This is a genomic window from Microbacterium sp. (assembly GCF_036823965.1).
Classification (GTDB): domain Bacteria; phylum Actinomycetota; class Actinomycetes; order Actinomycetales; family Microbacteriaceae; genus Microbacterium.
The window spans coordinates 1-113,519 of record NZ_DAITBE010000004.1 but is presented as its reverse complement, the minus strand read 5'-3'; the positions used below and the strand labels follow the sequence as shown (position 1 = coordinate 113,519).

Sequence of the window (113,519 nt, the reverse complement as noted above, 5' to 3'; positions counted from 1 at the left end):
CCCGACCTCGGTCGCACCGGACAGCCCGGAGTCGTACTACAGCGTGAGCGATCGGCTCGTGACGGAGATCCCCGGCGCGTTCAAGCCGAACCAGTACGACAACCCGAACGGACCGCGCAGCCACTACGAGACGACGGGTCCGGAGATCTGGCGGGACACCGACGGGACGATCACGCACTTCGTCGCCGGCGTCGGCACCGGCGGCACGATCACCGGCACCGGTCGCTTCCTGCGCGAGGTCTCGGACGGCCGGGTGCGCATCGTCGGGATCGACCCGGAGGGCAGCGTCTACAGCGGCGGCACCGGGCGCCCCTACCTCGTGGAGGGCGTCGGCGAGGACATCTGGCCCGGCTCCTACGATCCGACGGTGCCGCACGAGATCGTGGCGGTCGGCGACGCGGAGTCCTTCGCGATGACACGACGCCTCGCCCGCGAGGAGGGCATCCTGGTCGGCGGATCCAGCGGCATGGCGGTGGTCGGCGCACTGCGCATCGCGCGTGACCTGCCGGCGGACGCCGTGATGGTCGTGCTGCTGCCTGACGGCGGCCGTGGCTACCTCAGCAAGATCTTCAACGACGGCTGGATGCGGTCGTACGGATTCAGCGAGGTCGAAGACGGGGAGACCGTCGCTGATGTGCTCGAGGCGAGGGCCCTTCGACAGGCTCAGGGACCCAGGTCCGGGGCTCAGGGGTCTGCGTCCGGGGCTCAGGGGGGCGTGACCGGGGCTCAGGGGCCCGCGTCCGGGGCTCAGGGCGGCGTGACGGGGCAGCAGGGACCGAGCTCCGGCATCATCCCGGATCTGGTGCATGCCCACCCGACCGACACGGTGCTCGAGGCCATCGGGATGATGACCGAGTACGAGGTCTCGCAGCTCGTCGTGCTGAGCGCTGAGCCGCCGGTCATGATGGGCGAGGTCGTCGGCACGGTCGACGAGAAGCACCTGCTCGACCTGCTCTTCCGCGGTGAGGCCAAGCCGACGGATGCCGTGGGCGAGCACACGGGGGAGCGGCTGCCGCTGATCGGCATCCATGCCTCGATCGCGCAGGCACGCGCGGCGCTGGCCGACGCTGATGCGCTGCTGGTGACCGAGGGCGGCAAGCCGCACACCGTCCTCACCCGTCAGGACCTGCTCGCCTACCTCTCGCGCTGACCCGCCCGCGGGCGGCGACGCACCTCGGTGGACGCGCGACGTAACAGGCGCGGCCACCCCCGAGAGCTCGGACGTAGGCTGGGGATCATGTCCGAGCATGCTTTCGCCACCCGAGCCATCCACGCGGGCCAAGCGCCCGACCCGATCACCGGGGCGATCATCCCGCCGATCTACCAGGCATCGACGCACGTGCAGGACGGCATCGGCGGTTTCCGCGATGGCTACGAGTACAACCGTGCCGGCAACCCGACCCGGTCCTCGCTCCAGACGCAGATCGCGGCGCTCGAAGGCGGCACCGACGCCCTCTCCTTCGCCTCCGGTCTCGCCGCTGAGGATGCGCTGCTGCGCGGCATCCTGAAGCCGGGAGATCACGTCCTGCTCGGGAACGACGCCTACGGCGGCACGTACCGCCTGCTCACCAAGGTGCTCGCACCCTGGGGTGTCGAGACCACCACGGTCGAGCTCGGCGACCTCGACGCGATCCGCGATGCGATCCGTCCGACGACGAAGATCGTCTGGCTCGAGACCCCGAGCAACCCGCTGCTCAAGGTCGTCGACATCGCCGTGATCGCCGAGATCGCGCACACGGCGGGCGCGATCGTCGTCGTCGACAACACCTTCGCATCGCCGGCCCTGCAGCAGCCGCTCTCGCTCGGAGCCGACCTCGTCGTGCACTCCACGACCAAGTACCTCGGCGGACACTCCGACGTGCTCGGCGGCGCCGTGGTCTTCCGCGACGACCGCTTCTACGACCAGGTCAAGTTCCAGCAGTTCGCGGTCGGCGCGGTCTCGGCCCCGCTCGACGCCTGGCTCACCACGCGCGGCATCAAGACGCTCGCGATCCGGATGCGCCAGCATTCCGAGAACGCGCAGGCGATCGCCGAGTGGGCGGCTGCTCGCCCCGAGTTCGAGAACGTGTTCTACCCGGGCCTCGCATCGCACGCAGGTCACGAGATCGCTGCGAAGCAGATGAGCGGATTCGGCGGGATGCTGTCGTTCGCGCTCGTCGGCGGCGCGGATGCTGCCCGTGCCTTCGCGGAGTCGACCGAGCTGTTCCAGCTGGCGGAGTCGCTCGGCGGCGTCGAGTCGCTGATCGGCTACCCGCCGGACATGACGCACGCCTCGGTGCGGGGCACGCCGCTCGCGGTGCCGGAGAACATCGTGCGGCTCTCGGTCGGCATCGAGGACGTCTCCGACCTGCTCGCCGACCTCGAGCAGGGGCTCGCGCGCATCGCAGACTGACGGTCTCCGCGGGCGCGAAGCGCGGGGCGGCGGTAGCATGGGTTCTTTCCCCCTGCTCGAATCGATTCGAGCACGCCCCCTGAATTCCGGAAGGACCTCCGTGTCCGACGCTCCTCGCAGCGACGCCCCCAGTACCGACTCCATCCCGACGGTCGCGCCGACCGAGCGCACCGCCACCGGCAGCATTCGCGTTTCCTCGGCGACCGGCGCGATCCGCACGCTCGGGTCGAACCCGGCGACCGCGCCGATCATGCTGCATCCGGGCGACGCGATCCCGAACCGCCGCCGCGTGCTCTACATCGTGCTGCTCGGCGCCCTCACGGCACTCGGGCCGTTCACGATCGACCTCTACCTGCCGGCGTTCCCGGTGCTGGAGGCGGACTTCGAGACGACGGCCGCCGCGATCCAGCTGACGCTCACCGGCACCATGATCGGCTTCGCGATCGGTCAGCTCGTCGTGGGCCCGCTGAGCGACAAGGTCGGCCGCCGGATCCCGCTGATCGTGGTCACTGCGCTCCATGTGCTCGCGAGCGTCGCAGCGGCCTTCGCGCCGACGCTCGAGCTGCTCAGCGTCGCCAGGGTGATGATGGGCGTCGGTGCCGCGGCCGGCGGTGTCGTCGCGATGGCGATCGTCCGCGATCTCTTCGGCGGTCGTCGTCTGGTCGTGATGCTGTCCCGACTGGCCCTGGTCTCCGGCGTCGCTCCGGTGATCGCTCCGCTGATCGGCTCCTGGCTGCTCACCCTCATGCCGTGGCGCGGCATCTTCGTGGTGCTCGCGGCGTACGGGGTGCTGATGCTGCTCTCGACCGTGCTCGTCATCCCGGAGACCCTGCCGGTCGCGCGGCGCGGTGAGCGCGGCGGTGCGACCGTGCTGCAGCGCTACCGCTCGGTGTTCTCCGACCGGGTGTTCATCGGCGTGCTGATCATCGGCGGCATGACCTTCTCCGGCCTCTTCTCCTACCTCTCGGCATCGCCGTTCCTGTTCCAGCAGACGCATGGACTCGACGCCCAGCAGTACGGTCTGCTGTTCGCCGTGAACTCGCTCGGCGTCGTGCTCGGCGTGCAGACCGCATCCCGGCTGGCCGCGCGCTTCGGCCCGCAGTGGGTCATGGCGTACTCGACCGCCGTGCTGCTGCTCGCCGGCATCGCGATCGTCGTCACGGATCAGCTCGGGCTCGGACTCTGGGGCACCGTCATCCCGCTGTTCGTCTTCATGACCGCGTGCGGGTTCACGTTCCCGAACGTGCAGGTGCTCGCGCTCGACCGGCACGGGAAGGCGGCCGGCACCGCGGCATCCGTGCTCGGCGCGGTCAACTTCGGCGTCGCAGGTCTCATCTCCCCGGTGGTCGGATGGATCTCGAAGGACGCGGGGATCACCGCCACGACCATGGCCTCGGTCATGGTCGGCTGCGCCACGATCGGCCTCCTGTCGCTCTGGCTGATCGTGCGCCCGCGCACCGTCGGCATGCTCACTCCCTGAGTGCACAGGGTTCATCGGCCATGATGGGACGATGAACAGACGGATGCTGCTGTGGTGGGGTGTCGCGTGCCTCGTGCTCGCGACGGGGATCGGCGCGGCCGTCGTCTTCGGCTTCGACACGACGCCGGGATTCGATTCCTGGTGGAACGACCTCGTCTCGGGCATGCGCACCGACGGCATGATCGCGTTCGCCCAGGTGCTGAACGCGGTCGGCGGCGGCTGGATCGCGGTCTATGCGATCCCGCTGCTCGTGATCCTCGCCTTCCTGCTCGCTCGGCGCTGGCGGTCCGCCCTCTTCTCGGCACTCTGCTTCGCCGCGAGCGCCGGGGTCGTGCAGATCCTCAAGCACCTGTTCGGGCGTGCGCGGCCGGAGGACATGCTGGTGCTCAGCGACTTCGGGTCCTTCCCCTCGGGGCACGCAGCGAATGCGGCGACGATCGCCGTGGTCGCATGGGTGCTGTTCCCGCGTGTGTGGATCGCGGTCGCAGGGTTCGTCTGGATCATCGCGATGGCGCTCTCGCGCACCTTCCTCTCGGTGCACTGGGCGAGCGACACCGTCGGCGGCGCGCTCGTCGGGGCCGGCGTCGTACTGGTGCTCGCCGCGTGGCTGCTGCCGTGGGTGCAGCAGCGACGCGAAGCTGCTGTCGAGGCGCCGATAGGCTGAGATCTCCGATTCATCGAGGAGTCCCCGTGTCGCAGATCCGCCCGTATCGACCGTCCGACCGTGCCGCCCTGACCGAGGTGTGCGTGAAGACAGCGGATGCCGGAGGGGACGCCACCGGGATCCTCTCGGACGACACCCTCTGGGGCGACCTGTTCGCGGTGCCCTACGCCGAACGGCATCCCGATCTCGCGTGGGTCGTCGAGACGGACGACGAGCGGGTCATCGGCTACATCGTCGCGACGGACGACACGGATGCCTTCTACGCCTGGTTCCGTGACGAGTGGTGGCCCGCGTTCCACGAGCGCTTCCCGCGCCCGGAGACGCCGACCACCCGTGAAGACCACATGGTGACCTACGGGTACACCAGGGCGCCGGGCGCCGAGCCGCTGGCCGCCGAGTACCCGGCGCACCTGCACATCGATCTGCTGCCCGAGACGCAGGGGCAGGGCTTCGGCCGGACGCTCATCGCCACGTTGTTCGACGAGCTCGCCCGTCGCGGCGTCTCAGGTCTGCACCTCGGCATGGACCCGAACAACACCGGCGCCGCCGCGTTCTACGAGCGGCTCGGCATGATTCCCCTGCCGACCGCGCCCGGTGGGCAGAGCTTCGGCATCCGCTTCGGGGACTAGCGCTCGCTCCTCCGCGAAGCCGCGGTACCCAGGAAGACGAGAAGAGCCCCCGCTGCAGCGGGGGCTCTTCTCGTGTTTGGCGGTGACGGCGGGATTCGAACCCGCGGTTGCTTGCACAACACACGCTTTCCAAGCGTGCTCCTTCGGCCGCTCGGACACGTCACCAAGGAACAACCTGTCCATCCTATCCGATCGATCGTGTGCCGGGTGACGGGGTCATCCACGGCCCGGAGCGCGCGGGCCGAGTTCACGGCGATCCCGGTGGAGATCTCTCGCACATCGTCATATCATCCTCAGATGACGACAGATGCGGCAGCGCCGGTCTTCGCCGGGTCGCCGGTGCTCACCGAGGCGCCGACGGTGACGACCGCCTGGTGGTCGGAGCTCGAGCAGGAGTTGGCTTCGATCGCGGTGGTCGAGCCAGCGCGACGCGCGTTCGAGCCGCTCGACGCGTGCCGACGGATCGCCGTGCGCTTCGGGCTCGACGTCGACACGGATGCGCGGGAGTGGCGGCCGAGTCATGGGCACCTGGACTGGCGCGGCATCCGGCTCCATCCGCCGGTGATCGCCGTGCGCGGACCCGCGGTCCTCGCACCCCGTGGTTACGACGCCGCCCGCCTGCTCGGCACCGCGCTCACCGTCCCCGAGGTCGCGGAGGAGGTCGCGCACCGCTTCCGCGCCGACCTCGACACCGCGGACGGCGTCTTCTCGCAACTCGTCGTGCTGGCATCGCTGCTGGCGGGTGCGGATGCAGGGGAGCACCTCGAGCTGGTCGCGCCGATCCACCGGCACGTCGACCGCCTGCTCGGCCGCCCGACCATCCTCCGCCCGCCCACGGCGTAAAATCGCCAGGTGGCAACCCCCAAGATCGTCCTCTTCTACGCCTTCGCCCCGCTCGCCGACCCCGAAGCCGTCCGTGTCTGGCAGCGCGACCTCGGCGAGGCGCTCGGTCTCCGCGGCCGCATCCTCATCTCGAAGGACGGCGTGAACGGCACGCTCGGCGGCGATCTGCCGGTGGTGAAGAAGTGGCTGCGGTCGTTCCGCTCCTACGCTCCGTTCGCGAACGCCGACATCAAGTGGAGTGAGGGCACCGGGGTCGACGCCGACGGACGCAGCCTCGACTTCCCGAAGCTGAGCGTGAAGGTGCGCGACGAGATCGTCTCGTTCGGGGCGCCGGGCGAACTCCGCGTCGACGAGCACGGCGTGGTCGGTGGCGGCACCAGGCTCACGCCCGAAGCGCTGCACGAGCTCGTGGGGGAGCGCGGCGACGAGGTCGTCTTCTTCGACGGCCGCAACTCGCTCGAGGCCCAGATCGGACGCTTCCGCGGGGCCGTGGTGCCGGACACCGAGACGACGCGCGACTTCGTGCAGCTGCTGGACTCCGGCGTGTACGACGACCTGAAGGGCAAGCCCGTCGTGACCTACTGCACCGGCGGCATCCGCTGCGAGGTGCTGTCGAGTCTGATGACCGCCCGCGGATTCGGCGAGGTGTACCAGCTCGAGGGCGGTATCGTCCGGTACGGCGAGCGGTACGGCGACGACGGACTCTGGGACGGCTCGCTCTACGTGTTCGACAAGCGCGGCTCGATCGACTTCTCCGACCACACGGCCGTGATCGGAGCATGCGTCGGATGCGGAGCCGCGACCAAGCGCACCGCGAACTGCCCTGACCTCTCGTGCCGGGTGCAGTCCGTCGTGTGCGCCGACTGCGACAGCGTGGCCTGCGCGGCCCACGCTGCCTGAGCGTCGCGCCGGCCTCAGCCGAGCGAGGTGGACTCCGCGCTGCGGGTCATGAACAGCGAGCGCGGCAGCAGCAGTGCGCGCACCTGCGTGATGCGGTCGCAGTGCCGCTGCATCCCGCCGAGCACGGCCCGCAGCGGATCGGCCAGGTCGTCGCCCTCCGATCCTCCGCGCGCATAGTTCGTGCGCTCGACGGCGCGCGTCAACTGGCCGACGGCCTCGGCATCCACGTGGTACTGCGTCACCAGTGCGGCTCCTCGCACCCGTGGCGTGTCCGCTGCGGACAGCGGCAGCTGCAGGTCGACCATGGTGTCGCGCATCTCGGCCCAGGCGGCTCCTGCGTCCCCCCGACGTGCACGGCCGAGTCGGATCGAGCGCTCGACCCTGCGGATCGCCGCGGGGAGCAGCAGCACGGCGAGCACACCGGCGATGCTCCACACCACCGGCATCGGGTCGAGCTGTCGCAGCGCGCCGCTCGTGGAGCTGTTGTCGCCGGCGTCGCCGCGATCGATCTCCGGGCCGGTGGTCTGCTCGGCCTGCGGAGCCGTGGTGGGCGCGGGCGCCGACGGTCCGGCCGAACCGCCGCCGGTGGTGGTCGCGGCCTGGAACGCCGTCGGCACACCGAGCGAGGCGGTCGGCTCGAACGGCACCCAGCCGATGCCGGGGAACAGCACCTCCGGCCAGGAGTGCAGCTGATCGCTGTCGACCGAGAAGATCGACTCGTCTCCGCGCTTCTCGGTCGTCAGCGACCCGGGAAGGTAGCCGACCACGATGCGGGTCTGCATGTCGAGGCTCTGGGCCATCAGAGCGAACGCGCCGGCGAAGTGCACGCAGTAGCCGGAGCGCACGTCGAGGAACTGCGCCACCGCGTCGGCGCCGGTGCCGTCGAACCCCTCATCGACCGGCGTCTCGAGCGAGTAGGTGAACGACGAGCGGAACCAGGTCTGCAGTGCGACGAGCCGGTCGTAGTCGTTCGACTCCTCGGCCGTGACCTCGGCCGCGAGCTCTCCGATGATGGCGGGGAGCTCGACCGGCTCCTCGTCGTCCTCGACCACCGGGGGCGCTGCGTCGACCTCACGGATCTGCTCGAGCGTCGGCGTCACCTTCGTCGCGGTGACCGTGTAGTCGTTGCCAGCGGCATCCGCGTTCCTGGAGACCAGCGTGCGGTTCTCGGGCATGACGCGCCAGGCGCCGGAGACACCCTGCACACGAGTCGCCGGATACGGCACAGGCAGCCAGGAGCTCGACATCCGCAGCACCCTGACCGACGTCGTCTCCTCCTCGGCAGCGATCTGCTCGCCCCACTCCGGATCGCCGAAGCCCTCGCTCTGCGGGTTCAGGTCGCCGCGGTCCGGCTGCCAGACGCGGCCGTCGAACTGCGAGAGCGTGGTCAGGCGCAGGTACGGAGCGACGTCGCCCTCGGTCGCGACGGTCAGCACTTCGACCGGGTTCGGCTGCCGCAGATCGTCACCGAGGCGCAGGGATGCATCGACCGTGGTGCCGACCCCGGTGCCGACGATCGTCGAGGACACCGGCAGGGCTGGGGCGACGATCATGGTCACCGCGATCGCGGCGGCGCCGACACCCACCGCGAGCGAGGTCGACGAGCGGCGAGGGGCGATCGGATGCCGACGCGCGGTGTAGCCGAACAGGACGAGCGCGAGGATGCCGAAGAGCACGAACCAGACGATGTTCGCGTCGCCCATCGTCACGATCATCGGCACCGCGCCGAGCACGCCGGTCAGGACGATCGCGAGCACGGCGAGACGGAGCGCGATGAGCTGGTCGAGGAGCAGCGCGACGAGCGCGAATCCCAGCCCGAGGACCGCCGCGAGGCCGGCCGATGGGGCGAGCGGCGCCGCGCCGAAGACGATCTCCTCCATCGCGGATGCCGTGAGCGAGGCGAACACCGACACGGTCGTCGAGGTCGGGAAGAGTCCGAGGAACGCGGTGTCGCCCGCGACGAGCTGAGTGACGACCGCGACCGCGAGGAGCAGCTGGACGAGAAAGGTCGACAGGTCGCGAACCCAACCACGGCGCCGGCGCAGCAGGAAGCGCATCAGCGCCCCGCTCGCCGCGACCACGAGGATCACCGCCACGACCACGAACGACCAGGCGCCGGGTCTGATCACCGAGGTGAACGGCCACATCGCGACGAGTCCGGCCACGGCTGCGAGCACGGCAGGAACCACGACGCCGTCCGGCTCCTCATGCTCGCGGTGCCACGGCTGGCGAGCGGTCTCGTCCGCTCCTCGGGCGGGTCGCCTCGTCTCAGCGCGGAACATCGGTCGCTCCACCCGGCGTCGGCAGCGCCGCCTCCCAGGCCTCGGGGATGTCGGCGCCCAGCGTCGTCACGCTCCATCCGTGCTGCCGTGCAGCCGCGGCCGCACCGGGGAGCGGCTCGGTCGCGAAGAGCATCGGCGCCGCGGCGCCGGACGATCGCAGCAGCGCGGCATCCTCCTCGTCGATGCGTCCGGTGATGTACACGAGCGGTCCTGGAGGAGAGCCGCCGATCAACGTCGCGACATCGCGAGAGTCGCCGCGCGGCCCGACCATCGCGAGGGCGACCAGCAGTCCGTCGCGGTCGTCCTCGTGCCCGCGGAGCGTGCCGAGCAGCACGCCGGCGCTGTCGATCACGTCGACGCCGTAGCCCTCGTCGGCCAGGTGGACCGCGATCGACGCGCACAGCGAGACGGCCGCTTCGAACGCCTCGTCCTCGTGCGCGCCAGGGGTATCCCAGTGCGCGCTGCTGCGGTCGAGCACCACCAGCGCGTCGGGGCTGGACTCCTCCTCCTCCTGCCGCACCATCAGCTCGCCCCGGTGCGCGGTCGCTCGCCAGTGGATGCGCCGCATCGAGTCGCCGGAGATGTAGTGCCGCGGCGAGAGGTTGTCGCTGCCCTGACCGAGCCGCGTCGACGACGTGTGCGCCGTGCCGCCGGCCGCGCCGATCCGCACCGTGAGCGGGGCGAGCGCGAAGATCTCGGGGACGACGGTCACGGTGCGGTGCTCACCGAATTCCTGCTCGCGCTGCGCGAGGCCGAACGGGTCGACCGTGCGGAGCATCAGCGGTCCGATCGGCCAGACGCCGCGGCGCACGCCGGTGATGAGATAGCTGAGCTGGCCGGTCTCCGGCGGGTACTCGCCGCTCGAGTCGCCGGAGACGGCATCCGGGAGCACATCGTGCCAGAGACCGTGCGGGATGCGGATCGAGCGCAGCGCGAAGCGCACGGTCACGCGCGAGGTCTCCGACACCGTCAGGAGATCGGTGGAGATCTGCCTGGAGACCGTGCCGCTGCGCCGGGGGAGCCGCACCACGAGCACCGAGAACACGGTGAGCAGCGCCAACAGGAGCCCGATGAAGATCAGGACCGGCGCGGCGACGAGGTTCGCGACGACGACGCAGCACAGTGCGGCGAGCAGCGCACCGGCGCCTCGTGCGGTCAGGGCTCGACGTCGTCGCATGATGAGCGGCCGATCAGGACCGTGTGGCCACTGGCACGCGCACGCGCTCGACGATCTGGGCGAGTGCTGCTTCGATCGGCTGGGCGCCGGCGCGGTGCGCTCCACGGGCCGGGAGCAGCCGGTGCGCGAAGACCGGGATGATGAGCGCGGTGACGTCGTCGGGGATCACGTAGTCGCGGCCGTCGAGCGCCGCCCACACCTTCGCGGCGCGGATCAGCTGCAGCGTCGCCCGCGGGCTCGCGCCGAGGTGGAGGTTCGGATCCGCGCGAGTCGCCTGGGCGAGTGCGACCGTGTACTCCTCGAGCGCAGGCGCCACGTGCACCGAGCGCGCGAAGGCGATGAGCTGCGCGATCGACGCGGCATCCGCGACGGGGGAGACGCCGCTCAGCGGGTTCACGATGTCGCGCTGGCGGAGCATGAGGGCTTCGGCCGCGGCATCCGGATAGCCCATCGAGATGCGCATCATGAAGCGGTCCCGCTGTGCCTCCGGCAACGCGTACGTGCCCTCCATCTCGAGCGGGTTCTGCGTCGCCACCACGAGGAACGGCTCGGGGAGCATGTGCGTCGAGCCGTCGACCGTGACCTGCCCCTCCTCCATCGCCTCGAGGAGCGCCGACTGCGTCTTGGGGGATGAGCGGTTGATCTCGTCGGCGATGACGATGTGCGCGAAGACGGCTCCCCGCTTGAACTCGAACTCGCGGTCGACCGGGTTGTAGACCGAGACCCCGGTGACGTCGCCAGGCAGGAGATCGGGGGTGAACTGGATGCGCCGCACCGTCGCGTCGACGCTCGCGGCCAGCGCGCGGGCCAGCATGGTCTTGCCGACGCCCGGCACGTCCTCGATCAGCAGGTGCCCCTCGGCGAGCAGGCACACCAGCGCGCTGCGCACGGCATCCGGCTTGCCGTCGATCACGCTCCCCACGGACCCGAGGATCGCAGAGGTCTGCACGGCGAACTGCTCGGCCGTGATCTGGGGGGAGTTCTCTGGCATGCGTTCCCTCTCGCGTGGGCGCCTCCGTGCGCGTTACTCGATCGTAACCCGGTGCGGGGTGCCGCGCTCTGGCAGGTTCCCCTGAGCTTTCGTCAACCCCACACCCGCCGCCGTGCCTCTTCCGGGGCGAGGAGACTCGGCGTTCCGCGGGCGATCTGCAGCAGCGCGAGCCCCTGCGCCCCCTGCAGCTCGTGCAGCTCGCAGTGGCCGACGGACGCCTCCCAGTGCTCGGCGAAGTTCTCGGCATCGGCCCTGCGTCGCGAGAGAGTCTTCGGTACCGGCAGGAATCGTCGTCCCGGGACTGCGCGGTCGACGAGGGAGCGGATGCCGCGGAGCATGCGACCGCCCCGACCGAAGACGCCCGGGTCGACGCGCAGCAGGAAGCGAGGATTCTCGGCGGCCGAGAAGAGGTCCTGCACGGCGTCTGCGATCAAGCGGCGCTCGTTCGCTGTACCGGCGACCTCGATCCAGAACTCCTCATCGCCGCGGTCGCGCACCGCGATCGCGGCGATGTCGAGCCGGCTGATGCGTCCGGCCTCGTGCAGACTGCGGGCGACCGCCAGTGCGGCGCCCCGATACAGCTCAGCCGGATCGCGAACCCGTCGGATCGCTCGCAGCACGCTCGAGCCGCAGAGCGCAGCGGTCGAGACGAGCGCGCCGACCGCGGCGACGCCGATTCCGGCTTCGAGCGGCAGCGTCAGTGTCCCGCTCAGCCCGAGCGCACCGATGCCTGCCGCGATCCCTGCCGCGCTGACGCCGAACGTCATCGGCACAGCTGCGCCGAGGACTGGTCCGGCGCGAAGCATCCGCGTCTCCGGCGTCGACGTGATCGAGACGACATCCCGTTCCGCCGATCTCCACGGCTCGCCGATCCGCCAGTCCTCCCTGGTCTGCTCGCGGGTGGGGAGGTGCGCGAGCGTCGCGGTGTTGATCGCTCCGATCGTGGCGCCTTCGTCCTTGGCCAGCACGGCTTCCAGTGCGGTGACGGCCGCGGACGGCAGCGCGTGTCCGAGGCCGGAGATGATCTGCGTGCGGTCGTCAGCGCCGAGTCCCCAGAGGTGTCCGTGGCGCCGGCGCAGGCGCTGCACCTCGGATCGATCGTCCAACCCGACCGACGCGGGGATCAGGCAGGCCACGGACCAATTGTGCGCGACCTTCCGCTCGAACGCCGGGTCGAGCCGGAGGGTGCGCCCGCGCAGCTGTTGGGTGCCGGCGCTCGTGGCGACCGATGTGAGGTCGATCAGGGTGTCGACGGATGGGCAGTCCCACCCCTCGCCGAGCAGCCCGCGGGTGCCGACGAGCACACGGACCGTGCCGCGGCGGATGAGTTCGGAGACCGCGGCCACGAGCCGCGCACGTCCGGTCTCCGCCACCTGGAGCTCGCGTGTCGGACCGACGCCATCGACGACCGTGACGTCGACCGCGAGGATCGAGCGGAGGGCGTCCGCGATCGCCTCCGCGTCCTCGGTCCTCGTCCGCAGCAGCCGCGCGGTGAGCAGCACGGGTCGCAGAGCGCCGGTGACCTCGTCGCCGACGACGACGTCGAACGCACGCAGCGCCCCGGCGGCCGTCTCGCCGGCCAGCCCGCGGTGGTTGCCGTGCTCGACGAAGTCGGTGACGATCACGGCGCGCAGGTGCGAAGCGGCATCACCGGTGAGCTCCCACCGCAGGATGTCGACGGCGGCGCGGTCCTTCGACGCGGAGAACGTGAGGGTGGTCTCGACCGGGTTGCGTCCTCGCCGCAGTCCGCGGTCGGTGAGGTGATAACCGAAATCGGCCAGCGCGCGGCGGACGAACTCCCACTGCGCGTGGGCTGACGGATCGGTGAGCAGACGGGTCTGGGCGAACCGCGTCAGGACCGTCAGGAGGTCGTCTGTCGTGCATCGTCCGAACAGCAGCGGCGGCAGCAGCGGTGTCAGCGGATGCGAGGGCGCGACGGATCTCAGCACCACGCCGCACGATCGGCTGAGCGCGAAGTCCGTGGAGAGGGCGCGCTCGATACCGGCCCGCTGCAGCGGCACGGGGTCGCTGCCCGGTGGTTCGGGGCCGAGGTCGGACTCGGGTGATGCCGGCTGCAGCTGCGTCTCGAGATAGGCGATGCCGTCCGCGGATGACAGGACCTGTCGGACGAGATCCTCGAGCAGTGATTCGTGCCGTCGGATGAATGCGGCCTCGGCCGGCACCGGCTCGGTGAACCAGACCTGATCGCGATACGGTGCGAGATGCCCCTCCTTCACGACCGCCGGGGCCGGCACCTCGTAGTCGACCTCGCCGAGCAGCTGGGAGTAGTTCTCGTACTCCGTCTCATCGTCCGGCGACGGCAGCGTGGCAGTCAGCCCGATCACGACCGGCGTCGTGCCGGTCGCGCGGATGCGCGCAGTGAGATAGGCGACGACGAGCGCCCAGTGGTCGAGCAGGTGATGGCATTCATCGAGCACCACGGTGCGCACACCGGAGGCGACGATCGCGTCGATGAGGGTGACCGCGTTCGGGTGCAGCACGCGCGCGATCTCCTCGGGGCGCTGCTGCGCGAACCTGGTCCGGAGACGACGCACGCGCCGCCGGAGCCCGGTGCGGTAGCGCTCGGGGTTGTCGACCTCGAGCACGGCGAGCCAGGTCGCGGCATCCGCCTCCGTGCGATCGGCGTCGACCAGCTCCGTGACCCACTGGCGGCGGGCCAGCTGCTCGAAGGGCCGGCCGTCTCCGGTGACGCTGAGCAGCTGGTAGGTCAGGACGGTGAGGTCGCCGAGTCGCTGCGGGTCGTCCGACACGACGGCCGCATCCGGGGCCAGGGCGATCGCGGTCCGCACCCACTGCTGCCGGATCGTGACGGTGGGCGCGAGCACGAGCGCACGATGCCCTTCGCGTGCGGCGAGCAGCAGCCCGAGGAGGGTCTTGCCTGATCCCGGCGGTGCCACGATGTGCATCTTCTCGTCGGTGCCGACCCCGATGCGTTCGAGCACCTCGGCCTGATACGTGCGCAGGGAGCCACGGAAGCGCCAGGTCGCGAGCGGTGCGGAGAGTGGATCCATGACGTGCTCAGTCTGTCAAAGCTGCGCGACGGTCGTCGCACGAGGTCGGTGTCGAACCATGTCGCACTGTCGGGTTAGGATGGATGACGGCTCTCCGCGTGGCGGCATCCAGGCCAATTCCCCCAGGGCGGAAACGCAGCAAGGGTAACCGGGCTCTGCTGGGTGCGCGGAGGGTCACTTTCTTTTTCAGCGTCCTCCGGGGCGGCACTGCGAGGATCGTGACGTGACCAGCCCCGCCGACACCCGCCGCTCGACGCCGCTCGGCCGGTTCGTCTCGCCGGTCGCGCTGCTCGCGCTGATGTGGATCGTCCAGCTCGCGGATGCCGTGCTTCCCGGCTCCTTCTCGGGCTTCGGGCTGCGCTCGTGGGACCTGTCCGGTCTCGGTGGCATCGTCGTCGGCCCGCTGCTGCACGCGAGTTGGCCGCACCTGATCGCGAACTCGGTGCCGTTCCTGGTGCTCGGCTGCCTCGTCGCGGTCGAGGGCACTCGCCGGTTCTGGGCCGTCACGGCGTTGGTCGCGGTGATCGGCGGCCTCGGGACCTGGGTGGCGAACGCGCCAGGCACGCTGACCGTCGGTGCATCCGGGCTCGTGTTCGGCTACTTCGGCTACGTGGTGCTGCGGGTCTTCGCGCCGGGGCGCGTCGCGCACCGCATCCTCTATGCGGTCGTGGCGGTCGTCGTGATCTCGCTGTACGGCGGATCCATGCTGGCCGGTGTCGTCGGCGTGCGCGATGGCATCTCGTGGCAGGCGCACCTGTTCGGCGCGATCGGCGGCGGTGTCGCTGCGCTCGCCGGACGCCGACGCGCTCCGTCGCCATGAGCGCGCGTGCTGCGACGACGCGGCGCGGACCGAAGCGGAAGCAGAGGCGGAGCACCACGGCGAAGCGGCGCAAGCCCGGAGCGAGGAAGCTGGCGGCGATCCGGCTGCGACGCCGGCGGATGCTGCGCCGAGCCCTCATCGCGACCGCGGTGGTGGTGGGAGCGGTGGGCATCGGCGTGCTCGTGCCGCTCACGATCGCGCACGACCCGGTCGTGGTGTGCGCTGCCGACCCGGCGACCTACCCGGACGCCGGCATCGCGGGCTGGCGCGGTGAGCAGCTCGAGAACGCGGCGACCATCATGCAGACGGCCGCAGGCATGGGCCTCGGGCGCGACGCGCAGATCCTCGGCGTGATGACCGCGATGGGCGAGAGCAGCCTGCACAACATCGACTACGGCGACTGGGAGACGAACGGCGTCACCAATCCGGACGGCACCCGCACCAGCAGCATCGGGCTGTTCCAGCAGCAGACATGGTGGGGGAGCATCGAGCAGCGGATGGATCCGGCCAGCGCGGCGGGGCTGTTCTTCACCAGGCTCGCCAGGCTCCCCGACTGGCAGTCGATGGAGCGGTCGCACGCCATCCACCGGGTGCAGATCAACACCGACCGCGACTACTACAGCCGCTACGAGGCCGATGCCGTCGCCGTCGTCGATGCGCTGTCCGGATCCTGCTGAGTCCAGCTGCGTCCAAGTGAGGTGCGCCTAAGCTGGAATCGTGGCACGGAGCATCTACATCACCTCGGCAGAAGGTCATACGGGCAAGTCCACGATCGCGCTCGGCGTGCTCGATGCATTGATGCGCGTCAGCCCAAGGGTCGGCGTGTTCCGGCCGATCGCCCGCTCGGTCTCCGAGCGCGACGACGTGCTCGAGCTGCTGCTCGCCCACGACGGCGTGCACCTCGACTACGACGACTGCATCGGAGTCACCTACGACGATGTGCGCAGCGACCCCGACCGGGCGCTGTCGACGATCGTGGCCAGGTTCAAGGCCGTCGAGGCGCAGTGCGACGCCGTCGTGATCATCGGCAGCGACTACACCGATGTCGGGAGCCCGGCCGAGCTCGGCTACAACTCGCGCATCGCCGCGAACCTCGGGGTGCCGGTGCTGCTCGTGCTCAGCGGGCGCGATCAGCAGCGCCAGGCCGAACAGCTCGGCACGACGACGGCGCGCGTGCCGTCGGCGGTCGGACAGATCGCGGCGCTCGCGCTCTCCGAACTCGACGCCGAGCGTGCTGAGCTGTTCGCCGTGATCGTGAATCGCGCCGACCCTGCGGTGCTCGGCGAGATCGTGGAGTCGGTGCGCGCGGTCCGACCGGGCAGGGACACCCCGGTGTGGGCCATGCCGGAGGATCGGATGCTGGTGGCGCCGTCGATCCGCGGCATCCTCGCCGCCGTGGACGGACGTCTGATCAAGGGCGATGCGGATCGGCTGACCCGCGAGGCGCTGTCGATCGTGGTCGCCGGCATGTCGATGGTGAACGTGCTGCCTCGGCTCACCGAGGAGGCGGTCGTGGTGATCCCCGCCGACCGCACCGAGGTGCTGCTGGCGACGCTGCTCGCCGATGCGTCCGGCACCTTCCCCAGGGTCGCCGGCATCATCCTGAACGGCCCGTTCCCGCTGCCGGAGCCCATCGTGCGACTGCTCGACGGCTTCTCGTCGACCGTGCCGATCATCGCGACCGACCTCGGCACCTACGACACCGCCGTGCAGGTCATGGGTGCCCGCGGCCGCATCTCGCCGGACTCGCGCGCCAGGTACGACCGCGCGCTCGGCCTCTTCCAGACCCACGTCGACATCGCCGAGCTCACCACGCAGCTGGGGCTCGCCGAATCCCGCGTGGTCACGCCGCTCATGTTCGAGTACGCGCTCATCGAGCGGGCGCGCAGCGACCGTCGCCGCATCGTGCTGCCCGAGGGCGACGACGACCGTATCCTGCGCGCCGCGGCGACCCTGATCGCTCGTGACGTGGCCGATCTGACGATCCTCGGCGACGAGGCGGCCGTGCGGGCGCGGGCCACCGAGCTCGGCATCGACATCGCCGCGGTGCAGGTCATCAGCCCGAACGATCCGGAGCTCGTCGAGCGCTTCGCGGCCGAATACGCGAAGCTGCGCGCCCACAAGGGCATCACGCTCGCACAGGCCGCCGACACCGTCACCGACGTGTCGTACTTCGGCACCATGATGGTGCACCTGGGGCTCGCCGACGGCATGGTCTCGGGCGCAGCGCACACCACGGCGCACACCATCCGTCCCTCCTTCGAGATCATCAAGACGAAGCCGGGCGTGAACGTCGTCTCGAGCGTGTTCCTGATGGCGCTCGCCGATCGCGTGCTCGTCTACGGCGACTGCGCGGTCATCCCCGATCCGACCAGCGAGCAGCTCGCCGACATCGCGATCTCCTCTGCAGCCACCGCGACGCAGTTCGGCATCGAGCCACGCGTCGCGATGCTGTCGTACTCGACCGGAGAGTCAGGATCCGGCGCCGACGTCGACAAGGTGCGCGCGGCCACGGCCCTGGTGCGCGAGCGTGCGCCCGAGCTGCTCGTTGAGGGCCCGATCCAGTACGACGCAGCCGCAGATGCCGCGGTCGCGAAGGCGAAGCTCCCCGATTCCGCAGTCGCTGGTCGGGCCACGGTGTTCGTGTTCCCCGACCTCAACACCGGCAACAACACGTACAAGGCCGTGCAGCGCTCGGCCGGTGCGGTGGCGATCGGACCGGTGCTGCAGGGCTTGAACAAGCCGATCAACGACCTGTCGCGCGGTGCGCTGGTCGACGACATCGTCAACACGGTCGCGATCACCGCGATCCAGGCCCAGGGACATTCGGCATGAGCGCGATCCTCGTGATCAACAGCGGCTCCTCGTCGCTGAAGTACAGCCTGCTCGACATCGAGACCGAGGGCGAGCTGGCCTCAGGGCTGATCGAGCGCATCGGACAGGGGACGGGCAGTGCGGCGCACACGGTGCGTCCGGAGACGGATGCGGATGCCGTGCCGACCATGCTCGATGCGACGTACCGCGACGAGCGCGAGATCGCCGACCATCACGCGGCGTTCGCGGTGATGCTCGAGCAGTTCGCCGAGCACGGCCCATCGCTCGGTGCCAACCCGCCGGTCGCGGTCGGCCACCGGGTCGTGCACGGCGGCGCGCGCTTCTTCGCGCCGACCCTGATCGACGCCGACGTGGAGCGCCAGATCGAGGAGCTCTCGGTGCTCGCGCCGCTGCACAACCCGGCGAACCTGTCCGGCATCCTCGCGGCGAAGGCCGTGTTCCGAGGCGTACCGCACGTGGCCGTCTTCGACACCGCATTCCACCAGACGCTGCCGCCGGCGGCCTACACGTACGCGATCGACGCCGAGCTCGCCAAGCACCACCGCGTGCGCCGCTACGGCTTCCACGGCACGAGCCACCAGTTCGTGAGCGAGTCGGCCGCCGAGTTCCTCGGCCGCGATCTCGCCGCGCTGCGGCAGATCGTCTTCCACCTCGGCAACGGCGCATCGGTCACCGCGATCGACGGCGGCCGCTCGGTCGAGACCTCGATGGGGCTCACGCCGCTCGAGGGGCTCGTGATGGGCACGCGCTCCGGCGACCTCGACCCGGCCGCGCTCGTGCACCTCTCGCGCCGCGCCGGGCTCTCGATCAACGAGCTCGACGCCCTGCTCAACACCCGCAGCGGGCTGAAGGGCCTGGCAGGACACAGCGACATGCGCGACATCCTGGCCGGAGCGGATGCCGGAGACGAGGCTGCGATGCTCGCATTCGACGTCTACGTGCACCGGCTGCGCGGTTACGCCGGCGCGTACATCGCGCAGCTCGGCGGCGTCGACGTCATCTCCTTCACCGCCGGCGTCGGCGAGAACGCTGCGCGCGTGCGCGCCGAGGCCATGGCGACACTCGGTTTCGCGGGCGTCGAGATCGATCCGGAGCGCAACGAGGAGCGGTCGCGCGGCATCCGTCGCATCTCCACCGACGCCTCCTCGGTGACCGTGCTCGTGGTGCCGACGAACGAGGAACTCCAGATCGCACGGCAGACCGCCGAGCTGCTCTGAAACGCGCCGAGATCTGAGGGTTACCGTCGGCGGCGATCGGCAACTACGCTGGCACAGTGGCACGGAGAAGTGCCGACGCCCTCGCCCCTTCTCCTGGAGGCTCCTGTGCCCGAAGCCCTTCCCGATCTGCTCGCTGCCGACGGCGTGCTGTTCGACCTCGACGGCGTGCTCACGCCGACCGCCGAGGTGCACATGCGCGCCTGGAAGGTGGTGTTCGATCAGGTCTTCGCGCAGTGGGGGATCGCCCCCGAATACACCGACGCCGACTACTACGAGTACGTCGACGGCAAGAAGCGCTACGACGGCGTCGCCAGCCTGCTGCGCAGCCGCAACGTCGAGATCCCCTGGGGCGAGGTCGACGACGCTCCTGAGGCCGAGACCATCTGCGGGATCGGCAACCGCAAGAACGCCGCGTTCGCGACCTCGCTGCGCGCGGAGGGCATCGCTGCGTACCCCGGTTCGCTCGCGGTCGTGGAGCGTCTGCACGCCGCCGGCATCCCGCTCGGCGTCGTCTCGAGCTCGAAGAACGCCGAAGAGGTGCTCGGCGCCGCCGGCATCCGCTCCTTCTTCCGCATCGTGGTCGACGGCGTCGTCGCCGAGCGCGACGGCCTGGCCTCCAAGCCGGCACCCGACATGTTCCGCGAGGGCGGCATCGCTCTCGGCGTTGACCCTGCCCGCAGCATCGCCGTGGAGGACGCGACATCCGGTGTCGCCTCCGCTGCTGCCGCCGGCTACGCAGACGTGGTCGGCGTCGACCGCGGCACCGGCGCAGACGCGCTGCGCGCCGCCGGCGCCACCGTCGTCGTCGACGACCTCTCCCTCTTCCTCCCGAACCTCTCGAACGACATCACGGAGACCGCATGATCGACCGCGACCGCTTTCCCGTCGACCCATGGCGGCTGATCGAGACGCGCTACACCGAGGAGGGCGTCGGCGAGACGCTGTTCTCGGTGGGCAACGGCTACCTCGGCCTCCGGGGCAACCACATCGAGGGGCGCGGTGCACACGAGCACGGCACCTTCATCAACGGCTTGCATGAGACCTGGCCGATCCGTCACGCCGAGCAGGCCTACGGGTTCGCCGAGGTCGGTCAGACCATCGTGAACGCACCGGATGCGAAGGTCATGCGCGTCTACGTCGACGACGAGCCGATGTCCTTCGACGTGGCCGACGTCCGCGAGTACAGCCGCACGCTCGACATGCGCACCGGCGTGCTCGAGCGCATCGTCGTGTGGGAGACGCCGTCGGGCAAGCGCGTGCGCATCCGCGACGAGCGCATCGTGAGCTTCCAGGAGCGGCACCTCGCGATCCTCCGCCTCGAGGTGACCGTCGAGAACTCCGACGCGCCGGTCACCATCAGCTGCCAGCTGCTCAACCGTCAGGACGGGGCAGGCGTCTACGCGGGAACGCCGGATGCGGCCAAGAAGAAGAAGGCGGACGGGTTCGACCCGCGCAAGGCCGAGAAGATCGCCGACCGCGTGCTGGAGCCGGCCGAGCACTGGCAGGACGGCATGCGCTCTGCGCTGTCGTATCAGGTCGCCGACTCGGGGATGACGGTCGCCGTCGTCGCGGATCACATCATCGACACCGAGAACGACTACAACGCGCGCACGCTGATCGAGGCCGACATCGCCAAGAACGTGTTCCGCGTGCAGGCGAAGGCCGGGGTGCCGATCCGCATCACCAAGCTCGTCAGCTACCACACCTCCCGCGGCGTGCCGCCGCGCGAGCTCGTCGATCGCTGCCGCCGCTCGCTCGATCGCGTCGCGGTGGAGGGCGTGCAGACCCAGTTCCAGCGCCAGGAGGAATGGCTCGCGGCGTTCTGGGAGCGCAGCGACGTGCAGATCGGCGGTCGCGACGATCTGCAGCAGGCCACCCGCTGGTGCCTCTTCCAGCTCGCCCAGGCATCGGCCAGGGCCGACGGCACCGGCGTGCCGGCGAAGGGCGTCTCCGGGTCCGGATACAGCGGTCACTACTTCTGGGACACCGAGATCTACGTGCTGCCGTTCCTCACGTACACCTCGCCGCAGTGGGCGCGCAATGCGCTGCGTGCGCGCGTGCACATGCTGCCAGCGGCCCGCCGCCGCGCGGCGCAGCTGAACGAGGCCGGTGCACTGTTCCCCTGGCGCTCGATCAACGGCGAGGAGGCCTCGGCCTACTACGCCGCAGGCACCGCGCAGTACCACATCAACGCCGACGTCAGCTTCGCGCTGGGCAAGTACGTGCGGGCGACGGGCGACGAGGAGTTCCTCCGCCGCGAGGGCGCTGACGTCGCGGTCGAGACCGCGCGGCTCTGGGCGACGCTCGGCTTCTGGCGCGGTTCGCGCATCGTCGAGGAGAGCGGCGCCGGCGACGGCATCCAGACCTTCCACATCCACGGCGTGACCGGTCCCGACGAGTACACGACCGTCGTGAACGACAACCTCTACACGAACGTGATGGCGCGCTACAACCTGCGCTACGCCGCCAGGATCGTGCGCGAGATCGCCGCCGACTTCCCCGAGGACTACGCGCAGCTCGTCGAGCGCACCGGGCTCGGCTTCGATGAGGCCGAGTCGTGGGAGCGCGCGGCCGAGGCCATGTTCATCCCGTACAGCGACGCCCTCGGCATCCACCCGCAGGATTCCCTGTTCCTCGAGCGCGAGGTCTGGGATCTGGCGAACACGCCGGACTCGCAGCGCCCGCTGCTGCTGCATTTCCACCCGCTCGTGATCTACCGCTTCCAGGTGCTGAAGCAGGCGGATGTCGTGCTGGCGCTCTTCCTGCAGGGCAACCACTTCACGCCGGAGGAGAAGCGCGCCGACTTCGACTACTACGACCCGCTGACCACCGGCGACTCGACCCTGTCGGCCGTGGTGCAGTCGATCCTCGCGGCAGAGGTCGGCTACCAGGAGCTCGCGCAGGAGTACTTCGAGCAGTCGCTGTTCGTCGACCTGCACGATCTGCACCACAACGCGGCCGACGGGGTGCATGTCGCCTCGGCCGGCGGCGTGTGGACGGCGCTCGTGTGCGGCTTCGGCGGCATGCGCGACTACGCCGGCGAGCTCAGCTTCGACCCGCGTCTGCCCGCCGACTGGCCGTCGCTGTCGTTCCCGCTGCAGTGGCAGGGGTCGGCGATGCAGGTCACGATCACGGCCGATGAGCTGCGCGTGCGCGTGAGCGAAGGGGCGCCGGTACCGTTCACGGTGCGCGACGTCGCCTACATCGCAACGGTCGACGAGGTCGTCGTGGTGCCGCTCGCGGATCAGGGCCCGCTCATCGCAGGGCGCCCGTCGCTGCGTCAGTTCGCTGAGGCCCGCCGGTCGGACGGCACGCTGCTGTCGGCATCCGTGCCCGTGATCACGACCGCGATCCCGGTGATCGAGCCGCTCGACTGACGCCCGTCACCGCCTGCCGACCCACCCCCTTGGGTGCGAACCACCCCCTTGTGTCCGCACACAAGGGGGTGGTTCGCGTTGAAGGGGGTGGCTCGGCGGGTGAGATTGAGGAGTGGATGCCGGTCAGGATGCGCGGCGAGCTCGCTGCACGTGCGGGTCGGGGATGGGCGCTGCGTCGAGCAGCGTCCGGGTGTACGCATCCTTCGGCGCCTGGAGCACCTGCAGGCGGTCGCCGATCTCGGCGAGCCTGCCGTGGTGCATCACCGCGACGCGGTCGGCGAGCTCGTCGACCACCGCGAGGTCATGGCTCACGAACAGGCACGCGAAGCGGAACTCCTGCTGCAACCGGCGGAACAGCGCCAGCACGGTCGCCTGCACCGAGACGTCGAGCGCCGACGTCGGCTCGTCAGCGATCAGCAGGTCGGGACCCAGCGAGATCGCCCGCGCGATCGCGACGCGCTGACGCTGCCCGCCGGACAGCTCGTGCGGGTAGCGCTCCGACCATGCCCCTGGCAGCTCGACCGACTCGAGCAGCTCGGTCACGCGGGCCTGCAGCGCAGCGCCGCGAAGGCCGGCGTGCACGGCGAGCGGCTCGCCGACGGACTGCGCGACGGTGTACCGCGGGTTCATCGAGCCGAGCGGGTTCTGGAACACCACGCCGACCCGCCGTCTGACCTCGCGCTGCGCCGTCCGGGATCCGGAGGCGACGTCGACCCCGTTGATGCGGATCGCGCCCGAGGTGATCGGTGCGAGACCGAGAGCGGCCCGCCCGAGCGTCGACTTGCCGGAGCCTGACTCGCCGACGAGTGCGAGCATCTCGCCAGGAGCGATCTGCAGGCTTACACCGTCGACAGCCCGAACGCGGCGGCGGCGCGACGAGTACTCGACCACGAGGTCGTCGACATCGAGCACGGTGCCCGGCTGCGACGACGTCGGTCGTGCTGCGGCACCGATGCGCGGCACGGCCGACAGCAGCTGCTGCGTGTAGGCGGCCTCTGGGGCGGCGAACAGCCGGTGCACCTCGGCGCTCTCCACGGCCTCGCCATGGCGCATCACGACGACGCGATCCGCGAGATCGGCGACGACGCCCATGTCGTGGGTGATCAGGACGATCGCCGCCGATGTGCGGTCGCGCAGACGCCTGAGCACGTCGAGCACCTCGGCCTGCACCGTGACGTCGAGCGCGGTGGTCGGCTCGTCCGCGATGAGCAGCTCGGGATCGCACGCCAGCGACATCGCGATCATGATGCGCTGACACTGCCCGCCGGAGAACTGGTGCGGATAGAACCGCATCCGAGCCTCCGGGTCAGGCAGATCGACCATGCGCAGCAGCTCGATCGCGCGTTCCTGGCGCTGGGTGCGATCGAGATCCGGACGGTGGCGCGCCAGCACCTCGCGCAGCTGCGCGCCGATCGTGAACACCGGATCCAGCGCCCCGATCGCATCCTGGAACACCATCGAGATCCGCTTGCCGCGGATGCCGGACAGCTCGGTGCGGCTGAGCCCGAGCAGCTCGACGTCGCCCAGTCGGGCGCTGCCGGTGACCGTGGCAGTCTCCGGCAGCAGCCCCATGATCGCCATCGAGCTCACGGATTTGCCGGACCCCGACTCGCCGACGATCGCGAGGATCTCGCCGGCTGCGACGTCATAGCTCAGCCGCGTCACGGCGGCGACGTCGGGCTGGCGGCCGCCGTCGACCTCGAACCGCACGCTCAGGTCGCGGACGCTCAGGACGGGGGCGTCAGGGTGCATCGTGCTCCTCCTGCGGCAGAGCCTGGCCGTCGAGGGCGCTGGCATCGCGGTACGCCTGCCAGTCGGCCAGCATCTTGGTGTGATAGCCCCGCAGCCACGTCATGTAGTTGTGGGCGTTGCGCAGGCGCCGCTCTGGGAGGCCGCCGGTCTCGATCTCGTCCATGCCGACCGAGATCGCCGCCGAGAGCATCCGCAGGTAGTGGCGCTCCGAGGCGAGGAATCCGCCCCAGACGTCGTCCTCGACTGCGAAGTAGTAGCTGCGGTCTCCGGCGATCGCGACCCGGTGGATGAAGCCGATCTCGCTGAGGTGCCGCGTCGCCGTCGACACGGACCCGGCGCTCGCGGTGAGCAGCGTCGCGATCTCGCCGCTCGAGAGGTACGGGCGGTCGACGATCATCAGGAGCGCGATGATCCGCGCCTCCATCCGGTTGCTCGTCGTCGTCTGCCAGGCCAGTGCGAACTGTTCGACGAACGTGCGCTGGCCGCTGGTCAGGGTTGGTTCCGTCACGTTGCGGGCTCCTTGAGGATTCGGGTCATCGACTCCCGACGCGCCAGGAAGTCGTCGAGAGGCCACTGGGTCATGCCGTTGATGCGGATGGACGCGACCGTGCCATCAGTGCTGCGCGTGAACGATACCGGCTCACCGGAGGCGCCGAAGCTCGGCTGCAGGAATGTGCGGAGGGTGTCGGCGTCGACGACCTCGAGCTCCTCCATGCTCTCGTACACGTCGCGTGCTCCCGGATAGGCCAGGACGAGTCGGCCTCCGAGCTCGACCACGTCGACGAGGCCCCACAGGGATGCATATCGTCCGGTGAAGGATGCCGCGGCATGACCGTCGGTCGCCGGCCGCTTCTCGGCTCCGGGCAGGGGCTGCTGCGCGGCGTCGATCACCGCGAGCACGGCCTGTGCGATCTGCTCGGCCGGTCCGTCGACCGCATTCGTGAGCACGCTCACGACGAGCTTGCCGACCGGATCGATGTACGTGCGGGTGATGTGCCCCGGATATCCGCCCGAGTGCCCGACCAGCGCGCGGTCGCGGATCTTCGCCACCTCGATCCCGACGCCGTAGCGGCCGATCTCCGTGCCGTAGCGGCGCACGACGGATGCTGTGCGCTGCATGACGCGCTTGGAGTCGTCGGAGAGCAGCGCGTCGGAGCCGAGCCAGTGCGCGGCGCCGTACACGGTGAGGTCCTCCGCTGTCGAGTAGAAGCCGGTGGCCGAGGCCATGGCGCGGGTGTCGACGTGCTCGATCGTGAGGCGCTCGTCCTCGCCGAGCAGCAGACCGGTGTGACCGGCCGCGTACTCGCCTGCCCGTTCGGGGTCGTACTCCGCGCCGGTCCTGGTCAGGCCCAACGGCTCGATGATGTGCTCGCGGCAGTAGTCCGCGTAGCCCGAGCCGCTCGCTGACTCGATCGCGAGCCCGAGCAGCGAGTAGCCGACGTTCGAGTACCGGAAGTACTCGTTGCGGGCTGCGATCGTGCCGTGCGCGAGGATCTCGGTGATCAGGCCTTCGCGGTCGGGGAAGGGGCGCTCCAGCTGCCAGAAGTCGGCTTCGGTGCCGTCTCGCTGGATGCCGGACTGGTGCTCGAGCAGTTCGCGGACGGTGGCGGCGCCGATCGCCGCACCCGCCAGCTCCTCGACGTGCACGCTGATCGGATCATCGAGCCGGATCGCCCCGGCTTCGACGAGCTGCAGGATCGCGGTCCCGGTGAAGGTCTTCGAATGCGATGCGATTCGGAACAGGTGGTCGGTGCGCAACGGCTCACCGGTGGAGACGTCGGCGGTGCCGACCGCGAACGATGCGATCAGTCCGTCCGCTGTGCGGACGGCGACCTGCGCCCCGGTGGCGCGGTACTGCCGCACCTGCGCCTCGACGAGCTCGGGCAGGTAGGCGACGGCGGATGCGAGATCTGACATGGTGCTCCTTCGTGCTGAGCCGTCAGCGGCTCTTGGGGTCGAGGGTGTCGCGCAGGATGTCACCGAGCGTGATGACGGCGAGTACCGTGACGGTGAGGACGAGCGAGGGGAACAGCAGCATGTGGGGCGCGGTCTGGAACCGCTCCTGCGCGCTCGCCAGCTGCAGTCCCCAGGAGATCGACGGGGCGCGCAGCCCGAGGCCGAGGAACGTCAGGGTCGCTTCGGCCACGATGACTGAGCCGACCATGATCGTCGCGATGGCCAGGACGGGGCCGATCGAGTTGGGCAGGACATACCGGCGGAGGATGCGTGCGGTCGACAGGCCCATGGCCCTGGCTGCATCGACGTAGTCGGCACCGCGGATCGTGCGCACGGATCCGCGGACCAGCCGCGCCATGGTCGGCCACGAGAACAGCGCGAGCACGATGGCGACGTTGAGCACCGTGCGCTCGTTCAGGGTCGTCAGCACCACGACGGCGCCGAGCAGGAACGGGAAGCCGAGGAACACGTCGGTCAGCCGCGAGATCAGCCGGTCGGCCCATCCGCCCCAGTACCCTGCGATCACGCCGAGCACCAGCGCGACGATCAGGGCGAGTGCGGTGCACAGCAGCCCGACGCTGAGCGAAGCCCGAGCGCCGTAGATCACGTTCGAGAGCACGTCGCAGCCCTGCAGATCGGTGCCGAACGGATGCGCCGCGCTCGGCGGTCTCGCCGACTCGCCGAGCACGCAGGCTCGGGGATCCGGGGTGGGTCCGAGTTGCGCGAACCAGGCGGGGAAGAGCGCCACCAGGGTCAGGATCGCGAGCACAGCGCAGCACACCCAGAACAGCGCGCGGCGCCGGAGCGACCGCCAGACGCCCCGACGGGGCATCCGACTGAAATGCGACTCCATGGTCGCGGCGACCTCACTCATGGCGGATCCTCGGGTCGAGAACGGTGTGCAGCAGGTCGACGATCAGGTTCGCGATCAGGAAGATGATGATGAGCGCGACCGAGATGCCGATGATGGTGGGGCCCTCGTGCGCCCTGATCGACTGGAACAGCAGCTGCCCGACGCCGGGCAGATTGAACACGCCCTCGATCACGACCGTCCCGCCGAGCAGGTAGCCCAGGTCGATCGCGAGGAAGGTGAGCACCGGCAGCGCGGAGTTGCGCATGACGTGCACGCCGATCACGTCCCGCGGACGCATCCCCTTCGCCCAGAGCGTGCGGACGTAGTCGGCGTTCAGGGCGTCGATCACCGAGCCGCGCATGAGCCTGGCGACCGCGGCGAGACCGAACACCGCGACGCACAGTGCCGGCAGCAGGTACGACACCGGCCATCCGGCGGATGCGCCGGCGACGGGGAACCAGCCCAGGTGCACGCCGAAGATCAGCTGCGCGGAGACCGCGAGCACGAACACCGGGATGGAGCTGGCGAGGATCGTGCCGGTGAGCACGAGCTTGTCGTCCCAGCGCCCGTTGCGCACGCCGGCCCAGAGCCCGAGAGCGACGCCGACGAGGACTTCGATGCCCCACGCCGTCAGCGCGAGCGTGATGGTCACCGGCCAGCGGTCGGCCAGCTTGTCGGCGACGGCCTGTCCGGAGAAGTTCCTGCCGAGGTCGCCCTGGAACAGATTGGCGAGGTAGTTGAGGTACTGCTGCCACAGCGGCTGATCGAGGTGGTACTCGGACCGGAGCTGCGCGACCACCGACTCGGGGAGCGGGCGGTCTCCGCCGAGGCTCGCGATGGGGTCGCCCGGCAGTCCGAACACCATGGCGTAGATGATGAACGTCACGCCGAAGAAGACGATGGCGAGTTCGCCGAAGCGTCTGGCGATGTACCACGTCGTCCTCACCGGTCCGTCTCCGCATCGATCAGGCATCGCGCCACGGCCAGGGTCGCCCCGAACTGCACGCCGACGAGGGATTCGATCGGCAGCGCGGTGAGATCGGCCTGCGCGTCGGACTCCGCGCACCAGCGCGCGAAGAGCGTCGCCATCTCGGCGTGCGCGCGGCGGGTGCGCGCGGTGGCGTGGCCGGCTGCGACCTCGGCGTCGAGCATCCGCAGCGTCATCCCGCCGTACCGGAGGCGGAAGCACCGCACGATGTCCTCGTTGCTGAACACCTCGGCTCCGGTTGCTCGGCGCGCGGTGTCCTCACCGTCTGCACGACGGTGCTCGGTCTCCCCGTTCACGATGAGGTAGGGCACGAACGCTCCGGTGGCGCGCCGGAACGGGGTGTCGAGCGTCAGGTCTGCCGCGTCGACGATCCGCTGCAGGGCGGTGCCGGTCTCGATCAGGGCGTCGGCCTTGCGATGCAGCACCGACGCATACGTCTGCGCGGTCGGCGCCTCGTCGTCCGCGTCGGGATGCGACCAGTACGGCAGCTCGGCGACCAGCGACACGGTGCCGTGCTTCGCGGCGTACGACGACGATGATTCCCCGTTGGAGATCATCGTGGCGGCTTCCACGCCCAGCCCCTCGAGGAAGTCGTACTCCTCGCTCATCGAGATCATGCTGTAGACGGCCGTGCCGAAGGGGCGGACGGTGGGCGTCTCCGGCTCGCCGGTGTCGAGCGGCAGCCCGAGGGAGCGGGGGACAGCCTGCAGGGCCTCGACCGCGCCGTCGACCTCGCCGCTCAGGTAGAAGTAGACGCCGCCGAGCTCCGCGTTGTGCAGCGACACCATGAAGTCGGGCCGCACGTCGTCGATCACGCGCATCAGCGCCTGCGTCTCGGGCAGCACCCGGTCGAACCATGCCTGCTTGTAGGCGAACGGGAAGGTCCATTCGACCTGTTCGTCGGGCGCCGGCCGGTAGAAGTGCCTCGCGTAGAAGCTGCGGTCGGAGGGGGCGGGATACCAGCCCTCGTTGAGTCTGGTGCCGTCCGGATCGATGCAGGGGATGACGTGCCAGGTCGCGTCGAAGGCGTCGCGAAGTGCGTCGTCGTCGGTGAGGGCGGCGGCCAGGTGCTGCAGCATCCGGAACCCGATCGGCTCATTCGGATGCACGCCGGCGAAGAGCAGGTACGAGCGGCTCCCCTCGCCGATCGAGAACATGGGGATGGGTTCGCCGAGCCGTGAGGTGCCGATGCGCCGCGACCGCACGAGGTCGGGGTGCAGCGAGCTCAGCTGCTCGAACGACGCGAGGAGCTCGTCGACCCCGGGGAAGTCGATGATGGCGGGGACCGCCCCGGATCGCTCGAGGATGTCCTCGAGCGATCCGGGGGTGGGGGAGTGCGTCATCAGTCGTTGCCGGCCAGAACCGTCATCGAGTAGTTCGGGTTGCCGGCCGCCGAGGTGTTCAGCGTCGCGACACGCTTCGACGTGACGTAGGCGTAGGACTCGTTGAACAGCGGCGGCACGGGGAAGGTCTCCAGCAGACGCTCCTGGACGGCGGTGTAGGCGGCGGCCACCTCATCGTCGCTCTGGGCCGCGTCCGCGGCATCCATCAGCGTGGCGACCTGCGCGTCGTACTCGCCCACGCAGCCGGCGCAGCCGCCGTTCTCGATGAACATCGCGCGCAGCGTCGCCTGCTGGCTCGGGTACAGCGCGCCCCAGCGGGAGAAGTACGGTCCGGGTGTGGCGCCCTTCAGGCGGTTCTCGTAGAACTCGGCCCAGTCGGCACTCGGGGTGGCGATGGATTCGACGCCGAGCGCCTGGCGGATCGAGTTGGCGATCGCCGCGTAGAAGTCGTCGACTCCGACGCCGCCCGGGTAGTAGATCTCGATCGTGCCGTCGAAGCCGCCGGCCTCGGTCAGCAGCGCCTTCGCGGCATCAGGGTCGTACTCGCAGTACTCGCCGCAGATGCCGGCGGGAGTGCCCGGCTCGATGTCGGGGGTGAACGCCGTTGCCGGCGCGTACAGCCCGCCGTAGATCACGTCGTTGATCGTGGCGCGATCGATGGCCATCGAGATCGCCTGGCGCACGCGGATGTCCTGATAGCGAGGGTCGCTCAGCGGGATGCCGAGGTACGAGATGCCCGGCGCTTCGAAGGAGTAGACGTTGTCGGAGCCGAAGTCGGAGTCCGCCTGCGTCATCTTGGATGCCGGCAGGCTGGCGACGTCGAGGTTGCCGGCGAGGACGTCGTTGTACGCCGTCGAGGTGTCGGTGTAGGGCACGAAGGTGATCTCGTCGACCGTGGGCTTCTCGCCCTTGTAATCGGCGTAGGCGGTGAGTGTGATCGGCTCGCCCTCCTGGTAGTCCTCGGTGAACTCGAAGGCGCCGTTCCCGATCGGGTGCGTGTTGTAGGCGTCGAAGTCCTCCAGCGCGGACGCCGGCATCGGGTACATCGCGGTCTGCGCCTGCGAGACCTGCATCGGGAACTGGCTGTCGGGTCCGATGAGCGTGACGGTGAAGGTCAGGTCGTCGACCACTGCGAGGCCGGACATCTCGGTGGCGGGCGTGTCGCTGGTGACGTCGGCGTAGCCGGTGATCTTCGCCAGCTGGCCTGAGTTCTCGAAGGCGTTCGGGCCGTACGCGACGGCGTTCCAGGAGTCGACGTAGTCCTGGGCCGTCACCGGGGTGCCGTCCTGGAAGGTCCAGCCGTCGCGGAGCGTGATCGTGTAGGTCTGCGAGTCCTCGGTGTCGATCGACTCTGCCGCGATGTAGTCGATGTCGCCGTCGGAGCCGACGAAGGTGAGTGGAGCCCAGACGGCCATGTTGATGTCGTAGGCGACGGTCTGACGCCCGGGGATGATGAGCGCCGGGTCGGTCACCGCCACCTTGATGGCGGACGAGCCGTCGCCGCCGTCGGAGGGGGAGCCTGTGGAGCCGCTGCAGCCGGACAGGACGAGGGCGGCCGCCGCGAACAGGGCGGGTACGGCGAGATGTGCGTGCTTCATGACGTTCCTTCGGGAGGTGCGACGTGCGTCGCAGGTGCCGGGGTGATGAAGGAGATCCCGATTGCGACACCGTTGTGAGGTGTCCGCGTTCGGCACGCAGATCGGCGGATGACGGCATGCGTGATAAAGATAACTTTCAGAAGATAGTGAATCTTCGGATGGTTTCGAAGATGTTACGGGCTGACACCGCGTTTGTGAAGATCTCCTGGGCGGCCACGGCGGCGGGCTCCCTCCGTCGGGCGGCTCGGGCACGATCACCGGCGCCGATGCGGGTGTCGGTGGCACGCCGTAGGCTGTTGAGGTGACCACAGCCCTGTACCGCCGCTACCGCCCCGAGACGTTCGGCGAGATGATCGGGCAGTCGCAGGTGACCGATCCGCTGATGACGGCGCTGCGCGGCGACCGCGTCGGTCACGCCTACCTGTTCTCCGGCCCTCGCGGGTGCGGCAAGACGACGTCCGCCCGCATCCTCGCCCGCTGCCTGAACTGCGCTGAGGGCCCGACCGACGTGCCGTGCGGCACCTGCCCGAGCTGTGTCGAACTCTCGCGAGCCGGCGGCGGATCGCTCGACGTGGTCGAGATCGACGCTGCGAGCCATAACGGCGTCGACGACGCGCGCGACCTGCGCGAGCGCGCGACCTTCGCCCCGAGCCGCGACCGGTACAAGATCTTCATCCTCGACGAGGCGCACATGGTGACCCCGCAGGGGTTCAACGCGCTGCTCAAGCTCGTCGAGGAGCCGCCGGAGCACGTGAAGTTCATCTTCGCGACCACCGAGCCGGAGAAGGTGCTCGGCACCATCCGCTCGCGCACGCACCACTACCCGTTCCGTCTGGTGCCGCCGGCGGCGATGCTCGAGTACGTCGAGAAGCTGTGCACGGAAGAGGGCGTCGTGGTCGAGCAGGGTGTGCTCCCGCTCGTCGTCCGAGCCGGCGGCGGCTCGCCCCGTGACACCCTCTCGCTGCTCGACCAGCTGATCGCCGGCTCCGACGCGCCTGCAGGCTCGGCCACCGTCACGGTCGGCTACGCCCGCGCTGTCGCCCTGCTGGGGTACACCCACGGCGCGCTGCTCGATGAGATCGTCGATGCGCTCGCCGCAGGAGACGCGGCGGCGGCCTTCCCCGCGATCGACCGGGTGGTGCAGACCGGCCAGGATCCCCGCCGCTTCGTCGACGACCTGCTCGAGCGGCTGCGCGACCTCATCGTGATCGCCGCGGTCGGCAACGGCGCGTCCGCCGTGCTGCGCGGCATCGCTGAAGACGACCTGGAGCGCATGCGCGGCCAGGCCGATGTGTTCGGCGCGGCCCGCCTCTCGCGCACGGCCGACGTCGTCAGCGCTGCACTCGACGACATGTCCGGTGCGACGTCGCCGCGACTGCACCTCGAGCTCATGGTCGCTCGCGTGCTCGCCTCGGCCAAGGCGGATGCTGCGGCGCAGGGGTCGCCCGTTTCGACCGCTGCGGCTGCGGCCGCGCCGGTTCGCGCGACTGCGCCAGCAGCAGCAGCAGCAGCAGCAGCTGCGCCGCCGGCGCAGGCCGCTGTTCCGCCGGCTCCGGAGGTCGCGAGTGCGGCACCCGTGGCGCCGCTGCCCGCTTCGGTCGTCGAGGCTCCTGCTGCTGTGGCACCTGCTGCTGTGGCGCCGGCTCCTTCGGCAGCCTCCGAGCCCGCCGCGCCGGCATCGACGTCCGCCGAGACGGCGGCATCCGAACCCGCTGCGCCGTCGTCCGCCCCCGCCGGACCGGTCACCTTCTCGCACCTCACAGCGGCGTGGCCCGCGGTGCTGACGCGCCTCGAGGGCATCAGCCGTACGTCGTGGCTCGTCGTCACTGCCGTGCAGCCCCTCGCATATGACACCGACTCCGAGGTGCTCACCCTCGGGTTCGCCAGCCAGCACGATGTCGGCAGGTTCAAGGGCACGACGCCGGGCTCGGGCACCTCGGATCACCTCCGCACCGCGATCGAGCAGGAGCTCGGCGTGCGCGTGAAGTATCTACCGGCGCCGCTGCCTGCCGGCGGCGCGACCCGCGCGCCGCAGACGCCGTCGAACGGCGCGGCCCCTGCCGCCCCCGCGAAGGACTTAGCAGGTCTGAAGGACTCATCCCCGACGGACGCTGCGCCGAAGAACTCGTCCACGAAGGACGCCGCCCCCGCCGGCGCCCGACCGCAGGCGCGTTCCTCTTCGGCACCTGCAGTGACCGAATGGGCCGTCGCGCCCATCCCCGCCGGCGAGGTGCCGCGCACCGCACCGGAGGCGCCGCTCCCGGTCGACGACGAGCCGGAAGAGGTCGAGGCCGCGGCATCTGCGCCGACCCCTCCCCACGACGGTTCGATCGACCGCAGCGAGCCGCCACTGCCCGGAGACGACGAGGCCCCCGACTTCGATGACGAGCCGCCGTACGACCCGTCGTACGAGCCTGCCCCGTCCGGCGGGCCGCCGCCGAGGAACCAGAGTCCGCAGGGGAGTGCAGCACCGCAGCGAGCATCCGCGCCACAGCCGGCAGCGCGAGCCGTCGCGGCACCTGCCCAGCGCGCTGCCGCCCCGGTCGTGACTGAGCGTTCACCATCGGCCGGTGGCGTGCAGCGCTACGGTGAGGCCGTGATCCGCCAGGTGCTCGGCGCGACGTTCGTTCGCGAAGAGCCCTATGAGCCCCCGACGAGGTTCGCCTGATGTACGACGGCATCGTTCAGGAGCTGATCGACGAGTTCGGCCGGCTCCCCGGCATCGGCCCGAAGTCCGCGCAGCGGATCACCTTCCACATCCTTCAGACGCCGACGTTCGACGTCGCGCGGCTCGCCGAGCTGCTCTCGGAGATCCGGCTGCGGGTGCGGTTCTGCGAGGTCTGCGGCAACGTCGCCGAGCAGGAGCGCTGCGTGATCTGCCGCGACCCGCGCCGCAACCAGACGCTGATCTGCGTCGTGGAAGACGCGAAGGACGTCGCAGCGATCGAACGCACACGCGAGTTCCGTGGGCTGTACCACGTGCTCGGCGGCGCGATCAGCCCGATCGCCGGCATCGGCCCCGACGACCTGCGCATCACCCAGCTGATGTCGCGCCTGGCTGACGGCACCGTGCAGGAGGTCATCCTGGCGACCAACCCGAACCTCGAGGGCGAAGCCACCGCGAGCTACCTCAGCCGACTGCTGACGACCATGCAGATCACGGTGTCTCGGCTCGCGTCCGGCCTCCCGGTCGGCGGCGACCTCGAGTACGCCGACGAGGTCACGCTCGGCCGCGCATTCGAGGGAAGGCGCATCCTGTGAGCCCGTGCCTCGACGCCGCTCGGGGTGCTGCGACGAACGCCGCACACCGATGAACGCCGCGCGGCGGTGAACGCGCAGCAGTCGGGGTTCACCCGCCGCGGATGGCTGCTGTTCGGCGCGATGGCGCTGCTGTGGGGCGTGCCCTACCTGTTCATCAGCATCGCGGTCGAGACGATCTCCCCGCCGGCGATCGTCGCGGGCCGAACACTGATCGCCGCACTGCTGCTGCTGCCGTTCGCGTTGCGCAGCGGTGCGCTGCGTGCCGCGCTGAAGCACTGGCCGTGGGTCCTGGCGTTCGGCCTGGTCGAGATGGCGGGCCCGTTCGTCCTGCTCGGTCATGCCGAGATGACGCTGCCCTCCGGCATGACCGGTCTGCTCGTCGCGACCGTCCCGCTGTTCGCCGCACTGATCGCTCTCGGCAGCGGTGATCGCGGCGTGCTGCGACCGGCGCGCGGCATCGGCCTGCTCGTCGGGTTCATCGGCGTTGCCATCGTGGTCGCCGGCCCCGGACTCTTCGGCGGCGAGGTCAGCCTGCTCGCGGCAGGCGAGGTGCTCCTGGTCGCGATCCTCTATGCGATCGCCCCCTTCATCGTGGCCCGCAAGCTCGCGGACGTCCCCTCGCTCGGCACCATCACGCTGTCGCTGCTCATGATCGGCATCATCTATCTGCCGATCGGGCTGCTGACCCAGCACCAGGTGCCGTCTGTCCCGTCGCTCTTCGCGCTGCTCGCCCTCGCGGTGATCTGCACCGCGGTCGCATTCCTGGCATTCTTCGCGCTGATCCGCGAGGTCGGACCGGTGCGCGCCCCGCTGTTCACATACGTCAACCCGGTCGTGGCGATCGTGCTCGGTGCCATCGTGCTCGCCGAGCCCCTCACACCGGGGCTGCTGCTCGGATTCCCGCTCATCATCGTCGGATGCTGGTTCGCCGCCACCGGCGGCCGGTTCCGACCCGCGGCATCCCTCCCGCTTCCGCCGACGCCCTGAGCGCCGCGCGCCCGCTGACACATGCGCACCAGGGCATATGCCGCGATCGTAGAATGAGCGGTGGGCGGATCCGCCCGACATCCCAGGGAGTGATCGTGGCCCTCATCGTGCAGAAGTACGGCGGCTCGTCCGTCGCCAACGCAGAGAGCATCAAGCGCGTCGCCAAGCGCATCGTCGACACGCGGCGTGCGGGGCACGACGTCGTCGTCGCCGTGAGCGCGATGGGCGACACGACCGACGAGCTGCTCGACCTCGCGAACGAGGTCGCCCCCATCCCGGCACCGCGTGAGCTCGACATGCTGCTCTCCAGCGGTGAGCGCATCTCGATGGCGCTGCTGGCGATGGCCATCCACTCGATGGGCTTCGAGGCGCGCTCGTTCACCGGCAGCCAGGCCGGCATGATCACCGACTCGCAGCATGGCGCGGCCCGCATCGTCGATGTGACCCCGGTGCGTCTGCGCGAAGCGCTCGACGAAGGCGCGATCGTGATCGTCGCCGGATTCCAGGGCTTCAACCGAGACACCCGCGACATCACGACGCTCGGCCGCGGTGGTTCCGACACCACCGCCGTCGCCCTCGCCGCAGCACTCGACGCAGACGTCTGCGAGATCTACAGCGACGTCGACGGCATCTTCACCGCCGACCCCCGCATCATCCCGCGTGCGCAGAAGCTCGACCACATCTCCAGCGAGGAGATGCTCGAGCTCGCCGCGAACGGTGCGAAGGTGCTCTACATCCGAGCGGTCGAGTACGCACGCCGTCACGGCGTCCTGATCCATGCCCGGTCGACGTTCTCGTCGTCCGAGGGTACGTACGTTCTGGGCGAGGGCATGAAGAACCCCCGCGAGACAGAGGGAGCAGCCATGGAAGAACCGATCGTCGCAGGAGTCGCCACCGACTTCAGCCAGGCGAAGATCACCGTCTCGGGTGTTCCCGACGTACCGGGCAAGGCGGCGGAGATCTTCAAGATCGTCGCGAAGTCCGGCGCGAACGTCGACATGATCGTGCAGAACGTGTCGGCCACCGGACGCACGGACATCTCGTTCACGGTGCCGAAGGCGGATGCCGCTGCTGCGCTCAAGGCGCTTGCGGGCGAGCAGGCCGAGGTCGGGTTCCAGAATCTGATCCACGACGACCAGATCGGCAAGCTCTCCGTGGTCGGCGCCGGCATGCGCACGCACTCCGGTGTCTCGGCCGTGCTGTTCGAGGCGCTGTCCGCAGGCGGCATCAACATCGAGATGATCTCGACGTCCGAGATCCGCATCTCGGTGGTGCTCCGCGGCGACGACCTCGCAGAGGCCGCGCGCTCCGTGCACACGGCATACGGGCTCGACGGCGAGGTCGAGGCCACGATCCACGCCGGCACCGGTCGCTGACAGCATCCGATTCGTCCCGATCTGCAGCCCCCGTCCCGATCTGCGGGCGGATGCAGTGGATCGGCCCGCTGATCGGGACACCGTCCGCTGATCGGGACCCGCTTCCGGCGCGGTAGACTCGCCGGAACCCTGACATCGGCGCCAGGCGCAGCATCCGCACCCCGACGCCGCGCCTCTCGCCTCGTACGCAGTACCGCACGACGCCAAGGAACATCATGACCCGCATCTCCGATTCAGGACTCTCCGTCGCCATCGTCGGCGCCACCGGCCAGGTGGGCACCGTGATGCTCGAGATTCTCGCCGAGCGGGCGTTCCCGATCCGCGAGCTGCGGCTGTTCTCCTCGTCGCGCTCCGCGGGCACCGCGATCGCATACGGGGGAGTGGACGTCATCGTCGAGGACGTGGAGACGGCGGATGCCGCGGGCATCGACGTCGCCCTGTTCTCCGCCGGCGCCACCGCCAGCCGTGCATACGCCCCGCGCTTCGCCGAGGCCGGAGCCGTCGTCGTCGACAACTCCAGCGCATGGCGCAACGACCCAGAGGTGCCCCTCGTGGTCAGCGAGGTCAACCCGCACGCGATCGACGAGCGCCCCAAGGGCATCATCGCGAACCCGAACTGCACGACCATGGCCGCGATGCCGGTGCTCAAGGTGCTGGATGCCGAGGCTGGCCTCGAACGCCTGATCGTCTCGACCTACCAGGCCGTGTCCGGTTCCGGTCTCGCCGGGGCCCAGGAGCTGCTCGGCCAGGTCGAGGGCGTGCTCGCCCAGGGCGACACCCTGCGTCTCGTTCGCGACGGCTCTGCGGTCGACTTCCCGCAGCCCGAGAAGTACATCGCCCCGATCGCCTTCGACGTGATCCCCTTCGCGGGCAACCTCGTCGACGACGGCGACAACGAGACCGACGAGGAGAAGAAGCTCCGCAACGAGAGCCGCAAGATCCTCGAGCTGCCGGGTCTCCGTGTCGCGGGTACCTGCGTCCGCGTCCCCGTGTTCACCGGTCACTCGCTGTCGATCAACGTCGAGTTCGCGCGCGACATCACGCCGGATCGTGCACGCGAGGTCCTCTCGGTCGCCCCCGGTGTGATCGTCGAAGAGGTGCCGACTCCGCTGTACGCGGCAGGCAAGGACGCGAGCTACGTCGGACGCATCCGCGCCGATCAGTCCGCCGCTGAGGGCAAGGGCCTCGTGCTGTTCATCAGCAACGACAACCTGCGCAAGGGCGCGGCGCTGAACGCCGTGCAGATCGCCGAGATCCTCGCCGAGCGCCTCGCGGTCATAGCCTGACCGCATCCCCGCGATGCGGAACCCGTCTGGTCGGACGGGGCCGCATGGTCGGTCTCGGCCTGCCCGCGAACTAGACTGTCCTGGTGACCGAAACCGTCGATGTCGTCCTGATCGGTGGTGGCATCATGAGCGCCACCCTGGGTACTCTGCTGCACCAGCTGCAGCCGGAGTGGAAGATCGTCGCCTTCGAGCGACTCTCCGATGTGGCCCAGGAGAGTTCGAATCCCTGGAACAACGCCGGCACCGGGCATGCCGCACTCTGCGAGCTGAACTACATGCCGCAGGGCGATGGACCGCTCGACCCTGCCAAGGCCGTCTCGATCAACGAGCAGTTCCAGCAGAGCCGTCAGTTCTGGTCCTCGCTCGTCGACAAGGGTGTGCTCGACGCGCCCTCGACGTTCATCAACGCGACGCCGCACATGACGTTCGTGCGCGGCGAGAAGGATGTCGCGTACCTGAAGGCCCGGTACGAGGTGCTCAAGAAGCAGCCGCTGTTCGCAGGCATCGAGTACAGCGAGGACTCCCGCGTCATCAACAAGTGGGCGCCCCTGCTCATGCAGCAGCGCCGCAAGGGCGAGCCCTTCGCCGCGACCAGGGTGCCAGCCGGCACCGACGTCGACTTCGGCGCGCTCACCCACCAGCTCTTCGACCACCTGACTTCCTCGGGCGTCAGTCTTCGCACGAACCACGAGGTGCGTTCGCTGAAGAAGCAGAAGGACGGCACCTGGCTCGTCAAGTACCGTCACAGCCTCGGCCGCACGCCGAACGAGGTCAAGGCGCGCTTCGTGTTCGTGGGTGCCGGTGGCTGGGCCCTCAAGCTGCTGCAGCGCTCCGGCATCCCCGAGATCAAGGGGTACGGCGTCTTCCCGATCGGCGGACAGTTCCTCAAGACCTCCGACCCGAAGATCGTCGCCCAGCACCAGGCGAAGGTGTACTCGCAGGCATCCGTCGGCGCTCCGCCGATGTCGGTCCCGCACCTCGATACGCGCGTGGTCGGCGGCGAGGCCTCGCTGATGTTCGGTCCGTTCGCGACGTTCAGCCCCAAGTTCCTCAAGCAGGGCTCGATGCTCGACATCGTGTCGCAGGTGCGCCCGCACAACCTCGTGCCGATGCTGCAGGTGGCGGTCAAGAACCCGGACCTCATCACGTACCTCGTCGGTGAGCTCATGAAGAACCACGCGAAGAAGGTCGACAGCCTCCGCACGTTCATGCCGACCGCGAAGGACGAGGACTGGACCCTCATCGACGCCGGTCAGCGCGCCCAGGTCATGAAGAAGGATCCGAAGAAGGGCGGCGTGCTGCAGTTCGGCACGGAGGTCGTCTCGGCGTCCGACGGTTCGATCGCCGGTCTGCTCGGCGCATCTCCTGGCGCATCCACGGCAGTGCCGATCATGCTGAGCCTGCTGAAGAAGTGCTTCCCGAACGAGTTCCCGAACTGGGAATCCGAGCTGCGCGACCTGATCCCGACGTTCGGCGAGCAGCTGAACACGGACGCAGCGCTCGCGGAGGAGTCGACCGCTGCGACCGCTGCGACCCTCGGCATCAACCGCTGAGGCGACCGTGGGCAAGCTCTACTTCCGCTACGGAGCGATGAACTCGGGCAAGTCCACGGCTCTCCTGCAGGCCGCCTACAACTACGAGGAGCGCGGTCAGCACGTGCTGCTCGCCAAGCCTGCGATCGACACCAAGGGCGCATCCGAGATCGCGAGCCGTCTCGGAGTGACCCGCGAGGTCGACTTCCTGATCGCGCCGGGCGACGATGCGCGCGCCCTGTTCGCCGAGCACCGTGAGCGCGCCAGGGAGTCGGTGGCTGAGGAGCTGCTGCCGAGCGGCCCGGTCGACATCGCCTGTCTGCTGATCGACGAGGCGCAGTTCCTCACGCCGGAGCAGGTCGACGATCTGTTCCGCATCGCGATCGAGGACGGCATCCCGGTGATCGCCTACGGCATCCGAAACGACTTCCGCACGCACGCCTTCCCCGGCTCCGCCCGCCTGCTCGCGATCGCGCACTCGCTGGAGGAGCTCAAGACGATCTGCCGCTGCGGGCGCAAGGCCGTCTTCAACGGCAGGGTGATCGGCGGACGGTTCGTGTTCGACGGCGACCAGGTCGCGATCGACGAGGGCGCCGGTGGCGCTGCCGCACCCGAGATCACCACGTACGAGTCGCTGTGCGGTGCCTGCTACCTCGAGGAGTCCGCAGGACGCCTGGGCTGATCGCTCGCGTCCCCCTGGCTCGTCGCTCGCGTCTCCTCGTTCGCGTCTCCTCGTTCGCCGAGCGGCCCCCTTCTGTGCGAGCCACCCCGTTGCGTGCTGCCGCAACGGGGCCGCTCGCGCACAAAGGGGCCGCTCGGCACACGGGAGAACGCAGCGTTTGCGTGGTCTGACCACACGCGCTACTCTGTGGTCAGACCACAGACGGTCGCGATCGGGGAGAACGAGATGGCGGAGCAGCCGGCACGTGCGTGGCGCGTCGTCCTCGAGCACATCGAGCGCGACCTCCTCGACGGGCGCCTCGGCCCCGGCGACCGCCTGCCCTCCGAGCGCGATCTCGCGACCGAGCTCGGTGTCGGCCGCTCGAGCGTGCGCGAGGCGTTCCGGGTGCTCGAGGTGCTCGGCCTGATCCGCACCGCCACCGGCTCAGGGCCGCAGTCCGGCGCGATCGTGATCGCGACGCCCACCGGCGGCATGTCCGAGCTGCTGCGACTGCAGGTCGCCGCACAGGGCTTCCCGCTCGAGGATGTGCTGCAGACGCGTCTCGTGCTCGAGAACGCGGTCGTGGGGGCGATGGCCGAGGCATCCGATCGCGACACCGCAGGCGCGCACCGGATGCTGGAGGCGATGGATGCCGTCGACCTCACGCCGGCGGAGTTCCTCGCCCTCGACGCCCAGCTGCACCTCTCGCTCGCCGAGGCGAGCGGCAACGTGGTGATCGCAGCCATGATGGCAGGTCTCCGCTCCTCGATCGAGTCGTACGTGCAGGCGGGCGTCTCGTCCATCGCCGACTGGGATGCGATGGCGACCCGGCTCCGCGGCGAGCACCGCGAGCTGATCGCCGCGATCGATGCCGGTGATCCCGACACGGCTCGCTCCCTCGTGCACGCGCACATCACCGGCTACTACACCGCCGCGGGTCTCACCCGCGGGACACCGTCCGACACGACCCCTGAGAACTGAGAGGAACACCATGGTCCAGCGCCAGGTTCCCAACCCCGCCGAGCTGCTCGAACTCATGAAGTTCAAGAAGCCCGAACTGAACGGTCGCAAGCGCCGGCTCGATGCCGCCCTCACGATCGACGACCTGCGTCTGATCGCGAAGCGCCGCACGCCCAAGGCAGCCTTCGACTACACCGACGGCGCTGCAGAGGGCGAGCTCTCCCTCACGCGCGCCCGTCAGGCATTCCAGGACGTGGAGTTCCACCCGGGCATCCTGCGCCCGGCCCCCGACGTGGACACCACCGTCGACATCCTCGGCGGTCCCTCCGCGCTGCCCTTCGGCATCGCCCCGACCGGCTTCACGCGACTCATGCAGACCGAGGGCGAGGTCGCCGGTGCGGGAGCGGCGGCAGCCGCCGGCATCCCGTTCACGCTGTCGACCCTGGGAACGACCTCGATCGAGGGCGTCCGCGAGGCGACGCTGAACGAGCCGACGGCGAAGACGCCGGGTCGCGACTGGTTCCAGCTGTACGTCATGCGCGATCGCGAGATCTCGTACGAACTGACCCGCCGAGCCGCCGCCGCCGGCTTCGACACGCTGCAGTTCACGGTCGACACCCCGGTCGCCGGCGCGCGCCTGCGCGATAAGCGCAACGGGTTCAGCATCCCGCCGCAGCTGACCCTCGGCACGATCATCAACGCGATCCCGCGTCCGTGGTGGTGGTACGACTTCCTCACCACGCCCAAGCTCGAGTTCGCCTCGCTCAGCACCACCGGCGGCACCGTCGGCGAGCTGCTGGATGCCGCGATGGACCCCACGATCAGCTACGACGACCTCGCCGTCATCCGCGACATCTGGCCGGGCAGGATCGTGATCAAGGGTGTGCAGAACATCGAGGACTCGGTTCGCCTGCGCGATGCCGGCGTCGACGGCATCGTGCTGTCGAACCACGGCGGGCGCCAGCTCGACCGCGCGCCCATCCCGTTCCACCTGCTCCCGGAGGTGCGTCGGGCAGTCGGCGACGACTTCACGGTCATGATCGACACCGGCATCATGAACGGCGCCGACATCGTCGCCGCGGTGGCGCTCGGCGCCGACTTCACGCTGATCGGACGCGCCTACCTCTACGGGCTGATGGCCGGTGGGCGGCAGGGCGTCGACCGGACCATCGCGATCCTGCGCACCGAGATCGAGCGCACCATGCGCCTGCTCGGCGTCGCATCGCTCGCGGAGCTCGAGCCCTCGCACGTCACGCAGCTCACCAGGCTGGTGCCGGTGTCGCGCGCCGCAGCCGAGGCTCGCGCGCGCTGACCGACATCCACCGGCGGTGGTCTCGCGGTCTCAGGACTGCGCGGCCACCGCTCGAGTTCGCGGGGGCCACGGGACGAGCATCGACGTGCTGCGGCGGTACTCGGCATAGCTCGGGTACTTCGAGGCGGTGATCGACTCGGTGAAGATCGTCGAGCCGATGAAGAGCACGGTGAGCAGTGCGGGACCGATGATGGTCGGGTTGAGCACGCCGCCGACGAGGCCTGCCCCTGATGCCACGGCTGCGGCAGCGCCGATCGCGTAGAACGCCCACCACTGCGCCTGCTCGAAGAAGAAGTTGGGGTGCCGGCTGTAACGGAACAGCCCGGCCGTGGCGAATCCGGGGGCGAGGGTGCCGCCAGCGGCCTTCTTCCGCTCGTGGAAGCGCCACTGCTGCTGGTCCGCGATCGTCTCGCCGACGAGGAAGGCCGCGAACAGCACGATGAACAGCGCGTCCCAGCCGGTGAGGGCGGACGGATGCTGCGCAGCGACCCCGGCGGGGAGGGTGATGAGCACGAGGAGCGTCATCTGATAGCAGATGATGAACAGCAGGTTGAAGATCTGGAACTGCCACGGCCGCATCCGCTTCCGCAGGATCGCCCAGCGGTAGTCCTCCATGCCGGTGTACCCGCCCTTGCGGGCGAAGTTGAACGTCAGTCGCGCACCCCAGGCGGTGGCGAGGACCCCCATGATCACCAGGCGAGCAGACCCGTCCCCGTGCGCGAAGGCGACGCCGACGAAGATCCACACGTACGCGACCGGAACGATCGACCAGGCGCGGTCGACCCACGACGTGTCGCGCGTGACCAGCGAGAGCACCCAGCACGCGAGGCTGGCGAGAGCCGCGACGACGATGACGATCTGCAGGGCATCCATGACGCCATGCTAGAGCGAACGCTGCGCGGCAGAGCGGATCAGAGCGTCTTCAGCAGCGCGTCGAGCTTGTCGGCGGTGTCTTCCCAGCCCTCGACGGCAACGGACGGCACACCGAGCGCGAGCACCGGGTAGTCGTTGCCGCCCTCATCGAGACGGTCGCCGTAGAACAGCATCGCGGCGAGCGGGATACCGGTGCGCTCGGCGAGCTCGCGCATGCCGAAGGCCTTGTCGATGCCCTCCTGCGTGATGTCGATCGAGGTCGAGCCGCCGGAGCGCACCTCGAGTCCGGGCAGGCGGACCGCGACCGCGTCGCGGAGCGCGGCTCGCTTGGCGCCGCTCGGATCCCAGTCGTGCTTCGCCGTGCGCGGTGCCTGCTGACCGAGTGCGGAGAACGTGATCTGCGAGCCGCGGTCCTCGAGGATGTCGCCCCACGGCTCCGCCTCCCAGAGGCCGAGTCGCTCGGCCTCTTCGCGCAGGGCGGTGAGTGCGTCGTGCTTCTGCGCATCCGAGAGCTCGTGGGCGTAGATCGGTGCGAACCCAGTGCCGTCGTGGCGCAGGTAGCGCGTGCCGCAGGTGGGCAGCAGGTGCAGGCGTGCGAGTGCTGCGGCATCCGTGTCGCCGAGTCGGGCGATCACCTGGGCGCGGAACTGCGCCTCATTGCCACCGGAGATGATGGCGACATCGACGGTGCGCAGAAGTGCGCGGAGCAGATCGGCGATGCGCGGGTCGATCGGGCCCTTCGATGGAGCGAGCGTGTCATCGAGGTCGAAGGCGACGAGGGCAGGTGCGGTCATGATGCTTCCAGCGTAGGAGACGGATGCCGCGGACGGCGCGGCGCGAACAGCAGGGTGAGGAGGACGGCGAGGATCACGCCGGCGGTCGCGCCGGCGGAGTTGGCGACGACGTCGGTGACCGTGGCCGCCCGGTGCGGGAGGGCCACGCGCTGCGAGACCTCGATCGCGGCGGACAGTGCAGGACCGATCAGCAGGGCGAGGGGCCAGACGCGCCGGGGGAGCAGGAGGAACGCGAGCACTCCCACCGGAACGAAGACCAGGATGTTCGCGAGGATCTCGAGGCGTGTGAAGTCGAGCGACTCCCACCCGAGGCGGTGCGCGGTGCCGAGGACCAGATCGAGGAGGTTCGGCATCGTCTGCTCGATGCGCTCAGGCGTGAGCGTGAGCAGTGCGAGACCTGCGAGGAACGGGATGCCGAGGGCGAGCGCCCAGCCGCGGGTGAACCGTCGCGGAGGAGGGAGCAGAGGGCTCATGCCTTCCCTTTCCTGGCCTGTACCGGTACAGAGAAGGCCGCCCCGCGGGGCGGCCTTCTGAGTGTCACTGGTCGGGGTGACAGGATTTGAACCTGCGACCTCTTCGTCCCGAACGAAGCGCGCTACCAAGCTGCGCCACACCCCGTTTGCAACCCTCCGAGTCTACAAGGAAAACGCTCGTGCGCCCAATCGAGACCCGGATCAGTCGCGCGCGGTGAGCGTGAGCAGCGTCGCCTCGGGCCGGCAGGCGAAGCGGACGGGGGCGTAGATCGAGTGCCCGCAGCCCGCGCTGACGTTCAGCGGCACGCTGCGTCCGTCGTGCGACCAGGTGCTCAGGCCCTTGGCCTGTTTCAGCGGGATGTCGCAGTTCGCGACGAGCGCGCCGTAGCCGGGGATGCAGACCTGCCCACCATGGGTGTGGCCGCCGAGGATCGCATCGGCGCCCAGGTCGATGAAACCGTTCAGCACCCGCTGGTACGGCGCATGTGTCACGCCGAGCACGGAGGCATCCTTCTTCCGCTTGCCGAGGCCGGCGATCGCATCGGGGAGGAGGTCGAGTCGGTCCCAATCGCGGTGCGCGTCGTTCACGCCGAAGAGGTCGATCGGGTTGCCCGCGATGGTCATGCGAGCCGCCGTGTTGTTGAGATCGGTCCAGCCGAGCTCATCGGTGAAGTAGTGGTCCATCGCCGCGGTGTCGAGCGATGCCGGTGTGTGGTGCTTCTTCGAGGGACCGGAGAAGTACCGCAGCGGGTTGCGCGGAGAGGGCGCGGTCACGTCGTTCGACCCGTGCACGAAGACGCCGGGGATGCCCGCGAACGGTTCGAACGCGCGACGGATGCCCTGGAGCCCGTCCTCATGGCCGAGGTTGTCGCCGGTGTTCACGATCAGGTCGGGCTGCAGCTGCGCGAGCGATGCGAGCCAGTCCTGCTTGCGGTGCTGCCACGGCGCCATGTGCGCATCCGACAGGTGCAGGATGCGGATCGGTGCGGATCCGGGAGCCAGCGCGGATGCCGAGACCTCGCGCACCGTGAAGAGGTAGCGCTCGATGCCGATACCCCAGACCGCTGCGGCGACGCCCGCGGCCCCCACCGCGCCGAGCGCGATGAGGGCCGGGTGAGCCGAGGAACGCCTCGTCGTCAACACGCCACCGAGATCTTCGTGGACTTCTTGGCCGCGGAGTTCGCGGCCGGGTCTGTCGAGGTCACCTTCGCGTTCGGGGCATTGCACGAGCCGGCGAAGTCGACGGAGGAGAAGCCGGCCCCGACGAGGGCCGCTCCCGCAGCCGTCGGCGCCTGCCCTGTGACATCCGGCACGGTGGCGCCCTCCCCGTTGCTGGGGGAGATGGTCACGGTGCCGCCGCCGGCCGTCTGGCCGGACGGATCCTGCGCAGCGACGATGTTGGTCGCGAGGTCGCTGTCGACGGGGGCGCCGACCGAGACGGTGAAGCCTGCGGTCTCGAGTGCTGCGGTCGCTTCCTCGATCGTCATGCCGACGACGGCCGGCACATTCGTGAGCACGCGACGCGTGAGGTTGTTGTCGGGGTCGGGGAACCGAGCGCCTTCGTACACGGCATCGGCTGCTGCCTGCGCGGTCCGCGCGAGCGGGTAGCGCATCTCATTGACTCGATAGCCGTTCTGCCGCACCTGATAGATGTTCGCCTCACCGTTGAATCGTCCGACCCACGCGACGCTGGCGACCTTCGTGCTCGACTCGACCATCATGGTCTGGGACTGGTTGTGCGTTCCGGTCTTGCCGATCAGGGGAGTGCCGTCCCGCGGGTTCGCCACTGCACCGGTACCGGAGCCCGTCATCACGCCCTGGAGCGCGTACGCGGCGGTCGCGGCCACCTCGGGGGAGATCACACCCGGCGTGCAGGACGACTTCGGGAGCTCACGGTCCGCACCGTCGGGTCCGACGACCCGATCGATCGCACGGGGCGTGCAGTACGTGCCGCCGCTGGCGACGGTCGCGTACGCGTTCGCCATCGCGAGCGGCGAGATGTTCTTCGAACCGAGGATGTCGAAGGGTGCGACCTTGTCGGTGGTCTTCCCGCCATCGGCGAGCTTGACGCCCATGCGGTCGGCGACCTTGTTGATGTCGCAGAGATCGAGCTTCGACGCCATCGCGAAGAAGCCGCTGTTCAGCGACTGCGCCGTGAACCGCATGACCGAGTCGGTGGAGCCCTGGTTGCCGCCGAAGTTGCCGATCTCCTTGGTGTTGGCGGTGTGCGTGACCGGAGAGTCGCCGCAGGAGTCCTTGAACTTCATGCTCGTCTGCACGCGACCGTTGAGCACCTCGTTGACCGAGTGTCCCTTCTCGAGCCAGTCGATCAGCGTGAAGAGCTTGTACGCCGACCCCACCGGGAAGCCGTCTGAGTTGCCGTTCGTCCGATCACCGGCGAAGACGAGCGAGGAGAAGGCCTGATCGTCCGTCGGGGTCTCCTGGAACTGCGTGTTCTGGGTGATCGACAGGACGCGACCGGTGCCCACCTCGATCGAGATGCCGGCAGCACCGAAGTACTGGTTGTCGAAGTTCGCCGGCACGATGTCGGCCATCGCCTGGGCCGCCGGGTCCTGGATGCGGAAGTCCATGGTGGTGTAGATCTTCAGGCCACCGCGGCGGAGCAGGTCGCGCCGGTCCTGGGGGCTCTCGCCGAACGCGGCGTCGTTCTCGACGATCGACTTCACGTACTGGCAGAAGTAGGCGTTCCGGCCCGCTGCCTGGCAGCCCTGCTGCGGGACCGTGATGGCCGGAGTGATGGGCGACGCATCCGCCTCGTCGTACTGGGCCTGGGTGATCTTGCCGTTCGTGAGCATGCGGCCGAGCACGTAGTGACGCCGGTCGAGCGTGTCCTTGTATCCGTCGGTCGCTGTGTTCTGCGCGACGCCGTCAGCGGTGTAGGTGCCCTGCTCGCCGCGGTCGATGCGGTAGATGTTCGGGTTCTGCACGATGCCGGCGAGCGTCGCCGCCTGCGCGACCGTGAGGTTCGCCGCCGAGGTCGAGAAGTAGTAGCGCGACGCGGCTTCGATGCCGTACACCGTTCCGCCGAAGTTCGCGATGTTCAGGTAGCCGAGCAGGATGTCGTTCTTCGAGTAGTCCTTCTCGATCTGGATGGCGTAGCGCATCTCCTGGAGCTTGCGCTCGATGCCCTCGGAGCCGGTCGCCTCGGTCGCCTTCTGCCAGCACGCCTGCAGTTCCTCCGAGTACGTCTCGGAGGCCGTGTCGACCTCCTGCTCGCACTGCTGGATCAGCACGTTCTTCACGAACTGCTGGCTGATGGTCGAGGCGCCGCGCGAGGAGGTGCCCTTGATGTTGTCGATCACAGCGCTGACGGTGGCCCCGAGGTTCACACCGCCGTGGCTGTAGAAGTTCTTGTCCTCACTCGAGAGGATCGCGTCGTAGAGCACCGGTGAGATCTGGTCGTAGGTGACCGGGACACGGTTCTGCTCGTAGAACGACGCGAGTGCGACGGGGTTGCCGTCGGGGTCGTTCGCATAGATGGTGGACTGCTCCATCGGGGTGTCGACCTTGAGCACCTCAGGGAGCTCATCGAACAGTGTCAGCGCCTGGGTGCCGGCCAGTCCCGTCATGGCGAGGACGGGTGTGACGCTGGCGGTGACCAGGAGACCGGCGACGGCGCTCAGTCCGACGACCCCGAGAAGGCCGCCGAGCACGCCGTTCACCGTGCGATTCTTTTGAGGCATACGCTGATCGTAGGGGAGTTCCCTGAATACCGCCTTTGACGAGCGCCGGCCCGCTTCCGTGGCGCGGCGCCCGAATCGATAGGAGTGCCATGACCACGTGGGAGTACGTCACCACGCCGCTGCTGATCCACAACACGGCAGCCATCCTCAACAACTGGGGCAAGCAGGGCTGGGAGCTCGTGCAGGTCGTGCAGGGGCCGGAAGGCGGCCTCGTCGCCTACTTCAAGCGTCCGGTCACGCAGGACGGATCCAACACCTCGGGTCTCAAGGCTGCTGCTGAGGCCGCACGCCAGTTCGACGGGAGGCAGGCATGACCGTCAGCGCCCGCCTCGCCGAACTGGGCATCGAGCTGCCGGCGGTCGCCGCGCCCGTCGCGGCATACGTTCCCGCCGTCGTGCACGGCGGACTCGTGTACACCTCGGGTCAGCTGCCGTTCGCTGCCGGTTCCCTCCCGGCGACCGGCAAGGTCGGCGCCGAGGTCGCAGCCGATGACGCGAAGGCCTACGCCCGCACCTGCGCGCTGAACGCGCTCGCAGCTGCCGCGGATGCCGCTGGCGGCGTCGACCGCATCGTCGGCGTGCTGCGGGTCGGCGGCTTCGTGGCATCCGTCCCCGAGTTCTCCGGCCAGCCCGGTGTCATCAACGGTGCGAGCGAGGTGCTCGGCGAGATCTTCGGCGACGCCGGACGCCATGCTCGTGCAGCGGTCGGCGTGCCGGTGCTGCCGCTCGACAGCCCGGTCGAGGTCGAGGTCACCTTCATCCTCGCCTGACGCTTCGACAGGCTCAGCGACCCATGGGCCCCGACGCTTCGACAGGCTCAGCGACCCATGGGCCCCGACGTTTCGACAGGCTCAGCGACCGATGGGTCCCTGAGCCTGTCGACCGGCTACTTGACCTGCGCCGAGATGATGCTCATCACGGCCGTGTCGGCGAGGGTCGTGGTGTCGCCGACCTCGCGGCCCTCTGCGACATCGCGCAGCAGCCGTCGCATGATCTTCCCTGAGCGCGTCTTGGGCAGCTCGCCGACGATGTAGACATCGCGCGGACGAGCGATCGCACCGATCTGCTCGCCGACCCACAGTCGAAGCTGCTGTGCGAGTCCGGCCGGGTCGTGCGCTGCGAGGTAGCTCTCCTTGATGATGACGAAGGCGACCACTGCCTGGCCCGTCGTCTCGTCGGATGCGCCGACCACCGCCGCCTCCGCCGTCGCCTCGTGCGCGACCAGCGACGACTCGATCTCGGCGGTCGAGAGGCGGTGGCCCGAGACGTTCATGACATCGTCCACCCGGCCGAGCAGCCAGAGGTCGCCGTCGTCATCGAGGCGAGCGCCGTCGCCGGCGAAGTAGTACCCCTGATCCTCGAACTTCTCCCAATACGTCTCGCGGTAGCGTTCCGGGTCGCCCCAGATGCCCCGCAGCATGCTCGGCCACGGCTCGGTGACCACGAGCAGTCCGCCGTTGCCGTTGCCGACCTCTTCGCCCTTCTCGTCGACCACGTCGATCGAGATTCCCGGCAGCGGTACCTGCGCCGAGCCGGGCTTGGCGGACGTGACGCCGGGGAGCGCCGACACCATGATCGCGCCGGTCTCGGTCTGCCACCAGGTGTCCACGATCGGCGTCGTGCCGGCGCCGATGACCTCGCGGTACCACATCCATGCCTCTGGGTTGATGGGCTCGCCCACCGAGCCGAGCAGACGCAGCGACGAGAGATCGAACTTCGCGGGGACGCTGCGGCCGATCTTCATGAAGGAGCGGATGGCCGTGGGGGCCGTGTAGAAGATGGAGACCTTGTACTTCTCGATGATCTCCCACCAGCGGCCGGGGTGCGGGGCATCCGGTGTGCCCTCGTAGAGCACCTGGGTCGCGCCGTTCGCGAGCGGGCCGTAGGTCACATAGGAGTGTCCGGTGATCCAGCCGATGTCCGCCGTGCACCAGTACACATCGGTCTCGGGGTGCAGGTCGAACACGTACTTGTGGGAGTAGGCGGCCTGGGTGAGGTAGCCGCCGGAGGTGTGCAGGATGCCCTTCGGCTTCCCGGTCGTTCCCGACGTGTAGAGGATGAAGAGCGGGTTCTCGGCGGGGAACGCCTCGGCCTCGTGCTCGGCGGATGCTGCCGGCACCGCGTCGTGCCACCAGACGTCGCGCCCCTCCACCCAGTCGACGTCGTTCTCGCCGCGGCGGACGACGAGGACGTGCTCGACGGTCTGCTGCTCGCCCTCGCCGCGGTCGCCGAGCGCCTGGTCGACCGCAGGCTTCAGTGCGGAGACGCGGCCCTTGCGATACCCGCCGTCCGCCGTGATGACGACCTTGGCACCGGCATCGTCGATGCGCGAGCGCAGGCTGTCTGCGCTGAATCCGCCGAAGACGACGGAGTGGATCGCGCCGAGGCGGGCCACCGCGAGCATCGAGACGATCGCCTCGGGGATCATCGGCAGGTAGATGGCGACGCGGTCGCCGTGCGTGATGCCGAGATCGCTCAGCACGTTGGCCGTGCGCTTGACCTCCTCCGTGAGCTCCGCGTAGGTGATGGTGCGGGAATCGCCCGGCTCGCCTTCCCAGTGCAGCGCCACGCGGTCGCCGTTGCCGGCTTCGACGTGGCGGTCGAGGCAGTTGTACGCCACATTGAGCTCGCCGTCGTCGAACCACTTCGCGAAGGGCGGGGTCGACCAGTCGAGCACGTTCGTGAAGGGGGTGTGCCAGTGCAGGAGCTCTCGTGACTGCTCGCCCCAGAACGCCTCGCGATCGGCGGCGGCGCGCTCGTAGAGCTTGGGGGAGGAGACGGACTGCGCGACGAACTCCTCGGACGGCGGGAAGCGGCGGGTCTCGTCGAGAAGATGGTCGATCTGGCTGCTCATCGGCAGGCGCTCCTTTGCGGCTGGGTGCGTGGTCGTGAGGGTGCACGACCAGGTCCTGGCGAATCTAGTCTCGCGACGGGACGCCGAATACTGCCGAAAGTCGGTAGTGGATCGGGTTTTGTGAGGACGGTCGCCTTGCGTACACTCGACCACAGCCGAATACTCATTCTGGCCTTGGCGCGCCCGATTCCCCCGATCGCGGCCCGCCGTGGGCGGCACCTCATTCCCCCCGTGAGGTGTCGCCCTTCTCCGTTTCGGAACGCTCTCCGCTGCGCCCTCCACGGTCGCGCGCGGCCCCGGAGTTCTGCACAGCGGACGTGATCGCGGACCGCGAGTGCGGTGGGCCGCTCGTACCGTCGTGGCATGTCTTCGTCGTTCGTCATCCAGCCCCGGCAGGGAACCGCCGCGCATTCGCAGGATGCCGGACCCGGATCGCTCCACCTCGACGCCGCGTTCGGACCACTGCGCGAGCACTGCGACGACGACACCGTGACGGATGTGTTCGTCAACGGACCGCACGGTCTGTTCGTCGATCGGGGCGATGGGGCGGTGCCGGTGCTCGAATGGCGCGCCTCCGAGCGCGAGGTTCGCGACCTGGCCGTCGCCCTGGTCGGACTCGGCGGACGGCATCTCGACGATCAGGCGGCCTGCGTCGACGTGCGCCTCGACTCCGGCATCCGTGTGCACGCCGTACTCGCCCCGGTGTCGACGAGGGGGACCGCGCTCTCGATCCGCATCCCTCGCGTGCTGGCTGCGGACCTCAGCGCCCTGGCTGCGCTCGGCGCGTTCGATGCTCGGCAGCATCGCTGGCTGAGCGAGCTGGTGTCGACGCGGGCGAACATCCTGATCACGGGTGGGACCGGCACAGGGAAGACGACGCTGCTCTCGGCACTGCTGTCCGAGGTGCCGGACGGCGAGCGCCTCGTGACGATCGAGGACGTCGCCGAACTGCAGCCGCGGCATCCTCACCATGTGGCGCTCGAAGCGCGTCAGGCGAACCTCGAGGGAGCAGGAGGGATCAGTCTGGCCAGGCTCGTGCGGGAGTCCTTGCGCATGCGACCCGACCGGCTCGTGGTCGGGGAGTGCCGAGGCGAAGAGGTGCGCGAGCTGCTGACCGCGCTCAACACCGGACACGACGGGGGAGCGGGCACGCTGCACGCGAGTGGGCTGCGTGACGTCCCGGCGCGGCTCGAAGCGCTGGGGGCACTGGCGGGAATGGATGCCACCGCGCTCGCCCGACAGGTCGTCAGCGCGTTCACGATCGTGCTGCATCTCGATCGCGCGCCGGGTGGCAGGCGACGGATCGCCCAGGCAGGGATCTTCGCGGTCGAGCGGGATCGACTGACGATCGACGAGGTGGCGCCATGGTGATCCGGTTCCGCCGCGTCGCGACGAGCGATGCAGGGGCGGATGCCGTGGCGACCTCTGTGCAGACGCTCGCTGTGCTGCTGCAGGCTGGAGCGGTGCCGCTCGTCGCCTGGCGCCATCTCGCCGAGACCGGCGATCAGCGAGCAGCGGCGGTGATCGGGCGTCTGGACGACGGCGTGCCGCTGATCCCGGCGATCGAGGCTGAGGGCGGCGCCTGGGTCGATCTCGCCGCAGCCTGGGAGGTCGCGACAACGGTCGGCGCCCCCCTGGCGGCGGTCCTGCGCATGATCGCGGAGACGCTGCGCGATGCCGGCGCCGCAGCCGACGACGTGCGTATCGCACTCGCAGAACCCGCAGGCACGGCGCGGCTGCTCCTGTGGCTGCCGCTGGCTGGTCTTCTGCTCGGGTTCGCACTCGGCTTCGACACGGTCGGCGTCGTCGTGCGCAACCCGCTCGGAACGGTGTGTGTCGTCGCCGGGCTGCTGCTGGTGCTGGCTGCGAGGCTCTGGACGAATCGGCTGCTGCGACGGGCGCGCCCGGCTCCCGGTACGCCGGGCATGACCGCCGAACTGGTCGCTGTCGCGCTGTCCGGCGGGGTCTCGGTCGATCGCGCGCTGCGGCTCGTCGCGGACAGTGCCGCATCCCGCCTCGGCGATGAGCGCCGTATCCGGACCGTGCTCGACCTGTCGCTCGCCGCCGGGGTGCCGGCGGGCGAGCTCCTCCGCGCCTCGGCTGCACAGGAGCGGCATCGAGCCCGCATCGATGGCCGGTTGCGCGCATCGCGCCTCTCGACGCAGCTTCTGATCCCGCTCGGCGTGTGCACGCTGCCGGCATTCCTGCTGCTCGGCGTCGCCCCGCTCCTGCTCAGCGTGCTCGGCTCGACGCCGTTGCCGCTGTGAACATCCACCGGATGCCGCGGCATCCCCACAGAAAGAAGGAACACCATGCAGACGATCCCGACACTGACCCGTCGCCGCGCGGTCTCGCTGTTCGCCGACGACACCGGAGCCGCGACGGCGGAGTACGCGATCACGACCATGGCCGCGGTGGCCTTCGCCGGGCTCCTGGTCGTGATCATGCGATCGGACGAGGTGCGCGGCATCCTGACCGATCTCGTGCGACGAGCACTCAGCGTGTCATGACGCCCACCCCGCGCGCGTTCCGTCGTGCAGACGGGGAGCGCGGATCGGTGGCGGGCGAGCTCGCGATCGCGCTGCCCGCCGTCGTGCTCGTGCTGCTGCTCGGGGTCGGGGCACTCGGCGCTGCGTCTCGACAGGTGGTGCTGCAGGATGCCGCCGCGGATGCGGCCCGCCTGCTCGGGAGAGGAGAAGCGGGTGGCGACGCGGCTGCAGTCGTCCGCAGGGCGGTCCCGGGAGCATCGATGGCCTCGTCTGCTCGGGGCGATCTGGTGTGCGTCTCGGCGAGCGTCGATCTCACCATCGGCACGGCGATCCGGGTGCCGCTCCGGGCATCGAGCTGCGCGCTCGACGGCGGCCGCTGATGGCAGGGACCGCGCTCGCCGCCGGCGTGCTGGTCGTCGCAGCCTCGCTCTCACTGGGGCTCGCCGCGGTCGGCGGAGCCGCGGTGACAGCCCAGCGAGCGGCCGGTGCGGCGGACGCGTCAGCGCTCGCCGCACCCGACGCGGCGAGCGGTGCGGTGGCATCGGCCGACGAGCCGTGCGCGCTCGCGGCGCGGGTCGCGAGCGCAGCCGGGGCACAGCTCACCGGATGTGCGATCGAGGGCTTCGTGGCGACCGTGCAGGTGCAGTCGGCGTACGCTGGACTCACCGCCGTCTCCCGAGCCCGCGCTGGGCCACCCGAGGGCCACTGACGGCGGTGGCTACCTCGCTCACTGTGAACGACCCCGCACAGTGGTGTGTATGGTGTGCTTCGAAGAAAGGACGCACCCTTGGCTGAAGGCAAGAAGCTCGTCATCGTCGAATCCCCGACGAAGATGCGGTCTATTCAGGGATACCTCGGCGACGGTTACGAGGTGCTCAGCTCCGTCGGCCACATCCGTGATCTCGCCGACAAGAAGGACATCCCGGCCGAGGACAAGCAGGCGTACGGGAAGTACTCCATCGACATCGACAACGGCTTCGACCCGTACTACGTCGTGTCGGATCGGAAAACCAAGACGGTCGCCGAACTCAAGCGTGCGTTGAAGACCGCCGACGAGCTCCTGCTCGCCACTGATGAGGACCGCGAGGGCGAGGCCATCGCCTGGCACCTGCTCGAGACCCTGAAGCCCAAGGTCCCGGTGAAGCGGATGGTCTTCCACGAGATCACCAAGGACGCGATCCAGGCCGCGGTCGGCAACACCCGCGAACTCGACCACGACCTCGTCGACGCGCAGGAGACCCGGCGCATCCTCGACCGCCTGTACGGCTGGGACGTCTCGCCCGTGCTCTGGTACAAGGTCAAGACCGGCATCTCCGCCGGACGCGTGCAGTCTGCGGCGACCCGGCTCATCGTGGACCGGGAGCGCGAGCGCATGGCGTTCACCTCCGCCGAGTACTGGGATGTCGACGCCGCAGCCGCGGCGACCGGCACCTCGTTCAAGATCCGCCTCGTCCGCGTCGACGGCGGTCAGCTCGCCCGCGGCACCGACTTCGATGACAGCGGAAAGCTCAAGAAGGCCGTCGTCATCCTCGACGAGGCCACCGCCGCAGCGCTCGCCGAGGCGGTCGACGCCGCGGGTGCCGGCACGGTCACCAAGGTCGAGGCGAAGCCCGGAACCCGCAGCCCCTACGCGCCCTTCACGACCTCCACGATGCAGCAGGAGGCCGGTCGCAAGCTCTCGATGGGAGCCAAGCAGGCGATGGGTGTCGCCCAGCGTCTGTACGAGAAGGGGTACATCACCTATATGCGTACCGACTCCACGTCGCTGAGCACCCAGGCGGTGCAGGCGGCACGGAGCCAGGCGGTCGCACTCTACGGCGATGCCGCAGTGCCGCTGAAGCCGCGCGTGTACAAGTCGAAGAGCAAGAACGCCCAGGAGGCCCACGAGGCGATCCGCCCCTCCGGCGACAACTTCCGCACGCCCGCATCGCTGTCCTCCGAGCTCGACCGCGACGAGCAGCGCCTCTACGACCTGATCTGGAAGCGCACGGTCGCCAGCCAGATGTCCGACGCGAAGTACGAGACCACCACGGTGACCATCGCCGTCGATGCTGCCGGTCAGAAGGCCGAGTTCACGGCATCCGGAACCGTCTACACCTTCAAGGGCTTCCTGGAGGCGTACGAAGAGGGTCGCGACGAGAAGCGCGGCGACGCGGATGCCGCCGAGAACCAGTCGCTCCCGGCAGTCGCCGTCGGCGACGAGCTCGCGGTGTCGGATGCCGAGGCCAAGGGGCACCGCACCACGCCGAAGCCGCGATACACCGAGGCGTCCCTCGTGAAGGTGCTCGAGGAGAAGGGCATCGGGCGTCCCTCCACGTTCGCCTCGATCCCCGAGACGATCCTCGACCGCGGCTATGCCGTCAAGCGTGGCCAGGCGCTCGTGCCGACGTGGCTCGCGTTCAGTGTGGTCCGTCTGCTCGAGGAGCACTTCGCCGAGCTCGTCGACTACGACTTCACCGCGGCGCTCGAAGACGACCTCGACACCATCGCCCGCGGTGAGCAGAACCGCGTCGAATGGCTGAAGTCCTTCTACTTCGGCTCCGACAACCACGTGGGTCTGCGTCAGGTCGTCGACAACCTCGGCGAGATCGACGCGCGTGCCCTTAACTCGACGCCGATCACCGACACGGCGACCCTGCGATTCGGCAAGTACGGCCCCTACCTCGAGGTCGCCGACCCCGAGAACCCCGAGGCCAAGCCGCGCATCGTCAACGTGCCGGAAGACCTCGCGCCCGACGAGCTCACCTCCGCCAAGGCGCAGGAACTCATCGATGCGCCCGTCGCCGGCGATCGCGTGCTCGGGGAGAACCCCGAGAACGGCAAGATCATCGTCGTGAAGGACGGCCGCTTCGGCCCGTACGTGCAGGAGAACGACCCGGTGTCCGAAGACGCCGACGTCGACACCAGCACCGGTGAGGTCGTCGAGGCGCCCAAGCCCAAGCGGGGGGCGAAGAAGGTCGTGGCACCCAAGCCACGCACCGGTTCGCTGTTCCGTTCGATGTCGGTCGACACGATCGAGCTCGACACCGCGCTGCAGCTGCTCAACCTGCCGCGCGTCGTCGGCGCCGACCCGGAGTCGGGCGAGGAGATCACGGCGCAGAACGGCCGCTTCGGTCCGTACCTGAAGAAGGGCGCCGACTCGCGATCGCTCGAGAGCGAATCGCAGATCTTCGATGTCACGCTCGAGCAGGCGCTCGAGATCTACGCGCAGCCGAAGTACGGCGCGCGCCGCGCTTCGAGCGCGCTCGCCGAGTTCGAGGCCGACCCCGTCAGCGGCAAGCCGATCCGCATCCGCGACGGACGCTTCGGCGCCTACGTGACCGACGGTGAGACCAACGTGACCATCCCGCGCGGGCAGAAGGTCGAGGACATCACGTTCGAGATCGCCGTGCAGATGCTCGCCGACAAGCGCGCCAAGGGTCCGGCTCCAAAGCGTGGGGCGCGAGGCGCAGCCGCGAAGAAGGCCCCCGCCAAGAAGGCTCCCGCGAAGAAGCCTGCTGCCAAGAAGGCCCCTGCGAAGAAGGCTCCCGCGACGAAGACGGCAGCGGCCAAGGCGCCGAGCGACGCTGTGAAGTCCGCGGCTCGTTCCGCTGCGGCGAAGAAGGCTGCGGCCACTCGCGCAGCGAACGCTGCGGCGAAGGCAGCGCAGAAGGCGGACTCGTGACCTCAGGTCCGGGCGTGTGGATCACACTCGAAGGCGGCGACGGCTCGGGCAAGACCACGCAGTCGAACCTGCTGTCGGACTGGTTGCAGGATGCCGGGCACACCGTCGTCCGCACGCGTGAGCCCGGCGGCTCCGAGGTCGGGCAGCTGATCCGCGACATCGTGCTGCACCACCGCGGAGACATCGCGCCGCGCGCCGAGGCCCTGCTGTACGCGGCTGACCGCGCGCACCACGTGGCGACCGTGGTGCGGCCGGCGCTCGAGCGCGGTGAGGTCGTGCTGCAGGACCGCTATCTGGACTCCTCGGTCGCCTACCAGGGTGCCGGTCGTGTGCTGGATTCCACCGAGATCCGCAATCTGTCGCTCTGGGCGGCCGAGGGCGCTCTCCCCGATCTGACGGTGCTGCTCGACCTCGATCCGGCTGCTGCTCGCACCCGACTGGACTCAGCCGACAAGCCGTTCGACCGGCTCGAGGCCGAGAAGGCGGAGTTCCACGGGCGCGTCCGCGACGCATTTCTCGAGCTCGCCACCGCCGAGCCCGAGCGCTTCCTCGTGCTCGATGCTGCGGCATCCGTCGAAGAGATCTCGGATCTCATCCGGGTCCGCGTCGCCGCTCTGCTCGCTTCCCGCTGACGACGGTCGGCGGGTGGCCCTCCGGTCGCGAGCGGGCGTCGGTGCTCCCGATTAGGCTGAGGTCATGCCTCAGACTGTCGCCGCTCCGTTTCCGTGGGGCGATGTCTGGGGGCAGGATGCCGCTGTCGAGACGCTCCGCGATGCGGCTCGTGATCCCTCGGCGCTCTCCCATGCCTGGCTGATCACCGGGCCCCCCGGTTCCGGTCGCTCGACGCTCGCCTATGCGTTCGCCGCTGCATTGGTGGCGGATCGCCCTGATGACGAGGCCGCGATGCGCCAGGTGCTCGCCGGCACGCATCCCGACGTCACGGCGCTGCGCACCGACAAGGTCATCATCACGATCGCCGAGGCCCGGGCCCTGGTCGAACGCTCGTATTTCGCTCCCTCTGCCGGACGCTATCGCGTGATCGTGGTCGAGGATGCCGACCGCATGGTCGAGCGCACGTCGAACGTGCTGCTGAAAGCGCTGGAAGAGCCGCCGGAGCAGACCGTCTGGATCCTCTGCGCTCCGAGCGAGGCCGACCTGCTCCCCACGATCCGTTCGCGCGTCCGGTCCCTCCGCCTGCGCGAGCCCGACGTCGCCGATGTGGCGCGGCTGATCAGCCTGCGCACCGGCGTCGACGAGGCGGTGGCCGAGCAGGCCGCTCGGCACTCGCAGCGCCACATCGGCATGGCGCAGCGGCTCGCGACCGACGAGAGTGCACGTCGTCGGCGAGACGAGACGCTGCGCTCCGTGATCGCCGTTCGGGGCGTCGGTGACGCAGTCGAGGTCGCCGGCCGTATCATCCAGGCGGCGACGGAAGACGCGAAGGCCCTCACAGCCGAGCGAGATGCGCAGGAGCGGGCATCGTTGCTGCGCATGGTCGGCATCGCCGAGGGGCAGGCCGTGCCCCCTGCGCTGCGGTCGCAGCTCTCGGCGCTCGAGGACGACCAGAAGAAGCGCGCGACGCGGAGCCTGCGCGACGGCATCGATCGGGTGCTCACCGATCTGCAGTCGATGTTCCGCGACGTCATCATGCTGCAGTTCGGGCGCGACGACGAACTGATCAACCGTGAACTGCACGGTGAACTGAGCGCCCTCGCATCAGCCTGGCCCGAGACCCGTACTCTTGTCGTACTTGACCACCTTGCCGATACCCGGCAGTCGCTGGAGCGCAACGTCGCACCGCTGCTCGCCCTGGAGAGCTTGCTCGTGACCATCACGAGCGGGAGGACACCGTGAACAACCGATCGACATCCCGTCTCCACCGAGCCATCGCGGTCGTCGCGGGTCTCGCCGCCGCATCCGTCATGCTCTCGGGGTGTCTGTACGCGATGATCCCTGAGCAGACCGACCCGAAGCCCTCGGCGACGAACGCGCCCGATACCGACGGCGTCGACGCCGGCCTGCTGCCGTTCTACTCGCAGCAGCTCGTGTGGACCGCGTGCGGCACCGGTTTCGACTGCACCGACGTGACCGCTCCGCTCGACTGGGAGAACCCCGCCACCGGCGAGATCACGCTGTCGGTCGTCCGCCACCAGGCGGAGGGCACCGCGATCGGCTCGCTGCTGACGAACCCGGGTGGTCCCGGCGCGAGCGGCGTCGACCTCATCCTGAACAGCCTCGACTTCGCGGTTGGTGCCGACCTGATCGAGAACTACGACGTGATCGGGTTCGACCCTCGGGGCGTCGGCGACTCGACCGCTGTCACCTGTTACGACCCGGCGCAGATGGACGAGTACCTCTACGGCATCCCGGCAGCGCCGCGCGGTACCCCGGAGTGGGAGGCCGAGCTGCTCGCATCGCACAAGTCCTTCGCCGAGGCGTGCGACGCGAACAGCGGCGGCATCCTGCCGTACATCACGACGATCAACGCGGCCCGCGACATGGACCTGATCCGCGCGGTGCTCGGCGACACGCAGCTCAACTACCTGGGCTACTCCTACGGCACGTTCCTCGGTGCGACCTACGCCGAGCTCTACCCGGAGAAGGCGGGACGCCTGGTGCTCGACGGTGCGATCGATCCGTCGGTGCCCGGCCTCGAGGTCGGCGCGACGCAGGCCCTCGGATTCGAGTCGGCCCTGCGCGCATACATGCAGAACTGCCTCGACTCGGGCAGCTGCCCCTTCAACGGCACGGTGGATCAGGCCATGGCCGACCTCGGTGCGCTGCTCGCGAGCGCCGACCGCACCCCGCTGCAGAGCGGCGACGGGCGTCAGCTGGGCGCTGATTCGATGATGACCGGCATCATCGCGGCGCTCTACTCGGAAGACAGCTGGGACTACCTCACGCAGGGGCTGGACGAGGCACTGCAGGGCAACGCAGACACCATGTTCCTGCTCGCAGACTTCTACAACGGCCGCGAGGGCAACACCTACGCCGACAACTCCTCCGAGGCCTTCCGTGCCTACAACTGCATGGACTACCCGGTGGAAGACGACCCGGCCGCCGAAGCCGCGAGCCAGGCGAAGATCGCCGAGGGCGCACCGACCATCGCTCCGTACTGGAACGGTCCTGACTCCTGCTCCGTCTGGCCGTACCCGCCCACGGGCACGCGCGGCGAGATCAAGGCTGAGGGCGCAGGCCCCATCCTCGTGGTCGGCACGACGAACGACCCGGCGACGCCCTACGAGTGGTCCGAGGCGCTGGCCGACCAGCTGGAGGAGGGTGTGCTGATCACGCGCGTCGGCGAAGGCCACACCGGCTACAACAAGGGCAACAGCTGTGTCGACGAGGCCGTCGAGGCCTACCTCATCGATGACGTCGTGCCGGAAGACGGTCTCCGCTGCGAGTGACGACACGCGGGACGCACCGCTGAGGGGCGGCTCGATTCGCGAGCGGGAGCGAGACAGGGTAATATCGGTGATCGCGCCGGTTCGCCCGTCGCACGCCGCTTTAGCTCAGTCGGCAGAGCATCTCACTCGTAATGAGAAGGTCGTCAGTTCGATTCTGACAAGCGGCTCCGAAGGCCCCGGTTGTGAAGACAGCCGGGGCCTTTCCCGTTCCTCGGGGCTACGCTCGAACCATGAGCAGAGCGCTTCTCATCGTCGATGTGCAGAACGATTTCACCGAGGGCGGTGCGCTTGCGGTGACCGGTGGCGACGCCGTGGCATCCGCTGTCTCGTCCTTCCTGGTCGCGCATGCCGACGCCTACGACGTGATCGTCGCGTCGCGTGACTGGCACGATCCTGACGGTGACAACGGCGGCCATTTCGCCGAGACCCCGGACTACGTGGACAGCTGGCCGATCCACTGCGTCGCAGGGACGGATGGCGCCGACTACGACCCGCTGCTGGTGACGGATGCCGTGACGCATCACGTGCGCAAGGGTCAGGGCAGGCCCGCCTATTCGATGTTCGAGGGCGTGACGGATGCCGGCGACACGGTCGCGACGGTCCTCGCCGCCGCAGGGGTCATCGAGGCCGATGTCGTCGGCATCGCCACCGATCACTGCGTGCGTGCGACGGCGCTGGACGCGGTCGCGCACGGTGTGCGGGTGCGCATCCTCACGGATCTCATCGCCGGTGTCGCGCCGGAGCCGAGCGAGGCGGCGCTGGCCGAGCTCGCCCACGCCGGCGCCGAGTTGACCGACAGCACCCGCGCATGAGCGGCAGCGTGCTGCTGCTGCGCGCCGTGAACGTGAGCGGGCGCAACAGTGTGCCGATGGCGCGGCTCCGCGAAGTGCTGGCTGCCGACACCGAGCTGGCTGGCGTCTCGACGTACATCGCCAGCGGCAACATCATCTGCGACGAACCCGCCGACCCGGTTGCCGCCTGCGCGCGGGTGCGGATGCTGATCGCGAGGGAGTTCGACGTGGACACCCCGGTGATCCACCGGACCCACGCGCAGCTCGTGCGCTCGGAGGCGGCGCAGCCCTTCCCCGAGGGCGATGTGAAGTTCGTCCACGCGATGTTCCTCGAGGCCGCCCCGTCTGACGGCGCGGTCGAGCAGCTCGAGGAGCGATTGCGACCGGGCGAGCGGCTGGCGCTGCGTGGTGACGATCTGTGGATCGACCACGGCTCCGGCGGCGTGCATTCCACGAAGCTCACGAAGTCCGTGCTCGACCGTGCGCTCGGCGTCGCGGGGACGGCGCGAAACCTCCGCACCGTCCGCACGCTCATCGAGCTGACCGCCTAAGCGCCGCCCGCCTCGCCGATCTCGCGGCTGACTGCGCTCGGCGGGCGGTGCGGGTGCGTCTGCGAATCCAGGCGACGGATGCCGCAGTCCGCGCAGCGCACGTAGAGCAGTGTCCCCTCGCTCGTGCGGTGGCGTGACTCGATGAGCCAGGCATGCTCGTGCGGCAGTGCCTGCGTGGGGATGCGGGGGATCGGAAGCGTCTGCGGTGCGGTCATGTCTCCAAGCGTGATGTAATGCCCTTATGCATCTCAACCCTTACGGCGAGTACGCAGTCCTGCTGGCGGTATCGCTCGCCAATGACTGGCCCGTCGACCGGGCCGGCATCGAGGAGCGCACGCTCGACATGGGCATGACGATGACGTTCCCTCCGGCATCCGACGACCATGCGCAGATCCGCGCGGTGATCGACGACTGGCTCCGGATCGTCGATGAGCCGGACCACGATGCCCGGGCGCTGCTCCTGAACGCGCAGCTCGCGACCGCGGCGGCCTATCCGCGGCTCACGAATCACGACGGCGAGGGGTGGCACCTGCACTACCGAGACGACGTCGAGTCGCTGCCCTTCGTGCTGCGGGCGATCATCAGCCTCGGCACCTCGCTGCACCTCGTGACGCGAGGGATGAGCCGGCTCGGACGATGCGAGGCCTCACCCTGCACGAACGTGGTGGCAGACGTGACGCGCAATGGGCGGCAGCGGTTCTGCTCGGTGCGGTGCGCGAACCGTGCGGCCGTTCGTCGCCACCGCGCGCGCGTCTCGGCCTGAGCCCGAGACACCCTCCGGTCGCAGAAGAGGCCGCCTTCGCGCGTGCGAGGCGGCCTCATCTGCGACCGGAACCGGGTCGTCGGCGGAACGGCGTCAGGCGGTCTGGCCCGCGTGCTGTCCTTCGCCGATCTCCTCGATCAGTTTCGCGTTGAACGCGGGCAGGTCGTCGGGGGTGCGGCTGGAGACGAGGCCCTGGTCGACCACGACCTCCTCGTCCACCCAGGTGGCGCCGGCGTTGCGCAGATCGGTCGCGAGGCTGGGGTAGCTCGTGAGCGTGCGGTCCTCGACCACGTCGGCCTCGATGAGGATCCAGGCACCGTGGCAGATCACGCCGACCGGCTTGTGCTGCTCGAAGAATGCCTTCGCGAACGCGATCGAGTCCGTATCGAGGCGCAGGTGGTCGGCGTTCACGACGCCGCCGGGCAGGACCAGGGCTTCGAAGTCATCCGCCTTCGCTGTGGCTGCGGTGAGGTCGACCTTCTGCTCGTGACCGTTCTTCCCGGTGATCGCTGCGCCATCGGGGGCGACGAGCGTCGCGCTCGCGCCTGCTGCGGTCACGGCTTCCCAGGGGCTGGTCAGCTCGCTGTCCTCGAATCCGTCCGTCGCGAGAAACGCCACTCGGCTGTTGAGGTTCGTCATGATCCGTCCTTCCGTGGGGGAGTCGTCCGGGTTCTCCGGTACATCTCGACCATCGCGCAGGACGGCGGGGGAGTGAAGGGGGTGGCCGGATACCCGGACGGATGCTACGGGGGTGATCCCGGATGCGGTGGGCCCCGTGGGGCTCGAACCCACGACCCGCGGATTAAAAGTCCGATGCTCTGCCAACTGAGCTAGAGGCCCGCAAGACCAGTCTAGGGCGCACAGAAGGGGCCCCGGTGACAGTGTCACCGGGGCCCCTTCATGCCCTCCCTCAGGCCTCCCAACCTACGAGAGGGATGTGGGAGCCGAGAGTCCCTCCTCGGCAATCGCCGGGTGTCCCATTCCGGCTACCCGAGCTGCTTACGCAGCCGGGGGCATCAGCACCGAGTCGATCAGGTACACGGTTGCGTTGGCGGTCATGACGCCACCGCAGATGACGTTGGCGCTGTCGTTCACCATGATGCTGTCGCCGCTGCCGGAGACGGTGAGGTCTGCGCCCTGCACGGTGGTGTGCGTGCCGTCGATGTCATCCGGAGCGATCTGGCCGGGGACCACGTGGTACGTCAGGATCGAGCTCAGCGTCGCGCTGTCGGTCTTGAGTGCCTCGATGGTGGCGGGGTCGATCTTCGCGAATGCGTCGTCAACCGGTGCGAAGACGGTGAACTCGCTGCCGTTCAGCGTGTCGACGAGGTCGACGTCGGGGTTGAGCTGTCCGCTCACCGCAGCCGTCAGCGTCTTCAGGAGCGGGTTGTTGGAAGCGGCGACCGCGACCGGGTCAGCGGCCATGCCGGCGACCGAACCGGAGCCGTCCGGCACTGCCTCGGCGTATGCCGCGCAGCCGGGGCCGACGAGGTTCGCGGCCGGGTCCATCGTGTCAGGCGTCGACTCCGACGTCTCGGGTGCCATCGACGGTGCCGTCGACTCGTCGTCGCTCGCAGTGGAACCCATGGAACATGCGGAGAGCAGGAATGCGCTCGCCAGCGTGAGGGTAAGGGCTGCGGTGACCTTCTTCTTGGTGCTGAACATCTCGAACCTCCGGATGATTTTGCCTCGGCGTTTCCGTGGCGTTGACGGCTGTTCGGAGCCCGACTGACATCGGATGGGAGAAATCGCGAAGTTTTTTGAGATCCGTGGAAATCCGCGGAATCCGGGAGCCTCACGCCTGGGCCGGATGCAGCCGATCCCCGGGATATCGGTGGCGCTTCATGCGCGAGAATCGACGAGAAATGCGGCATGCTTAGAGGGATGGTCATCGATGGAATGGACGTGCCGGAGGACGGCACGGGAAGCGACGCGGTCGCAGACCTGCTCGTGCGCGTCGCCGCCGGTGATCAGCAGGCTTTCGCGGAGCTCTACGACACCCTCTCCTCCCGAGCGTTCGGACTCATCCTGCGCGTGCTCGTGAACCGCTCGCAGAGCGAAGAAGTCCTGCAGGAGGTTTTTCTCGAGATCTGGCAATCCGCCTCGCGCTTCGCTCCGAACAGAGGTCAAGGACGGACATGGGTGATGACCATCGCACATCGTCGGGCCGTGGATCGGGTGCGTGCATCGCAGTCGAGCGCAGACCGTGATGTGAAGGCTGGTCTCAGGGACATCGGAGTGGCGCATGACAGTGTCGCAGAGCAGGTGGAACTGGGCATCGACGGCGAGAAGGTCGTGGATGCACTCTCGGGTCTGCCTGAGGTGCAGCGCGAAGCGCTCGTCCTCGCGTATTACGGCGGCTACAGCCAGAACGAGATATCGGTGCTCGTCGGAGCACCGTTGGGAACGATCAAGACACGGATGAGAGACGGACTGACCCGTCTCCGCACAGCCATGGGGGTGACAGCATGAACGAAGCAGAGTTCGCAGAACTCGCGGCCGGCGCTGCCCTGAACGCGCTGTCGCCCGTCGAGGAGCGCCGCTTCCGCGACGCACTCGTCGCCCACCCCGAGTGGGCTGACCTCGTCGACGACGACGTGGAGACGGCAGGAGTGCTCGCCATGAACGCTGCGTCGGTTGCGCCCCCGGCTCACATCCGATCGGCACTGCTCGCGCAGATCGCCATCACCCCGCAGCATCCGGTCGATGACATCCCCGACTCGCCGAACGCAGGTCCGTTGAACGACGTGATCGTTCCGGAAGCCCTGCCGGCACTCGCGCGCAAGCCTCGCCGCTGGTCGCGGTCGCTGCTCGCCCTGGCCGCATGCCTCGCGCTCGTCGTCGGAGTCGGCATCGGTGCAGCGACGCTGAACACGTACTTGAACCGCCCGGCATCCGTCGTGGCGCTCGAGCAGATCCAGTCGGCGGACGACGCCCAGGAGGCGTCGGTGACGCTCGACGACGGCGGCACGGCCACTGCGCACTGGTCGGCATCCGTTGGCACTGCCGTGCTCGTGACCGACGGCATCCCCTCGGCCGCCGATGGCGAGACCTACGAACTCTGGTTCGTCCGTGGTGACGCGCCTGTGTCGGCGGGCGTGTTCGACACCGAGGGTGGCGACGCGACGGCGGTACTGGCCGGCGACATGCACGAAGGCGACGTGATCGCGGTCACGGTCGAGCAGGCTGGCGGCTCCCCATCGGGCGCCCCGACCTCCGACCCGTTCATCGTTATCCCCACGGCCTGAGCACTCGGACAGCCCGCGCGTCAGGATCGCGGGTAGCCTGGTTCGATGCCCGAGCAGCATCACCGCCCCGTCCACCGGCCATCGAGTTCCTTCGACAACATCGTCGGCTCGCATGACCCGGCCGAAGAGACGCGCATCGCGCACGCGACGGCATCGGCTCTGCTGACCAGGGTCCGCGCCGACGAGAGCGGTGTGAGCGCTGAGCGCCTCGTGGCCTTCACCGCCGAGCACGGCATCGACGAGATCGCCGAGCTGTGGTCCAAGGCGCTGCCGCACACGCTGCCCGGTGCGCTGTGGCGGCTCTACCTGCTGCAGCTGGCGATCCATTCCGACGCCCGCACGGCGGCGCTGCTGTACGAACGAGGGCGCATCGAGCTGCCGTCGGCGGATGCCGCGATCGCGGGAGCGCCGGTGCCGGTCAGCCCGGACGAGCTGGAGGTGCTGATCGATACGATCCTCCGCGGCGCCTTCCGCGGTGACTTCGCCGTCGCGCTCGAGCGTGCCGCAGCGTTCTGCCGCGTGCAGGCCTCGGGCGCCACGCATACGGCGGACGACTACGAGCCGACCGAACCGGAGCGAGCCAGCGAGCTGACCACGCGGGCGCTGCGGCTCAGCAGCTACGCGCAGGACCTCTCGGCCGCGTCGACGCTCTGGCGAGCCGGCACGCTCATCTGACGGCGAGCTCGGCATTCCGGCTCTGGCCGTGAGAGCTGGAGGCAGGAAAAGACCGGGCCGCAAAAACGCCTCTCGGCGGAAGGCCGCTCGCAGCGGCGAAAAATGGAGCCCGGGGTTATGCGGCCCGGCCACTCCATTGTAACGCGACGGCACGCTGGCTATTCCCGGCGTCTAGGCTCGGAGCATGACCCAGCGCTTCGCACTGATGATCGATCCGGTGGCCGCGGATGAGACCCGCGACGACTACGCGGACACCTTCACGCGAGTCGATGCCGCAGCTCCCGCCCTGAGTGTCGGCGAGCTGAGCACGCAGCGCGGCGACGGCGTCTTCGAGTCGATCGGCGTGATCGACGGGCACGCGCAGGAGGTCGTCCCGCACCTCGACCGCCTCGCCCACTCCGCGCAGCTGTGCGATCTGCCGGCGCCGAACGCGCAGCAGTGGCATCAGGCGATCGACCGGGCGGCAGCCGAGTGCGGGGAGGGTGAGGCGGTCATCAAGCTGATCCTCAGTCGCGGCGTCGAGCACGGTCCGACGCCGACCGCCTGGGTCACCGCCGCGCCCGCAGCGGACTTCTCCGAGGTGCGTCAGCGCGGCATCCGTGTCGTCACTCTCGACCGCGGGTATGACCTGGGCGCGGCAGAACGAGCCCCCTGGCTGCTGCTCGGGGCGAAGACCCTGTCGTACGCCGTGAACATGGCCGCGCTGCGCGAGGCGCACCGCAGAGGGGCCGACGACGCGATCTTCCTGTCGAGCGACGGGTTCGTGCTCGAAGCGCCGACGGCATCGCTCATCCTCCGCTTCGGCGACCGCTTCGTGACGCCGGCGCCGAACGGCGGCATTCTGCACGGCACGACGCAGCTCAGCATGTACGAGCACCTCGCGGCTCGCGGCTTCGAGACGGGATACGACCGCATCCCGGCATCCGACCTGCCCCGCGCGGATGCAGCGTGGCTCGTGTCGAGCGTGCGCCTCGCTGCGGCCATCACCGCGATCGACGGTCACGAGCTGCCCGTGGACCAGGCGCTCACCGACGAGCTCAACCAGTATCTGCTCTCTCCGCGCGACTGACGCACGACGGGCCCGGAGCCGAAGCCCCCAGCCCGTTCGCGGTGTTGCTCGGCTCAACCGAAGCGGCCGGAGACGTAGTCCTCTGTGGCCTGCACAGACGGCGTCGTGAAGATCGACGTGGTGTCGTCGTACTCGATGAGCTTGCCGGGCTTGCCGGTGCCGGCGATGTTGAAGAAGGCGGTGCGGTCCGAGACGCGCGACGCCTGCTGCATGTTGTGCGTCACGATGACGATCGTGTACTCGGTCTTGAGCTCGCCGATCAGCTCTTCGATCGCGTAGGTCGAGATCGGGTCGAGGGCCGAGCAGGGCTCGTCCATCAGGAGCACGTCGGGCGAGACCGCGATCGCACGCGCGATGCAGAGACGCTGCTGCTGGCCACCGGAGAGGCCGGAGCCCGGCTTCTCGAGACGGTCCTTGACCTCGTTCCAGAGGTTCGCGCCCTGGAGCGACTTCTCGACCAGCGCATCCGCGTCGGACTTCGAGATGCGCTTGTTGTTCAGCTTCACACCGGCGAGCACGTTCTCACGGATCGACATGGTGGGGAACGGGTTCGGACGCTGGAACACCATGCCGACCTGACGGCGCACCGTCACCGGGTCGACCGACGGACCGTAGAGGTCGTCGCCGTCGAGCAGCACCTTCCCCTCGACTCGTGCACCGGGGATGACCTCGTGCATGCGGTTCAGGGTGCGCAGGAACGTCGACTTGCCGCATCCGGACGGGCCGATGAAGGCGGTGACGCTGCGGGGCTCGATGTTGAGGGAGACGCCCTCCACCGCGAGGAAATCGCTGTAGTAGACGTTCAGGTCGTTGACTTCGATGCTCTTGGACACTGCAGTTCCTTGCTTCTCGGGTCTGCGGCTCAGCGGCCGGTCTTGGGTGCGAAGATCTTCGCGACGAGTCGCGCGACCAGGTTGAGCACCATGACGATGATGATGAGGGTGAGTGCAGCAGCCCAAGCACGTTCCACGTATGCCTCTGCGGGAATGCCCTGGTAGGCGTACTGCGAATAGGTGAACACCGGGAGGGTCTGCATGCGGCCGCTGAACAGGTTGTAGTTCATGGCGTCGGTGAATCCGGCGGTGAGCAGCAGCGGCGCGGTCTCGCCGATCACTCGCGAGATCGCGAGCATCACACCGGTCGTGATGCCGGCGATCGACGTCGGGAGCACCACCTTGACGATGGTCAGCCACTTCGGCACGCCGAGGGCGAACGCGGCTTCACGGAGCTCGTTCGGGACGAGACGGAGCATCTCCTCGCTGGAGCGCACGACCACCGGGATCATGAGCACCGCGAGGGCGACCGAACCGGCGATGCCCATCCTGACGCCTGGCCCGAAGATCAGCGCGAAGAGGGCGTAGGCGAAGAGACCAGCGACGATCGAGGGGATGCCGGTCATCACGTCGACCAGGAAGGTGATGGTGCGCGCCATCCGCCCGTTCTTGCCGTACTCGACCAGGTAGACGGCGGTCATCAGACCGATCGGGATCGAGATGACGGCGGCGGCGAGCGTGACGAGCAGCGTGCCGACGATGGCGTGCAGAGCCCCGCCGCCCTCGCCGAGCACTCCGCGCATCGACGAGGAGAAGAAGAGGCCGTCGAAGCGGGCGACACCCGTCGCGACCACGGTCACTGCGACCGAGACGAGTGGCACCATCGCGATCGCGAAGGCGACGGTGACGACGCCGGTCACGAGGCGGTCGACCGCCTTGCGCGACCCCTCGATGATCCGCGAGATGACGTAGATCAGGATGAGATAGACGACGGCACCGAGGATGACGGAGCCGGCGATGTTGAGTTCGGCGCCGGATGCCATCGCCTGCACGGCGAACGGTGCGGCACCCACCAGGAGGGCGACTCCGAGCAGTGCCCAGGGTGCCCAGCGCGGCAGGTGACCGGAGCTGAGGGAGACTGCAGGGCGCGATGCCGCAGCGGCACGCGACGTTTCGGGGGCGGTCACGGTCATGTCAGTTCGCTCCCGAGAATTCCTTGCGGCGGTTCACGAACCAGCGTGCGAGCGCGTTGACCGCGAACGTCACGACGAACAGGATCAGACCGGTCGCGATGAGGATGTTGATGTTGACCTGGTAGGCCTCCGGGAACGTCAGCGCGATGTTCGCGGCGATCGTCGAGGGGTTCGTGGAGGTGAGGAGCTCGAAGGTGACGGCTTTGCTGACCGAGAGAACCATCGCGACGGCCATGGTCTCGCCGAGTGCGCGGCCGAGGCCGAGCATCGACGCGGAGACGATGCCGGAGCGGCCGAACGGCAGGACGGCCATCCGCACCATCTCCCAGCGGGTGGCGCCGAGTGCGAGCGCCGCCTCTTCGTGGAGGACCGGGGTCTGCAGGAAGATCTCGCGGCAGATCGCCGTGATGATCGGCACCACCATGACGGCGAGCACCATGGCAGCCGTGAGGATCGTTCGGCCGGTCGGCGAGACGATACCGCCGAAGAACGGGATCCAGGAGGCGTTGGCGTTCAACCAGGCGTAGATCGGCTGCACGGCCGGTGCCAGCACGAGGATGCCCCAGAGGCCGAACACGACCGAGGGCACCGCCGCGAGCAGATCGACCACGTAACCGAGGCCCTGCGCGAGACGGCGCGGTGCGTAGTGCGTGATGAACAATGCCACGCCGAGTGACAGCGGCACGGCCAGGAGCAGCGCCAGGAACGCCGCCCAGACCGTTCCGAACAGCAGCGGCCCCACGTAGTCCCAGAAGTTGGTCTTCAGGAGCGAGGCGTCTTCGGCAGTCGCGGCGAAGGCCGGGATCGACTGCACGACGAGGAAGATCGCGACCGCGGCGAGCGTGATCATGATCATGGAACCGGCGGCGACCGCCGTGCCCGAGAACCAGATGTCGCCGGCGCGCTTCTTCGCGACGATGCGCGTTGACGCCGGCGCGGTCGTGGCTGTCATGGGAGCTGCTTCCTGCTCAGTGGAGATCGGTGGTCTGACGCGAGCAGACGGTCTCCGGGATGCCGCAGCATCCCGGAGACCGTCGTGAACTCACTTGATGAGGTCGATCGCAGCCTGAGCCTGCGTGCGCAGGTCGTCGGAGATCGGAGCGCTGCCGGCGTTGGATGCCGCGGCGTCCTGGCCCTCGGCGCTGATGGCCGTGGTGAAGAAGGCCTTGGTCAGCGCAGCGACGTTCTCGTCCTCGTACTCGGCGCAGCCGATGAGGTAGCTGACGAGGAGCACCGGGTAGGCGCCATCGGCGGTCGTCGTGCGGTCGATCGCGAACGCGAGGTCGCCCTCCGTGCGGCCGTCCTCGATCTTCGAGGCGTCGAGGGTGGCAGCAGCGCCCTCGGCGGAGTGTGCGACGAACGCGTCGCCGACCTTGACGTTGACGGCCGAGAAGTCGGCTGCCTGCGAGGAGTCGATGTAGCCGATGAGGCCCTGTCCGCCCTTGACGGCGTTGGCGACACCCGAGGTCTTCTCAGCGGACTCGCCGGCGAGGTCTGCCGGCCACTCCTCGACGCTGCCTGCGGTCCAGACGTCACCTGCGGTCTGTGCGAGGTAGTCGGTGAAGTTGCCGGTCGTGCCCGACTTGTCGGAGCGGTGGACGGGCGTGATCGCCAGGTCGGGAAGCGTCGCGTCGGGGTTGTCCTTGGCGATCGCGGGGTCGTTCCAGTTGGTGATCTTGCCGGCGAAGATCGACGCGATGGTCTCGGCGTCGAGGTTCAGCTCGTCCACGCCGTCCAGCGAGAACACGATGGCGATCGGGGAGATGTAGGCGGGGACCTCGACGAGGTCGGAGCCGTCGACGCAGGCACCGAAGCCGCCTGCCGCGATCTCGTCGGTCTTGAACGCGCGGTCGGAGCCGGCGAAGTTCACAGCGCCCTGCTGGAACGACTCGCGGCCGCCACCCGAGCCCTGCGGGTCGTACTCGACCTGTGCGTCGGGGTTGGTCTTCTGGAACTCGGCGGTCCATGCCTGGATGGCGACCTGCTGCGAGGAGGCGCCCGCGCCGACCAGCGAGCCGCTGACAGCGGCGGAGTCGGAGGTGGGGGCGTCGGAAGAACCGGTGCCGCCTTCGTTCGCGGCACAGCCGGCGAGAGCAAGAGCGGCGATGGCGCCGATGGCGCCGATGCGAGCGATTCGGGAGATCTTCACTGTGGATCCGTTCGATCGTGGATGGGGTTGAGGCCCGGTGCAGGGCACACAGTGACGCTATGCGCGGCGGTTAACGAGACTCTCCCGCGCAGGTGAACGGAAGGTGAACGACCGGCGACGCTCTGGGGGCGTGCCCAGGCGAGACAAGGCGTGGTCGCTGACCCGCGACTGAGGTGCTGCCCCACGATCGGGTCGCTGATCCACGACTGGGTCGCTGAGCCCGTCGAAGCGTCAGACCTTCGGGATGTGCGTCTCGATCGCGATGATCCCGGAGCCGGGGTTCGTCGCCGAGAGGTGCACGACCGAGAACGCTGCCGGTTCGAGATCGGCTGCGCTGCTCAGGTACGAGCCCTGGATCGTGCCGGTCGCGAGCGCGATCTCCGAGAGGAGTCCCGGCAGTACCGGGCCGTGGCTGCAGACGACGGCGGGCTTGAGCGAGCGCACGCGATGTCCGATGACCGAGCGGAGGTCGTCGGCGCCGTCCTCCCATGCATCCTGACTGATCCGCTCGGTCTCGACCAGCTTCCGGCCGATCGCCTTCGCGAGCGGACGGACGGTGGCGACGCAGCGCACGGCGTCGCTCGTGACGATCTTGCGGATGCCGAAGGCCTGCAGTGGGCCCACGATGGACTTCGCCTGCTTCTTCCCTCGTTCGGTGAGTGGTCTGCCGGCATCCGGGCCGTCCCACTCCGAGCGGGCGAGTGCCTTCGCATGCCGGAGCACGACCACCGGGAACGTGTGCAGCACGCCGTCGTCGACGAGGTTCGAGAAGAAGTCGATGATCTCGAGGTCGACGGGATAGCTGAGGCGGGCGCGCGCCTGCTTGACGCTCACCCATTCGAGCGCGGCGATCTCGCGATTCGGCACGAAGGTCGATTCGCGGATCGCATCCTCGGTGGCCTCGGCCGCCCAGTAGTGCACGACCTTCTGCTTTCGCGAGGCCATCACGTAGCGACTCACGCCGACGGGCACGCCGAGCGAGACGCGGATGCCGGTCTCCTCGTGCACCTCGCGGACCGCGGTCTCCGCGAGCATCTCACCCGGATCGACCTTGCCCTTGGGAAGCGTGATGTCTCGGTACTTGGTGCGATGGATCAGCAGGATCTTCAGCTTGCCCTCGACCAGGCGCCAGACGACAGCGCCTGCGGCGTAGACGGCCTTGTCGGTCCATCCTGCGCGAGGCGCCTCGGTCGTCTGCGCCGCGGTCATCGCACCGCCCGCGCGCGACGTCGTCGCTGGATCAACCCCATGGTCTTATCCTGCAGGTCGATGAGCGGGTTCCCATCGGCATCCTCGGCGTGGCGCTCCCAGACTCCGTCCGGGCCGAGATGCCACGACGTGGTTCCCGGGTCCATCGCGAGGTCGAAGAAGGCCTGCAGCTCCTGCAGATGCGCCGGGTCGGTCACCCGGACGAGGGCCTCGACACGTCGGTCGAGGTTGCGGTGCATCATGTCGGCACTGCCGATGTAGACCTGCGGGTCACCGCCGTTCTCGAAGGCGAAGATCCGGGAATGCTCGAGATATCGACCGAGGATGCTGCGCACGGTGATGTTGTCGCTGATGCCGTCGAGGTCGGTGCGCAGGCTGCAGATGCCCCGGACCCAGACCTCGACCTTCACACCGGCGACGCTCGCGCGATAGAGCGCGTCGATGATCTCCTCGTCGACCATCGAGTTCACCTTGATGCGGATGTGCGCGGGCTTGCCGGCCTCCGCGTTCTTGCGCTCGGCGTCGATCTGGCGCACCAGGCCCTTGCGCAGGTGGAGCGGAGCGACGAGCAGCCGCTTGAACTTCTTCTCGATCGCGTAGCCGCTGAGCTCGTTGAACAGGCGGGTGAGGTCCTTGCCGACCTGCGCATCGGCGGTGAACAGACCGAAGTCCTCGTAGATGCGGCTGGTCTTCGGGTTGTAGTTGCCGGTGCCGACGTGCGAGTAGTGCTGGAGCTTGCCGTCTTCCTCGCGGATCACGAGTGCGAGCTTGCAGTGCGTCTTCAGGCCGACCAGGCCGTAGACCACGTGCACACCGGCCTTCTCGAGCTTGCGCGCCCAGACGATGTTGTTCGCCTCGTCGAAGCGCGCCTTGACCTCGACCAGTGCGAGCACCTGCTTGCCGGACTCCGCCGCGTCGATCAGCGCCTGCACGATCGGGCTGTCGCCCGAGGTGCGGTACAGCGTCTGCTTGATGGCGAGCACATGCGGATCGCGCGCGGCCTGCTCCAGGAACGCCTGGACGCTGGTCGTGAACGACTCGTACGGGTGGTGCACCAGCACGTCGGCCTTGCGGATGGCCTTGAACATGTCGGCGCGGGTGCTGCTGTCGCCCGGCTGGAACGCCACGGCCGTCGTCGGCAGGTGCGGCGGGTAGCGGAGGTCGGGGCGATCGATGCGCGACAGCGCGAACAGCCCCCGCAGGTCGAGCGGGCCGGGGAGGCGGTAGACCTCCTGATCGGTGATGTCGAGCTCCTTCACGAGCAGCTCGAGCGTCACGTCGTCCATGTCGTCGGTGATCTCGAGGCGGATCGGCGGGCCGAAGCGGCGACGCAGCAGCTCGGCTTCGAGGGCCTGGATGAGGTTCTCGCTCTCGTCCTCCTCGATCTCGACGTCCTCGTTGCGGGTGAGGCGGAAGGCGTGATGGTCGAGCACCTCCATGCCAGGGAACAGATCGCCCAGGTGGTTGGCGATCAGCTCCTCCAGGCTGAGGTAGCGGACGATCGCGCTGGCGCCAGGCACCTCGACGAAGCGCGGCAGCATCGGGGGCACCTTCAGGCGCGCGAATTCCTGACGCCCGGTGCGGGCGTTGCGGATGCGGATCGCCAGGTTCAGCGAGAGGCCCGAGATGTAGGGGAACGGATGCGCCGGGTCCACCGCGAGCGGCATGAGCACCGGGAAGACCTGCGCCTGGAAGTACTCCGACAGCGCGGCGCGCTCGGGGTCGGTGAGCTCGGACCACTCGGTGATCTCGACGCCCGCGTCGGCGAGCGCCGGCCGCACCAGGGAGGTCCAGGCATCCGCGTGACGCAGCTGCAGGGCGTGAGCCTCGCGGGAGATGTCGGTGAGGGCATCTGCGGGGGAGCGTCCGATGTTGGTCGGCACAGCCAGCCCGGTCACGATGCGGCGCTTCAGTCCCGCGACGCGCACCATGAAGAACTCGTCGAGGTTGCTCGCGAAGATCGCCAGGAAGTTCGCCCGCTCGAGCTCCGGCAGCGATGCGTCCTCGGCGAGCTCGAGCACTCGCTGGTTGAACGCCAGCCAGCTGAGCTCGCGGTCGAGGTAGCGGTGGTCGGGAAGCAGGGCGTCCGGCGCCTCGACGGCATCGAAGTCGTCGTCTTCAGCGTCACCGAGGCCTGCGTCGGCGAGTGCGGGATCGATCATGGGGTACATCTAAGCACCGCCAGGTGTCGTGCGCGTGAACGGGGTCGTCGCGTCAGCGCGTTGCGACGACCGTCTCGTCGTCGTAGACGTTGAAGCGGTACCCGACGTTGCGCACGGTGCCGATGATCTGGTCGGCATCGCCGAGCTTCGCGCGCAGTCGCCGCACGTGCACGTCGACCGTACGGGTGCCGCCGAAGTAGTCGTAGCCCCACACCTCGCTGAGCAGCTGCTCACGGGTGAACACGCGGGACGGGTGCGTCGCCAGGAAATGCAGGAGCTGGAACTCCTTGTACGTCAGGTCGAGCGGCTTGCCGTGCAGCTTGGCCGAGTAGGACTGCTCGTCGATCGTGACGCCGGAGGCCTGGACGCGGGTCGGCGCGGCGACCTCGTCGCGCCGGGCGAGTGCGAGGCGGACGCGTGCGTCCGCCTCTGCGGGGCCTGCAATGGAGAGGAGCACATCGTCGATGCCCCAGTCGCCGGAGAGCGCGCTCATGCCGCCTTCCGTGACGACGAGCAGCAGGGGTGCGTCCTGGCCCGTGGCGCGCAGCAGGCGGCAGAGCGACTTCGCGCCGACGAGATCCTGACGGCCGTCGACGATCACGATGTCGTATTCGGGTGCGCTGACGAGCTGTGCCGGTTCGGCCGGGATCTGGCGCACGCGGTGGCTGAGCAGTTCGAGCGCGGGCAGCACCTGCTCCGAGATCGGAGCGTTCGTCAGAACCAGAATCTCGGCCACGCGCACTCCTCACCTGCATCGGGCGATGCCGTGGGGCCATGATACCGGCACCTGATGGGTCACAATGGAGTCATGTCGGAACCAGCCCTCGCACCGCGCAACGCCTTCGTCGGCGTGATCGCCGTCTGGGTCGTCGCCTTCCTCTCCAGCATCGCGGTCGGGATCTTCGTCCCTGAGGAGTGGCGTGTGTCCTGGATGCTCGTCGCCTTCGGCGGCGTGATCCTGCTGTCGTTCGCCGTGCAGCTCTGGTACGGACGCACGCAGGGGTTCATCTTCCGCGTCGCTGGAAGCGTCACCGGAGCCCTGCTGTTGATGGGGATGATCTCGGTCGGATTCGGTCTGGCCGCGCTGATTCCTGCCTGACACCACCCCGCGGCGGGGTAATGTGGAGGGCATGGACATCATGGCACTCGAGATCTTCTTCATCGGTCTGCTTGGCCTGGCGAGCCTGGCGATCGTCTTCGTCTCGGCCGTGGTGCTGCGCAACCTCTTCCGCGGCCAGCGCTGAGCGCGATCGTGCTCGACCTGCCGACCGATCTCCCCGCCGACATCGTCCCGCTCTCGTGGCTGATCGGCGTCTGGGAGGGCACCGGTGTCATCGACTTCCCGGTCGGCGACGACCGCGTGCAAGGCGAGTTCGCACATCGTGTGAGCTTCAGCCATGACGGCGGCCCCTTCCTGAACTACTCCGCCACGGCGACGCTCCTCGGCGAGGAGGACGCAGTACCGCAGCAGCTGATCGCGGAGACCGGCTTCTGGCGGCTCGCCCGCCCAGCGACCGACACGGATGCCGGACCGGGACTGCTGCCTCCACTGGCAGCGCCGACCACGCGAACCGTCGATGACGTCGAGCTGCTTCGCTCCGAGAGCGGTGGCTTCCCGATCGAAGTCTCGATCGCGCACGCCGACGGGATGCTCGAGCTCTATCTCGGCGAGATCTCCGGGCCTCGAATCGACATCTCCACCGACGCCGTCGTCCGCGGCGCCGGGGCGAAGGAGTACGGCGCGGCGACGCGCCTCTACGGCCTGGTCGACGGGCACCTGCTCTGGGCGTGGGACATCGCCGCGCTCGGCACGCCGCTCCGTTCGCATGCTTCCGCACGTCTGGCGAAGGTCTGACGTGAGCGCCTTCTCGGGCATCCGTGGAGCCGTCGCCGACGAGCACGGGATCTCGCACTTCGGTGAGCCCTTCATCGAGCAGCGCCGCGTGGCGGCCGGCACCGCGTTCGTGCCGCTCGACGACCGCCGCGTGATCGAGGTCGCAGGCCCGGAACGGCTCAGCTGGCTGGACTCGATCACCTCGCAGTCCGTCGGACGTCTCGCCCCCGGTGAGAGCACCGAGCTGCTGGTGCTCGACCCCCAGGGTCGCGTCGAGCATGCGGCCGGCGTCCTCGACGACGGCGCATCGACCTGGCTGATCGCGGATGCGGCGGACGCCGAGGGCCTCGCGACCTGGCTGACCCGCATGAAGTTCCGCACCCAGGCGACGGTCGACCTGCGCCCGGAGTTCGCGCTCCTCGGCTTCGTGGACGGTGGTGCCGCTGCTGCGACCGTGACCGCGGCGGCACTCGCCCCGACCGGTGCGCCCCTCATCTGGGCTGATCCCTGGCAGCGCGTGTCGATCGGCGGGCACCAGTACGCCGAGGTCTCCGACCACCCCGGCGCAGCGCTCGCCTGGCGCGTCGGCATCGTGCCGGTCGATAAGCTGGATGCGCTCGCCGCATCCGTCGAGCCGGACGCGGTCGCAGGGCTGCTCGCCGCCGAGGCGCTTCGCGTCGCTGCGTGGCGGCCTCGGTGGGCCGCAGAGGTCGACGATCGGTCGCTGCCGCACGAGTCCGACTGGATCCGCAGCGCCGTGCACCTGAGCAAGGGCTGCTATCGCGGGCAGGAGACCGTCGCCAAGGTGCACAACCTCGGGCACCCGCCCCGCCGTCTCGCCGCACTGCAGCTCGACGGCAGTGAGGCAGTGCTTCCCGCCCCCGGCTCGCCCGTCTTCGTCGGTGACGACGAGGTCGGCCACATCACCTCGGTCGCCCGGCACCATGAGGACGGACCGATCGCGCTCGCGATCCTCGCACGTCGCACGCCGGTCGGCGATCTCGTGGTCCGCGACGACGGGATCGACATCGCGGCCGCCCAGCAGGTCATCGTGCCGGCGGATGCCGGTGCGACCGCCGACATCCCGCGGATCACCCGCCTGTCTCGGCGCCCAGCCGCTCCGGACCCCCGAGGCAGCAGCGCCGGACGCTGAGGCACTGGCCGCGTCGCAGCGCGGACCCTTCAGGGCAGCGGCGCCACGGCATCCCAGGGCACCGTCAGCTCGCCGAGCCGCCAGCGCGTGCGTCCGCCCTGGACCGGCCACCCCTGAGCGCGCAGCGCCGACACCGCGGCGAGGAACCGCTGCGTCGCACCGAACGTCGAGAGCGACGCGGCGCGCTCCCACTCGCGGTCGAGGTCGCTGAGGAGCGCGTGGATGCGCTCGCCCGGCACGTTCCGGTGGATCAGCGCCTTGGGCAGCCGCTCGGCGACGATGCTCGGCTGCGCGAGCTCCGTCAGGCGCAGCGAGATCGTGAAGCGCAGGGCACCGCCGTCCGCCCCGACGTCGATCCAGCTGGAGACACGGCCGATCTCATCGCAGGTGCCCTCGATCACCAGGCCGTCCGGCGCCAGCCGCGACGACATGGTGCGCCAGGCATCGGCGACGTCGGCCTCGTCGTACTGCCTGAGGACGTTCATCGCCCGGATCACCGCCGGTCGGCGCGCACCGGGGAGCGGCACCTCGAATCCGCCGCGGGCAAAGGACACGTGCAGCTCGGGGGAGAACGGAGTTCGTCCTGCCCGCACGTCGGCGAGCTGCTCGCTCGCGAGCGCCACGCGGGCCGGATCGATCTCGAGGCCGCGCACCTCGGCATCCGCACGCACGCCCTGCAGTCGTGTCGCGAGCTCGAACGCGGTCACGCCGCTGGCGCCGAAGCCGAGGTCGACGACCAGCGGGTCCGTCGCACGGAGGAAGGCGCGGCTCGCGGCGATCCAGCGGTCGTTGCGCCGCAGCCGGTTGGTGCCGGTCGTCCCTCGCGTCGGTCGACCGAGGGGAGATGACGCCATGCGTCAATCCTCCCAGCCCGCCGATGCGTTCAGTGACCGCCAGGGGAGCGAACGCGAGACCGACGCGGATAAACTGACGGCATGACTGCGACGCGCACCCTCATCCTGCTCCGCCACGGCCGGAGCGAGTGGAACGAACTGAACCTGTTCACCGGCTGGGTGGACGTCCGCCTGAACGAGCAGGGCATCACGGAGGCCCGCCGCGGCGGCGAGCTGCTGGCCGAGTCCGGACTGCTGCCGGATGTGCTGCACACCTCGCTGCTGAGCCGTGCGATCCAGACCGCGAACATCGCGCTCGACGCCGCCGACCGCCTGTGGATCCCCGTCACGCGCTCGTGGCGTCTGAACGAGCGTCACTACGGCGCGCTGCAGGGCAAGGACAAGGCGCAGACGCTCGAGGAGTTCGGCCCTGAGCAGTTCCAGCTGTGGCGCCGGTCGTTCGATGTGCCGCCGCCCGTGCTCGACGACGACAGCGAGTTCAGCCAGACACGCGACCCCCGCTACGCCGACATCGACGGCGAGGTGCCCCGCACCGAGTCCCTCAAGCTCGTGATCGACCGCCTGCTCCCGTACTGGGAGAGCGCGATCGTCCCCGACCTCGAAGCCGGCAAGACCGTGCTGGTCACCGCGCACGGCAACTCGCTCCGTGGACTCGTGAAGCACCTCGAGGGCATCAGCGACGACGACATCGCCGAGCTGAACATCCCCACCGGCATCCCGCTGGTGTACGAGCTCGACGAGAACAACGTGCCCACCGGTCCCGGCCGCTACCTCGACCCGGAGGCCGCAGCCGCCGGTGCCGCAGCGGTCGCAGCGCAGGGCAAGAAGTAAGCGGCGCAGCCGCTCATCGACGAAGCCCCTCCCGATCCATGCGGATCAGGAGGGGCTTCGTCATGCAGATGGGGCTTCCGCAGCGCGGATGGGTCAGGCGTGGCCGAGCTCCTGCTGCTGCTCGACCGCGAGGGCGATCTCGGCTTCGGAGACCTGCCAGTCACCGGTCGCGAGGTAGACCATCTTCTTGGCGACGGCGACCGCGTGGTCCGCGAAGCGCTCGTGGTACCGGCTCGCGAGCGTGGCGTCGACCGTCGCGGTCGCCTCGCCCTTCCAGTTGTCGCTGAGCACCTTCTCGAAGACGGTGGCATGCAGTTCGTCGACGTCGTCGTCCGCGTTGCGGATCGTGTCGGCGAAGCGCAGGTCGCCGGTGCGCAGCAGCTCGGACAGCGTGCGGGAGATCTCCACGTCGAGCTCGCCCATCTTGACGAAGGTGCCCTTGAGGCCCTTCGGGATGGCGCGCTCCGGGAAACGGAGGCGAGCGAGCTGCGCGATGTGCTCGGCCATGTCGCCCATGCGCTCGATCGACGCGCTCACGCGCAGCGCGGTGACGACGATGCGCAGGTCGCGGGCGACCGGCTGCTGGCGGGCGAGGATCTCGATCGCCTGCTCGTCGAGCGTGATGGCCAGTGCGTCGATCTTGGCGTCGTCGGCGATGACCTCCTCGGCCAGGGCGACGTCGCTGGTCGCGAACGCTCGCGTCGCCTTGTCGATCGCGACGGTGACGAGGTCCGCGATCTCCACGAGACGGGACTGCAGGTCCTCGAGGGACTGGTGGAAGACTTCGCGCATGGTGGGGCGCAACCTTTCATTCGGATCTCGACTGTGGTGTCAGCGCGAGACGGCTGGTCGTCCGCACGAGAGCAGGACTGCGCTCCGCACAGGCCCGATCAGATTGTGTGCTCCGAAGGTTAACGAACGGTGCCCAGCACGTGAATAGTACTTCTCGCGTTGCGCTGCACCCCTGAAAACGCGCCGGAACGCGGGTGAACGCACTCTACGCTGGAGTCATGACGTTGCCGCAGGTCGCGCTGATCGCTCTCGCCGCAGGCGTGTTGATCGGCGTCGGTCTCTCCCTCCTGCTGGTGTGGGCCTTCCGAGCGCGAGCGCGTGTCGAGCTGGAGACCTCCACCGTGGTTCCCGATGGCATCACCGATGTCCTCGACAGCATGGACGATGCGGCCTGTGTCGTCGACACCTCTGGGCTGGTGCTCGCCGCCTCGCAGGCGGCGACGCGGTTCGGTATCGACGTCGGCTCGACGCTCGACAACCCGGAGCTGCGGCTGCTCGTGCGCAGTGTCAGGGCCACGGGTGGCACCAAGACCGAATCGCTGCGCATCACCCGCGGTGGGGTCAGTCTCGATCCGCGCCTCGTCTCGGCGCGTGCGAGCGTGCTCGGAGCGCGGATGGCGTTGCTGATCATCCGCGACGTGACGGAGCAGGAGCGTCTCGACCAGATGCGCCGCGACTTCGTCGCGAACACGAGCCATGAGCTGAAGACGCCGGTCGGCGCGGTCAGCCTGCTCGCCGAGGCGATCGAGTCGGCTGCCGACGACCCGCCCCAGGTGCGGATCTTCGCCGCACGGATCTCCGCGGAGGCCGGACGCCTCGCCCAGCTCACCGGACGCATCATGAGCCTCTCCCGGCTGCAGGCCGAGGACGGCTTGACCGAGGTCAACGCGGTGTCGATCGATGAGGTGGTCGCGGCATCCATCGAGGCGCACGTCGTGCAGGCGGACTCCGCAGGCGTCGATCTCGCACGAGGCGGCGACCGCGGCGCCTGGGTGCGCGGCGACGCGCAGATCCTGATCGAGGCCGTGGGCAACCTCGTCGCCAACGCGATCGTCTACTCCCCGCGCGGCTCTCGCGTGGGCGTCGGCGTGAAGGCTGAGGACGGCGTCGTCGAGATCGCCGTGGCCGACCAGGGCATCGGCATCTCCGAATCCGACCGGGAGCGCATCTTCGAGCGGTTCTACCGCGCGGACGACGCCCGCTCCCGACGCACCGGCGGCACCGGACTCGGCCTGTCGATCGTGAAGCACGCCACCCAGCGGCACGGCGGCGAGGTGCGCCTGTGGTCGCGGCCGGGGCGCGGATCGACCTTCACCATCAGGCTTCCGCTGATCGACGCGCCCGAGCCCGTCGACGGCGGCAAGAAGAGCAAGAAGAAGCGCGCACGCAAGGAGGCCAAGGCGAAAGCGAAGGCCTCGGGCGGACGCGTACGAAACGGAGAAATCGCATGACACGCATCCTTCTCGTCGAGGACGAGCCCGACCTCGCCGACCCGCTCGCGTATCTGCTGCGGCGAGAGGGCTATGAGGTCGAGATCGCCGAGGACGGCCCTGGCGCGCTGACGGCGTTCCGGGATCGTGGCGCTGATATCGTCCTGCTCGACCTGATGCTGCCCGGTATGCCGGGCACCGAGGTGTGCCGGCAGATCCGCTCGACCTCGGCGGTGCCGATCATCATGCTGACGGCCAAGGACTCCGAGGTCGACATCGTCGTCGGGCTGGAGCTGGGCGCGGACGACTACATCACGAAGCCGTACTCCTCGCGGGAGCTGCTCGCCCGCATGCGGGCGGTGCTGCGTCGGGTGGTGCAGGCGGAGGGCGAGCTCGACGAGCGCGTGCTGGACGGCGGGCGCGTGTCGCTCGACATCGACCGGCACACGGTCTCGGTCGCCGGCTCCGTGATCAACATGCCGCTGAAGGAGTTCGAGCTGCTCGAGGTGCTGATGCGCAACTCCGGCCGAGTGCTCACCCGCGGTCAGCTGATCGACCGGGTGTGGGGGAGCGACTACTTCGGCGACACCAAGACCCTCGACGTGCACATCAAGCGCATCCGCTCGCGCATCGAGGAGAACCCGAGCGAGCCGGTGATGCTGGTCACCGTGCGCGGTCTGGGCTACCGCTTCGAAGGCTGAGAGCCAGGCCAGCACCGGAACGCAGAAGAGGCCGGCCCATCGCGGGCCGGCCTCTTCTGCGTGCAGGAGCTGGGGGATCAGTCGTCGCTGGGCACCAGGTCCGCGTAGTACGGGAGGGATCCGTCGAGCACCGGCACCTGCGTCTTGACGCCGAGCGCGTCGCCCGACTGGAAGTGCATCTCGATCGTCGCACCCGGCATGGTGTCGAGGCCGACGATGCGCAGCGGCTCCGCGTCCGCGCCGTAGCTGATTCGGTCGCCGGCTGGGACAGTCACCGTGAACGGATCCTCGACACCCGCGACCGCGATCGTCAGCGTCGCGCGCTCGTCGGTGGGGTTCACCACGGCGCCGATGAAGTTGCCGACGCTGCCGTCTTCGTTCGCGACGATGAAGGCGTTGCGGACGTCGAGGGGGCTCTCCGGGTCGAACACGTTGACGCCGTCGGAGGCGGAGTACTCGATCTTCGTCGCCTGCGGCGAGATGAACGTGCAGCCGGTCGCGCCGAGCAGGACGAGAGCGCTGATGGCGGCAGACGCAACAAGGCGCGATTTCACTGGTCCTCCTGGGGTCCGACGGAATATCCGCATCCATTCTACGGGTACGCGAGCGCCGTGACGGAGCGGCCGAGGCGCGAACCTTAGCGCATACGCCCTGTGGTATCCTTGAGGTTGCCGAAAGGACACGTTTTTATGCTTTTTGAGGTTGGCGAGACAGTCGTCTATCCGCACCATGGCGCCGCGACCATCATCGAGGTCAAGGAACGCATCATCAAGGGTGAGGCGAAGAAGTATCTGAAGCTGAACGTCACCCAGGGCGATCTCATCATCGAGGTCCCCGCAGAGAACGTCGACCTCGTCGGCGTTCGTGACGTGATCGGCAAGGAAGGCCTCGACCATGTGTTCGAGGTGCTTCGCGCACCGTTCACCGAGGAGCCGACCAACTGGTCGCGCCGGTACAAGGCGAACCTTGAGAAGCTCGCCTCCGGCGATGTCATCAAGGTCAGCGAGGTCGTCCGCGACCTCTGGCGCCGCGATCAGGACCGCGGGCTCTCCGCGGGAGAGAAGCGGATGCTGGCGAAGGCGCGTCAGATCCTCATCTCCGAGCTCGCGCTCGCTGAGAAGACCGACGAGGACAAGGCGGGCGCACTGCTCGACGAGGTCCTCGCGTCCTGAATCCGTCGTCGACCCGAGGGTCGTGACGAAGGGGCGGATGCTGCGGCGTCCGCCCCTTCGTCGTATCCGCGAGACGGTAGCGTGAGATCGTGACCATGCTCCCCGTTCCCGACACCGCGATCATCGTCGTCGCCGCCGGCTCAGGCACTCGCCTGGATGCCGGCGCGCCCAAGGCCTTCGTCGGCATCGACAGCCGGTCGATCCTGCGCCACGCGCTCGACGGCGTGTTCGCCGCCGCACCGGCGCAGGTGATCGTCGTCGCTCCCGCGGGCTTCGAGGGCGATGCCGAGACCGAACTCCGGGAGGCCGCCGGCGAGCGCATCGACCTCGGTCGTGTCGTGACCGGCGGTGAGACCCGGCAGCTGTCCGTGTCTGCCGGACTCGCGGCACTCTGGGGTGACGTGACGACCGTGCTCGTGCACGATGCCGCGAGGGCGCTCACGCCGCCGGCCCAGATCGATGCGGTGGCGCGGGCTGTGCTCGCGGACGCCGGTGTGATCCCGGCGCTCCCGGTGGTGGACACGCTGAAGCGGGTCGACGACGGCGTGATCATCGCCGCAGTCGATCGCTCCGAGCTCGCCGCGGCGCAGACGCCGCAGGGGTTCCCCCGTGGCCCGATGGAAGCGGCATACGCCGCAGCGTCGGACGCCGGCGTCGAGTACACCGACGATGCGGCGCTGTTCGCCGCGAACGGCGGACAGGTGCGGCACATCGAGGGCTCAGAGCGTGCGTTCAAGATCACGACTCCCGGAGACCTCGAGCGGGCGCGTCATCTGCTGGCGGATGCTGCTGCGCGGCCGCTCCCCGCAGCGCACCAGGCGACCGCAGGTCTCCCGGTGACCGCAGCGCCCCGGGTCGGCATCGGCACCGATGTGCATGCGTTCGGCGGCGAGGGCACGCTCTGGCTCGCGGGTCTCGAATGGCCGGGGGAGGCCCCGCTGTCCGGGCACTCCGACGGCGATGCGGTGGCCCACGCGATCGTCGATGCGCTGCTCGGCGCGGCCGGACTCGGCGACATCGGCGAGCACTTCGGCACCTCGCATCCGGAGTACGCGGGCGCCCATGCCACCGTGTTCCTGGCGCGCACACGGGAGCTGCTCGCCGAGGCAGGGTTCGCGATCGGCAATGTCTCGGCGCAGTTCCAGGGCAACCGTCCTCGATTCAGCGCGCGCCGGACCGAGGCCGAGCAGGTGCTCTCGGCGGCCCTCGGCGGTGCGCCGGTGTCGGTGACGGCGACGACCACCGACGGCCTCGGATTCCCCGGTCGGGGCGAGGGGATCTCGGTCACGGCGATCGCGACGGTGCTGCCGGAGGGACTTACTCAGGGCCACGTCACGCCGCCCCGGTAAGATTGAGCGGTGACACTCCGCCTCCACGACACCCGCACGCAGGATCTGCGTGACTTCGTGCCTCTCGACCCCGAGAACGTCACGATGTATGTGTGTGGACCCACGGTGCAGTCCGGCCCCCACATCGGGCACGTGCGAGCCGCGCTCAGCTTCGATCTGCTGCGCCGATGGCTCGAGCACCGCCACGGCAGGGTCACCTTCGTGCGGAATGTCACCGACATCGATGACAAGGTGCTGCAGAACGCGACCGACGTCGAGCCCTGGTGGGCCCTCGCCTACCGCATCGAGCAGGAGTTCACTGCGGCATATGCCGGCATCGGCATCCTTCCGCCGACCTACGAGCCCCGCGCGACGGCGTCGATCCCGCAGATGCAGGAGCTCATCGCGCTGTTGATCGAGCGCGGCCATGCCTACCCGGCGCCCGACGGTTCCGGCGACGTGTACTTCGACGTGCGCTCCTGGGCCGAGTACGGCGAGCTGACGCACCAATCGATCGATGCGATGGAGGCGGCCGAGGACGCCGATCCCCGCGGCAAGCGCAACCCGCAGGACTTCGCGCTCTGGAAGGGTGCCAAGTCCGATGAGCCGGCCGACGCGACCTGGGCATCCCCGTGGGGTCCCGGGCGACCCGGCTGGCACATCGAGTGCTCGGCGATGGCGAAGCGGTACCTCGGCGCAGAGTTCGACATCCACGGCGGCGGCCTCGACCTCCGATTCCCGCATCACGAGAACGAACTCGCGCAGTCGACTGCCGCGGGCGACGCGTTCGCCCGGCACTGGGTCCACAACGGACTGGTGACCGTGAACGGGCAGAAGATGTCGAAGTCCCTCGGCAACTTCACGCTCGCCGCAGACGTGCTCGCCGAGCGGAATCCGCTGGTCGTTCGCTACGCCCTCGCGGCAGCGCACTACCGGTCGAGTCTCGACCTCACAGCGTCGTCGTGGGACGAGGCGGATGCGGCGCTCGGTCGTATCGGCACGTTCATCGCCCGTGTGCGGCGCTCGCTCGCAGGTGCGCCCGACGAGTCGCGGATCGGTGAGATCCCTGACGACTTCGCGGCCGCGATGGACGATGACCTCGGCGTGCCGCAGGCGATCGCCGTGCTGCACGAGACCGTGCGGCGGGGGAACACCGCGATCGACGCCGGCGATGACGACACCGCGTGGGGCGCGTTCGTCCAGGTGGACGCCATGGCGAGGCTGCTCGGGTTCGATGAGCTCATGAGCACCGGCGGGGACGTCGCCGAGCACAGGACGCTGGACGCACTCGTCCAGGCGATGATCACGCAGCGCGCACAGGCGCGTGCGGACAAGGACTGGGCGGCGGCGGATCGCATTCGCGACGCGATCGCCGCCGCAGGAATCACGCTGGAGGACTCTCCAGCCGGAACTCATTGGAGCATTTGATGGCGAAGCCAGGCAACCCCTCAGCGGGCAAGGGCAAGAAGAAGGGCCCCAGCAAGGGCACCGGTGGACTCGGACGCAAGGCGCTCGAGGGCCGCGGACCGACCCCGAAGGCGGAGGATCGCGCGTGGCACCCCGCGGGGAAGCGCAAGGCAGCGGCCGAGCGCTACGCGGCATCCGGCGGCAAGGGCCGTCCTGGCGGGCAGCGGCAGACATCCGGCGGCAGCCCGAACCGCTCCGCACGCGCGAAGGACAACACGACCGAGACCGAGGTCGTCACCGGCCGCAACTCGGTGCTCGAGGCGCTTCGCGCCAAGATCCCCGCGACCGCGTTCTACATCGCGCAGCGCGTCGAGATGGACGACCGCGTCAAGGAGATGCTGTCGATCGCGACGCATCGCGGCATCCCGGTGATGGAGGTCACGCGCCAGGAGCTCGACCGCATGGCGGGCTTCGACGGCGTGCACCAGGGCGTCGCCATCAAGGTGCCGCCGTACGAGTACGCGCACCCGCAGGACCTGCTCGAGCAGGTCATCGACCGCGGCCAGGTGCCGCTCTTCGTCGCCCTCGACGGCATCACCGATCCCCGCAACCTCGGCGCCGTCATCCGTTCGGCCGCTGCGTTCGGTGGCCACGGCGTCATCCTGCCCCAGCGTCGTTCAGCCGGCGTGAACTCGGCCGTGTGGAAGACGAGCGCCGGCGCTGTCGCGCGGACCCCCGTGGCCCTCGCGACCAACCTCACGACGCTGCTCAAGGAGTTCAAGAAGCAGGGCGTCTTCATCCTCGGCCTCGCCGGTGACGGCGACGTCTCGCTCCCGGCCCTGCAGCTCGCCGACCGCCCGGTCGTCATCGTCGCAGGCTCCGAGGGCAAGGGTCTCTCGCGGCTGGTCCGCGACACCTGCGACCAGATCGTCTCGATCCCGATCTCCGCGGCCACCGAGTCGCTGAACGCCGGTATCGCCACCTCGGTCGCGCTGTACCAGGTCGCGAGCACTCGCGCCGGGAACTGACCCGCACCGCCCGCACGCTCCAACCGCTGACAAAGGAGAACCGCATGGCTCGCATCGTCGTCCTCGGAGGGACCGGCTACGCCGGTCGCCACATCGTCTCGGAGGCGGTGACCCGCGGTCACGGGGTGATCGCCGTCTCGCGGTCGGAGCCGAAGGATCCGGTCGCCGGTGCGGCCTACGTGCAGGGCTCAGTGCTCGACATCGACTCCATCGCTGCCACCTTCGAGGGTGCGGATGCCGTCGTCTCGGCGCTCTCGCCCCGCGGCGACATGGAGAACAGCGTCCTCGAGGCGCTCGGCACCATCGCCGAGCGCCTCACCGGCACCGAGACGCGCCTCGGCGTGATCGGCGGGGCCGGTGGCAGCCTCATCGCCCCCGGCGGTCCTCGGCTGTTCGATCAGGGCTTCCCCGAGGAGTACAAGCACGAGGCGCAGGTCGGCATCGACTCACTCGCCCTGCTGGAGGGATCGGATGCCGGTCTCGACTGGTTCTTCGTGCACCCGGCCGAGGTGTTCGGGCCCTGGGCCGAGGGAGAGCGCACCGGGAAGTACCGCGACGGCGGCGACGTGATCGTGCGCGACGCTGACGGGAAGTCGACCATCTCGGGCGCTGACTTCGCCATCGCGGTGGTCGACGAGATCGAGCAGGGCAACCACCACCGCGAGCGGTTCACCGTCGGGTACTAGACCAGATCGCGCCAGTCGACGGCGTCATCGTCGTCGTCCGCGAGTGACAGCGAACCCGTGATGACGGGAAGGCTCATGGTCTCGGTCGGCGGACCCATGATCGTGGCCTCGTCGCGACGGTGACGCAGCACCTCGTTGATGTAGCTCGTCAGCACCTCGGCGAGCGGCACGGAGCGACCGTGCGCCTGGGAGAGGTACCAGCGGTGCTCGAGCACCTGGTGGAAGACCTCCGCCGGCTCGAGCTTGGCGCGCAGCTCGTAGGGGATCGCCCGCACCACCGGCTCGAACACGCGGGTCAGCCATTCGTGCGCGTACATCTCCTCGTCAGCCCACTGCTTCGTCGACCGCGCGCGGAACTCGTCGAGGTCGTTCAGCAGGCGGCGGGCCTGGTTCTCCTCGACGTCGAGCCCGGTGAGGCGGATCAGGCGTCGCTGGTGATGTCCTGCGTCGACGACCTTCGGCTGGATCTCGACGACCGTTCCGTCGGCCGTGGTCGACATCGACATCTCATCGATGTCGAAGCCCAGCGCGTTCAGGCGCTCGACGCGCTCGGTGATCCGCCAGGTCTCTGCGGACGAGAACGACTCCTGAGCGGTGAGCTCCGCCCACAGCGAGCGGTACGACGAGACGATGCCGTCGGCGATCGCGATCGCGTCGACGCCGTGCTCGAGGCGGCCGCCGGCGGCGAGGTCCATGATCTCGCCGGCGATGTTCGTGCGCGCCAAGTCGAGGTCGTAGGAGCGCTGACCGTCGGTCAGCCCCTCCTCGTGCAGCTCGCCGGTCTCGGCATCCACCAGGTACGCGGCGAAGGCGCCGGCATCGCGGCGGAACAGGGTGTTCGAGAGCGAGACGTCGCCCCAGTAGAAGCCGACGTTGTGCAGGCGCACGAGCAGCAGCGCCAGGGCGTCGACGAGCCGCGTCGCCGTGTCGGGGCGCAGCACCCGCGTGAAGAGCGCGCGATACGGCATCGAGAAGCGCAGGTGCGAGGTGACGAGCGCGGCGGGGAGCGGTTCGCCGTCGGCATCCGTCCGTCCGGCGATCACCGCGACGCGGTCGACGCAGGGCACATCGAGGCGGGCGAGGTTGCCGAGCATGTCGTACTCGCGCTGTGCCATCTCGGCGGTGGTCTCCTTCACCGCGATGACGCGGCCGGAGAGGTCCGCGAAGCGGACGAGGTGACGGGAGAGACCTTTGGGCAGCGAGACGATGTGCTCGGACGGCCACTTCGCGAGCGTGGTGGACCAGGGGAGCGAGAGCAGCCCTGGGTCGACCTTGCTGGCGGTGATCCGCAGCGAATCCTGCATGGAGCTCCCTGGGTGCGTGGGTGGGGAAACACGAACGCGGCGCAGGCGACCGAAGTCAGCCTGCGCCGCGTGCGTCGAACCGATCAGGCGGAGACGACCGGCTTGTCGTTCAGGCGCTCGCCGGACTCGATGTCGAAGGCGTGCACGTGGCCGGCCGAGGCTGCGAGCGTGACGGTCTCGCCAGCGTTCGGGTGGTTGCGACCGTCGACGCGGGCGACGAGGTCGGCGCGCTTGCCGTTGATCTCGGTGTGGCCGTAGAGGTAGCCGTCGGCGCCGAGCTCCTCGACGAGGTCGACCGTGACCGAGAGGCCCTTGCCGTCGGCGGGGCCGACGACGATGTCCTCGGGGCGGACGCCGACCGTGACCTGCGAACCGTTCGCACGGCCCACGGTGTCGCGGTCGAGCGGGACGACCTCGGTGCCGAAGCGGATGCCGCCCTCGGCGAGGTCCGCCGAGAACAGGTTCATCGCGGGCGAGCCGATGAAGCCGGCGACGAAGACGTTGTTCGGCTTCTCGTACAGGTCGCGAGGCGAACCCACCTGCTGGAGCAGGCCGTCCTTGAGGACCGCGATGCGGTCGCCCATGGTGAGGGCCTCGGTCTGGTCGTGCGTGACGTAGACCGTGGTGACGCCGAGGCGACGCTGCAGCGATGCGATCTGCGTACGCGTCTGCACGCGGAGCTTCGCGTCGAGGTTCGACAGCGGCTCGTCCATGAGGAAGACCTGGGGCTGACGCACGATCGCGCGACCCATGGCGACACGCTGACGCTGACCACCCGAGAGGGCCTTCGGCTTGCGGGTCAGGTAGTCCTCGAGGTCGAGGAGCTTGGCGGCCTCGAGCACGCGGGTGGCGCGCTCTTCCTTGCCGATGCCGGCGATCTTGAGCGCGAAGCCCATGTTCTCGGCGACGGTCATGTGCGGGTACAGCGCGTAGTTCTGGAACACCATCGCGATGTCGCGGTCCTTCGGCGGCACGTCGGTGACGTCGCGGTCGCCGATGAGGATGCGGCCTGCGTTGACCTCTTCGAGGCCCGCGAGCATGCGGAGGGACGTGGACTTACCGCAACCGGAAGGACCGACGAGGACGAGGAACTCGCCGTCTCCGACCTCGAGGTTCAGCTTGTCGACGGCCGGGCGGGTTCCGCCGGGGTACAGGCGGGTGGCGTCATCGAATGTGACAGATGCCATGATGCTTCTCCTTCACCGGCAGGTACGTGCCGGACGATCCGTAGTGATGGAATCGGCGGAATGACCCGCCGCGACCCGACGTTGGGTCGGGATCAGTATGACACGAACAGTGGCACCTGGGTATTTCTCAGACTGACTGGTTAACATCGAACCCGGCCGCGTGTTCGCGGCGATCGTCGCCAGAGAGCGATGGTCGGGGCCAACCCGGACCCCCTGAGACTCAAGAGGAACGATGTCGAGCGACGAAACGCCGAACGTCCCCACACCTCGCAATTCTCGCGAGGCCGTGCGGGAGAAGGCACAGCAGGTGCACGCGCAGCAGTCCCGAGCGCGCATCATGCGACGGATCATCATCGGTGCGGTCGCCGTGATCGCGGTCGGTGCGATCGGCACCGCAGTGACCCTCGCCGTGTCGGCGCAGGTCTCGAAGCCGCAGTTGATGCCGAGCGGCATGGATGGGGATGGCGTCGTCGTCACCGACATCACCGCTGCGGCGAGTTCCGACGAGACGCTCGCGACACCGGATCCGGATGCCACGGACGCAGGTGCGGAGGAGGCCCAGCCCACGCCGGAGCCGACCGCCTCCGATCGAGTGGACATCCACATCTACGTCGACTACCTGTCGCCGGATGCCGGTGAGTTCGAGCGCGCGAACGCCCGCCAGCTCACCAACTGGATCAGCGAGGGTGCTGTGACCGTGAGCTACCACCCGGTCGCACTGCTCACTGCAAGCTCGAACGGCACGAAGTACTCGTTGCGCGCGGCAGCCGCGGCTGCGTGCGTCGCGACGCATTCGCCGGACAAGTTCTACGCGTTCAACCACGATCTGCTCGACGACCAGCCCAAGGTCGGCAGCGACGGGCTCTCCGACGTCGAGCTCGCGGATGTCGCCGGTGCGGTCGGCGTCGACAACGGCAAGGCCGTGCGCTCCTGCATCGAGAACTCCGACTACGTGACCTGGGCGAAGGATGCGACCACTCGTGCACTCGACGGTCCGCTCGCCGGATCCGACGACCTGGTGCTCACCTCGGCGCCGATGATCGTCGCCAACGGTGAGGCCTACGTCGGTGCCCTCGACGACCCGGCCGAGTTCTCGCAGTTCGTGCTGACCGTCGCGAGCGACGCGTACTACAAGACCTCGCCCACTCCGACTCCCGCGCCGAGCTCGGCGCCGACCGAGACCCCTGCTCCGTAAGTTCGGAGCGGGTCTCCGCCATCGGTAAGCTGGTGGCACCCGCCGACTTGGCGCAATTGGTAGCGCACCGTACTTGTAATACGGGGGTTGCAGGTTCAAGTCCTGTAGTCGGCACTGACGCGAGAGCACTGTCCTGAGCAATCTCCTGAGCGTCCCTGCAACACGCCGTCACGGGGGAATGCCTCTCGACCTGACTCCGTTGTCGAGAGCATGACTCGTATCGGAACCAGTGACCTCAACGTCTTCCCGCTCTCGCTCGGCGGCAACGTCTTCGGCTGGACGGCCGACCGCGACGCCTCGTTCGCCGTGCTCGACGCCTTCGCGGCCGGCGGTGGTGACTTCATCGACACCGCAGACTCCTACAGTGCCTGGATCCCGGGCAACTCTGGTGGCGAGAGCGAGACGATCATCGGCGAGTGGCTCGCTTCGCGCAAGCCGCAGGATGTCGTCGTCGCCACCAAGGTCAGCCAGCACCCCGACTTCAAGGGTCTCGCTGCCGCGAACGTCCGCAAGGCCGCCGAGGCGTCGCTTGCCAGGCTCGGCGTCGACGCCATCGACCTCTACTACGCGCACTTCGACGACGAGACGGTTCCGCTCGAGGAGACCGTCGGCGCGTTCGGACAACTCGTCACCGACGGACTCGTGAAGCACATCGCCGTCTCGAACTACACGGGCGAGCGCATCCGTGAGTGGATCGAGATCGCGAAGCGCACGGGCGTCGCACTGCCGGTCGCCGTGCAGCCGCACTACAACCTCGTGCACCGCAACGAGGTCGAGGAGACGATCATCCCGGTCGCCGAGGAATTCGGACTCGGACTGGTGCCGTACTACTCGCTCGCGAGTGGATTCCTGACCGGCAAGTACCGGTCCACGGATGCAGCGGGCCAGGAGTCGCCGCGTGCGCAGGGCGCAGCCAAGTACGCCACCGAGGCCGGACTGCGCATCATCGACGCGCTCGCGGAGATCGGGGATGCGCACGGTGCATCCATCGCCGCGACCTCCCTTGCGTGGCTCCGCGCGCAGCCGACCGTCGTCGCCCCGATCGCGAGCGCCCGCACCGTCGAGCAGGTGCCGGATCTGCTCGCCGGCGCTCGCCTCGAGCTCACCGCCGACGAGGTGCAGACGTTGAACCGCGTCTCTGCGTGGACCCCGGCGCAAGCCTGATCCGCTCCTGAGTTGCTGAGCCCGGTCGCGCGCCTGCACGCACCGGGCTCAGTCATGTCGGCTTCCGCTCAGTCCGTGTCGGTCGTGTCGTCACGCAGGTACGCGATGTGCGCCGCATGCCGAGTCAGATGGTTCGGCGACCGACGCACGAAGAGCCAGGCAACGACGAGCAGCGCGAACCAGATCGGCGTGACCAGCAGCGCGGTGAGCGTGTCGGGCTGCGTCGTGAGCGCCCACAGCACGAACACGAAGAACGCGAGCACGACGAACACCATGACCGTGCCGCCCGGCATCTTGAACGCGGAGCTCGCGGCCGTGTCCGGACGGTTGCGCCGGTACGACAGGTAGCTGCACAGGAAGATGGTCCACACGAACATGAAGCACACGGCGGAGACCGTGGTGACCATGTCGAACGCGGTCCCGATGTCCTCTCCCGCGTAGATCAGCACGATGCCGGAGAGCAGCAGGATGCACGACAGGAACAGTGCGTTCTGGGGCACCCGCCGCTTCGACAGCCGCGCGAACAGTCGAGGCGCGTCGCCGTCCTGCGCGAGGCCGAACACCATCCGCGAGGTGGAGTAGATGCCCGAGTTGGCGCTCGACATGGCCGACGTCAGCACGACCAGGTTCACGACGGTCGCGGCGATGCCGAGCCCGGCCAGGGCGAACATCGCGATGAACGGGCTCTCGCCGGCGACGTACTCGGTCCACGGCGTCACGGCCATCAGGATGATCAGCGCGCCGACGTAGAAGAGCAGGATGCGGATCGGGATCGCGTTGATCGCCTTCGGCAGGTTGCGCTTCGGGTCCTTGGTCTCGGCGGCTGCCGTGCCGACCAGTTCGACGCCGACGAATGCGAACACCGCGATCTGGAATCCGGCGACGAAGCCCATGAACCCGTGCGGGAACATGCCGCCGTGGTCCCAGAGGTTCGCGAAGCTCGCGGTGCCGGCATCGTGCTGGAACCCGGTGAAGATCATCACGAGACCGGTGATGATGAGCGCGACGATCGCGATGATCTTGATCAGCGCGAACCAGAACTCCATCTCGCCGAAGGCCGCAACGGTCGGGAGGTTCAGCGCGAGCAGGATCAGGATGACGGCGAGGCCGGGGATCCACAGCGGGATGCCGGGGATCAGCGCATCCGTGTACCCGGCGATCGCGATCACGTCAGCGACCCCCGTGACCACCCAGCAGAACCAGTAGGTCCAGCCGGTGAAGAACCCGGCCCACGGCCCGAGCAGGTCGCTCGCGAAGTCACTGAAGGACTTGTACTTCAGGTTCGACAGCAGCAGCTCGCCCATCGCCCGCATGACGAAGAAGAGCATGAACCCGATGATCATGTAGACGAAGATCACGGATGGGCCGGCGACTGAGATGGTCTTGCCGCTGCCCATGAACAGACCGGTGCCGATGGCCCCGCCGATCGCCAGCAGCTGGATGTGGCGATTGCTGAGCGCCCGGCGCAGATGCTGCTCGTCGCCCCCGGTCGTGTGATCGTCCGTCGTGGTGCGGCGTTCCTGGTCGTTGCTCGTCACGGTGGCCCCCTCGGTCATTGCACGTGCTGATGCAGGCTAGTCGAACCCTACGCAGCTGCACGAACCCAGGACCGTGGGTCGGGAACCTCGCCGCCTGTCAGCCGCCGAGAGGCAGCGGGCCGTCATCGACGAGGCCCAGTCGGTGCGCGAGGATCACGGCATGGATGCGGTCGCGCGCGCCGAGCTTGGCCAGGACGCGGCCGACGTGCGTCTTCACCGTCGACTCGCTGACGTACAGGGACTGCGCGATCTCGGCATTCGTGAGGCCCTTGGCGATCGCCAGGAACACGTCGCGCTCGCGGTCCGTCAGGTCGGCCGTCGCATCGGGTGCAGGGGCAGCCGTGTCGGCGGAGAGCAACGGGGTCACGCGTTCGAGCAGCATCCGAGTGATGCGAGGCGACAGTGCTGCGTCGCCGCGGTGCACCGCCCGCAGCGCCGCGATCATCTCGTCGCGCTGCACGTCCTTCAACAGGAAGCCGCTGGCACCGGCGCGGATGGCGCCGAACGCGTACTCGTCGAGATCGAAGGTCGTGAGCACGAGGACCCGGGTCTCCGGATGCTGCCGCACGATGGCGGCGGTGGCTGCGATGCCGTCGAGCCCCGGCATCCGGATGTCCATGAGCACCAGGTCGGGGCGCAGCGCTGATGCCTGGGCGATCGCCTCGTGTCCGTCGCCCGCCTCGCCGACGACGGTGATGTCGTCCTCGGCCTCCAGCACCAGACGGAAGCCGACACGGATGAGCTGCTGGTCGTCGACGAGCAGGACTCGGATCGGTTCGGTCATGACGGTTCCTCGGTTCGGGTCTGGGCGGTCGGGAGTTCTGCGGCCAGCATCCATCGCTCCTCGCCGGCCGGGCCGTACCGGATACTTCCCCGCACATGTGCGATCCGCTCGGAGAGTCCGCGCAGACCGAAACCGGGGGCGTCGACGGCGGCCACCGTGCCGTCGTTCACGACCTCGACGCGCACCGAATCCGGCTCGTGGATGATCCGCACGGCGATGGCGCTCGCAGCCGGCGCATGGCGCATCGCGTTCGTGACGCCCTCCTGCACGATCCTCGACACGGCATGCTCGATCGCGACCGGCAGCTCGCCGGCGCCGGTGACCGCGAGCGTCACCGGATACCCGGCCCGCTGCGCGCTCGACACGGACTCGTGCGGCGAGGGCGCAGCGATCGGTGCGAGGGGCGCGGAGTCGTCGGTCGAGCGCAGCACGCCGAGCATCGAGCGCATCTCGGTGAGCGCGGCTCGGGCAGTGGTCGCGCTGGCGGTCGAGGCGGCACGCGCCTGCTCGGGGTCGGCGGTGGCCGCTGCTCCCTCGGAGAGGGCGACGATCACGGTGAGCGAGTGCGAGACGATGTCGTGCATCTCCCTCGCGATGCGCGCCCGCTCGGCTGCTGCGGCGAGCTGCGCCTGCTGGTCGCGTTCGACGAGGAGTTGCCGCGAACGATCGATCACCGCAGCGATGTACCGCTTGCGTCCGCCGACGTTCACACCGATGAGCGTGCCGATCAGACCGAGGACGAGGGCGCTGACGACCGAGTTGAGGGCGATCTGCAGGTCGATCACGCCGGTCAAGGTGAGCAGCCCGGCGAACGCCGACAGCGCCGCGAGGGCGATCGCGTAGCTCTTCCAGGCCAGGGACGTCGAGCGGTAGACCGCGACCGCGTAGCAGGTCACCAGGATGATCGGTGTGCCCACCGGCAGATTGATGAACAGGAAGAGCGCTTCGACCACGAACGAGGCGATGAAGGGCAGGAGCGGGATGCGTCGTCGCCAGAGCAGCGCGACGCAGGTGCCGAGCACCGCGATGGGCAGCAACGCCCCGAGCACCGGAGTGAACGGCGGTGCGAGATCGGGGTCGATGCGGGTCGCCGGCGTGAGGGAGAGGAACAGGCAGACCAGGGCGATCAGCGCATCCGCGATTCGGGGATGCCGTGCCCAGAAGCGCCGGAACACGCCGGGGGGACGCGGAAGCCGCAGCGCCTCGTCCTCACGGATCGAGTCGCTGCGGCTGCGCGTGGTTCTCACTCGGCCGACTCTACGCGTCGCGACTGCGCAGCACGGTCCAGGCGGCGAGCATGCCGCCGACCACCCATGCGGCGAGCGTCAGAGCGGCGACCGGGCCCTCGAGGGCTGCGTTCTCCGGCAGGATCGCGCTCTGCGCCGCCGCGACCGGCAGGTAGTTCGCGGCATCCATGACCCACTTCCACGACTCGCCTGCGAACGAGAAGAAGTTCGTGACGATCGGAAGCACGAACAGCAGGCCGACCGTGGCGGCGATCGCGCCGGCTCCGGAGCGCAGGATGAAGCCGAAGGCGACGCCCAGCAGTGCGAAGACCGACATCGCGAGCGACGCCACGACGATCGGCAGGACGGATGCTGCGGGATCGGCCCAGTCGATGCTCTGATCGCGTCCTGCGACCACGGCGGAGACTGCGAGCGCTGCGGCGAAGAAGATCACCAGCGACGACACGAACAGGAACAGCGCGAGCACGACGGACTTCGCAGCGAGCACCATGCCGCGAGCCGGGACAGCGGCGAATGTCGAGCGGATCATGCCCGTCGAGTACTCGCCCGTCACGGAGATCGCGCCGATGATGCCGGCGAGCAGCATCGTGAACTGGATCGGCATCACGACGGCCTGGATCGGTTCGAAGCCCGGCATGTCGACCGCCTGGGCGATCAGTACGGCGATGCCGACGGTGAGCACGGCGACGACCCCGATCGACCACCAGGTCGAGCGCAGTGTCGAGAGCTTGATCCACTCGCCGCGGAGTGCGCGGACGAAGGTGAGTCGCTGCCCCGACGGTGAGCCGGTGCGGGTGCGGGTGAGGGGAGCTGCCTGGGTGGTCATGAGATCTCCTTGGTCCGGTACTCGACGGAGTCGCCGGTCAGGGCGAGGTAGGCGTCTTCCAGTGATCCGGTGGTCGGGGTGAGTTCGTGCAGCGGGATGCCGCGCGCTGCTGCGAGGTCGCCGATGCGTGCAGCCGGCAGTCCGACGATGTCGAGCAGATCGGGTGCGGAAGTCACGATCTCGACGTCCGGAGCACCGACGGCGGCAGCGAGATCGGCGGCACGGGGTGTGCGCACCCGCACCGTGTTCCTGGTCCAGGCCCGCACGAGCTCGTCGAGCGGGGCGTCGGCCAGCACCTGGCCGCGACCCATCACGATCACGTGGTCGGCCGTCTGCGCCATCTCGCTCATCAGGTGGCTGGACAGCAGCACGGTGCGACCTTCGGACGCCGCGTGGCGCACGAACTGGCGGACCCAGCGGACGCCCTCGGGGTCGAGTCCGTTGACCGGCTCGTCGAGGATCAGCGTGTGCGGATCGCCCAGCAGCGCGGAGGCGATGCCGAGGCGCTGGCCCATGCCGAGCGAGAACTTGCCCGCGCGCTTGCGAGCCACCGAGCCGATGCCGGCGAGGTCGATGACCTCGTCGACGCGCGACGCGGGGATGCCGTGCGTGGCGGCCATCGCGCGGAGGTGATTCCGCGCGGTGCGTCCTGTGTGCACGGCCTTCGCGTCGAGCAGCACGCCGACCTCGGTGAGCGGGGCGCGCAGCTTGCGGTATTCGTGGCCGCCGACGGTCGCGCGTCCTGACGTCGGCTTGTCGAGGCCGACGATCATGCGCATCGTGGTGGACTTGCCGGCGCCGTTCGGTCCGAGGAATCCGGTCACGGTTCCGGGCTGGATCGTGAACGACACGTCCTGGACGGCTGTCTTGTCTCCGAATCGCTTCGTGAGTCCCTCTGCTGTGATCATGTGCTCAACGCTACGGAGCGCAGCGGGGTCGCCACATCCTCCCTCGGTACCGTTCCCGCTGAGCGGGCGTCATCCTGCTGGCGGATGCCGCTGACCAGCGGGTCGAGATCAGACGGCCGGGCGCCCGAACGTCTCGGGGTCGACGGGGCGCTGCGCTCGGGGGAGCTTCTCGACGACCAGCAGGTACGACTCGGTCACCAGCTCGGTCACAAGGCCCTCTTCGAGCGATGCTCCGGGTTGCAGCGTGATCCAGTGCTTCTTGTTCATGTGGTACCCCGGGACGATGTCGGCGAAGGTCTCGCGGAGCGCGACCGCGTCATCCGGGTGCGACTTCAGCGTCACGCGTCCGGTGCCGTCCAGCGGCAGCAGCAGGAAGACGCGGCCGCGGACCTTGTACACGTCCCATTCCGGGCCGAACGGATTCTCCAGCTCGGAACCCGGCAGCTCATCCGCACGAGCGGCCGCGGCCGTCGTGAGCGCGCGCGCATCCATCCGTCAGAACAGCCGGTCGGCGCGCCTGTCGTCGCCGCGCGGCTTCACCTGCACGCGATCGTCGAGGTCCGCTGCCGCCAGGAGCGCCTCGTCGACGACCTCGCGCCCGGTCTCGGCCGTCAGCCACTCCTCGGCGAACGATGTCGGGATGAGCACCGGCATCCGATCGTGCACGCCGGCGAGGTGCGCCGGCGCGGGGCGCATCACGATCGAGTAGCAGGTGAACCAGGTGCCGTCGGCGGTCTTGCCGCGCTGGGTGACGGCGGCCATGCCGAACAGCGCGCCGTCGTCGACCAGGAACTCGTGCCACTGCCGTGACGGCTTCTGCATCTCGAACCAGCTCGTCGCCGGGACGATCGCTCGCGCCTTCGCGCCACCCGGTTTGTCCTGCAGGCGCTCGGAGCGCGTGTTGATGGACGGGAACTTCGCGGGCTCGCCGCCGACCAGGAAGCCCCACCACGCCGGTTCCAGCACAGGGGAGTCCTCGGGCTGCACGATCAGCGGATTCAGGTTGCGCAGGTTCTTGCCGGTCGGACGCAGCGTCTCGCCCTCGTTCCGCTCCGCCCACGTCCGCAGACCTTCCAGCACCGCCTCGTCTGCGGCATCGAGCAGCTCGGTGTCGGTGAATCGGGGATCGAGGCCGTAGCTCGCGCACATGCCGCCAGAGTAGTCCCGGCATCCGACATCGTGCTGACGGCGAAGCCCTGTCATCGGCTCGGGTAGGGTCGACAGGTGACCGAGACCCGCGTGCTCCCCGCCCCGGTCGCTCTCGGCGGAGCAGTCGCGATCGGCGTGATGACGGCGATCCAGGCTCGGATCAACGGTGTGCTCGGCGTGCGACTCGATGACGGCATCGTCGCCGGGTTCGTCTCGTTCAGCGTCGGACTGCTCGCCCTCATCGTGGTGGTCGCCGCGCTCCCGTCAGGGCGTCGCGGCGTCGGACGACTCTGGAGTGGCGTGCGCACCCGCGCGATCCCCGCGTGGATGCTGCTGGGCGGCGCCTGCGGCGCCCTGACCGTCTCGACCCAGGGGCTCACTGCCGGCATCCTCGGGGTGTCCCTCTTCACGGTCGGCGTGGTCGCAGGCCAGACACTGCACGGTCTCGTGCTCGACCGGATCGGGTTCGGTCCGGCCGGGGTCGTGGCTGTCACGCCTGGCCGGGTGCTGGGCGGACTGCTCGCGCTCGCCGCGGTCGGCATCTCGCTCAGCGGTGATGTGCTCGCCTCGGCGCCGTTGTGGATGCTGCTGCTGCCGTTCGCTGCCGGCGTCGGCATCGCGTGGCAGGCCGCCACCAACGGCCGTCTCGCGAAGCGCGTGCAGTCGCCGATCATCGCGACCCTGATGAGCTTCATCGCCGGGACCGTCGTGCTCGCACTCGCCGCGGCGATCAGTATCGCCATCACGGGGGCTCCTGGGGCGCTCCCCGCGGAGCCCTGGCTGTACCTCGGCGGATTCCTCGGCTTCGCCTACATCCTGCTCGGCGCGTTCATCGTGGCGCAGACCGGGGTCCTGCTGATGGGCCTCGGCTCCGTGCTCGGACAGCTCTCGGCATCCGTCGTGATCGACCTGCTCTGGCCGACCGCAACGGGGCCGGCAGTGTGGCAGATCGTCGGCATGGTCATCGTCGCCGTGGCATCCGTGCTGGTCGCAGTGCCCTGGCGACGACGCCGTTCAGGGTGACCTGATCGGCGCCCCACGGCGTCACATCGCGGAGTCGCTCTTCTTCTTGCTCTTCTTCGGCATGCGGGTGAGCAGCTTGCGGGCGTCGACAGCCTTCCGGCGGCCGGCCTTCTTGCCGGCGGGCTTCCCTCCGACGTAGAGCCAGCCGAGGAGGACCTCGTTCTTCTCCAGGCCGTGCGCCTTCGCGATGGCCTTCGAGCGGGTGTAGCGGCCGGTGCGCCAGAGGACGCCCCAGCCTGCCTCGTCGAGCAGCAGGCTCAGCGTGTGCGCGACGCCGGAGGCTACGGCCTCCTGCTCCCACTGCGGCACCTTCTCGCTCTTGCGGAAGCTCGCGACGACGGCGATCAGGAGCGGCGCCCTGAGCGGCTTGGTCGAGGGGGATCTGTCACCCTCTGCCTTCGCGATCGCGGCGCCGAGGGCTTCACGGTCGCTCCCGCGCAGCTCGATCAGCCGCCACGGGCGCAGCGAAGAGTGGTCAGCCACGCGTCCGGCGGCCGCCACGTACGTCAGCAGCGCCTCTCGTGAGGGAGCCGTGTCGTCGACCTTCGACCAGGACTGCCTGGCGCGAACCGCGTCGAGCGCGCTCACGAGGCGTCAGGCGTGAAGTTGAGCGCGATCGAGTTCATGCAGTAGCGGTCGCCGGTCGGCGTGCCGAATCCGTCGGGGAAGACGTGTCCGAGGTGCGAGCCGCAGTTCGCGCAGCGGACCTCAGTGCGCACCATGCCGAGCGTGGTGTCCTCGATGAGCTGCACCGCCTCAGGGCGGATGGACTCGTAGAAGCTCGGCCAGCCGCAGCCGGAGTCGAACTTCGTGCCGCTCTTGAACAGCTCGGCACCGCAGGCACCGCAGGTGTAGAGACCTGCGCGGCCTTCATCCAGCAGCTCGCCGGTCCAGGCCCGTTCGGTCGCCGCCTCTCGCAGCACTGCGTACTGGTCGGCACCGAGTTCCTCGCGCCATTCGTCGTCGGTCTTGTCCACGCTGTACGGCATGCATCCTCCTGAGTCCTCTCCATTGTCTCGCGTTCAGCGGGCGATGGCCGCAACAGATGAGAATGGAGGGATGAACGAGGCCGTGCAAGAGCGATACGCACGATTCGCGCGTCAGGAGGCCCCCGGACGGAGTGCCCTGTACGGCGAATGGGCGGACGGTGTCGCGGGGGATGCCGAGGTGCAGGACATCCTCGCTCGCATTCCCGAGACGCGCAGGCAGCCGCCATTGGTCTTCGCGGTGACGAGGCTGCTGGGCGTGCCGCTCGAGGGCTATCCGATGTGGCGGACCTTCGTGCTTGGACACGCTGACACGGTGGTGGCCGAGTGCCGCGATCGTGCGCTGCAGACCAACGAGCCGCTGCGACTCGCGCCGCTGCTGCCGGTCCTGTCCGAGATCGAGGGACCGATCGCGATGCTCGAGATCGGCGCATCCGGAGGGCTGTGCCTCTACCCCGATCGATACTCGTATCGGTTCCGCGGCGCGGACGGTGCGCTTCGCGCCGCGCTCGATCCGGAGGACGGCGCATCGTCGGTGGTGCTGGAGAGCACCGTGACCGGAGAGCTGCCGCCACTGCGTCTGCCCGATGTCGTCTGGCGTGCGGGTATCGACCTCGCCCCGTTGGACGCGCGCGACGAGCGGGATCGGCGCTGGTTGCGTGGACTGGTGTGGCCGGGGGAGACCGGTCGCGAGCAGCGGATCGACGCCGCCCTCGACATCGCGGCCGCCGATCCGCCGCACCTCGTCGCCGGTGACGCCCTCGACGAGCTGGCGGCGCTCGCCGCTGCGGCCCCGAGTGACGCGACGCTCGTGATCACGACACCGGGTGTGCTCGTGCACATTCCCCGCGCAGACAGGATCGAGCTGGTCGATCGCATCCGGGCACTGCAGGCACGATGGGTCACGATCGACCCGCCAGCGGTGCTCGATGTGTGGCAGCCGGCGGTGGATGCAGCGAGCTGGCCAGGCTTCGTCGTCGCGCTCGACGGGCAGGTGCGCGCTGCGGCCGATCCACTCGGGCGATCGTGGGAGTGGCGCGCGGCCGTCGCCGCCGACGCGTCCTAATCTGAAGCCATGCTCGGAGACCTCACGGAACGCGATCGCGCGATCCTCTCGATGGAGACGGCATGGCCGCGCCACAGCGGCGCGAAGGAAGAGGTCATCCGCGCCCAGCTCGGTATGAGCGCGGCACGGTACTACCAGCTGCTCGGCCGTCTGATCGAGTCGGAGTCTGCGCTCGAGTACGACCCGATGCTCGTGCGCCGGCTGCGCAGGATCCGGGACTCTCGGGCATACACGCGCAGCACGCGCACCCCCGGCTTCGTCGGCTGAGCCGTCGGGAGCGCGCGACCGGCCGAGCGCTCTTCGCGGTCTGCCAGGACTGTGCCGCTAGCATCGAGGGGTGTCCAAGCCCTCCCGTGATCGATTCGACGACGTCCCCCGCACCTCAGGCCGAGTCGGAGCACACCGTGCAGAGGCGCCGGGAATGAACGGCTGGGTCGTCCTCCTGTGGTCATTCGTCGCCGCCCTCGTGCTCATCATCGCCGGCATCTTCGGCTCGCTCGTGGTGATGGGGCGCATCACGCTGTTCCCTGAGACCGTCCCGACCTCCGCGCCGACCCCGGTGGAGACCGGAGTGGTCGACCCCGCGTTCTCGGTGCTGATCCTCAATGCGACGCCCGATGGCGGTCTCGACGAGCTGATGCGCGATCTCCTCATCAACAACGGCTGGGCCGCGGACACGGTGTTCGCGAGCGACAGCGAGAGCGCGGACTTCACCACGACGACGGTCTACTACGTGCAGGACGACGACGAGCTCGCGGCGATCGGTCTGGCCAATCTGATCGGCGGCGCCGACGTGCAGCAGAGCGACTTCTACGCGCAGATGAACGAGTCCGAGGTCGAGCAGCTCGTCGTGGTGATCGGCCTCGATCGGACATCGACTGCGCCCGAGGCGCCGGAAGACACACCGGCCTCCTGATCGGCGTCGCCGTGCGTCTGCCGCGGCTTGCACTCGGAGGGGTCGAGTGCCAGAATGGCGTTAGCACTCTCACACTCTGAGTGCTAAACCCAACGTCTACGTCCAGGAGGGACGAAAAAACTCATGGCAAAGATCATTGCTTTCGATGAGGAGGCCCGCCGCGGCCTCGAGCGCGGCCTGAACATCCTCGCCGACGCGGTCAAGGTGACCCTCGGCCCGCGTGGCCGCAACGTCGTGCTCGAGAAGAAGTGGGGCGCTCCCACGATCACGAACGACGGTGTGTCCATCGCCAAGGAGATCGAGCTCGACGACCCGTACGAGAAGATCGGCGCGGAGCTCGTCAAGGAGGTCGCCAAGAAGACCGACGACGTCGCCGGTGACGGCACCACGACCGCAACGGTCCTGGCTCAGGCGCTCGTCCGCGAAGGCCTGCGCAACGTCGCAGCCGGCGCCGACCCGATCTCGCTGAAGCGCGGCATCGAGAAGGCCGTCGCGGCCATCACCGAGGAGCTCCTCTCGAGCGCCAAGGAGATCGACTCCAAGGAGCAGATCGCCGCGACCGCTTCCATCTCGGCCGCTGACCCCGCGATCGGCGAGCTCATCGCCGAGGCGATCGACAAGGTCGGCAAGGAGGGTGTGGTCACCGTCGAGGAGTCCCAGACCTTCGGCACCGAGCTCGAGCTCACCGAGGGCATGCGCTTCGACAAGGGCTACCTGAACCCGTACTTCGTCACGGACCCCGACCGCCAGGAAGCCGTCTTCGAGGACGCGTACATCCTGATCGCGAACCAGAAGATCTCCAACATCAAGGACCTTCTGCCCATCGTCGACAAGGTGATCCAGGACGGCAAGGAGCTCGTCATCATCGCCGAGGACGTCGAGGGCGAGGCTCTCGCGACGCTCGTGCTCAACAAGCTCAAGGGCATCTTCAAGTCGGTCGCCGTCAAGGCTCCCGGCTTCGGCGACCGCCGCAAGGCGCAGCTGCAGGACATCGCGATCCTCACCGGTGGTCAGGTCATCACCGAAGAGGTCGGCCTGAAGCTCGAGAACGCCACGCTCGACCTGCTGGGTCGTGCGCGCAAGGTCATCGTCACCAAGGACGAGACCACGATCGTCGAGGGTGCAGGCGAGGCCGACCAGATCGAGGGTCGTGTCACGCAGATCCGTCGCGAGATCGAGAACACCGACAGCGACTACGACCGCGAGAAGCTGCAGGAGCGTCTGGCGAAGCTCGCCGGTGGCGTCGCCGTCATCAAGGCGGGCGCTGCGACCGAGGTCGAGCTCAAGGAGCGCAAGCACCGCATCGAGGACGCCGTCCGCAACGCGAAGGCAGCCGTCGAAGAGGGCATCGTTCCCGGTGGTGGCGTCGCGCTCATCCAGTCGGGCACGAAGGCTCTCGACGCCCTCACCCTCACGGGCGACGAGGCGACCGGTGCGAACATCGTCCGCGTCGCGATCGAGGCTCCGCTCAAGCAGATCGCGCTGAACGCCGGTCTCGAGCCGGGTGTCGTCGCGAACAAGGTCTCCGAGCTTCCTTCGGGCCAGGGCCTGAACGCTGCCACGGGCGAGTACGTCGACATGTTCGCCGCCGGCATCATCGACCCGGCCAAGGTGACCCGATCGGCACTGCAGAACGCGGCCTCGATCGCGGCGCTCTTCCTCACGACCGAGGTCGTCGTCGCCGACAAGCCCGAGAAGGCTTCGGCACCGATGGGTGACCCGTCTGGTGGCATGGACTTCTGATCCTCTCGGATCAGGGACCCAGCGCCCGCTGAACACAGAAACGCCCCGACTCCGGTCGGGGCGTTTCTGCGTTCGGGCCGGCGCAGCCGACCCGAACGCGAGCGCTCAGCGGAAGAGGCTCGCGGAGTACTGGTCGGCATCCGCGTACTGGGTCGCTGCAGACCCGAGGGAGCCGCCGATCGACTCCAGCGCCTGTTCGATGTGCAACTGTGCTCCGCGCCACTCCTCTGCACAGGCCTGGAACGCATTCGATGCGGTACCGACCCATGAGGACTGCAGCTGCGAGAGCTGGGCCATCAGGGTCGCTGACTCGCCCCGCATGCGCTCCATGGTGGCGCGGACGGCGCCGTGGGCGGCCAGGACGGCCTCGGTGTCGACGGTGAAGACAGACATGGGAAACTCCTTCTCGGTTGGAGCTTCGACGCTAGGCGCGCTGCGTCTGCGAGACGCCGGACCAGGGCCGCTGTGCTCACCGTCTGTGCGCAACACCGGCGCAGCACGCCCTGTGCGGGAGAGGTGGTCGGTCAGAGCTCCAGGCGCTCGATCGGCTGCGTGTCCTCGAGCAGGTGCTCAGGCGTCGCGCGCGAGGGTGCGAGTGGCAGGGTGACGGTGAAGGTCGCGCCGCCGCCCGGTGTCTCCGAGACCGCCACGCTGCCGTGCAGCGCCTTCATGATCGACGCCACGATCGCGAGCCCCAGACCCGAACCGCCGGTCTCCCTGGCGCGAGAGGTGTCAGCACGCCAGAAGCGCTCGAAGATCTGCTCGCGGATCTGCGGAGGGATGCCTTCGCCGTGATCCACGATCGCGATGCTCCCGGTGCCGCGCACGCGGTCGGAGTCGACCACGATCTCGATCGCACCATCCTCGGGCGAGAAGCGCCGAGCGTTGCCGAGCAGGTTGGTCACGACCTGGCGCACCTTGTTCTCCTCGCCCAGGACGATCGGAGGGGTGCGCACGGGGGTGTCCGCCGTCTCGGAGAAGTCAATCGCCGGCGGCTGCTCGGAGGTCTGGCGCGTCCGACGACGCAGCCGTCCCAGCGTGCCGCGGGTGAGGCCCCGTGGCATCGGCGCTTCGACGGTCTGCTTCGGGATGCTGCGGGTGGGCGCGGTGACCGACTCGTTCGTCAGGTCGATCACGGTGACGGTGCGCCCCGGAGCGGCAGCGCGGAGGTCGAGCGCGGCATCCCTGGCGATCGGCCTGAGGTCGAGCGAGACGATCTCCGGCTCGCGCTCCTCGTCGAGCCGCGCAAGGGCGAGCAGATCCTCCACCAGCACGCCCATGCGGATGGCTTCCTTCTCGATGCGCTCCATCGCGCGGGCGGTGTCCTCCTCGCCCTTGATCGCGCCCATCCGGTAGAGCTCGGCGTAGCCGCGCACGCTCACCAGCGGGGTGCGCAGTTCATGGCTCGCGTCGCCGATGAAGCGCCGCATGTGCGAGACGGTGCGATCACGCTGCGCGAGGGAACCATCGACCCGATCCAGCATCGTGTTGATCGCCGTGTTCAGGCGGCCGACCTCGGTGGTCGGCTCGAGGTCGGTGAGCCGCTGGCTGAAGTCTCCAGCCGCGATCGCCATCGCCGTCGACTCCACCTGGCCGAGGCGTCGGAACGTCAGGGTGACCAGCCCGCGGGTCAGGAGCGCCGCGATGAAGATCGTGATGAACGCGATCGTGATGTAGATGCTGAAGTACTGGCTGATCACGCGGTCGGCGGCGGCGACCGGCAGGGCCACCACCTGGATCTGCAGTGCGCCGCCATCGGCGGTCACCGTGGCGACAGCGGCGCGGAAGACCTTGCCGTCGGCGCCGAAGATGTCGAACACCTTGTCCTCGTTCGCCTGCGCCCGCTGCAGCGAGAACTCCGACTCGAAGACGGGCGGCGATGCCGTCGTGCTCCCGGCGGTCGCGAGCAGCGCGCCCTCGGCGTTGTAGATCGCGAAGAAGAAGTCCCTCGGCTGCTCTTCCTTGGGCGTGTAGGCGGTCGCGCCGTCCTCGGTGGTCGTGACGTCGAGGTACCGGTTCACGAGGTCGCTCGAGACGACGGCGGGCAGCTGCCCGTCGATGTTGGCGACCAGCGCAGACCGCAGCAGCGGCACCGTGCCGATACCGGCGATCAGCAGCCCCAGCGCGAGCAGTGCGACCGTGACACCGGTCACCTTCGCGCGAAGGCTGATCCGCCGCCACCAGCTGGTGACCGCATCCGGCTTGTGCGCCATGCGGTCCTCCAGGGTGCGGCGTCGTGCGGTGGGGCGAGCGTCAGGCCGACTTGCCGACCTTGAGCATGTACCCGAATCCGCGCTTGGTCTGGATCAGGGATTCCTCGGTGTGCGGATCGATCTTGCGGCGCAGGTAGGAGATGTAGCTCTCCACGATGCCGGCGTCGCCGTTGAAGTCGTACTCCCAGACGTGATCGAGGATCTGCGCCTTCGACAGCACGCGGTTGGGGTTGAGCATCAGGTAGCGGAGCAGCTTGAACTCGGTCGGGCTGAGCTCGATCTGCTCTTTGCCGACGTGCACGTCGTGCGTGTCCTGGTCCATCGCGAGCTCGCCGGCGCGGATGACCGACTCCTCGTCGGCCTGCATCGTGCGGCGCAGGATGGCCTGCGCGCGGGCGACGATCTCGTCGAGGCTGAACGGCTTGGTGACGTAGTCGTCGCCACCGGCGTTGAGCCCCTCGATCTTGTCGTCGGTGCCGTCCTTGGCGGTGAGGAAGAGGATCGGAGCCGTGAATCCGGCGCCACGGAGGCGCTTCGTGACACTGAAGCCGTTCATGTCGGGCAGCATCACGTCGAGGATGATGAGGTCCGGCTCCTCCTCGAGCACGGCGGAGATGGTGGCGGCGCCGTTGGCGACCGTCTTCACCTGGAACCCCGCGAAGCTGAGACCGGTGGAGAGCAGGTCACGGATGTTCGGCTCGTCGTCGACGACCAGGATGCGCGCAGCTGTCATGACCCCATTATGGTGACTCCACCCATGATGATGCTGACATCGCTCGGAATGGCGTGGTGTCCGCTGCCGGTTCGCCCCTCGCTCACAGGCGATTCCGCCAGGATCGAAGCATGAGCTCGAACGAGGACGACATCGCCGCCCCCGCATCCGCGACCGCTGAGAGCGGCGCACACGTCGAGGAGTTCGCCTACCACCGCCTGGCCCGGCTGCGACCGCGCTATCGCTGGTGGCGGATGCTTCTGACCGGGCTGCTGGGCGTCGCGTTCTTCGTCGTGCTCCTGCTGCTCCTGGTGGTGCCGCTCGGGATCGCCTCGGTGCTGATCCCGTCCTGGGGTGCAGAGCTGCAGGTGCTGCTGACGACCATGCAGTACTTCGATCTCGACCGCCCGTGGCTCCTCGTCGCGCTGGTGCTTCCGCTGATCCTGATGATCCCTGCGCTCCTGGCCGCGTCCCGGATCGTGGAGGGTCGAGGCGTCGGGCTCCTGTCGTCGGTGACCGGACGCCTGCGCATGGGCTGGCTCGGGAAGAGTCTGGGGCTCGCGCTGGCGGTCTTCGTCGCGTACTTCGCGGTGCTGCTCGGTCTGGCGGCGGCCACGGGCGACGCCGTCGTCGCGGACTTCTCGCACCCGCGACTGTGGGTCATGGTCGCGCTGGTGCTCGTGCTGATCCCGTTCCAGGCAGCCGCCGAGGAGTACGTGTTCCGCGGGTATCTCATGCAGCTGGTCGGCGGCTGGCTCCGGCATCCGGCGTTCGCGATCCTGCTTCCGGTGCCGCTGTTCGTGCTCGGCCACGGCTACGACGTCTGGGGAGCGGCGAGCGTCGGCGTCTTCGCGGTCGTCGCGGCCTGGTTGACCTGGCGTACCGGCGGCCTGGAGGCCGCGATCTCGCTGCACATCGTGAACAACGTGCTGATCTTCCTGCTGGGCTCGGTCGCCCTGGTCGATGCGAACGCGACCTCCGGCGCACCGATCGACCTGCTCGCCTCGACGGCCGCGATGGTCGTGTACGCGCTGCTCGCCGATCGCTGGGCGCAGCGACTCGGCATCGTGCGCGCGAGGGCTGTGGAGGCGTTCCCTGCGGCGGGCACCCATCTGCTGCCGGCGATGCTGCGCGGCTGAACGCCTCGCAGCACGGCCGGCGTCAGGCTGCTTCGAGGTCGTCCGCGTCGAGGATCGTGTAGCTGTATCCCTGCTCGGCGAGGAAGCGCTGGCGGTTCTGGGCGTAGTCCTGATCGATCGTGTCGCGAGCGATGAGCGTGTAGAAGCTCGCGGTGTGACCGGACTCCTTCGGACGAAGCAGGCGGCCGAGGCGCTGGGCCTCCTCCTGGCGTGATCCGAACGAACCGGACACCTGGATCGCGACCGATGCCTCCGGCAGGTCGATCGAGAAGTTCGCGACCTTCGACACGACGAGCAGCTCGATCTCGCCCTCGCGGAACTGGCGGTACAGCTCCTCGCGCTCGTCGATCGGGGTGGCACCGGTGATCTGCGGCGCGTTCAGCGCCTCCGACAGCGTCTCGAGCTGGTCGAGGTACTGCCCGATCACGAGGATGCGCTCACCGGGGTGCTTGGCGATCAGCTCCTTCACGGTGTCGACCTTCGCCGGAGCGGATGCCGCGAGCCGGTAGCGCTCATCATCCGTCGCAGCCGCGTACTCCAGCCGGTCCTCCGGCGGCAGATCGACACGCACCTCGTAGCAGGCGGCGGGGGAGATGAAGCCCTGCGCCTCGATCTGCTTCCAGGGCGCATCGAACCGCTTCGGCCCGATGAGGCTGAAGACGTCGCCCTCGCGGCCGTCCTCGCGCACGAGCGTCGCCGTCAGGCCGATGCGACGGCGGGCCTGCAGATCGGCGGTCAGCTTGAAGACCGGAGCGGGCAGGAGGTGCACCTCGTCGTACACGATGAGGCCCCAGTCGAGGGCGTCGAGCAGTGCGAGGTGGGCGTACTCGCCCTTCCGCTTGGCGGTGAGGATCTGGTAGGTCGCGATCGTGACCGGCTTGACCTCCTTGGCCTGACCCGAGTACTCGCCGATCTCCTCCGGCGTCAGGCTGGTGCGCTTGAGCAGCTCATCGCGCCACTGCCGTGCCGACACGGTGTTCGTGACGAGGATCAGCGTGGTGGTCTTGGTGGCGGCCATCGCGCCGGCGCCCACGATCGTCTTCCCCGCGCCGCAGGGGAGGACCACGACGCCGGAGCCGTCCTTCGAGAACGCGTCGACGGCATCCTGCTGGTAGGGGCGGATGTGCCAGCCGTCCTGCTCCGACAGCGTGATCTCGTGCGGCGTTCCGGGGGTGTAGCCGGCGAGGTCCTCTGCGGGCCAGCCGATCTTCAGCAGCTCCTGCTTGATCTGACCTCTCGCCCACGCATCGACGACGAAGGTCTCGGGAGACGGGTGGCCGATCAGCAGCGGCTGGATGCGCTTGTTGTTCGCAACCTGGGCGAGCACCGCCGGGTCGGAGGACCGCAGGATCAGCGTGCCCTCGTCGTCGCGCTCGATGACCAGGCGGCCATAGCGGTTGACGGTCTCACGCAGGTCGACCGCGACGGATGGCGGGACCGGGAAGCGCGACCAGCGGTCGAGGGTGCCGAGCATGTCCTCGGCGGTGTGGCCTGCTGCACGCGCGTTCCACAACCCCAGTCGGGTGATCCGGTAGGTGTGGATGTGCTCGGGGGCGCGTTCCAGCTCGGCGAAGATCGCCAGCTCGTGGCGGGCGCTCTCCGCATCGGAGTGGGCGACCTCGAGCAGCACGGTTCGATCGCTCTGGACGATCAGCGGTCCATCAGACATAGCTGTCCAGTTTACCGGGCGCTGCGGGACACGGCACTACGACGGGACGATCGTGGCGGAGCGGATGCTGGAGACCGGCAGCGTGCGCTCGACATCGGCGGCTCGATCCCGACCACGCAGCCGTCCGCCGCCGAGCCCTGTCGCCTCGAGCAGCAGTTCGCGGGTCGAGCCGTCGGGCATTCCGACGGTGACCTGCAGCACCGCCTTGGCGCGCACCGCGGCCTCGAGCTCGCGGTCCAGCCAGGCGGCGTCGGCGTCGGGTCCCTGCTGGGCCCGGAGCCGCGCGATCAGCGGGGCGAGCTCCGCTTCGGGCGAGGCAGTCAGCACCGGCTCCGGCACCGGGTGACGTTCCCCGACGAGCGTTCCGCCGTCCGGCCCGACGAGGGTCGCCGGGTATCGGGCATCCGCCAGCGCCCAGAAGACCGTGTCGCGGCCGACTCGCGTCGTCAGCGAGTCGACGTGCTTGGTCAGCGCGAGCGGTCGCAGGGTCTGATCGACCGACATGGCCTCGATCAGGTGCTGATCGGTGCTCTCGATGCGCGTGCGTCCTGTCTCATCGTCCGTCGAGACGCGCACCAGGCCGTGTCGCTGTGCTGCCTGTGACACGAGGTAGTTCAGCGGCTGGGGGATGCCGGTGAGCGAGAGACCGGTGAGGAACTCCAGGATCGACTCGGCGGTCTCGCCGCCGGCGAAGGCGCGGGTGACGGACTCGGTCGTGAACCGGTACGACGACGCCTGCGCCGCGGACTCTCGCGATGCCATGGTGCGTAGGCGGACATCGAGGGGCGGCGCGAGCGGCCCAGGGGCGATCGCGGTGAGATCGTTCTGCAGGAAGATCCGGTCCACCTCGGTCGGCAGCAGCAGGGCGAGCGCAGTGGAATCCGCAGGCTCGCCGTTGCGCAGCGCGATGGACCACTCCGGTTCCGTGCCGCCCTCGGCGATGAGGCCGAGCAGCCGAGCGGATGCGATCAGCTGCTCGCTGCGCTCCGGCCAGGTCGGATCCCACGGATGCGCGTGCGGCCACTCCTGCGGGGCGATCCATCCGCCTGTCGCGCTGCGCACACCCCGCGGCAGTGCGTCGCGGAAGGCGGTCGCCAGCACCGACCAGCGGGCCGCGGCCGATGAACGCAGCCACTCCTCGGCGGTCGCGCTCGTGCGCAGCTTGCGGCCATCCGCCACCGCGAGGCCTGCGGCGATCGCGACCGTGACGAGCGGATCGACGAGCTCGGTCGGTATGCCCGACTCGCTGAGCTGGCGCTTCTCGCCGGCGCTGACTGCTCCACCGGCGAGCAGCGCGAAGGGGGAGTCGCGCGTGATGAGCAGCAGATCGGCGAGGATCGCGACGGTCGTGAAGGCCCGTTCCGCTGCGTGCGCTGCGGAAGCCTCCGGTGCCGGCTCGACGGCCGTGCTCCCGATCGACGGGACGGTGTCTCGCCCGGCGAGTGCCGTGAGCACCACCGGATGCGGTTCGCCATCCGGTCGCAGCAGTGCGATGGCTGTGAGCGCGTCGCGCTGCTCCCCGGCATCAGCGCCGTCTGCCGCGCGCAGCAGGCCTGCTGCCTCCGCGGCCGTGAGTGCGGGCAGCGCCCGCGCGACGGAGGCCGGATCGAGCAACGCCTCCGCAGCATCGAAGAAGTCGTGCCAGCCGGCATCCGGCCGAACCCGACGCGCCGAGAAGAGGTGCGCGAGTTCCTCATCGCTCGCCGCGGCCAGCCAATCGGCCAGCGGGCGTGCGGGAGTGGTCATGCCGATCTGCCTCAGGGTCGCGATGCCGCGCGACCTTTTCGGACGAAGCTCATCACGAGCAGGGCGATGATCATCACGAACGCGACGGGGAGACCCCAGAACGGAATGGCCGCGACGATCGGCCAGACGCCGCCGCCGAAGGCGTTCTGGTCCATGCCGACGGCAGTGCCGATGATGATCGCGAAGAAGCAGATCACCGAGGCCGCCGCGATTCCGAGCGCGGTGAACGCCAGGAATCGATCCAGGCGCCGGATGGGAACCTCCGGTTCGGAATTCTGCGTACTCATCCCTCACACCTTAGTCGCTCTCGCGCATCGGGTTCGGCGGGCCCACGACCGGTAGGCTGGGGGAGGACGCGTGCGAACGCGCCTTCTTTTCCGCACCGACTCAGCGAGGTTCTCCCATGCCCACCGGCAAGGTCAGGTTCTACGACGAAGACAAGGG

Annotated in this window: 106 protein-coding genes, 5 tRNA genes and 1 other RNA gene (1 of these 112 running past the window's edge); 62 read left to right on the top strand and 50 right to left on the bottom strand. The window is 69.0% G+C overall.

Annotation, left to right across the window (positions count from 1 at the left end; all coding sequences use genetic code 11):
* The 5 genes from V7Z82_RS08590 to V7Z82_RS08570 all read left to right on the top strand — a co-directional run.
* A protein-coding gene (locus tag V7Z82_RS08590) for a cystathionine beta-synthase (RefSeq protein WP_334150126.1) crosses the window boundary here: on the top strand, positions 1-1,150 show its 3' portion. 347 nt of this gene lie to the left of the window's left edge; the window shows 1,150 of its 1,497 coding nt (coding positions 348-1,497); its start codon lies beyond the left edge, outside the window; it ends in the stop codon at positions 1,148-1,150.
* Between the two features lie 87 nt (positions 1,151-1,237).
* Positions 1,238-2,392: a cystathionine gamma-synthase gene (locus tag V7Z82_RS08585; RefSeq protein WP_334150124.1), complete on the top strand. Its 1,155-nt coding sequence runs from the start codon at positions 1,238-1,240 to the stop codon at positions 2,390-2,392.
* Between the two features lie 100 nt (positions 2,393-2,492).
* On the top strand, positions 2,493-3,872 hold the full coding sequence (locus V7Z82_RS08580) for a multidrug effflux MFS transporter (protein WP_442927602.1): 1,380 nt from the start codon (positions 2,493-2,495) through the stop codon (positions 3,870-3,872).
* Between the two features lie 31 nt (positions 3,873-3,903).
* A complete protein-coding gene (locus tag V7Z82_RS08575) occupies positions 3,904-4,536 on the top strand; it encodes a phosphatase PAP2 family protein (protein ID WP_334150122.1) in 633 nt (210 codons plus the stop codon).
* Positions 4,537-4,562: 26 nt separating this feature from the next.
* A complete protein-coding gene (locus V7Z82_RS08570; protein ID WP_334150120.1) occupies positions 4,563-5,165 on the top strand; it encodes a GNAT family N-acetyltransferase in 603 nt (200 codons plus the stop codon).
* A 77-nt stretch (positions 5,166-5,242) separates the two neighbouring features.
* Here V7Z82_RS08570 and V7Z82_RS08565 read toward each other — a convergent pair.
* Positions 5,243-5,330: transfer RNA gene (locus tag V7Z82_RS08565), tRNA-Ser, on the bottom strand.
* A 132-nt stretch (positions 5,331-5,462) separates the two neighbouring features.
* Between V7Z82_RS08565 and V7Z82_RS08560 the strand changes: the two genes are divergently transcribed.
* Both V7Z82_RS08560 and trhO read left to right on the top strand, forming a co-directional pair.
* Positions 5,463-6,008: a hypothetical protein gene (locus V7Z82_RS08560; RefSeq protein WP_334150117.1), complete on the top strand. Its 546-nt coding sequence runs from the start codon at positions 5,463-5,465 to the stop codon at positions 6,006-6,008.
* A gap of 9 nt (positions 6,009-6,017) precedes the next feature.
* On the top strand, positions 6,018-6,908 hold the full coding sequence (trhO, locus tag V7Z82_RS08555; protein WP_334150115.1) for an oxygen-dependent tRNA uridine(34) hydroxylase TrhO: 891 nt from the start codon (positions 6,018-6,020) through the stop codon (positions 6,906-6,908).
* Between the two features lie 14 nt (positions 6,909-6,922).
* Here trhO and V7Z82_RS08550 read toward each other — a convergent pair whose 3' ends face one another.
* The 4 genes from V7Z82_RS08550 to V7Z82_RS08535 form a co-directional block, all read right to left on the bottom strand.
* On the bottom strand, positions 6,923-9,190 hold the full coding sequence (locus V7Z82_RS08550; protein WP_334150113.1) for a transglutaminase family protein: 2,268 nt from the start codon (positions 9,188-9,190) through the stop codon (positions 6,923-6,925).
* A complete protein-coding gene (locus V7Z82_RS08545; protein WP_334150112.1) occupies positions 9,177-10,367 on the bottom strand; it encodes a DUF58 domain-containing protein in 1,191 nt (396 codons plus the stop codon). The genes V7Z82_RS08550 and V7Z82_RS08545 overlap by 14 nt, the downstream gene beginning before the upstream one ends.
* Positions 10,368-10,380: 13 nt before the next feature.
* Complete coding sequence (locus V7Z82_RS08540; protein WP_334150110.1) at positions 10,381-11,358, bottom strand: AAA family ATPase; 978 nt, start codon at positions 11,356-11,358, stop codon at positions 10,381-10,383.
* 92 nt (positions 11,359-11,450) lie between these two features.
* Positions 11,451-14,390 carry a DEAD/DEAH box helicase gene (locus V7Z82_RS08535; protein WP_334150108.1) on the bottom strand — a complete coding sequence of 980 codons (2,940 nt, stop codon included), beginning with the start codon at positions 14,388-14,390 and terminating at the stop codon, positions 11,451-11,453.
* A gap of 85 nt (positions 14,391-14,475) precedes the next feature.
* Between V7Z82_RS08535 and ffs the strand changes: the two genes are divergently transcribed.
* From ffs to V7Z82_RS08500, 7 genes are all read left to right on the top strand, one after another.
* Positions 14,476-14,572: signal recognition particle sRNA small type (gene ffs / locus V7Z82_RS08530), an RNA gene on the top strand.
* Positions 14,573-14,613: 41 nt separating this feature from the next.
* Complete coding sequence (locus tag V7Z82_RS08525; RefSeq protein ID WP_334150106.1) at positions 14,614-15,210, top strand: rhomboid family intramembrane serine protease; 597 nt, start codon at positions 14,614-14,616, stop codon at positions 15,208-15,210.
* On the top strand, positions 15,207-15,887 hold the full coding sequence (locus V7Z82_RS08520) for a hypothetical protein (RefSeq protein WP_334150103.1): 681 nt from the start codon (positions 15,207-15,209) through the stop codon (positions 15,885-15,887). The genes V7Z82_RS08525 and V7Z82_RS08520 overlap by 4 nt, the downstream gene beginning before the upstream one ends.
* Before the next feature lie 40 nt (positions 15,888-15,927).
* Entirely contained in the window at positions 15,928-18,045 is a 2,118-nt protein-coding gene (gene pta, locus V7Z82_RS08515; protein WP_334150101.1) for a phosphate acetyltransferase, read from the top strand.
* Positions 18,042-19,262, top strand: coding sequence for an acetate/propionate family kinase (locus tag V7Z82_RS08510; protein ID WP_334150099.1), 1,221 nt, complete (start codon positions 18,042-18,044; stop codon positions 19,260-19,262). Before pta ends, V7Z82_RS08510 begins: the two co-directional genes overlap by 4 nt.
* Positions 19,263-19,367: 105 nt before the next feature.
* Positions 19,368-20,126, top strand: coding sequence for an HAD family hydrolase (locus tag V7Z82_RS08505; protein WP_334150096.1), 759 nt, complete (start codon positions 19,368-19,370; stop codon positions 20,124-20,126).
* On the top strand, positions 20,123-22,639 hold the full coding sequence (locus V7Z82_RS08500; protein ID WP_334150093.1) for a glycoside hydrolase family 65 protein: 2,517 nt from the start codon (positions 20,123-20,125) through the stop codon (positions 22,637-22,639). Before V7Z82_RS08505 ends, V7Z82_RS08500 begins: the two co-directional genes overlap by 4 nt.
* 123 nt (positions 22,640-22,762) lie before the next feature.
* On the opposite strand, the gene V7Z82_RS08495 is transcribed toward V7Z82_RS08500, so the two are convergent.
* Genes V7Z82_RS08495 through V7Z82_RS08465 form a run of 7 tightly spaced genes read right to left on the bottom strand, consistent with a single transcriptional unit; the run spans position 22,763 to position 31,129 of the window.
* Entirely contained in the window at positions 22,763-24,391 is a 1,629-nt protein-coding gene (locus V7Z82_RS08495; RefSeq protein ID WP_334150091.1) for an ABC transporter ATP-binding protein, read from the bottom strand.
* Positions 24,381-24,899, bottom strand: a complete 519-nt coding sequence (locus V7Z82_RS08490) for a GbsR/MarR family transcriptional regulator (RefSeq protein WP_334150089.1) — start codon at positions 24,897-24,899, stop codon at positions 24,381-24,383. The genes V7Z82_RS08495 and V7Z82_RS08490 overlap by 11 nt, the downstream gene beginning before the upstream one ends.
* Positions 24,896-26,308 (bottom strand): serine hydrolase domain-containing protein, encoded by a 1,413-nt coding sequence (locus V7Z82_RS08485; RefSeq protein ID WP_334150087.1) that lies wholly within the window; start codon positions 26,306-26,308, stop codon positions 24,896-24,898. Before V7Z82_RS08485 ends, V7Z82_RS08490 begins: the two co-directional genes overlap by 4 nt.
* A 22-nt stretch (positions 26,309-26,330) precedes the next feature.
* Entirely contained in the window at positions 26,331-27,221 is an 891-nt protein-coding gene (locus V7Z82_RS08480; protein ID WP_334150083.1) for an ABC transporter permease, read from the bottom strand.
* Positions 27,214-28,146 (bottom strand): ABC transporter permease, encoded by a 933-nt coding sequence (locus tag V7Z82_RS08475; RefSeq protein WP_334150080.1) that lies wholly within the window; start codon positions 28,144-28,146, stop codon positions 27,214-27,216. Before V7Z82_RS08475 ends, V7Z82_RS08480 begins: the two co-directional genes overlap by 8 nt.
* The gene (locus tag V7Z82_RS08470) at positions 28,143-29,531 is read right to left on the bottom strand and encodes a M14 family zinc carboxypeptidase (RefSeq protein WP_334150077.1); all 1,389 of its coding nucleotides are present in this window, start codon (positions 29,529-29,531) and stop codon (positions 28,143-28,145) included. The genes V7Z82_RS08475 and V7Z82_RS08470 overlap by 4 nt, the downstream gene beginning before the upstream one ends.
* The gene (locus V7Z82_RS08465; protein ID WP_334150075.1) at positions 29,531-31,129 is read right to left on the bottom strand and encodes an ABC transporter substrate-binding protein; all 1,599 of its coding nucleotides are present in this window, start codon (positions 31,127-31,129) and stop codon (positions 29,531-29,533) included. The genes V7Z82_RS08470 and V7Z82_RS08465 overlap by 1 nt, the downstream gene beginning before the upstream one ends.
* Positions 31,130-31,430: 301 nt before the next feature.
* On the opposite strand from V7Z82_RS08465, the gene V7Z82_RS08460 reads away from it, so the two are divergent.
* From V7Z82_RS08460 to V7Z82_RS08420, 9 genes are all read left to right on the top strand, one after another.
* Positions 31,431-33,797, top strand: coding sequence for a DNA polymerase III subunit gamma and tau (locus V7Z82_RS08460; protein ID WP_334150074.1), 2,367 nt, complete (start codon positions 31,431-31,433; stop codon positions 33,795-33,797).
* Positions 33,797-34,390, top strand: a complete 594-nt coding sequence (gene recR, locus V7Z82_RS08455) for a recombination mediator RecR (protein WP_045279493.1) — start codon at positions 33,797-33,799, stop codon at positions 34,388-34,390. Before V7Z82_RS08460 ends, recR begins: the two co-directional genes overlap by 1 nt.
* A gap of 24 nt (positions 34,391-34,414) precedes the next feature.
* A complete protein-coding gene (locus V7Z82_RS08450; protein WP_334150070.1) occupies positions 34,415-35,377 on the top strand; it encodes a DMT family transporter in 963 nt (320 codons plus the stop codon).
* Between the two features lie 95 nt (positions 35,378-35,472).
* A complete protein-coding gene (locus tag V7Z82_RS08445; RefSeq protein WP_334150068.1) occupies positions 35,473-36,753 on the top strand; it encodes an aspartate kinase in 1,281 nt (426 codons plus the stop codon).
* A gap of 215 nt (positions 36,754-36,968) precedes the next feature.
* Positions 36,969-38,039 (top strand): aspartate-semialdehyde dehydrogenase, encoded by a 1,071-nt coding sequence (locus V7Z82_RS08440; protein ID WP_334150066.1) that lies wholly within the window; start codon positions 36,969-36,971, stop codon positions 38,037-38,039.
* Positions 38,040-38,164: 125 nt separating this feature from the next.
* Positions 38,165-39,592, top strand: a complete 1,428-nt coding sequence (gene mqo, locus V7Z82_RS08435; RefSeq protein WP_442927605.1) for a malate dehydrogenase (quinone) — start codon at positions 38,165-38,167, stop codon at positions 39,590-39,592.
* Positions 39,593-39,599: 7 nt separating this feature from the next.
* The gene (locus tag V7Z82_RS08430; protein ID WP_334150062.1) at positions 39,600-40,253 is read left to right on the top strand and encodes a thymidine kinase; all 654 of its coding nucleotides are present in this window, start codon (positions 39,600-39,602) and stop codon (positions 40,251-40,253) included.
* Between the two features lie 225 nt (positions 40,254-40,478).
* On the top strand, positions 40,479-41,213 hold the full coding sequence (locus V7Z82_RS08425; protein ID WP_334150745.1) for a FadR/GntR family transcriptional regulator: 735 nt from the start codon (positions 40,479-40,481) through the stop codon (positions 41,211-41,213).
* Between the two features lie 10 nt (positions 41,214-41,223).
* A complete protein-coding gene (locus V7Z82_RS08420; RefSeq protein WP_334150060.1) occupies positions 41,224-42,504 on the top strand; it encodes an alpha-hydroxy acid oxidase in 1,281 nt (426 codons plus the stop codon).
* A 30-nt stretch (positions 42,505-42,534) separates the two neighbouring features.
* Here the strand turns inward: V7Z82_RS08420 and V7Z82_RS08415 are convergent, their stop codons facing one another.
* The 6 genes from V7Z82_RS08415 to V7Z82_RS08390 form a co-directional block, all read right to left on the bottom strand.
* Positions 42,535-43,377, bottom strand: coding sequence for a DUF1295 domain-containing protein (locus V7Z82_RS08415; protein WP_334150057.1), 843 nt, complete (start codon positions 43,375-43,377; stop codon positions 42,535-42,537).
* A gap of 38 nt (positions 43,378-43,415) precedes the next feature.
* Positions 43,416-44,171, bottom strand: a complete 756-nt coding sequence (locus V7Z82_RS08410; RefSeq protein WP_334150055.1) for an HAD-IIB family hydrolase — start codon at positions 44,169-44,171, stop codon at positions 43,416-43,418.
* On the bottom strand, positions 44,168-44,644 hold the full coding sequence (locus tag V7Z82_RS08405; RefSeq protein ID WP_334150053.1) for a VanZ family protein: 477 nt from the start codon (positions 44,642-44,644) through the stop codon (positions 44,168-44,170). Before V7Z82_RS08405 ends, V7Z82_RS08410 begins: the two co-directional genes overlap by 4 nt.
* A gap of 68 nt (positions 44,645-44,712) precedes the next feature.
* Positions 44,713-44,789, bottom strand: a tRNA-Pro gene (locus V7Z82_RS08400).
* A 56-nt stretch (positions 44,790-44,845) separates the two neighbouring features.
* Positions 44,846-45,784, bottom strand: a complete 939-nt coding sequence (locus V7Z82_RS08395; protein ID WP_334150051.1) for a metallophosphoesterase — start codon at positions 45,782-45,784, stop codon at positions 44,846-44,848.
* Positions 45,781-48,348, bottom strand: a complete 2,568-nt coding sequence (locus V7Z82_RS08390; protein ID WP_334150049.1) for a transglycosylase domain-containing protein — start codon at positions 48,346-48,348, stop codon at positions 45,781-45,783. Before V7Z82_RS08390 ends, V7Z82_RS08395 begins: the two co-directional genes overlap by 4 nt.
* Before the next feature lie 89 nt (positions 48,349-48,437).
* Between V7Z82_RS08390 and V7Z82_RS08385 the strand changes: the two genes are divergently transcribed.
* Both V7Z82_RS08385 and V7Z82_RS08380 read left to right on the top strand, forming a co-directional pair.
* Positions 48,438-48,662 carry a hypothetical protein gene (locus tag V7Z82_RS08385; protein WP_334150047.1) on the top strand — a complete coding sequence of 75 codons (225 nt, stop codon included), beginning with the start codon at positions 48,438-48,440 and terminating at the stop codon, positions 48,660-48,662.
* Positions 48,659-49,117, top strand: a complete 459-nt coding sequence (locus V7Z82_RS08380) for a RidA family protein (protein WP_334150045.1) — start codon at positions 48,659-48,661, stop codon at positions 49,115-49,117. The genes V7Z82_RS08385 and V7Z82_RS08380 overlap by 4 nt, the downstream gene beginning before the upstream one ends.
* Positions 49,118-49,233: 116 nt before the next feature.
* Here the strand turns inward: V7Z82_RS08380 and acs are convergent, their stop codons facing one another.
* Positions 49,234-51,201 carry an acetate--CoA ligase gene (gene acs, locus V7Z82_RS08375; protein ID WP_334150043.1) on the bottom strand — a complete coding sequence of 656 codons (1,968 nt, stop codon included), beginning with the start codon at positions 51,199-51,201 and terminating at the stop codon, positions 49,234-49,236.
* Positions 51,202-51,564: 363 nt separating this feature from the next.
* Between acs and V7Z82_RS08370 the strand changes: the two genes are divergently transcribed.
* The 12 genes from V7Z82_RS08370 (at position 51,565) to V7Z82_RS08315 (ending at position 62,103) form a co-directional block, all read left to right on the top strand.
* Positions 51,565-52,572 carry a TadA family conjugal transfer-associated ATPase gene (locus V7Z82_RS08370; protein WP_334150041.1) on the top strand — a complete coding sequence of 336 codons (1,008 nt, stop codon included), beginning with the start codon at positions 51,565-51,567 and terminating at the stop codon, positions 52,570-52,572.
* Positions 52,566-53,468: a pilus assembly protein TadB gene (locus V7Z82_RS08365; protein ID WP_334150039.1), complete on the top strand. Its 903-nt coding sequence runs from the start codon at positions 52,566-52,568 to the stop codon at positions 53,466-53,468. The genes V7Z82_RS08370 and V7Z82_RS08365 overlap by 7 nt, the downstream gene beginning before the upstream one ends.
* Positions 53,469-53,513: 45 nt before the next feature.
* Entirely contained in the window at positions 53,514-53,711 is a 198-nt protein-coding gene (locus V7Z82_RS08360; protein WP_334150037.1) for a DUF4244 domain-containing protein, read from the top strand.
* On the top strand, positions 53,708-54,070 hold the full coding sequence (locus V7Z82_RS08355) for a TadE family type IV pilus minor pilin (RefSeq protein WP_334150035.1): 363 nt from the start codon (positions 53,708-53,710) through the stop codon (positions 54,068-54,070). Before V7Z82_RS08360 ends, V7Z82_RS08355 begins: the two co-directional genes overlap by 4 nt.
* A complete protein-coding gene (locus V7Z82_RS08350) occupies positions 54,070-54,399 on the top strand; it encodes a helicase (RefSeq protein ID WP_334150033.1) in 330 nt (109 codons plus the stop codon). The genes V7Z82_RS08355 and V7Z82_RS08350 overlap by 1 nt, the downstream gene beginning before the upstream one ends.
* Before the next feature lie 78 nt (positions 54,400-54,477).
* The gene (topA, locus tag V7Z82_RS08345; protein WP_334150031.1) at positions 54,478-57,354 is read left to right on the top strand and encodes a type I DNA topoisomerase; all 2,877 of its coding nucleotides are present in this window, start codon (positions 54,478-54,480) and stop codon (positions 57,352-57,354) included.
* Complete coding sequence (gene tmk, locus V7Z82_RS08340) at positions 57,351-57,986, top strand: dTMP kinase (RefSeq protein WP_334150029.1); 636 nt, start codon at positions 57,351-57,353, stop codon at positions 57,984-57,986. Before topA ends, tmk begins: the two co-directional genes overlap by 4 nt.
* Positions 57,987-58,050: 64 nt before the next feature.
* A complete protein-coding gene (locus V7Z82_RS08335) occupies positions 58,051-59,208 on the top strand; it encodes a DNA polymerase III subunit delta' (protein ID WP_334150027.1) in 1,158 nt (385 codons plus the stop codon).
* Entirely contained in the window at positions 59,205-60,761 is a 1,557-nt protein-coding gene (locus V7Z82_RS08330; protein WP_442927601.1) for an alpha/beta hydrolase, read from the top strand. Before V7Z82_RS08335 ends, V7Z82_RS08330 begins: the two co-directional genes overlap by 4 nt.
* A 94-nt stretch (positions 60,762-60,855) precedes the next feature.
* Positions 60,856-60,928: transfer RNA gene (locus V7Z82_RS08325), tRNA-Thr, on the top strand.
* 63 nt (positions 60,929-60,991) lie between these two features.
* Complete coding sequence (locus tag V7Z82_RS08320) at positions 60,992-61,573, top strand: isochorismatase family protein (RefSeq protein ID WP_334150025.1); 582 nt, start codon at positions 60,992-60,994, stop codon at positions 61,571-61,573.
* Positions 61,570-62,103: a DUF1697 domain-containing protein gene (locus V7Z82_RS08315; RefSeq protein ID WP_334150024.1), complete on the top strand. Its 534-nt coding sequence runs from the start codon at positions 61,570-61,572 to the stop codon at positions 62,101-62,103. Before V7Z82_RS08320 ends, V7Z82_RS08315 begins: the two co-directional genes overlap by 4 nt.
* On the opposite strand, the gene V7Z82_RS08310 is transcribed toward V7Z82_RS08315, so the two are convergent.
* Positions 62,100-62,318, bottom strand: a complete 219-nt coding sequence (locus V7Z82_RS08310) for a hypothetical protein (protein ID WP_334150021.1) — start codon at positions 62,316-62,318, stop codon at positions 62,100-62,102. The two genes, V7Z82_RS08315 and V7Z82_RS08310, sit on opposite strands and share 4 nt — an antisense overlap.
* A gap of 26 nt (positions 62,319-62,344) precedes the next feature.
* On the opposite strand from V7Z82_RS08310, the gene V7Z82_RS08305 reads away from it, so the two are divergent.
* Positions 62,345-62,866, top strand: coding sequence for a CGNR zinc finger domain-containing protein (locus V7Z82_RS08305; protein ID WP_334150019.1), 522 nt, complete (start codon positions 62,345-62,347; stop codon positions 62,864-62,866).
* 93 nt (positions 62,867-62,959) lie between these two features.
* On the opposite strand, the gene V7Z82_RS08300 is transcribed toward V7Z82_RS08305, so the two are convergent.
* The 3 genes from V7Z82_RS08300 to V7Z82_RS08290 form a co-directional block, all read right to left on the bottom strand.
* Positions 62,960-63,505, bottom strand: coding sequence for a type 1 glutamine amidotransferase domain-containing protein (locus V7Z82_RS08300; protein WP_334150018.1), 546 nt, complete (start codon positions 63,503-63,505; stop codon positions 62,960-62,962).
* A 128-nt stretch (positions 63,506-63,633) separates the two neighbouring features.
* Positions 63,634-63,706 (bottom strand) — tRNA-Lys (locus V7Z82_RS08295).
* A gap of 159 nt (positions 63,707-63,865) precedes the next feature.
* The gene (locus V7Z82_RS08290; RefSeq protein ID WP_334150016.1) at positions 63,866-64,531 is read right to left on the bottom strand and encodes a fasciclin domain-containing protein; all 666 of its coding nucleotides are present in this window, start codon (positions 64,529-64,531) and stop codon (positions 63,866-63,868) included.
* A gap of 207 nt (positions 64,532-64,738) precedes the next feature.
* Between V7Z82_RS08290 and sigK the strand changes: the two genes are divergently transcribed.
* From sigK to V7Z82_RS08270, 4 genes are all read left to right on the top strand, one after another.
* Entirely contained in the window at positions 64,739-65,338 is a 600-nt protein-coding gene (gene sigK / locus V7Z82_RS08285) for an ECF RNA polymerase sigma factor SigK (RefSeq protein ID WP_334150014.1), read from the top strand.
* On the top strand, positions 65,335-66,114 hold the full coding sequence (locus V7Z82_RS08280; protein ID WP_334150012.1) for an anti-sigma factor: 780 nt from the start codon (positions 65,335-65,337) through the stop codon (positions 66,112-66,114). Before sigK ends, V7Z82_RS08280 begins: the two co-directional genes overlap by 4 nt.
* A gap of 45 nt (positions 66,115-66,159) precedes the next feature.
* Positions 66,160-66,789 (top strand): DNA-directed RNA polymerase subunit beta, encoded by a 630-nt coding sequence (locus V7Z82_RS08275; RefSeq protein ID WP_334150010.1) that lies wholly within the window; start codon positions 66,160-66,162, stop codon positions 66,787-66,789.
* 184 nt (positions 66,790-66,973) lie between these two features.
* A complete protein-coding gene (locus tag V7Z82_RS08270) occupies positions 66,974-67,858 on the top strand; it encodes an aminodeoxychorismate lyase (RefSeq protein ID WP_334150008.1) in 885 nt (294 codons plus the stop codon).
* Positions 67,859-67,911: 53 nt separating this feature from the next.
* On the opposite strand, the gene pstB is transcribed toward V7Z82_RS08270, so the two are convergent.
* The 7 genes from pstB to V7Z82_RS08235 form a co-directional block, all read right to left on the bottom strand.
* Positions 67,912-68,691, bottom strand: coding sequence for a phosphate ABC transporter ATP-binding protein PstB (gene pstB / locus V7Z82_RS08265; RefSeq protein WP_045279523.1), 780 nt, complete (start codon positions 68,689-68,691; stop codon positions 67,912-67,914).
* A gap of 29 nt (positions 68,692-68,720) precedes the next feature.
* Positions 68,721-69,824, bottom strand: coding sequence for a phosphate ABC transporter permease PstA (pstA, locus tag V7Z82_RS08260; protein WP_334150005.1), 1,104 nt, complete (start codon positions 69,822-69,824; stop codon positions 68,721-68,723).
* 1 nt (position 69,825) lies between these two features.
* On the bottom strand, positions 69,826-70,776 hold the full coding sequence (gene pstC, locus V7Z82_RS08255) for a phosphate ABC transporter permease subunit PstC (RefSeq protein WP_334150003.1): 951 nt from the start codon (positions 70,774-70,776) through the stop codon (positions 69,826-69,828).
* A 90-nt stretch (positions 70,777-70,866) separates the two neighbouring features.
* On the bottom strand, positions 70,867-71,973 hold the full coding sequence (pstS, locus tag V7Z82_RS08250; RefSeq protein ID WP_334150001.1) for a phosphate ABC transporter substrate-binding protein PstS: 1,107 nt from the start codon (positions 71,971-71,973) through the stop codon (positions 70,867-70,869).
* A gap of 231 nt (positions 71,974-72,204) precedes the next feature.
* Complete coding sequence (locus tag V7Z82_RS08245) at positions 72,205-73,182, bottom strand: NUDIX hydrolase (RefSeq protein WP_334149999.1); 978 nt, start codon at positions 73,180-73,182, stop codon at positions 72,205-72,207.
* Complete coding sequence (locus V7Z82_RS08240) at positions 73,179-75,344, bottom strand: RNA degradosome polyphosphate kinase (RefSeq protein ID WP_334149997.1); 2,166 nt, start codon at positions 75,342-75,344, stop codon at positions 73,179-73,181. Before V7Z82_RS08240 ends, V7Z82_RS08245 begins: the two co-directional genes overlap by 4 nt.
* Positions 75,345-75,396: 52 nt before the next feature.
* Positions 75,397-76,080 (bottom strand): winged helix-turn-helix transcriptional regulator, encoded by a 684-nt coding sequence (locus tag V7Z82_RS08235; RefSeq protein WP_334149995.1) that lies wholly within the window; start codon positions 76,078-76,080, stop codon positions 75,397-75,399.
* A 72-nt stretch (positions 76,081-76,152) separates the two neighbouring features.
* On the opposite strand from V7Z82_RS08235, the gene V7Z82_RS08230 reads away from it, so the two are divergent.
* From V7Z82_RS08230 to ygfZ, 3 genes are all read left to right on the top strand, one after another.
* Positions 76,153-76,443 carry a hypothetical protein gene (locus V7Z82_RS08230; protein ID WP_334149993.1) on the top strand — a complete coding sequence of 97 codons (291 nt, stop codon included), beginning with the start codon at positions 76,153-76,155 and terminating at the stop codon, positions 76,441-76,443.
* A gap of 153 nt (positions 76,444-76,596) precedes the next feature.
* On the top strand, positions 76,597-77,199 hold the full coding sequence (locus tag V7Z82_RS08225; RefSeq protein WP_334149991.1) for an FABP family protein: 603 nt from the start codon (positions 76,597-76,599) through the stop codon (positions 77,197-77,199).
* 1 nt (position 77,200) lies between these two features.
* On the top strand, positions 77,201-78,331 hold the full coding sequence (gene ygfZ / locus V7Z82_RS08220; RefSeq protein ID WP_334149989.1) for a CAF17-like 4Fe-4S cluster assembly/insertion protein YgfZ: 1,131 nt from the start codon (positions 77,201-77,203) through the stop codon (positions 78,329-78,331).
* A gap of 29 nt (positions 78,332-78,360) precedes the next feature.
* Here the strand turns inward: ygfZ and V7Z82_RS08215 are convergent, their stop codons facing one another.
* The gene (locus V7Z82_RS08215) at positions 78,361-79,185 is read right to left on the bottom strand and encodes a class I SAM-dependent methyltransferase (RefSeq protein WP_334149987.1); all 825 of its coding nucleotides are present in this window, start codon (positions 79,183-79,185) and stop codon (positions 78,361-78,363) included.
* Positions 79,186-79,266: 81 nt separating this feature from the next.
* Here V7Z82_RS08215 and V7Z82_RS08210 point away from each other — a divergent pair, with 81 nt between their 5' ends.
* Entirely contained in the window at positions 79,267-80,016 is a 750-nt protein-coding gene (locus tag V7Z82_RS08210) for a phosphoglyceromutase (protein ID WP_334149985.1), read from the top strand.
* 93 nt (positions 80,017-80,109) lie between these two features.
* Here the strand turns inward: V7Z82_RS08210 and phoU are convergent, their stop codons facing one another.
* On the bottom strand, positions 80,110-80,808 hold the full coding sequence (phoU, locus tag V7Z82_RS08205; protein WP_334149983.1) for a phosphate signaling complex protein PhoU: 699 nt from the start codon (positions 80,806-80,808) through the stop codon (positions 80,110-80,112).
* 218 nt (positions 80,809-81,026) lie between these two features.
* Here phoU and V7Z82_RS08200 point away from each other — a divergent pair, with 218 nt between their 5' ends.
* Together V7Z82_RS08200 and V7Z82_RS08195 are read left to right on the top strand one after the other, a co-directional pair.
* Positions 81,027-82,259, top strand: a complete 1,233-nt coding sequence (locus tag V7Z82_RS08200; RefSeq protein WP_334149981.1) for a sensor histidine kinase — start codon at positions 81,027-81,029, stop codon at positions 82,257-82,259.
* Entirely contained in the window at positions 82,256-82,939 is a 684-nt protein-coding gene (locus tag V7Z82_RS08195) for a response regulator transcription factor (RefSeq protein ID WP_334149979.1), read from the top strand. Before V7Z82_RS08200 ends, V7Z82_RS08195 begins: the two co-directional genes overlap by 4 nt.
* A gap of 77 nt (positions 82,940-83,016) precedes the next feature.
* Here the strand turns inward: V7Z82_RS08195 and V7Z82_RS08190 are convergent, their stop codons facing one another.
* Positions 83,017-83,493 carry a DNA modification methylase gene (locus tag V7Z82_RS08190; protein ID WP_334149977.1) on the bottom strand — a complete coding sequence of 159 codons (477 nt, stop codon included), beginning with the start codon at positions 83,491-83,493 and terminating at the stop codon, positions 83,017-83,019.
* Between the two features lie 135 nt (positions 83,494-83,628).
* Between V7Z82_RS08190 and V7Z82_RS08185 the strand changes: the two genes are divergently transcribed.
* The 5 genes from V7Z82_RS08185 to V7Z82_RS08165 all read left to right on the top strand — a co-directional run bounded on the left by V7Z82_RS08185 (position 83,629) and on the right by V7Z82_RS08165 (position 88,560).
* Positions 83,629-84,111: a CarD family transcriptional regulator gene (locus V7Z82_RS08185; RefSeq protein WP_017201416.1), complete on the top strand. Its 483-nt coding sequence runs from the start codon at positions 83,629-83,631 to the stop codon at positions 84,109-84,111.
* A gap of 95 nt (positions 84,112-84,206) precedes the next feature.
* Positions 84,207-85,460, top strand: coding sequence for a 2-C-methyl-D-erythritol 4-phosphate cytidylyltransferase (gene ispD, locus V7Z82_RS08180; RefSeq protein WP_442927604.1), 1,254 nt, complete (start codon positions 84,207-84,209; stop codon positions 85,458-85,460).
* A gap of 9 nt (positions 85,461-85,469) precedes the next feature.
* Positions 85,470-86,867: a cysteine--tRNA ligase gene (cysS, locus tag V7Z82_RS08175; protein ID WP_334149951.1), complete on the top strand. Its 1,398-nt coding sequence runs from the start codon at positions 85,470-85,472 to the stop codon at positions 86,865-86,867.
* Positions 86,867-87,874, top strand: a complete 1,008-nt coding sequence (rlmB, locus tag V7Z82_RS08170; RefSeq protein WP_334149949.1) for a 23S rRNA (guanosine(2251)-2'-O)-methyltransferase RlmB — start codon at positions 86,867-86,869, stop codon at positions 87,872-87,874. Before cysS ends, rlmB begins: the two co-directional genes overlap by 1 nt.
* Before the next feature lie 44 nt (positions 87,875-87,918).
* Entirely contained in the window at positions 87,919-88,560 is a 642-nt protein-coding gene (locus V7Z82_RS08165) for an NAD(P)-dependent oxidoreductase (RefSeq protein WP_334149947.1), read from the top strand.
* On the opposite strand, the gene V7Z82_RS08160 is transcribed toward V7Z82_RS08165, so the two are convergent.
* A complete protein-coding gene (locus V7Z82_RS08160; protein ID WP_334149945.1) occupies positions 88,557-89,864 on the bottom strand; it encodes a DUF4032 domain-containing protein in 1,308 nt (435 codons plus the stop codon). The two genes, V7Z82_RS08165 and V7Z82_RS08160, sit on opposite strands and share 4 nt — an antisense overlap.
* Positions 89,865-89,947: 83 nt before the next feature.
* The gene (locus V7Z82_RS08155) at positions 89,948-91,051 is read right to left on the bottom strand and encodes an ABC transporter ATP-binding protein (protein WP_045279544.1); all 1,104 of its coding nucleotides are present in this window, start codon (positions 91,049-91,051) and stop codon (positions 89,948-89,950) included.
* Positions 91,052-91,283: 232 nt separating this feature from the next.
* On the opposite strand from V7Z82_RS08155, the gene V7Z82_RS08150 reads away from it, so the two are divergent.
* From V7Z82_RS08150 to V7Z82_RS08140, 3 genes are all read left to right on the top strand, one after another.
* Complete coding sequence (locus V7Z82_RS08150; RefSeq protein ID WP_334149943.1) at positions 91,284-92,246, top strand: DsbA family protein; 963 nt, start codon at positions 91,284-91,286, stop codon at positions 92,244-92,246.
* Positions 92,247-92,287: 41 nt separating this feature from the next.
* A tRNA-Thr gene (locus V7Z82_RS08145) sits at positions 92,288-92,360 on the top strand.
* Between the two features lie 96 nt (positions 92,361-92,456).
* Complete coding sequence (locus V7Z82_RS08140) at positions 92,457-93,410, top strand: aldo/keto reductase (protein ID WP_334149941.1); 954 nt, start codon at positions 92,457-92,459, stop codon at positions 93,408-93,410.
* Positions 93,411-93,478: 68 nt separating this feature from the next.
* Here V7Z82_RS08140 and cycA read toward each other — a convergent pair whose 3' ends face one another.
* The 7 genes from cycA to V7Z82_RS08105 all read right to left on the bottom strand — a co-directional run bounded on the left by cycA (position 93,479) and on the right by V7Z82_RS08105 (position 99,862).
* Positions 93,479-94,966: a D-serine/D-alanine/glycine transporter gene (cycA, locus tag V7Z82_RS08135; RefSeq protein WP_442927600.1), complete on the bottom strand. Its 1,488-nt coding sequence runs from the start codon at positions 94,964-94,966 to the stop codon at positions 93,479-93,481.
* Between the two features lie 79 nt (positions 94,967-95,045).
* A complete protein-coding gene (locus V7Z82_RS08130) occupies positions 95,046-95,732 on the bottom strand; it encodes a response regulator transcription factor (protein ID WP_334149937.1) in 687 nt (228 codons plus the stop codon).
* Positions 95,729-96,979 carry a sensor histidine kinase gene (locus V7Z82_RS08125; RefSeq protein ID WP_334149935.1) on the bottom strand — a complete coding sequence of 417 codons (1,251 nt, stop codon included), beginning with the start codon at positions 96,977-96,979 and terminating at the stop codon, positions 95,729-95,731. The genes V7Z82_RS08130 and V7Z82_RS08125 overlap by 4 nt, the downstream gene beginning before the upstream one ends.
* Before the next feature lie 10 nt (positions 96,980-96,989).
* Complete coding sequence (locus V7Z82_RS08120; protein ID WP_334149933.1) at positions 96,990-97,805, bottom strand: ABC transporter permease; 816 nt, start codon at positions 97,803-97,805, stop codon at positions 96,990-96,992.
* Complete coding sequence (locus V7Z82_RS08115; protein WP_334149931.1) at positions 97,802-98,713, bottom strand: ABC transporter ATP-binding protein; 912 nt, start codon at positions 98,711-98,713, stop codon at positions 97,802-97,804. The genes V7Z82_RS08120 and V7Z82_RS08115 overlap by 4 nt, the downstream gene beginning before the upstream one ends.
* Before the next feature lie 108 nt (positions 98,714-98,821).
* Complete coding sequence (locus V7Z82_RS08110; protein ID WP_334149929.1) at positions 98,822-99,205, bottom strand: MmcQ/YjbR family DNA-binding protein; 384 nt, start codon at positions 99,203-99,205, stop codon at positions 98,822-98,824.
* 3 nt (positions 99,206-99,208) lie between these two features.
* Entirely contained in the window at positions 99,209-99,862 is a 654-nt protein-coding gene (locus V7Z82_RS08105) for an SOS response-associated peptidase family protein (protein ID WP_334149926.1), read from the bottom strand.
* Positions 99,863-99,937: 75 nt separating this feature from the next.
* Here V7Z82_RS08105 and V7Z82_RS08100 point away from each other — a divergent pair, with 75 nt between their 5' ends.
* A complete protein-coding gene (locus V7Z82_RS08100; RefSeq protein ID WP_334149924.1) occupies positions 99,938-100,885 on the top strand; it encodes a DMT family transporter in 948 nt (315 codons plus the stop codon).
* A gap of 21 nt (positions 100,886-100,906) precedes the next feature.
* On the opposite strand, the gene V7Z82_RS08095 is transcribed toward V7Z82_RS08100, so the two are convergent.
* Both V7Z82_RS08095 and msrB read right to left on the bottom strand, forming a co-directional pair.
* Complete coding sequence (locus tag V7Z82_RS08095; RefSeq protein WP_334149922.1) at positions 100,907-101,473, bottom strand: nitroreductase family protein; 567 nt, start codon at positions 101,471-101,473, stop codon at positions 100,907-100,909.
* On the bottom strand, positions 101,470-101,874 hold the full coding sequence (gene msrB / locus V7Z82_RS08090; RefSeq protein ID WP_334149921.1) for a peptide-methionine (R)-S-oxide reductase MsrB: 405 nt from the start codon (positions 101,872-101,874) through the stop codon (positions 101,470-101,472). Before msrB ends, V7Z82_RS08095 begins: the two co-directional genes overlap by 4 nt.
* A gap of 70 nt (positions 101,875-101,944) precedes the next feature.
* Between msrB and V7Z82_RS08085 the strand changes: the two genes are divergently transcribed.
* The 4 genes from V7Z82_RS08085 (at position 101,945) to groL (ending at position 105,596) form a co-directional block, all read left to right on the top strand.
* On the top strand, positions 101,945-102,937 hold the full coding sequence (locus tag V7Z82_RS08085; RefSeq protein ID WP_334149919.1) for a DUF2332 domain-containing protein: 993 nt from the start codon (positions 101,945-101,947) through the stop codon (positions 102,935-102,937).
* Positions 102,938-102,946: 9 nt separating this feature from the next.
* Positions 102,947-103,204 carry a DUF3263 domain-containing protein gene (locus tag V7Z82_RS08080; protein WP_334149917.1) on the top strand — a complete coding sequence of 86 codons (258 nt, stop codon included), beginning with the start codon at positions 102,947-102,949 and terminating at the stop codon, positions 103,202-103,204.
* Positions 103,205-103,274: 70 nt separating this feature from the next.
* Positions 103,275-103,853 (top strand): LytR C-terminal domain-containing protein, encoded by a 579-nt coding sequence (locus V7Z82_RS08075; protein ID WP_334149915.1) that lies wholly within the window; start codon positions 103,275-103,277, stop codon positions 103,851-103,853.
* A gap of 123 nt (positions 103,854-103,976) precedes the next feature.
* On the top strand, positions 103,977-105,596 hold the full coding sequence (groL, locus tag V7Z82_RS08070) for a chaperonin GroEL (protein WP_334149913.1): 1,620 nt from the start codon (positions 103,977-103,979) through the stop codon (positions 105,594-105,596).
* Positions 105,597-105,701: 105 nt separating this feature from the next.
* On the opposite strand, the gene V7Z82_RS08065 is transcribed toward groL, so the two are convergent.
* The 3 genes from V7Z82_RS08065 to V7Z82_RS08055 form a co-directional block, all read right to left on the bottom strand.
* On the bottom strand, positions 105,702-105,989 hold the full coding sequence (locus tag V7Z82_RS08065; RefSeq protein WP_334149911.1) for a WXG100 family type VII secretion target: 288 nt from the start codon (positions 105,987-105,989) through the stop codon (positions 105,702-105,704).
* Between the two features lie 131 nt (positions 105,990-106,120).
* Positions 106,121-107,809, bottom strand: coding sequence for a sensor histidine kinase (locus V7Z82_RS08060; protein ID WP_334149909.1), 1,689 nt, complete (start codon positions 107,807-107,809; stop codon positions 106,121-106,123).
* A 40-nt stretch (positions 107,810-107,849) separates the two neighbouring features.
* Positions 107,850-108,542 carry a response regulator transcription factor gene (locus tag V7Z82_RS08055; protein ID WP_045279564.1) on the bottom strand — a complete coding sequence of 231 codons (693 nt, stop codon included), beginning with the start codon at positions 108,540-108,542 and terminating at the stop codon, positions 107,850-107,852.
* Positions 108,543-108,652: 110 nt separating this feature from the next.
* On the opposite strand from V7Z82_RS08055, the gene V7Z82_RS08050 reads away from it, so the two are divergent.
* On the top strand, positions 108,653-109,660 hold the full coding sequence (locus V7Z82_RS08050; RefSeq protein ID WP_334149905.1) for a CPBP family intramembrane glutamic endopeptidase: 1,008 nt from the start codon (positions 108,653-108,655) through the stop codon (positions 109,658-109,660).
* A 22-nt stretch (positions 109,661-109,682) separates the two neighbouring features.
* Here the strand turns inward: V7Z82_RS08050 and V7Z82_RS08045 are convergent, their stop codons facing one another.
* Genes V7Z82_RS08045 through V7Z82_RS08035 form a run of 3 tightly spaced genes read right to left on the bottom strand, consistent with a single transcriptional unit; the run spans position 109,683 to position 113,362 of the window.
* Complete coding sequence (locus tag V7Z82_RS08045; RefSeq protein WP_334149903.1) at positions 109,683-111,329, bottom strand: DNA repair helicase XPB; 1,647 nt, start codon at positions 111,327-111,329, stop codon at positions 109,683-109,685.
* A gap of 36 nt (positions 111,330-111,365) precedes the next feature.
* Positions 111,366-113,075, bottom strand: a complete 1,710-nt coding sequence (locus V7Z82_RS08040; protein WP_334149902.1) for a helicase-associated domain-containing protein — start codon at positions 113,073-113,075, stop codon at positions 111,366-111,368.
* A gap of 11 nt (positions 113,076-113,086) precedes the next feature.
* A complete protein-coding gene (locus V7Z82_RS08035; RefSeq protein ID WP_334149899.1) occupies positions 113,087-113,362 on the bottom strand; it encodes a multidrug ABC transporter ATPase in 276 nt (91 codons plus the stop codon).
* Positions 113,363-113,519: the final 157 nt, after the last annotated feature.

Coding starts and splice junctions, on each gene's coding strand:
- V7Z82_RS08585 (WP_334150124.1), top strand. CDS start 1,238: ATGTCCGAGCATGCTTTCGCCACCCGAGCCATCCACGCGGGCCAAGCG.
- V7Z82_RS08575 (WP_334150122.1), top strand. CDS start 3,904: ATGAACAGACGGATGCTGCTGTGGTGGGGTGTCGCGTGCCTCGTGCTC.
- V7Z82_RS08560 (WP_334150117.1), top strand. CDS start 5,463: ATGACGACAGATGCGGCAGCGCCGGTCTTCGCCGGGTCGCCGGTGCTC.
- V7Z82_RS08550 (WP_334150113.1), bottom strand. CDS start 9,190: ATGTTCCGCGCTGAGACGAGGCGACCCGCCCGAGGAGCGGACGAGACC.
- V7Z82_RS08545 (WP_334150112.1), bottom strand. CDS start 10,367: ATGCGACGACGTCGAGCCCTGACCGCACGAGGCGCCGGTGCGCTGCTC.
- V7Z82_RS08540 (WP_334150110.1), bottom strand. CDS start 11,358: ATGCCAGAGAACTCCCCCCAGATCACGGCCGAGCAGTTCGCCGTGCAG.
- V7Z82_RS08535 (WP_334150108.1), bottom strand. CDS start 14,390: ATGGATCCACTCTCCGCACCGCTCGCGACCTGGCGCTTCCGTGGCTCC.
- V7Z82_RS08520 (WP_334150103.1), top strand. CDS start 15,207: ATGAGCGCGCGTGCTGCGACGACGCGGCGCGGACCGAAGCGGAAGCAG.
- V7Z82_RS08510 (WP_334150099.1), top strand. CDS start 18,042: ATGAGCGCGATCCTCGTGATCAACAGCGGCTCCTCGTCGCTGAAGTAC.
- V7Z82_RS08500 (WP_334150093.1), top strand. CDS start 20,123: ATGATCGACCGCGACCGCTTTCCCGTCGACCCATGGCGGCTGATCGAG.
- V7Z82_RS08495 (WP_334150091.1), bottom strand. CDS start 24,391: ATGCACCCTGACGCCCCCGTCCTGAGCGTCCGCGACCTGAGCGTGCGG.
- V7Z82_RS08485 (WP_334150087.1), bottom strand. CDS start 26,308: ATGTCAGATCTCGCATCCGCCGTCGCCTACCTGCCCGAGCTCGTCGAG.
- V7Z82_RS08480 (WP_334150083.1), bottom strand. CDS start 27,221: ATGAGTGAGGTCGCCGCGACCATGGAGTCGCATTTCAGTCGGATGCCC.
- V7Z82_RS08470 (WP_334150077.1), bottom strand. CDS start 29,531: ATGACGCACTCCCCCACCCCCGGATCGCTCGAGGACATCCTCGAGCGA.
- V7Z82_RS08465 (WP_334150075.1), bottom strand. CDS start 31,129: ATGAAGCACGCACATCTCGCCGTACCCGCCCTGTTCGCGGCGGCCGCC.
- recR (WP_045279493.1), top strand. CDS start 33,797: ATGTACGACGGCATCGTTCAGGAGCTGATCGACGAGTTCGGCCGGCTC.
- V7Z82_RS08440 (WP_334150066.1), top strand. CDS start 36,969: ATGACCCGCATCTCCGATTCAGGACTCTCCGTCGCCATCGTCGGCGCC.
- mqo (WP_442927605.1), top strand. CDS start 38,165: ATGAGCGCCACCCTGGGTACTCTGCTGCACCAGCTGCAGCCGGAGTGG.
- V7Z82_RS08425 (WP_334150745.1), top strand. CDS start 40,479: ATGGCGGAGCAGCCGGCACGTGCGTGGCGCGTCGTCCTCGAGCACATC.
- V7Z82_RS08420 (WP_334150060.1), top strand. CDS start 41,224: ATGGTCCAGCGCCAGGTTCCCAACCCCGCCGAGCTGCTCGAACTCATG.
- V7Z82_RS08415 (WP_334150057.1), bottom strand. CDS start 43,377: ATGGATGCCCTGCAGATCGTCATCGTCGTCGCGGCTCTCGCCAGCCTC.
- V7Z82_RS08410 (WP_334150055.1), bottom strand. CDS start 44,171: ATGACCGCACCTGCCCTCGTCGCCTTCGACCTCGATGACACGCTCGCT.
- V7Z82_RS08405 (WP_334150053.1), bottom strand. CDS start 44,644: ATGAGCCCTCTGCTCCCTCCTCCGCGACGGTTCACCCGCGGCTGGGCG.
- V7Z82_RS08390 (WP_334150049.1), bottom strand. CDS start 48,348: ATGCCTCAAAAGAATCGCACGGTGAACGGCGTGCTCGGCGGCCTTCTC.
- V7Z82_RS08385 (WP_334150047.1), top strand. CDS start 48,438: ATGACCACGTGGGAGTACGTCACCACGCCGCTGCTGATCCACAACACG.
- V7Z82_RS08380 (WP_334150045.1), top strand. CDS start 48,659: ATGACCGTCAGCGCCCGCCTCGCCGAACTGGGCATCGAGCTGCCGGCG.
- acs (WP_334150043.1), bottom strand. CDS start 51,201: ATGAGCAGCCAGATCGACCATCTTCTCGACGAGACCCGCCGCTTCCCG.
- V7Z82_RS08370 (WP_334150041.1), top strand. CDS start 51,565: ATGTCTTCGTCGTTCGTCATCCAGCCCCGGCAGGGAACCGCCGCGCAT.
- V7Z82_RS08365 (WP_334150039.1), top strand. CDS start 52,566: ATGGTGATCCGGTTCCGCCGCGTCGCGACGAGCGATGCAGGGGCGGAT.
- V7Z82_RS08360 (WP_334150037.1), top strand. CDS start 53,514: ATGCAGACGATCCCGACACTGACCCGTCGCCGCGCGGTCTCGCTGTTC.
- V7Z82_RS08355 (WP_334150035.1), top strand. CDS start 53,708: ATGACGCCCACCCCGCGCGCGTTCCGTCGTGCAGACGGGGAGCGCGGA.
- V7Z82_RS08350 (WP_334150033.1), top strand. CDS start 54,070: ATGGCAGGGACCGCGCTCGCCGCCGGCGTGCTGGTCGTCGCAGCCTCG.
- V7Z82_RS08335 (WP_334150027.1), top strand. CDS start 58,051: ATGCCTCAGACTGTCGCCGCTCCGTTTCCGTGGGGCGATGTCTGGGGG.
- V7Z82_RS08320 (WP_334150025.1), top strand. CDS start 60,992: ATGAGCAGAGCGCTTCTCATCGTCGATGTGCAGAACGATTTCACCGAG.
- V7Z82_RS08315 (WP_334150024.1), top strand. CDS start 61,570: ATGAGCGGCAGCGTGCTGCTGCTGCGCGCCGTGAACGTGAGCGGGCGC.
- V7Z82_RS08310 (WP_334150021.1), bottom strand. CDS start 62,318: ATGACCGCACCGCAGACGCTTCCGATCCCCCGCATCCCCACGCAGGCA.
- V7Z82_RS08305 (WP_334150019.1), top strand. CDS start 62,345: ATGCATCTCAACCCTTACGGCGAGTACGCAGTCCTGCTGGCGGTATCG.
- V7Z82_RS08300 (WP_334150018.1), bottom strand. CDS start 63,505: ATGACGAACCTCAACAGCCGAGTGGCGTTTCTCGCGACGGACGGATTC.
- V7Z82_RS08290 (WP_334150016.1), bottom strand. CDS start 64,531: ATGTTCAGCACCAAGAAGAAGGTCACCGCAGCCCTTACCCTCACGCTG.
- sigK (WP_334150014.1), top strand. CDS start 64,739: ATGCTTAGAGGGATGGTCATCGATGGAATGGACGTGCCGGAGGACGGC.
- V7Z82_RS08280 (WP_334150012.1), top strand. CDS start 65,335: ATGAACGAAGCAGAGTTCGCAGAACTCGCGGCCGGCGCTGCCCTGAAC.
- V7Z82_RS08275 (WP_334150010.1), top strand. CDS start 66,160: ATGCCCGAGCAGCATCACCGCCCCGTCCACCGGCCATCGAGTTCCTTC.
- V7Z82_RS08270 (WP_334150008.1), top strand. CDS start 66,974: ATGACCCAGCGCTTCGCACTGATGATCGATCCGGTGGCCGCGGATGAG.
- pstA (WP_334150005.1), bottom strand. CDS start 69,824: ATGACCGTGACCGCCCCCGAAACGTCGCGTGCCGCTGCGGCATCGCGC.
- pstC (WP_334150003.1), bottom strand. CDS start 70,776: ATGACAGCCACGACCGCGCCGGCGTCAACGCGCATCGTCGCGAAGAAG.
- V7Z82_RS08245 (WP_334149999.1), bottom strand. CDS start 73,182: ATGACCGCGGCGCAGACGACCGAGGCGCCTCGCGCAGGATGGACCGAC.
- V7Z82_RS08240 (WP_334149997.1), bottom strand. CDS start 75,344: ATGATCGATCCCGCACTCGCCGACGCAGGCCTCGGTGACGCTGAAGAC.
- V7Z82_RS08230 (WP_334149993.1), top strand. CDS start 76,153: ATGTCGGAACCAGCCCTCGCACCGCGCAACGCCTTCGTCGGCGTGATC.
- V7Z82_RS08215 (WP_334149987.1), bottom strand. CDS start 79,185: ATGGCGTCATCTCCCCTCGGTCGACCGACGCGAGGGACGACCGGCACC.
- V7Z82_RS08210 (WP_334149985.1), top strand. CDS start 79,267: ATGACTGCGACGCGCACCCTCATCCTGCTCCGCCACGGCCGGAGCGAG.
- phoU (WP_334149983.1), bottom strand. CDS start 80,808: ATGCGCGAAGTCTTCCACCAGTCCCTCGAGGACCTGCAGTCCCGTCTC.
- V7Z82_RS08200 (WP_334149981.1), top strand. CDS start 81,027: ATGACGTTGCCGCAGGTCGCGCTGATCGCTCTCGCCGCAGGCGTGTTG.
- V7Z82_RS08195 (WP_334149979.1), top strand. CDS start 82,256: ATGACACGCATCCTTCTCGTCGAGGACGAGCCCGACCTCGCCGACCCG.
- V7Z82_RS08185 (WP_017201416.1), top strand. CDS start 83,629: ATGCTTTTTGAGGTTGGCGAGACAGTCGTCTATCCGCACCATGGCGCC.
- ispD (WP_442927604.1), top strand. CDS start 84,207: ATGCTCCCCGTTCCCGACACCGCGATCATCGTCGTCGCCGCCGGCTCA.
- rlmB (WP_334149949.1), top strand. CDS start 86,867: ATGGCGAAGCCAGGCAACCCCTCAGCGGGCAAGGGCAAGAAGAAGGGC.
- V7Z82_RS08165 (WP_334149947.1), top strand. CDS start 87,919: ATGGCTCGCATCGTCGTCCTCGGAGGGACCGGCTACGCCGGTCGCCAC.
- V7Z82_RS08160 (WP_334149945.1), bottom strand. CDS start 89,864: ATGCAGGATTCGCTGCGGATCACCGCCAGCAAGGTCGACCCAGGGCTG.
- V7Z82_RS08155 (WP_045279544.1), bottom strand. CDS start 91,051: ATGGCATCTGTCACATTCGATGACGCCACCCGCCTGTACCCCGGCGGA.
- V7Z82_RS08150 (WP_334149943.1), top strand. CDS start 91,284: ATGTCGAGCGACGAAACGCCGAACGTCCCCACACCTCGCAATTCTCGC.
- V7Z82_RS08140 (WP_334149941.1), top strand. CDS start 92,457: ATGACTCGTATCGGAACCAGTGACCTCAACGTCTTCCCGCTCTCGCTC.
- cycA (WP_442927600.1), bottom strand. CDS start 94,966: ATGACCGAGGGGGCCACCGTGACGAGCAACGACCAGGAACGCCGCACC.
- V7Z82_RS08130 (WP_334149937.1), bottom strand. CDS start 95,732: ATGACCGAACCGATCCGAGTCCTGCTCGTCGACGACCAGCAGCTCATC.
- V7Z82_RS08120 (WP_334149933.1), bottom strand. CDS start 97,805: ATGACCACCCAGGCAGCTCCCCTCACCCGCACCCGCACCGGCTCACCG.
- V7Z82_RS08115 (WP_334149931.1), bottom strand. CDS start 98,713: ATGATCACAGCAGAGGGACTCACGAAGCGATTCGGAGACAAGACAGCC.
- V7Z82_RS08110 (WP_334149929.1), bottom strand. CDS start 99,205: ATGGATGCGCGCGCGCTCACGACGGCCGCGGCCGCTCGTGCGGATGAG.
- V7Z82_RS08105 (WP_334149926.1), bottom strand. CDS start 99,862: ATGTGCGCGAGCTACGGCCTCGATCCCCGATTCACCGACACCGAGCTG.
- msrB (WP_334149921.1), bottom strand. CDS start 101,874: ATGCCGTACAGCGTGGACAAGACCGACGACGAATGGCGCGAGGAACTC.
- V7Z82_RS08085 (WP_334149919.1), top strand. CDS start 101,945: ATGAACGAGGCCGTGCAAGAGCGATACGCACGATTCGCGCGTCAGGAG.
- V7Z82_RS08080 (WP_334149917.1), top strand. CDS start 102,947: ATGCTCGGAGACCTCACGGAACGCGATCGCGCGATCCTCTCGATGGAG.
- groL (WP_334149913.1), top strand. CDS start 103,977: ATGGCAAAGATCATTGCTTTCGATGAGGAGGCCCGCCGCGGCCTCGAG.
- V7Z82_RS08065 (WP_334149911.1), bottom strand. CDS start 105,989: ATGTCTGTCTTCACCGTCGACACCGAGGCCGTCCTGGCCGCCCACGGC.
- V7Z82_RS08060 (WP_334149909.1), bottom strand. CDS start 107,809: ATGGCGCACAAGCCGGATGCGGTCACCAGCTGGTGGCGGCGGATCAGC.
- V7Z82_RS08055 (WP_045279564.1), bottom strand. CDS start 108,542: ATGACAGCTGCGCGCATCCTGGTCGTCGACGACGAGCCGAACATCCGT.
- V7Z82_RS08050 (WP_334149905.1), top strand. CDS start 108,653: ATGAGCTCGAACGAGGACGACATCGCCGCCCCCGCATCCGCGACCGCT.
- V7Z82_RS08045 (WP_334149903.1), bottom strand. CDS start 111,329: ATGTCTGATGGACCGCTGATCGTCCAGAGCGATCGAACCGTGCTGCTC.
- V7Z82_RS08040 (WP_334149902.1), bottom strand. CDS start 113,075: ATGACCACTCCCGCACGCCCGCTGGCCGATTGGCTGGCCGCGGCGAGC.
- V7Z82_RS08035 (WP_334149899.1), bottom strand. CDS start 113,362: ATGAGTACGCAGAATTCCGAACCGGAGGTTCCCATCCGGCGCCTGGAT.